A 96,665-nucleotide genomic window follows, 5' to 3' on the forward strand; every position below is an offset into this window, starting at 1 on the left:
TGACCATCACCAACTTCGTGGTGAGCAGCTTCAACTTCGAAACCAATTTCTTCCAAAGTTTCAACGATTTCACGACGGCAACGTGCACCTTCGTCATCTGAAGTCATGTCAAAGTATGATGCGTGGTCTGGAACTTCAGTAGTCCAGTTGCCATTTTCATCTAACTTGAAGAGGTGGAATTCCATTTCAAAGCCGATATCAAAGGTATCGAAACCAGCTTCTTTCATTTCACCAAGAACACGCTTCAAGTTGTTTCTCGGATCACCTGCAAATGGCTTACCATCAGTCATGTGAACTGAACAAATCAAACGACCAATCTTGCCACCGTGTTCGTCACCCCATGGCAATACTGACCAAGTTGAGAAGTCAGGGTATAAAACCATGTCACTTTCTTCAAGACGAACAAAGCCGTCAATTGAAGAACCGTCAAAACGAATATCATTAGTCAACACTTTATCCAATTGACTAGTTGGTACTTCAACAGCCTTTTCAGTACCGTTAATATCAGTGAAGCATAAACGTAAAAATCTTACGTCTTTGTCTGCTACTTCTTTTCTAATTTCTTCTGTAGTATATTGTTTACTCATAGCTTTTCCACCTATTAAAAACAAAAAAACATTAAATTGGTATGGTCCTATGATTTGATTTTTATCTCCTAGAACTGTTTAACACAATAGCAGATCAATTTAAAAAAGTCAAATTGGTCTAATAACATTTTTTAACTTTTACTATTTGTTAAAAAATGTATCGCGAACCGCATTAATGATTGCGACCTTGTCATGAGCATAAGTCAAACCGCCTTGCATATATACTGCGTAAGGTGGTCTAATCGGACCATCTGCTGAGAATTCAATTGTTGAACCTGAAACGAAGTTACCAGCAGCCATAATAATCTTGTCTTCGTAGCCTTCCATGTGGACAGCTTCTGGAGTTACGAAGGAGTCGATTGGTGAGTTCTTTTGTACTTCTTGAACGAACTTCACCATCTTGTCTGGGTCATTGAAGATGATTGTTTCGATAATGTCACTCCGCTTTTCATCCCAGGCAGGCGTTACATTCATGCCCATCTTATCAAACAATGCAGCCGCAAAAATCATACCCTTTTCGGCCATGCCAGTTACGTTAGGTGACAAGAAGAAGCCTTCATAGAAGTCATGCAAGTTGCCAATAGTAGCTCCTTCATCGGTACAGCCAGGTGCAGTCAAAGCGTATTTAGCATTTTCTACTAGGTCCTTTTTACCCACGATGTAGCCACCGGTCTTGGCTAGACCACCGCCAGCATTCTTGATTAAGGAACCAGCCATTAAGTCGGCACCGTATTCAGTTGCTTCGTGCTTTTCAGAAAATTCACCGTAACAATTATCAATAAAGACAATACTCTTAGGACTTACCTTCTTAACAAAGGCAATCATTTCTTTAATTTGATCGATGGTGAAAGTCTTTCTAGTTGAATAGCCACGTGAACGTTGAATAGCGACGATCTTTGGTTGATCACGCTTCAAAATCTTTTCTGCTTGATCATAGTCAACAGTATTTTCATCATTTAGTGGCACGTATGAAAACTTCACGCCCTTTTCAGCCAAAGTACCACGCTTATCAACGGTTAAGCCGATTACTTTTTGCAAAGTATCATAAGGTTGACCAGTTAAATAAGTTAAAGTATCGCCTGACTTCAAATTACCGTTTAAAGCAACAAATAAAGTATGCGTACCTGAAACGAATTGTGGACGTACTAAAGCATCTTCAGTATCAAAAACTTGGGCATAAATCCGATCAAGCTTGTCACGGCCCATATCGTCATCACCATAGCCCGTAGAACCGCTTAAATCAGCTTCTGCGACGGCATTATCTTGGAAGGCTTTAAGTACCTTAGCTTGGTTAAAAACGATCTGATCTTCAATTTCTGCCAATTTAGGAGCGATTTGTTGATCAACTTCTTTGACAATCTTTTGTAGTTTTTCTGGTAAATTATTCATTTTTCCATTCCTCGACTTTTGCAATAATCTTTTGTTTACAATCAGGATCATTCAGCGGATCAAACCAAACGACGGGTAGTTGATTTCTAAAATAAGTTAATTGTCGTTTAGCATACCGCCTCGAAGCAGTTTTTAACTGCGTAATACAGCTGTCTAAATCTTCCTTGCCTTCGAAGTAAGGAAAGAATTCCTTGTAAGCAATCGCCTGCAAAATTTGATGCTCTTTAGCACGATTCTCATAAATGAATTTAGCTTCAGCCAGCATCCCTTTTTGCATCATCTTGTCGACGCGCAAATTAATTCTGCGATAGATTTCCTGTCTATCAGAATTAAGGCCGATAATCAAATAATCATAGCGGGGGGCAATCTTCTTTTGTTGTTCCGAAAATTTCTTACCAGTACGATCAATTACGGTCAGTGCCCGCATCGTTCTACGTGAATTAGGCACCGGAATTTTCTTAGCTGCGGCCGGATCCTTTTCATTTAATACCTGCCACAGTTTTTCTGGGCCGTAGCGAGCGAGATAATCTTCCCATTTTTGCGACGTACCGCGATTTTCTTCTTGCTTTTCACCCAGCTGCATTTGGTTAAGCAAGGCATTGACATAAAAACCGGTACCTCCAGCTAAAATTGGCAATTTACCTTTAGCACTAATTTCTTTAATAGCTTTTTGGGCTTCGTCAACGAAATCTTTGACTGAAAATTCATCAAACACAGAGCGCGTATCTACTAGGTAATGTTTAACCTTGCTCTGTTCCTCTTTGGTTGCTTTGGCGGTACCAACTTCGACTTCTTGGTAAACTTGCATAGAGTCACCTGAGACGATCTCACCATTTAATTTCTGGGCTAAGGCAATAGCCAGATCGGTCTTGCCAATCGCGGTTGGGCCAACAACGGCTAATACTTTTTGCATATCATCACTTTCACAATCCATTTTTAAACGAAAAAAGCACATTTGAGCAGATTCTCCTCCCAAATGTGTTTTTCAAATTAATATTTGGACTTTTTAGTTCTGCCGTCCCAGGTCTCAAAACCACCCTTAAGCCAGTGGACTGAAACAAAGCCCTTCTTCTTCAAGAAACGGGCAGCTCTCAATGTGATTGTGTTTGAGTCTGAGTAAAGGTAAACCGGCAAATCACTTCTAAGTTCATTATATTGATACTTAAGCATCGTATATGGCAAGCTTCGCGCACCATCAATATGCTTGCGTTTAAAAGGCTCTTTTTCTCGCAGATCAATAATTTGTGCCTTACGCATGCCTTCTTTAAATTCTTCATTAGTCAATTCACCGCCGAGGGATTTGGCTTGAATCTTATTCCAGGCCCAAACACCACCGAAGACTAAAAGAATAACTAATAAAACAGTATCTAAGACAATTAAAAAACTCGACATAAAATCTAATCTGCCCTTTCATAAAAGTTTACAAATATAATGATACCGCTAAACTAATTTACTTGCTATTGTTTTTCTTATCTTTCTTTTTTTCATTGAGTTCTTCAATGCGATATTCTCTACGTAAAATAAGTTTAGCCATCATATAATCATGTTGATCGATCAAACCAGCCTTATTAATATTGTCGAGTTCTAAGGCCATTAGTTCAATGTCCCAGATTCTTTTACCAATATGAACCAAAATGCCATATTTCTCTAAAAGCTGCTGTACATCATATAAAGTCTTCATTGCTTTTCCTTAGAAGTTAATAATCATACCTGTTCTAACTGTCCAAACTATATAAAAAATTAGTACGGCACCAGCCAAAACACGCCACTTAGGATTGTAAGTCTTCATTACACGATCGCCTAAAATAACCGCTAATAAGAAACCGACAATCAAACCACCGAGGTGACCCCAAATATCGATGCCAGGGGCAAAAATATCAATCCCCAGGTTAATTAAGGCTAAAACGAAGGCCTGTCTACCTAAGAAACTGATCATTGGGTTATGAATATTGCGAAGTCCAATTGCAGTCATCGCACCAAAAAGACCAAACAAAGCAGTGGAAGCACCAGCGCTCAAACCGCGGTCGGAACTAAAGGCTAAACTCATTAGATTACCGCCAATACCGGCTAAAAGATAAGTCACTAAAAATCTAGCGTGACCCATAATCGGTTCAATATATTGCCCCATGTAGTAAATAATTACGGCGTTAGAAACCAAGTGCATTACACCAATATGCAAAAATTGGGCAGTAAATAAACGCCACCATTGGTTGCCAACCACTACGGCGTAGTTGCTCATGGCACCCATTTTCATCAATACGTTGGTATTTTCTGAACCGCCAAGGAATACTTCAACCAAAAAGACGATCAATAATACTACTAAAATACCCATTGTCACAAATGCTTGCGACAGGTTGATTCTTCGATTCATTTAAAAATCCCCTTAAAATTCGTTATTTGGATATATTTTAATAGATTTTGTTAGTCGTCACAATCGTTTGAATTGGAATATCCGTTTTTTCTACTGGCCATTCTGAACTGGCAAACTGCATTGGCGAACTTACTAGTGAGACAGTCTTAGGATTATATTTAGCCAAAAAACGGTCATAATAACCGCCGCCAAAACCTAAACGAACATGTGAGTCTAACGCAAAAGCTAAACCAGGCACAATCACCAGATCAAGCTCGTTATTAACTTCGGCATCCCCATCAGCAATTTCTTCAACGCCAAATTTTGATTTAACCAGCTTGCTCATATAAGTGTAACGAAGAAAGTCCAATGTATGATCTTGGTCTGCTCTAGCCTTAGCTAAATAAACCTTTTTACCAGCTTCCCACAATCTGGCGATTAATTCTGACGTATCGACTTCAAAAGGCAGAGAAGCGGTCACGCCAATTGTTTGGCTATTTTTAATCAAGTCGGTCTCCATTAGCTTTTCTAACAGGATGCTATCTTCAGTCTCTTTTTCTTTTGTATTTGCGAATTCTTTTAATTTGTTGATTTGTTCTTTTCTTAATTCTGCTTTTTTCATTTTCTCGTCCAAAAATAAAAAAATAGCAGGCACTGAACCTGCTATTTTGGTTTATTACTTAGTTTCACGGTGAAGTGTTACTCGTCTTTCAACTGGGCAATACTTCTTCAAAGATAAACGTTCCGGATGCTTACGCTTGTTCTTCTTAGATAAGTAACTTCTATCGCCACATTCGGTGCATTCTAAAATGATGTTATCTGCCATTTCTTTCACCACCTACACTTTTATTCTGACTGTACTAGAATAGCATTTTTCAAGCAATTTGACCAGTCTTAATCATTATTTTGTTGAATGAAGTTTGAAATAATCCTGAATCATTGCCTTAGCTACCTGTAAAGTATATGTACCCTCACCATCTGGATCAAGTCCTGGGAAGACAACTGCAACCGCAAGTTTTGGATTCTTAGATGGAGCATAACCAATAAAGGTAGCGTTGATTAATTCGATATTGTGTTTTCTGTTAGGGTGTTCTGCATCGTAGTAGAAGGTTTGGGCAGTACCAGTCTTACCTGAGATTGAAGGCTTAACGTTCTTCAATGGGTGAGCAGTACCCCAGCCGTTAGTACCGTGAACTACACGCCAGAAACCTTGTCTTACAACATTCAATTCATCTGGTGTCCAAGGAATTGCTTGTTGGACATTAGGCTTCTTGTTGTAATTGATGTAAATCTTCTTACCGTCCCTGCTGGTCTTACCAACAGATTGAACGATGTAAGGCTGCATTCTGTAGCCGCCGTTAGCAATAGTTGAAACATATTGTACCAATTGAATTGGCGTATATGCATCGTAGTTACCGTAGGCCAAGTCAAGTACTGAACCTGACAAAATGTTGCCTTTGGAGTTGAATGACTTACCTTCAATACCTGAAACTTCACCTGGAAGGTCAACACCAGTCTTTTGACCTAAACCAAACATAGCGAAGTTTCTACGCAAGATATCAAATGAATCGTTAGGCATATGAATGTATTGCTTAGGCACGTACTTTGCACCTACCCACTTCATAGCAAGGTGCATCATGTAGATGTTACTTGAAACTTCTAGAGCTGTTTCGGCATCAAGAGAACTGAATGTACCGATTGGGTAAACAGACTTCTTAACTGGAGAACCTGGCAAGTAAATTGGCGTATCAGGCAAGGTGTTGTTAATTGGCGTAATAATATGATTAATCAAACCGCCAGAAACAGTAGCACCCTTAACTACAGAACCCATAACGAATGATTGGTTGATTACACCTAATGCGTTATCTGTAGTCTTACCAGTATTAGTATTTCTGTTAATACCAGCTACGGCTAAAAGCGCACCAGTCTGAGGATTCATAGCAACGGCGTAGGCACCGTTAGAGTAGCGTGCAGCACCGGCTGATTCGGCTGAGCTGTATACACGCTTTAATGCAGCTTGAACTTGCTTTTGATACTTGGCATCAATTGTCAGCATCAAACTTGCACCAGCTTGACCATTGTAAACAGTTTTGGTTTGTTGAATATTACCGTTAGACTTAGTAGTTACTCGACTGGTTGACTTTGTCCCCTTCAAAAGTGGTTCATATTCTTTTTCAAGATATGAAGTACCAACACGGTCGTTTCTTGAGTAGCCATTTCTTAAGTAATATTGTAAGTTGTCGCTAGGCAAACCTGACTTTTCAGTTGAAACAGAACCAATGATACTCTGGATTGATGAACCATTTGGATATGATCTTTGCCACTCGGTACCAATACCAACACCAGGAAGTTCTGACAAGTGTTCACCAACTTGAGCAATTTCCTTATCAGTCAAACCTTTATTCTTAATGTAAATAGTTGATAAAGTATAAGCTCCGGAAATCTTGTTGAAAATCAAAGCAGCAGTCTTTTGCTTTTCATTCAACTTCAGATTCATCTTTTCAACATAATTAAGTTCAGCCTTGTAAATTTCTGAGTTAGTCTTCTTATTACCATCTGCATCAACCTTATCTGACTTAGGCAATTGTGCTGAAATCTTCGTATTATTATTCTCATCAGCTAAATAATAATCGGCTACCATTTGCTTTGTTGGCTTTTCATCGGTAATCTTAATGTAATTACTCAACGCATTTGAGATTTGATAAATCTGCGTCGTGGTAGTCGAAGCACTCTTAGTATAGGTAATGGCATTAGTTGCCTTATTCCCTACTAGGACGCGCCCTTTAGCATCATACATTACCCCACGGGGTACTTGGTTAGATATAACTGTTGAATCAGACTGTTGCACCTCTGCCTTAAAGCGAGAACCGTAGACCAATTGCAGATATGCCAATTGTCCTATCAGCATCGCAAAAAGCACGAGAATAACACCCAGAATGATTCGCATTCTTATTGGAGTTGAGGACTGTTTATTTGAACCAGTCCCACTGTTTTTTCTAAAATAATCCACGTAAATCGTCCCTTACTAAAACTGTATGTATTTTAACAAAAACTGAACGTTAATTCTACGATTGAGAACGGAGCTTAGATAAATTTTAATATGACAAAATATTTTCAAACGCTTAAGTTAAATTTCAATAAAGAAAAAGTGCTATATTTGATCAGTTTTGTTTTGCCCGGCCTCATTTTCTTAAGTTATTTCTTCTATACCAAAAATGGAGTTTTAACTGTTGATCTGGGCCAGCAATATGTCGATTTCTTAGCCTTTTTCAAAAGCAACTTGTTTACTCACCCGCTTAGACTCATTTATTCATTTTCAAGCGGCTTAGGGGGCTCAATGCTGGCAACGGATGCCTACTATCTGTTTAGTCCCTTTAACCTGCTTTTGTTTTTAGCGCCGCAGAAATTTCTGTCGCAGATGGTGCTCGTCATTATTGCTGCTAAAATTGCGACAGTGGGTCTAACCAGCTACTATTATTGGAAACAAAAAATCGATAATGAGTTTTACGCTTTAGCAGCCAGTGCCGCTTATGCTTTATCAGGTTACACCATCGCTAACCATTTTAACCTAATGTGGCTAGATTCGGTATTGCTTTTGCCATTATTGATTGATGCAATCAACCGCGTGTTAGAGCAAAAGAAGAATCATTTGATTTTGATCACCTTTTTATTGTGGTTCACCAATTTTTACACGGCTTATATGGCCCTTGCCTTTGGCCTCTTTTATCTTTTAAGCAAACTATTTTTCTTCAATAAAAAAGAGCGCTGGCCACTTTTCTGGGAATATTTGAAGAAAAGCATGTGGGGTTCATTTTTAGACGCATCCATGCTTTTGCCCGTCGCAGTTGAAATGTTACAGGGAAAGGCTGCTTCAAGTGCCACTTGGTCCTTGGGCTTTCAATTTGCTCCGTATAACGAATTAGCCAAACTAGCAGATGGCGCATACGACTTTCATGAAATGCAGGAAGGAATGCCTAATATCTATATTGCCCTGCCTTTCGTTTTGCTAGCAATCTTTTATTTCTTAAGTAAAAAAATCAACTGGCGGCACAAACTAGCTAATGGCATTTTATTGATCTTTTTAGTTGCTTCTTTATTCTGGACACCGCTAGTCTTAATTTGGCACCTAGGTCAATTCCCTGTCTGGTATCCAGGTCGTTTCTCTTTTGTGTTGATCTTTTTTGCATTAGATTTAGCAATCATCGCGCTGAAGCAGCGTGAAAAAATCAGTTTCTGGCAAATAGGCGTTTTAATCTTACTAGCGATCGGACTAATCGTTTTCATTACCGTAGACTCTAAGTCATTTGCCTTTTTGAATCAAAATGCTCAGACTGCCTCTGCCGCCTTTTTAGCACTTGGTATCCTTTTCATCGGTTTCATCCACAACAGAAGCAACTTTGCAGCTCCGTTCTTCTGTTTAATTATTGAGCTAGAATTGATCGTTAATCTGGTTCTATCATTAAACAATTTGGCCTACCAAAACAACGCTGATTACCAAAATTTCGTTCAAAATACTAAACAAGTTACACAATATGCTAAAGATCATGACGACAGATTATATCGGATGGAAAAAACGTTCTATCGCTCCGACGATGATCCATTCAGTGCAAATTACTACGGCCTCAGCACTTTTAATTCTATCTCTAACCAACGCGTTTTAAATCTTTTAAGCAACTTGGGCTTCGTCAACAACAGCAATTCCTACACCAATTATGGCAGCACACCAATTACCGACGATTTATTTGGCGTTAAATACTACATTTTACCTAATGACGATATCACTCCGCTTAAGGCAAATGAGCAGATGAAATATAGCAATTCCAGCAATCGAATCGATACCAGCGACTACGATATTGTGAAAAGATTTGAGCAACTAGTTTTGATGAAAAATGACGATGCTTTACCATTTTTATTCTTAACGCCTAAATCTACTACTAAAGTTAAATTTGATTCAACCGATATTACTGGCAATCAAAATAAATTCTTTGAAGCAGCTACGGGAAAACAAACACAACTATTCTCTAGCGTAACCTGGCCTGATCCAAAACTAATTAATATTTCGGGCTGGGACGGCGGCTGGATGCAATACACCAAGAAAGATAAGGCTAAAGAAGGACGCGTAATCTTTAACTTTAAACCACAAACTGACAACTCATACTATCTTGAGCTCCCTGGTGATATTGATAATGACTCAATCAGCTTAACCGTTAATGGCAACAGCATTAATACCGACGTACGTGATCAGAATTCTCGCTTAATCAATCTAGGTAGTCGTCAGCGTGGCCAAACTATTCATGTAGTTTTCACGCTTAAAAATAATCAATTAAATCTAAATGCGGCTAACCTCTGGTGTTTGAACACTAAACAGCTTGAGCAAATAATGGACAAATTTAAGCAAAAGCAGCCACAGTTCAAACAAACCTCCGCTTTAACAATTCACTCCAATTCATTTAGCACTAAAAAGACGGAAACAATGAATTCAACTATTCCTAACAGTTTTAATTGGCTCATTTTGGATAATGGTCATATAATTCACAAAAATAAAATACTATTTATGAATACTTTTTTGAATTTTAAATTAAATAAAGGTACACACAAGATTACTCTAATTTACGTTCCTTGGGTATTCTTGATTGGCATAGCTATTAGTTTGCTTACATTATTTCTTTATTTAAGCATTAGAAAATAATGAGTGTTAGCGCTAACAATAAAATTAATACTAGACCTGTCATATGAAAATGTAATAAAATGTATACGTTATCATACGGATAAATTAATATAGAAGGAAGATTGAAAATATGGCTCTTAAATACCAAATTGGTGTTGACGCAGGTGGTACTCACTCAACTGCAATCGCATATGACGAAAATGGCAAAGAACTTGGTCGTGCCGAAGGCGGTCCAGGTCAAATTAATGCTGACTACGAAGGCGGAATTAAAAATATTTCCGACACTATCAACGAATTATTAAACAAGATTGATGGCGACTGCATGCGTGTATTAGTTGGTATCGCTGGTCTTTCTGTTGTTGGTAATGCTCCAGAAGTTGCTGCAACTATTTCATCAAGAATCAACAACTTGCCAACTCGTGCTATTACTGACTCACTTTTAGCTCTTTACGCAGGCCTTGAAGGTGATGACGGTGCTTTAGTTATCGCTGGTACTGGTTCTGTTTACAACGGCTTACAAGATGGTCATTTGATCGCTGTAGGTGGTTACGGCAACATCTTAGGTGACGAAGGTTCAGGTTACGCTATTGCTCGTTCAGCTATGCAATCAGCTCTTCTTAGCTGGGACAAACGTGAACACAACTCACTTATCGACATGTTCACTAAGTTGTTCAACGTTGAACACATGGATGAATGTAACGCTAAGTTCTACAAGATGTCTAACCCAGAAGTAGCTGGTATGGCAGTTCACGTTGCTAAGCTTGCTGACAAGGGCGACGAAGATGCAACCAAGATCATTAAGGAACAAGCTCACTTGTTAGCTCGTGACATTATCATCGGTTTGGACCGTTACGAAGATCCAAAGCCAATGAAGATTGCTTTAACTGGTTCAGTTTTAGCTAACAACGACATGCTTAGAGGTCTTTTAGAAGATGAAGTTAAGAGCAAGTACCCTGACGTTATCTTCTCAATTTCAAACGGTGAAAACGCTCGTGCCGTATTGTTTGACAAGAGTAAGGACTACCGTTACTTCACTAACCACGAAGATCGTTAATTTAAATTCTGATAGTTACACAAAAAAGAGATTCGAAAATTTCGAATCTCTTTTTTTCTACAATTTTTCATACAAAGGAGTTAATTCATTAATTCCACTTAAAATAAACTCCTCCATGTCATCTACTCTATCTTGCTTACAAAAGGCAAATTTTCCAAGTAGAAAACTCGTCTTCTTTGCCTCATCATTAAACTGCTTTTGAGCAGACGAATCACTCAAGTATTTTTCTAGACTAAGATGATCGACAAACTCCATCTCGACTTTCACTTTTATAAGGTGAGTTTTATCGCTTTGGAATTTAAATAAAGCGTTGCAACTGTAGTCATTAGAATCGCTACAACTAATGCAATATGACTATACATCAAGACAAAGCCTTTGCTTACCTGATGATGATTGATGATTTTCTCAGAAAAATTCACATAGCTGCAAACATCGAGCAAAGCGAAACAAACAATAAAACTGCATAAGTAATCGGTGTCTCACTATTAAAGTAACTAGCCAAATTGACGATTGCTTCGCCAAAAGCAATGATCACGATTAAACTTACTCGTTCAACTAAATGCGGAAAGTTAACTTGTCCAGCTTGAAACTTATCATACATCAATAATGGCAATAAAAAGCCACAAATATAACCGACGATTACGATATAGATGCCAATTTGATAGCCAACAAGCAAACCAACTATAGCCAGCAACAATTCAATCGCCAATATCAAGATAAATGGCTTTTTATCGCTTTCTTCATCCTTCGGCGTCCCTATCCAATATTGCATGATCAAATCGACCAGCATCGCTACCATGGCTAAGTTAAAGTGTTGGAATGTAATCCGCCATTCGGTATTGATATTGTTTACCAAATAAACCATGACAAACATGTTGAACAAAAGTCCGGTTATATCAAAATAACGATTTTAACTATACCTGTTAAAATACAGCGCCTGAAAAAGCCATATTTGTAAGACTACAATTACTACGAAAAGGAACTGCAATAAAGTAACTAACGGAATACCGCCATTTACTGGATGGTGAACCATTGCCGTGATCTTGGAAATTGCATAAACAAAAACTAAATCGTAAAAAAGTTCAAACATCCCTACCGATTTAGCAATTATCTTTTTCATATCTATCACCTTAAAAAATATTTATCGCTTTATTTTACCAATATTTCTTTAAAGGTGCTTCATCACGGCCATTTCTAGTTTGGGATAAATGTTCCTTCACGATTTCGGTTAAAACCTCAGCCAACTTATCGATTTGTTCAACCGTCGCATATTCATAGCGACCATGATAGTTGCCACCGCCATTGAACAAGTTAGGTGTAGGGATGCCCTTTTGGGTAATAAAGTTACCGTCGGTACCGCCTCTAAAAGTTTGAATATTTGGCTTAATACCAAGCTTTTTGTATGCATCAAGGGCTAGATTAACCACATATGGTTGATCCTTAATTACATTGTAGATATTTTCATATTGACGGCGCATTTTCAATGAGAAACGGTCACCGTATTTTTGATTAAGTTCGGCCACGATATCCTTGATTAATTGCTCTTTCGCAGTAAATTTATCCCAATCAAAATCTCTAATGATCAAACTAATATCAGCATGATCAACTGAACCTTCCGCATTTAATACCAAGATAAAACCATCGTGTCCCTTAGACTTTTCTGGCACTTCATCTTTAGGCAAACGATCCAAAAAGTCATTCATCAAACTTGTAGCATTCACCATTAAGCCATAGGCCTCGCCTGGGTGAACCACAGTACCGCGAATATGAATCTGTGCTTCAGTAGCATTAAAGGTTTCATATTCAAAATCCCCTGGTCGACCATTTTCCAAAGTATAAGCGAGCTCTACTCCTGGGAAATCTTTAGCATCAAAGCGACGGCCACCATAACCGATTTCTTCATCTGGGCCAAAGCCGATATAAATATCACCGTGTTCAATGTCAGGATGTTCAGTCAAATACTTAAGCATGCTCAAGATTCCGACAATCCCCGCTTTATCATCTGTCCCAAGTAGAGTATGTCCATCTGAAGTAATCAAAGTTTCGCCCTTGCAGCTGGCTAATGCCGGAAAATCTTTCGGATCAAGATAAATACCTTCTTTTTCATCCAGCACCACTCTCTTACCATCATAATTGCGGTGAACCTGTGGCCTAATATTTTCCGCATTAAAATCAGCCGTATCAATATGAGAAAAGAAGCCGATTGGTGTCACATCATCGGTTACATTTTTCTTCAAATGACCAATTGCAAAGCCAGTTTTTTCATTGTAATAGGCATCCAAACCAATCTCTTGAAGCTGCTTAGTCAACTCCTTGCCCATCTTAACTTGACCGATCGAAGTTGGTACTTGATCATGCTTTTCTTCATAAGATCTAGTATTTTCTTTAGCGTAATGAATAAATGTTTTTTCAATAAAGTCTAAATCGTAAAAGGACATCAAATTCCTCCTGTCTAAAAATTAATCTTTATTTAATTTTACACTAATTTTTAAACAAAAAAAGAACGAAATCTCTTTTCAGAAATTTTGTTCTTGGATTTTATTGTCTTTTACTTGTTCTTCAATTGATCAAGGTGTTCCTTAATCTTGTCAGCTGCGGCTTGAAGCTTTTCACGTTCACTTGAAGTAAGCTTCAATTCAACGACTTGTTCAATCCCATCACGGCCAATAATAGCTGGGTAGCCGATGTAAGTCTTGTATTCTGGGTTATAAACAGATACAGGAGCAAACAAACGCGCATCAGAAAAGACAGCTTGAATCAAACGTGTTGCACAAGTAGCAATTGCATAGCTAGTGTAACCCTTACCGTTAGCAACAACAAATGAGTTCTTGTTAGGTTGCTTGCTCAATTTCTTTTGTTCATTTTCACTAAACAATTGAATAGCAATCTTGTTGTTTACACGCACAGTTGACCAAGCGATAAATTGTGATGAACCGTGTTCGCCTAATACCCAGCCTTCAACGTTTCTTGGGTCTTGACCAAGCTTTTCGCCAACAATTCTTTGCATTCTAGCAGTATCAAGGAAAGTACCAGTACCAAATACTTGGTTCTTAGATAAGCCAGTAGTTTCTTGCAAAATTTGTGCAACTGCATCACATGGGTTAGAAATGTTAATCAATACGCCTTTGAAGCCAGAATTCTTGATCTTTTCTCCAACTTCTTTAGCATTCTTAGCGTTAAGTTCGAATTCGCCAAAACGATCGCCGGTCTTAACACTAGCAGCGATATCACCAAAAGCAGTTACAACTACATCAGCATCTTTTAATTCATGCCAATCTTGCATAGTTACACGAACGTAGTAATTGTTTCTTGCTAATGTATCGTGTAAGTCATTGTATTCAGCTGCTACTTTGTCTTCATTTTTATCAAGTAAAACTAATTCATCAGCGATACCGTGAGTAAACAAAGTATACGCAACAGTTGCACCAACGTGGCCTAAACCGATAATACCTACTTTTCTCATAAGGAATCCTTTCTTCTATAAAGAGCAAAAAGAGAGGTAGTTACCTACCCCTCTTTGATTATTAAGCTTCAACCTTGTTAATTACAACGTCAAATTGGCCACCAGGAGTGGTAATTGATACGGTTTCACCCTTCTTCTTGCCAAGCAAAGCTTGTGCGATTGGTGAATCGTTTGAAATCTTGCCGTTTAATGGGTCAGATTCGTCACTACCTACGATAGTGTAGGTTTCTGGATCATCTGTACCAACTTCAGTATAGGTAACAGTCTTACCAACTGAAACTTCGTTAGGATCAACACTGTCAGCATCTACAACTTGAGCATACTTAAGCATGTCTTCAACTTGTGCGATTCTGTCTTCTACGTGACTTTGTTCGTCCTTAGCTGCATCGTATTCAGAGTTTTCTGACAAGTCACCGAATGAACGAGCAACCTTAATACGTTGAATTACTTCTGGACGTTTAACTAACTTTAAATTCTTTAATTCTGCTTGAAGTTTTTCTTTACCTTCAGCAGTCATTGGATAAGATTTTTCAGGCATATTTTTTAACTCCTCAGAAATTAAATTTTCTTTGCATTGATCAATGATATTGGTTTACACCAGTAAAGTCAACCTTAAACTAACGTACTTTAATGTCAAGATCGTTTTCCAAACCGGCAATAATCTTGTCCATTGCGTTATTAACAACTTCATCAGTTAAGGTATCCTTTCTGTTCAAGAAGGTCAAGTTGTAAGCAAAACTCTTCTTGCCTGCAGCAAGGTGGCTACCTTCGTAAACATCGATTACCTTGAGGTCAACCAAGTATTTACCAGCGTTTGACTTAATTACGTTTTCAACTTCTTGGTTTGTTACTTCCTTATCAACCAAAAGTGAAAGGTCACGTTCAATTGCTGGGAACTTAGGTGCTGGAACAGCAGTCATGCCCTTAGTAAGCATTGGAATGATTACATCTAGGTTGATTTCGTAACCATAAAGTTCTGCGTTGCGAAGTGCCTTGTCTGACAAGGTTACTGCGTGAGCAATCATACCGATCATACCTACGTATTGCTTATCGATGTAGATACCAGCAGTTCTAGTTGGGTGCATCCCTTCAATACTTTCGGCACGGTAAACTACCTTTTCAGGATCAATGCCAACTGCATCAAATAAGTTAGTCAATTGACCTTTAACGAAGTAGAAATCAACTTTTTGGGTCAAGTGTTGCCAGTTTTCTGCAAAAGTATTGCCTGAGTACAAAGCAGCAAGGTGTTCATGTTCGTTATAAATGCCACCATCGTGATCGTAAACACGACCTTGTTCAAACAATGCCAATTGAGTTTGCTTTCTAGCAAAGTTGTAGCTAGCTGCATCAACCAAACCGGCCATCAAGTTTTGACGCATTACTGAACGACTTGAGTTCAATGGCATTTGAACCTTAACAATGTCCTTTGGATCTTTAGTGTAGCGAGTAGCCTTTTCAGGTGAAGTCAATGAGTAAGAAATTGCTTCCATCAAGCCTTGTCCTTCAACAATAGCCTTCATGCGACGCATCATTTCTTCTTTTTCTGAGTAGCCACCGTGAGTTTCAGCCAAAAGTGGTTGAGTAGACTTCAAGTTGTCGTAACCGTAGATACGACCAACTTCTTCAACTAAGTCTGCAGGAATTGAAATGTCCCATCTTCTGTTAGGAACATGAACAGTAATATCGTCACCATCACGATCAACTGGGAAGCCTAAACGATCAAAGATCTTAAGCATGTCTTCAGGACTAATTTCTGAACCTAAAACCTTGTTAATGTGAGAAATGGTAGTCTTAACTGCAACTGGTTCACGCTTAGTGTCGGCAGCCTTGATAATACCTTCATCAACAGTGGCACTAGCATCATTTCTAAGCAGAAGTGCAGCCATGTTGATTGCCTTTTCAGTGGCATCCCAGTTAGTACCTTTTTCGTAACGACTTGAAGCTTCAGTACGGTTAGCGTGACGAAGAGCAGCTTTTCTAACCAAAGTTGGATCAAAGATTGCGGATTCAAGAATTACGTCAGTAGTTTCAGAGGTAATTTCTGAGTTCAAACCACCCATTACGCCAGCCATCATCACTGGCTTTTCACCATCTGTAATGACGATATCCTTTGGATCAAGTTCAACTTCTTTTTCGTTAAGCAAAGTAAGCTTTTCGCCCTTGTTAGCCAATCTAACTTCTAACTTACCGTTTTCGAAAGCCTTGGCATCGTAAGCGTGCATTGGTTGACCAGTCAAAAGCATGACATAGTTAGTTACGTCAACGACGTTGTTAATTGGACGAATACCTGCATTCCACAAGCGTCTTTGCATCCAAAGTGGTGAGTCTTGAATCTTAACACCAGTCAATTTACGTAAGTAGAACTTAGAAGCAAGCTTTTCGTCTACCTTAACGTCAAGTGAATCAGTCCAGTCTGGACCATCTTCTTTTAAGACAACGTCTTCGACCTTAGGCTTTTGATCAACGATAGCACCAACTTCGTAAGCTGCGCCTTCCATGCTCAAAGTATCAGCACGGTTTGGCGTAATATCGAAGTCTAAAATGTAGTCGTCCATGCCTAAAGCTTCGTAGACATCTTGACCTGGCTTTACGTCAGCATCTTCAGGGAAGACATAAATACCATCAGCGAATTCTTCTGGTACTACAGAATCGTTAAAACCAATTTCTTGCAAACCACAGATCATACCGTAACTTTCCATGCCACGGATCTTGCCCTTCTTGATCTTTTCGTTGCCAGCAATTCTAGCACCGTGAAGAGCAACAATTACTAATTCGCCTGCATCAACGTTAGGAGCACCACAAACGATTTGAAGTGGTTTATCTTCGCCAACATCAACGTGAGTCAAGTGAAGGTGGGTACCTTCAACGCCCTTACAATCAAGGACCTTACCTACGACAAGCTTCTTAAGTCCCTCTTCTGGATGCTTAACGTCAGCAATTTCAACACCAGTACGAGTGATCTTTTCAGCTAAAGCATGAGGTTCTTGATCTAAATTAAGAAAATCTTGTAACCAATTATATGAAACTAACATCTATTATTTTTCCTCCTTGCGGAATTGCTCTAAGAAACGAACATCGTTAGTGTAGAAGTCACGGATGTCGTCAATGCCGTATTTCAAAATTGCAAAACGATCAAGTCCTACACCGAAGGCGAAACCACCGTAAACATTTGAGTCAACGCCAGCATTTTCCAAAACATTAGGGTGAACCATACCGGCACCTAATACTTCGATCCAGCCAGTGTATTTACAAATAGGACAACCCTTGCCGTTACAGTTGAAACAAGATACGTCCATTTCAACTGATGGTTCCGTGAATGGGAAGTAACTTGGACGAAGACGAGTTGCTCTATCTTGACCGAAGACGTGCTTAGCGATCATTTCAAGAGTACCCTTCAAATCACTCATGGTTACGTTCTTATCGACAACCAAGCCTTCCATTTGCATGAATTGGTGTGAGTGAGTTGCATCGTCATCATCACGACGGTAAACCTTACCAGGACCAACCATCTTAAGTGGGCCCTTTGAGAAGTCATGCTTTTCAAGGACACGAGCTTGGTCACCTGAAGTTTGACTTCTAAGCAAGTCTTCATCGTCAATGTAGAAAGTAGCTTGCATATCACGAGCTGGGTGATCCTTAGGCAAGTTCATCATTTCGAAACAATAGTGGTCTGTTTCAATTTCTGGACCTTGGACAACCTTGTAGCCCATACCAATGAAGTAGCTTTCAAGGTCATCTAAAATAATATTGATTGGGTGCTTGGAACCTAAATGACCTTGACGACCTGGCAAAGTAACGTCAATCTTTTCTTCTTCAAGTCGCTTAGCCAAAACCGCCTTAACAATTTCATCTTTTGCGGCATCTAATTGAGTGTTGAACAAGTCACGCAATTCATTAACTTTTTGCCCAACTTCACGTCTGTTCTCTGGTGCAACATCACGCATTGAGTGCAAAATCTTGGTTAATTCACCTTTACGACCAACCAATTCAACTCTAACTTTATTTAACGTTTGCTCATCAGTTGCTTTGTTGATTTGCTTAAGCCCTTCTTCATGGAGCTCTTTCAACTTATCAAATAAGTCCATTAATTCTTTCCTTTCAAAAACAAAAAAGCTCCGTCCCAGTAGGGACGAAGCTTCGCGGTACCACCCTAGTTTGGACATAGTATGTCCACACTTAAGCTTTCGTTAACGGTGAAATACCGGAATGGGTTAGATTCTACTCCCAAGATGAAATTCACAACTGCTTGTCTATCTTCTCTTTCAGCTTGTTAAAGAAGACTCTCTGTCTAGATAGCAACATTGTTACTAGTCTTGATCTTAGTAATTAACTAATATAATATTTCTTTTTTGGAATTCTTGCAAGCTCCTAGGCCCACTTATCTGCCCAATCATGAACTTGATCAAAGACTGGCTTAAGGTCAGCCCCCTTTTCGGTCAAGCTATAGGAAATAATACCTGTGTCTTTGTTAACAGTGCGCTTTACAATACCGTCTTGCTCAAGTTCTTTAAGACGCTCAACCAAAACACGGTCAGAGCAAGCTTCAATGCAGCGAGCTAGATCCTTAAAACGCATATCCTCTGTGTCGCATAATGAGCTAATGATTAAGCCGTTCCACTTCTTGCCGATTATTCTAAAGGCATTGATAAAGTGACTACACAATTCATAATCTTCCGGTTTACAAGGAGTTGTCTCCTTTTTTTCTTTAACTTCTTGCATAAGTAACTCTCCTATTCATTGGTATAATTCCAGTAAAAATATTATTATATTTTCTTATCTATTATAGAAAAACTACTTACTAATTACAAGTGCTAAACAAAATGGTAAATCATAATGCCGGCAGCTACTGCCGCATTCAAAGATTCAGCCTTGCCCTTAATTGGAATATACAACTTTTCATCGCTTAAACTAGCAATAGTTTCGCTTACGCCATGTGCTTCGTTACCGATAATTAAAGCAAGTTGAGGCACCTTCTCAAAGTCTTGCAATTGCTTAGCTGATTTATCAAGCATGCTGGCATAAACAGGAATCGCAGAATCTTGGAAATCAGTGATGACGTCTGCTAAGTCGCGCTTAATCAAATCAATGTGGAATTGACTTCCTTGCATAGCGCGTTGCGTCTTAGGATTGTATAAGTCAGCACTTTCTGGTGACAAAACCACGCCATCAAAACCAGCGGCATCGGCAGTTCTAATGATCGTACCAACATTGCCTGGATCAGCTAAATTATCAAGCAAGACCCATTTACCATAATTAAATGGAAATTCCTTAGGTTGATCGATCTTAAGTACCATGAAGATTTCTTGTGAATTCTTAGTGCTGCTCAAATGACGGGCAATTGCTTTATTGATTAAAATGACGTTTTTGCCATCTAAATCAATATCGTAGTCTTCGTTTACTTGATCAAGAGCTTCTTCTGTTCCTAAGACATATTGATATTTCTTGCCTGCTTTAACAGCTTCTTCAAACAAGTGAAACCCTTCAATTAAGTAGCGGTTTTCTTCATCACGATATTTCTTTTGCTTTAATTTAGCTAATTTTTTAATTGTTGCATTATTAACTGAACTAATTTGTTGCATAATTCTCTCCTTTTTGCTTCTGTCCCCATTATAATGGATAATTGTATATAGAAAAAAGATAAATTAATTGAAAACGAGGCATTTACTATGGAAACTAGAAAATTAGTTGTTTCGGGTTTAGTTCAAGGCGTAGGTTTTCGCTGGAGCACACAAATGCTGGCCAATAAAATGGGCATCCCCGGCACAGTAAGAAATAATTCAGACGGCACCGTAACTATTTACATCCAAGGCGAACCTAGCGAGCTTGATCACTTTATAGAGAAATTGCCATCTGCATCAGGTTTTGCTCATATTGAAAACATTGACCAAGAATTAGCCTCAAATGTGGAAAAAATGCATAGCTTTAATGTATTATATTAGAGATACATTTTTTAATAGAAACTAAGTGGTGATTATTTTAATGAAAAAAATTAAGAGATATACAGGAGTATTGGCACTCTTAGTAGTCGCTGCTCTTGTATTGAGTGCATGTGGCGCTACCAATAACCCTAATGTGACTCCTCACAGCGGAATCTACGGTTGGGTTTACCAATGGTTAGGTCGTCCCTTGCAAAACATTATGATCCAAACTGCCCACATGATCGGCGGCGAAAATGGCGCTGGTTGGGGTATCGTGATCATTACCTTTGTCGTTCGTCTTATTTTGATGCCTCTTATGCTTGTGCAACAAAATAAGAGCGTACGCCAACAAGAAAAAATGGCTCGTCTGCAGCCACAAATGAAGCTCATTCAAACTGCAATGAAGCATAAGGGAATTACCCCTGACCAACAAATGACCTTGTCAGGTTGGCAAAGAGAGCTATATTCAAAGAACCAAGTTTCTTTGACTGGCGGTATGGGATGCTTGCCTTTGATTATTCAGTTGCCTATTATGTGGGGAATTTACCAAGCGGTATTTTACTCACCACAATTAGCGCACTCAACATTCTTTGGCATCTCCCTTAGTCAAAAATCAGTAGTTTTGGCGATCGTTGCGACTGTCTTCACAGTTATTCAAGGTTACATCTCACTGATCGGCATCCCTGAAGAACAAAAGAAGACAATGCAATCGATGATGATCGTTAACCCAATTATGACTTTATTCTTCAGTTTGTCATTCTCAGGTGCGTTAGCTTTATACTGGGCCGCAGGTAACTTGGTAATGATTATCCAACAATTAATCGTCACCTTCGTCCTCACCCCTAAGGTTAAGCAACACGTGGCTGAAGAATTAAAGGAAAAGCCAGTTGAAGTAGTTGTTACCAAAGAAAAGGTTGATGCTTTATTCAATCCTAGCGGCGAAAGCAATACTGCTAATACCGAAGCTAAGAAAGAATTGCACCAAGATTTACGTAACCGCAACAAGGGTAAGCAACAAAGAAGAAAATAATTAAGATACAAAAAAGGATCTGGAAAATTCCAGGTCCTATTTTTTTACTTCAAAATGCCATCTGGCACATCATTTTTATGTTTTTCTGCTTCAATCTTTCGTAATTCAGCGGCACGCTTTTTAGAAAGAACTGGGAAGACCATCTTAAATTGACTGCCTTGCCCTTCTACAGATTCAACACTGATTTCGCCCCTATAACTATCAACTAATTTTTGAGCGATTGATAAACCTAAACCATTACCGCCTTTTTCACGGGTTCTGGCCTTGTCCACTCTATAGAAGCGATTAAAGATCTTCTTTTGATCTTCTGGTGAAATACCTTCACCGAAGTCTTGCACCATGATGCTGACTTCTTTTTTGGTTACACCGGCAGAAACATTGATCTGCTTACGATCCGTTGAGTATTTAATACCATTATCGATCAAAATGACCAATAGTTGTTCAAGGTGACCGTGATACATTTGAATCTCAGTATCATCAGGCAAGTCATCCTCATCAAGCTGAATCTTAAAGTCAGGGTGAACCATTGCCAAATCAGAAACAACTCTCCGTACTACTTCATTGACGTTAGTTATTTCATATGGATATTGCACATCAATTTGTTCAGCTCTAGTCAAATCAAGCATTTCTTGGATCAGGTGCTTCATTCGATCAGCTTCTTGCAATGAGGCCTTGATTGATTCATCCAAAATTTGCGGATCATCCTTGCCCCAACGCTCCAGCATGTTTAAGTGTCCTTCAATTACGGCAACAGGGGTCCGCAATTCGTGAGAAACATCCCCAACAAACTGCTTTTGCTGTTCAATATAACTCTGCATCCGATCCAGCATCTGGTTGATAGAACTGGCCAGCTCTGCTAATTCATCGTCACGATTAAGCGGCTTAATTCTGGCCTCACTATTTGGATCAGCATTAACTTCCTTAGCCACTTTAGACATCGTCTTAATCGGTCTAACAACATTGACTACCAAGACATATGAAATAGCCACAAAGAAGATAATTGCAATCAGCGAAATAATCAGCATCCAGTGCAGCAAGTTGCTCATCAAATGGTTGTAATACGTCATTTTATTTGAGACAACCACATACCCAGTCAATTTATTATTAACGGACGAGTACACCTTTTGGTAGGTGACTAAAGTCGTTTTATTATTTCGTTTAACCTGTACTACCCTGCGATTACCCTTAAAAGGACTAAACTTTGGCGTCGTATCACCATTGGCAAAGACAACCTCGTTATGCCGATTGTAGACAGCTACGTTAATATCAGGATTGGATATTAAAGAAATCAGGTTGTCGCTAAAGGCATTGTTCCGCGTATCTTTGCTGCTAATGGCAGGACCGCCGTTCAAGATTCGCCTTGTAGATGGCGATAGCGACGGAATGACATTCGAAATCTCCAACTCATCTGGAATCGAACTTAACGTCCGCTCAAGCGTAACCACTACATTGTCGGAAGTTTCTTCCTGCTGGTCCATCGATTGCTTACTTACAATTTGATAAACCACAACTGAAAATAAGACAAAAGAGACCGTAATCGTCAACGCAACGATACTTACCCATCGCACAATTAACGATGAATGTTTGGTCTCTTTAGCTCTATCTCTTTTATTCTTGATCATCATCTTCATCTCTTACCATGTATCCAGTACCACGTACTGTCTTGATGTAAGATGGTTGACCTGGTACATCGATCTTGTTACGCAAGTAACGAACGTAAACTTCGACCACGTTAGTTTCGATGTTTGATTCAGGTCCCCAAATCTTGTTCAACAATTGATCACGACTAACAACGTTGTTCTTATTTTCAATCAACGTCATGAGTAAGTTGTATTCACGTTTAGTTAAATCAATTGCCTTACCGTCACCGCGGTGAACAATTCTATTAGCAGTTTCAATAGTCAAGTCCTTGAACTTAACAATCTTTTGCTTAGCAACAGTTACCTTAGAAGCATCCTTTTCAATCTTTACACGACGCAAAACGGCACGTAAACGTGCAAGAAGTTCTTCAATTGCAAATGGTTTAACGATATAGTCATCAGCACCGTGATCTAGGCCTGATACACGGTCAATAACAGAGTCACGTGCAGTCATCATAATGATAGGAGTAGTCTTAACTTGACGTACACGACGAGCAATTTCCAAACCGTTTAAATCTGGAAGCATTAAGTCAAGTAAAATTGCATCAAAATCTTGGGAAAGGGCATCGTCCAAACCCTTACGGCCGTTGTTTTCTACTACGGTTTCATAATTTTCGTGTTGTAATTCGAGCTCTACAAAGCGAGCCAAGTTTTTTTCATCTTCAATAATCAGAATTTTTGCCATCTTATCTCAGTTCCTCATAGATCAATTTATTCTTTTAATACTAATAAATTAATTAAAAAATGTTTTTATAATTAAAGGATACTTTAAAAACCGCTCTAAAACAAGATTAAAAAACAATCAAAGTTAAAATTCTTTGATTGTTTCGATAATTTTGTTACTATTTTTTATCGTTTTTGTCATCTTGATTATCAAGCAAGACTTTCAGCTTAGCAAAAGCTGGGTTAACTTGATTCTTCTTACCTTCATCAAAGGCAGATTCAGAGATAACTTCCCAGCCATTACCTTCTGGGAAAATATTCTTTTCCTTTTCTTCCGGTGTCAAAATAGTAGTTGGAATATTCAGCAACATATTATCTTCAACAGCAGTTTGTAGATCAATAACATCATTATCTACTTGTACGATTGTGTCATTATCCTCTAATTCTTCCTTTGTAGGCTTGCGATCAATGTAGTTTTCTACAAAAGTGAAGTCTTCTTGATAATCAACCGGTTTTAAGCTTCTACTAGATGGAACTGTTAAGTCAGCTGTGATATGAAAATTGCCGGTTACAAATGGTTCTTGATAGAACAAGTCTCCTGATAGATGCACATTCTTGGCATCAATCAAAAGTTCCTTACTTCGCTTGAAAAATTCTGGGCGCATCTCTACATCACGTTCGATATGAGTAAGTGGCTCAGAAGCATTTTCTATTTTAGAAAAACTAATTTCTAACATATTACACCTCGATTGGACGTCGGCCAAAGTTTTGGTCAACTCCCATTATTTGTTCAAATAAACGATCTGTCCTAACTTGAAGTGCAAGAGAACCATCTTTTGCGCTTCTCTTATCAACCTTAGAAATAATTTCCGTTTGGAAATTTTTACGATTATCTTTTAAAAAATTACGTCCAATTTTACTAAAGCCCAAAAGCATTAGTGATTCATGATTAAAGCTAGCAATCATGTCATCTTGCGTCACGTTTAACAGAGTGTATAAACTCAGACGGCGCAAACGAGAATAAGTATACCGCTTAGACTTGATTCTGCGCAAGAATTCAGTGAAATCACGCGACAAGTGAATTTCTTGCTTCATCTTGTATTCGAGTCCTTCACTCATTTGATAGATTTGACGTAAATCTTCCACTGAAGAAGATTCAATGCGGTATTTCAAAAATGGATACAATAAGTTCCAGTTAGGGTATACTTTTTGCTTGCTTAAAACTGCGGCTTCGGCTTTAGGCATCCAATACTTCAAGTTGCTGGTATCTTCTCCGTGTAAAAGCAAGTTACGAATTGCGCTGGCACTTTGCACAACGCCACTGCGTTGCAATAAATCATCGTGGCCTGCACCGATTCGATTGATGGGATGCAACTTTAAAGGTGAGCCCAGATTATAGTTAGCCACGGAATAAGCTAAACCCAAAATGGCATTAGGTTGATTAATTTCATGGCCTACTTCTCGAGCTACCATTTGATTATATTGAGTTGAATAGGTCTGACTATAATCCTTAAAGTCCATATGATTTTGGGGAATTTCCGCAATCTTGCCACCAAGATAGGCAAAATTCAAGTTAGCATCTTCAACCCCAAATACTAAATCTGTGACGCCTAATTTAGATAATTGCTCGATATTACCTAATGAAAATAGGTCAGCTGGTTCAACCGCCGTAGAAAAAGGCATTTCAAATACTAAATCGGCACCAGATTGCAAAGCGGCTTTGGCGCGCTCCCACTTGCTCATAATGGCCATTTCGCCACGCTGAACGTAGTTGCCTGACATAATAATGACGATAGGATCATTTTGGGCAATTAAGCGTGCCTGATTTAATAAAAATTCGTGACCACTATGGAAAGGATTAAATTCTGAAATAATCCCCACAACGCTCATTTTTATTAGTCTTCCTTTAATTCAACTTGCTTACCATTAGCCCAAAGTTTTTCAAGGTTGTAAAACTCACGTGCTTCCTTGGTAAAGATGTTAACTACAACGTCGCCTAAGTCTACTAAAAGCCAGTTAGAGTCTCTAGTACCTTCGATGCGGTAATCAGTGTAGTTGTTTTGGTGAGCTTCATCAACAATTGAGTTAACAATAGCGTGAAGTTGACGGTTTGAACCTGCACTAGTAATTACGTAGTAATCCGCTAAAATACTGATTCCGCGCATATCATAAGCTTCGGTATCTTCACCGTGACGATCGCTAATAGCTTTAGTAGTAAAATCTAAAATTTCTTGACTAGTCAAATTTTTTCTCCTTTATTTTTATTATTTAGTACTCCAAACATTATATGCTGCTATAGTGCGTGGATAAATTCTTTTTCTCTTTTCAACTAAAAACTCTAAGGTGTGTGCTAATTGATAGCCGACACCTTCATCAATATTGGCATAAGTGATTTTGCGTGCTTCATCTACGCCAGGGAAATCACGTCCTGGTTCAATAAAGTCGGCCATAAAGACGATTTTGTCCAGCATGGTCATCTCAGTATCACCTGTGGTGTGACGACGCACTGCGGTCAAAATTTCAGGATCTCTGACTTTTAAATCGTGTTCAATGAAATATGTGCCAACAATACCGTGCCAAATTGCGCGGTTCCAGTTAAGTAAATCCTTGTCAAAATCTTGTTCCTTGATTACCTTGCGGTATTCTTCAACGGGAACTTGTTTGGCATAATCATGTACAAATCCAGCAAGTGCTGCCTTATCTTCATCATAGTGATTCAACTTTGCTAATTTACGGGCAGTTTCACTAACGCGAACGCAGTGCTTAAATCTCTTTTTGTCCATATTAGCTTTTTCTTTAGCAATAATTTCATCACTAGATAATGGTGAATAAGTCTTTTTAAATGTTAGTTTCGTCAAGGTAAAGCCCCTTTTCTTCAATATACTTTCTAACTGGTTCTGGTACCAAATATCTAATTGAAGTACCAGTAGCCACGGAGCGACGAATTGCAGTAGAACTCAAACGAATATCTGGCGCATCTACCCAAATCATTGGATATTGCGGATCTTGTGGATAGCCAGGGCGACGAATTCCGACCAGCGTAACCATTTTAGCCAAAGTAGGTGCTTCTTTCCAGGTATGGAAACTGTTAACTTGATCGCTTCCCATGATTAAATAGTAATTATTCTGTGGTGCTTTTTCCTTTAAGTAGCGCATTGTATCTACAGTATAAGAAACGCCGCCACGGAACAATTCAAGCAATTTAACCCTAAACTTAGGATTATCACGAGTTGCCAAATCTAACATCGTCGCTCTATCTTTAGCTGATGTTAATGGTGCATTCTTGTGAGGTGGAATATTATCTGGCATAAACCAAACCTCATCCAAACGCAACTTAGTCATTGCTTGTTCGGCCGCAACCAAGTGAGCAATATGGACAGGATTAAAAGTACCGCCCATAATGCCGATTTGACGGCCTTTACCATCTTCACGTTCTAATTGAGCCTTAACTTCAGTAGCAGGTGCTTTTTCAATACATTTTGGATTTACCATACGAAAACCTCTAAATCAATGCACGACGAATTCCTAAACCAATACCATCTGGCGTGTAAGTCTTAACAACGCATCCCTCTGGAACGGTCACAAAACCGATCCCACCAAATAACAGATCGCTCTTATATTCAGTTCGATATTCTTGTCCCTTAAGTGCTGGCAACTTATCATCTTTAGCAGGTGGAGCAAGCAATTCACCAACATGCTTTTCATAAAAAGCATCAGCGTTGGCCGTCTTAGTGCGGTGAACGTACATATCGCGCGCTACATAAACAGTAAAACTAGTTGACTCGCCTTTTAAATAATCGATTCGACCAAGTCCGGCTAAGAATAAGGTATTGCCAGGCATCAGCTGATAAGTAGCTGGCTTGAGCGGTTTCTTTGGTGAAATCAATTCCAAATCTTTAGCATTCAAGTGAGTAGCCAATTGATTATCGGTCATGATCCCTGGGGTGTCGATCAAAAAGTGACCATTTTCAAGTGGAATTTCGATTCGATCCAAAGTTGTACCAGGAAAACGTGACGTGGTAATCAAGTTTTGGATATCACCCATCATGTCGATAATTGCGTTGATCAAAGTAGACTTACCAACGTTGGTTGTACCTACAAAATAAACGTCTTTATCTTGTGATTGTTTATTAATATAAGCAATCAAGCTTTCCAGATTGACCTTCCTCTTAGCAGAAACCAAGAAGATTTCTTTAGGATAAAGGCCCATGCGGTTAGCTTCTTGTCTCATCCAGTCCTTAATCTTGCTTTGTCTAGAATTCTTAGGGAACAGATCGAACTTATTTCCGACTAAGATAAAATCATTGCCACCGACAAAACGCTTCAATGAAGACAAAAGCGAATTTGAGAAGTCAAACAAGTCGACCACGTTAACTACTAATGCCTTCTTTTCGGAAAGTGAATTAAGCAACGCCAAGAAGTCGTCGTTGTTTAAATCAACTGGCATGATTTCGTTATAGTGGCGCAATCTGAAGCAACGTTGGCAGTACACTTCTGCGTTTTCTTCATTTCTTGCTTTGTCTAATGCGCTCTTAGGCAAGTAGCCTGCTTTTTTAGGATCATCGGATTGGAGCACTGCCCCACAACCAATACAAATAATCTCCTCATCCATTTTGCAAAGTCTCCTTAAATGTTACTCGATGTGATAAACCAAGAAAGAAAAAGATGATCTTTTCAAAGAATCGATTAATTCTGGTATTCCACTTATCTGTTTCAACCAGTGGCTTAACCAATACCGTCTCAACTCCAGCCAAATTTCCAGCCTGCATATCGGTAATCAGCTGATCGCCTACCATCATTACTTGATCCTTTTGCAAATGCATTTCTTCGCGTTTACGTGTTATTGCAAACGGTAATGGCTTGCGTGCCTCAGAAACAAAGTCAATGTGGTAAGGGGTAAGCACCTTTCCTACACGTTGAGCATTATTATTCGAAATTACGACCAGCTTAATGTTTGCCTTGGCTAATCGCCTGTTTAATTTGTTCATCTCTTTAGCAGTTTCAAACTTATTCCAAGCAAGAAGCGTATTGTCTAGGTCTGAAAAAACTGCTTTTATTCCCATCTCATTCAATTTCTGGGGGTCCAGATTATAAATAGTATTTATTGTGTATTTTGGTCTAAATAACATATAAATTCTCCATTTTTTATCACTCTCTATAATATCAAAAATGCGTTTGTATTAGAAACTTTTGTTTCATTCTTAGCAAAAAGTGATACAATACTAAACAATTTAACCTATTTCATCAAAAATTTAGAAAGGGAGAAAAATGAGAAAGTTTATTGATTTACACCTTCACCTAGATGGTTCAGTCCCCGTTGCTACAGTTAAGAAGTTAATGAAAGAACACAATATGCCTGCTCTTTCAGATGAAGAACTGCGCCAAGAGTTGTCTGTTGATTCTAGCTGTAAAAGTTTAGATCAATTTTTAGAAAAATTCGCTTTGCCTAACAAATTGATGCAGACAAGACATGATCTTGAAACGATTGTTTATGATTTGCTTGTCGAATTAAAACAGCAAGGTCTGGTTTATGCAGAAATCCGTTTTGCACCGCAGCTACACACGAAAAAAGGTCTAACTCAAGAAGATGCGATTGAGGCAGTGATTAGTGGATTCAATAAGTTTTTAGCTGATCAAAAGAAACAAAAAACTTTACCTGAACTACATGCTGGTTTAATCCTTTGTTTGATGCGCTTTGCCGATAATCAAAAACAGAACATGGAAACTGTGAAGCTGGCTAAAAAGTTTTTGGGCAAAGGTGTAGTCGGCCTTGACTTAGCCGGTGCCGAAGGCCCGATTCCTAACATCAAATATAAGTCCTTCTTTGATCAAGCAAAAAAGCTTGGCGTTCCCTATACAATCCATGCTGGTGAAGCAGACGGTCCCGATTCTATTCGCCAAGCCCTGGCCATGGGTGCCAAAAGAATTGGTCACGGCATTCGTTGCACTGAGGACCCAGAGTTAACGCAGGAATTAATTAAAAAGCAAATCGTGCTGGAATGCTGCGCAACTTCCAACATGAACACCAAAGCATTCGATCAGATTGATTCTTATCCGATTAAAAAATTGCTACATAAAGGGATGAAAGTTACCCTGAATTCTGACGATATGACGGTTTCAAATACTAATTTACCGCATGAATATAAGTTACTCGAGCAACAAACCAATTTAACGCCAGCAGAAGAAACGACGCTTTACCTAAATGCAGTTGATGCGGCATTTACGACACCAGATGAAAAAATCAGGTTAAGAGCTTTAATTCAAAAATAGTAAAAAAATAGAGGTCAGGAATAATTTCCCTGGCCTCTATTTTTGAACTAATTAGTTCAATGCCTTCTTAGCAGTTTCTGCTAATTGTGCAAAAGTCTTTGAATCGTTGTAAGCAATATCAGCTAACATCTTACGGTTCATGTCAACACCAGCTAACTTCAAGCCGTGCATTAACTTAGAATATGAGATGTCGTTTTGTCTTGCAGCTGCGTTGATACGAGCAATCCATAACTTTCTGAATTCACTCTTACGTCTTCTACGGTCGCGGAATGCGTACTTGTATGAAACGAATAATTGAGTGCTTGCAGCCTTAAATTGCATGTGCTTTGCGCCACGGTAACCCTTGGCAAGCTTCATGACCTTCTTACGACGTTTACGTGTTACAATTCCACCTTTAACTCTTGGCATTTAAATTTCCTCCTACTATAGTCTTTTCAAGAACAAATAACTAGTGCATTTGAGCAACCATTTGCTTGATACGCTTCATATCACTGCTTGAAACCATAGCAGCTTTTCTCAAGTGGCGACGTTGCTTCTTAGTCTTACCGTGGAAACGGTGGCCAGTAAATGCGTGGTGACGCTTTAAACCACCATTTGCAGTTCTCTTAAAACGCTTAGCAGAAGCGCGGTGTGTTTTCATCTTTGGCATATTTCTATTTCCTCCAATTAACTACTTTTTATTTTTTGTCCTTTTCACTCTTAGGTGCGAGCATTAAGAACATTGAACGACCTTCCATCTTAGGCTTGCTAATTACATTAGCAATATCGGAAGTTGATTCAGCCATCTTCTCAAGTACTTGTTGACCTAATTCCTTATGAGTGATGGCACGACCTCTAAAGCGGATTGATACACGAACCTTAGCTCCTTCTTTAGAAACAAACTTACGAACGTGCTTCAACTTCGTTTCGAAGTCGTTGCCTTCAATTGTTGGACTCAAACGAATTTCTTTGACACTAACTGTCTTGGACTTCTTACGGGATTCCTTAAGCTTCTTTTGTTGTTCGAAGCGGTACTTACCGTAGTCCATGATACGTGCTACAGGTGGCTTGGCATTTGGTGAAATCAAAACAAGGTCAAGACCAGCATCGCTTGCGCGACGTAAGGCTTCCATCTTGTTCATGACGCCAACTTGCTTACCATCTTCATCAATTAAACGGACTTCGCGTGCGCGAATTCTATCGTTTAAGATTAAACTTCTTGGTATAACTGTTCACCTCCGTGTTAATTTCGAGGACAAGAAAAAGGCGGGATAAGTATCACCCGCCTTTAATCAACAGAAAATATCGATCAGCCCAGAGGTTAATTTAACTTAGGCGAGAAGCGGGAGCTTCTTCTTGTTCTCAACTAGGTGTATTATACGCGTTTAAACCGGCTGCGTCAATACATGATGTGCAATTATTTAGTTGCATCAAAAACATAATTATCAGGATAAAATTGCATCCGATATGCACGATATACATATGTCATATCTTTAGGACTATTAGTAATAGTCAAATTAAAGACTTGATTTCCATAGGCATCAACTTCAATTATATTGCTTTCTTTACCCGTATTTTTAAAACCAAAATTAATCAAAGTATTACCATTATTCAAGCGTTGTGCATAACCAATAACTTCGGTAAAGTTTTGTTTACCTAAATTCTTGCCATAACTCCAAACTTGTTTAATGGTCTTTTTCTTAGTATCAATTTGATATTCCGTAGCAGCAGAAAACTTGCCACTTTGCTTCTTATCACCGTTAGTAACAGCAATATTATTATCATAAAGCAAAATATCTAATTTACTTCCTGTTTCTTTTAACAAGTAAATTCCGTGTTGACCACCTGGATATTTTGTCCCCTTGCTTGGCTTCAACAGATATTTATGGAATGAACTAGGCCACTCCTTAGCCGGCTTACTAGTAAAAATCCAGTTAATCTTTTTAGTTTGATAATTCATTGACCAAATAATATCTTGGTTACGCGCAGACAATAAAATATTGCCAGTTTTGGCATCATAATCAATGGTGTTAATATGCAGCCAATCCATTAGTCCTAATCCGCTACTAGTATTGTCATTGGCTTTGATTTTGCTCTTTTTGTACATTGATTCTGGAAAAATCTTCTTAAAATCAATTACTTTAACAATTTTACCAGTATTAGGATTAAGTTCAGCAATCGTATCTTCTACATACTTGCTGCCATCATCAACAGTTAAGAGCCAATTGCCGTTGGGCATTTCTGCCACATCATGGTGAACCAATGATAAGCCAGCGGTTCCAGCATAACTGCCACCCAAGGTTTTATCAAAACTGAATTGACGATATACACGACCTAAATAGTCAGTTTCAACCAACATATTATACTTTTCATCACCGGATTTAATCTTATTGAACAAGAGAATATGACCATTATTCAATTGTTCAAAAATATGCTCATTCCAGCGTAAATAGTACCAGCGTACTTCTCCATCACCGTCTACAGCAAAGGTTTGCTTAGTGGTCCTGTTTAAAACAGTCAATTCATTTGAGCCTAAGCTCATCTTAGTCTTGTCTTTAACAGTGACATTAATTGGAAAACTTTTAATCCATTTAGGTAAATTAGCTGTTTTAATCTTAACTGTCTTGGTCTGTTTATTGTCAAATTGATCAGTCATTGTTACTTCAACAGAATTATCATACCCAGCATATAGACCTACGATAGGTACTTGATGATTCGTTTGATAACCTTTAACTTCATTTTTAATAGTAGTATTGGCTGTTTTTCCAATTACTCTATAACTAATTTTGGTAGGTTGATCAGTATGAAAAATCATTAACGCTGTCAGCGGCGAATTTTCATAAGGATTGACCTTAATATAAGGATTTTCCCAAGTATACTGTTGGCCTTTTACAATATTTGCATATTTGGTAGTCAGAGCATCATTACTTGGATTTGCTACTTTTTTGACACCTAAATTTTTAATGATTTGACTGTCACTTAACTTAGTTTTCTTAGCATTTCCATTTTTCTTTTGTGCTAAAACTGTTTTCGATTGTTCATGCAACATCACAACAGGTGTCGTCAGCATGAACGAACTCATTGCCAGTGCGAGTAAAATTCCATTACTTTTCATCAAAATTTCTCCTTTAAAATAAACCTATCAAGTTCATTCTAATATTCGTATATTACAAAATATTAACAGAGAAACGACTTAAGAAATAATTTAACGCTTATTCTTTCTCGCTTTCTTGCACAAACTCTACTAAGTTAATATTTGGATATTTTTTCTTGATTTGTTTTACTAAGGCCTTCTTCTTTTTGGCAGAAATATCTTTCTTTAACTCCACCAAAGTAATTTGCTTATTTTTATTATCACTTACCGTAGTAACAGAAGAAATTGCAGGAGACAATTTTTGAATTTCTTGATTATGCTTTTCCTGTTCTTGCTGTCTCTTCTCATTTGCTTGTTCTTGTTCGCGTTGACGTTGATTGATAATATTATTTACTTGTCTATCTAATTGATTCTCCGCGTTAGGATTTACTTGTGCCACTTGCACAATATTCAAGGAATAACCTTTTAAGTTATATTCGTCCAAGTTAGCTTTGGCCGCTTGAATTTTCTTAGCACTAATCTTATTACCCGACACAGTAAGATTAATAGTCTTTTCTTGCGAATCAACATTTTCCTTGATTAAATTAACATCGCCCAATTCATTGGCAACCAAATTTTGCACATTTTGATCAACCAAAGTCTTATTTACCATATGACCGGCTGAAAGGATACTTGGAATAATCAAAATAATTACTACCATGACTATTCCTACTTCTTTTAAAGTTGGCTTGCGAAAGAAACTAAGTCCAGGTTGACCTGCTGAATGACTTAGCCACTTCATGATTTTTACACCTAAAAATGCTGTAAGGGTAATGAAAACGCAGTTAATCAAAAATAGATAACTTGAACCTAAGAAATACTTAAGATTTCCGGCTGCAATTGAATAACCAACGGTACAAAGCGGCGGCATCAATGCCGTTGCTATCGCTACACCAGGAACAATATTATTTGCACCTTTTTTCCGTGCTCCAATAATACCTGCACTACCACCAAAAAAGGCAATCATTACATCCCAAATAGTAGGTGATGTTCGAGCAATAATTTCCTGACTAGCATAAGTCAACGGAGAAAAATGAAAATAAATGGTTGAAGCAATTAAGCTAATAATAATTTCGGCTAATAAAGAAATGGCACCTTTTCGTAAAATATTGGTGTTATACAGCGCCAATCCTGTACCGATGGCTAAAAGGGGACCCATTAAAGGTGAAATAAGCATCGCACCAATAATTATAGCTGTTGAATTCACATTTAACCCGATACTTGCAATAAAGATCGCACAAGTTAAAATAATTAAGCTTTCTATATTTAAGGTGCCATCATCACTTATTTTGGTAAGAAATTGTGGGCTTAAATAGTTTCTTCTACTCATTTTTTCTTATTTAATCTCATAATTATTTTTTGACAAAATTTTTATAGCTGAATCAAAATTATTATCTTTAACTAAAACATAATCAGTATTAAAAGTTGGCACAGCAAAAATAGAAATACCATTATTTGCTAATAATTGCGCAATTTTAGCTAAAATTCCAATTAATGAAAAATCTAATTGTCCTTCTATTTTGAATGCACGCCAACCATCTTCCCGATTAATCGTTTTGCTTGGAGCATTTTTAGTTTCGCAGACTAAAGATAATTCTTCATCAGTCTTGGCAAAAAAATAAAAATCATTTTTAAAATTTAAATCTTTAATATCACTCAATTGACAAACTGTTAATTGATATGGCAACTTCTTAATAGTTAATTTCATATATACTCTCCTTTATCATTTTTCCTATTAAAACACAAAAAGGAACGAAATGGATACACTTCGTTCCTTTTCATTAAACTTTATTTAACTAATTTTCTACTCTTGTAAGCATAGTATGAAAGATAATTTCCAGCACCTTCACCTACACGCAAAGCATTGACTTTCTTTCCTTTAACATTCTTTTTAACGGGAACATAGTAAAACCCATCTCCGCTACCTGCAAGCCAGCCGTCAGCATTAAATCCAGTAATCTTATGGTACTTAATTGTATGGCAAGCCCATGCTGATTCACCAACTTTATCAGCTAATTTATAATTTGCTTTTTTATCAGCCTTAATCAGCTTATTGACCCATTTATCTGAAGTCTTTCCGTTTAAGTCCTTATATAATTTAACTCCATCAATAGTGTACGCTGTAATCTTGAATTTCTTTACCTTTTTGTCTTCCCTGTAGTACCAAGTACCACGAGTTTTCTTAGGTGTAGTAAATGCTTTCTTTGCACCCCAATCGGTTGCTTTAATTGTTGCAGCATCAGTCTTTGATGATACACTTGCCAAACCAAGAACTAATAAAAATGCACTAAGTAATAATAAAAATTTCTTTTTCATCTTAAATCCTCCACAGAAATCTTTACAGATATTATGCCACAAAAATGCTTGATGAAGCATTGAATTTTACATTTATTTTACAAATGTTACAAAATTATGACGTAAAAAAGGCACTCCATGAATATTCATGAAGTGCCTTAATTAACTATTTATTTAATTAGTTTTCACGTGAGTATGACTTAACATCAGCATCAATTTCGTTAATGAAGTCGTCAAGACTCTTAGAAATTTCTTCGTCAGTACCGTAACGACGTACGTTTACGCTACCGTTCTTCATTTCTTCGTCACCTAATACCAAAGTGTAAGGTACCTTTTGGGTTTGTGATTCACGAATCTTGTAACCCATCTTTTCGTTTCTGTTGTCAACTTCTGCTCTGAAGCCGCGCTTAGCAAGTTCTTGACGAACCTTTTCGGCGTATTCGCCGTGAGCGTCGTTGTTAACTGGGATGATTTCAGCTTGGATTGGAGCAAGCCAAGTTGGGAAGGCACCCTTGTAAATTTCAGTTAAGTAAGCAATGAATCTTTCCATAGTACCAACAATACCACGGTGGATCATAACTGGACGGTGTTCTTCACCATCTTGACCAACGTAAGTTAAGCCAAATCTTTCTGGAAGCATGAAGTCAAGTTGAATAGTTGACATAGTTTCGTCGTTACCCAAAGCAGTCTTAGTTTGGATATCAAGCTTAGGACCGTAGAATGCTGCTTCACCTTCAGCTTCAACGTAGTCAAGGCCAAGGTCATCCATAGCACCCTTAAGCATCTTTTGACTTCTTTCCCACATTTCATCGTTTGCAAAGTACTTTTCAGTGTTCTTTGGATCACGGTATGAAAGTCTGAAGTAGTAATCAGTAATGTCGAAGTCCTTGTATACGTCCATGATCAACTTCAAGATCTTAGCAAATTCGTCTTGAACTTGATCAAGAGCTACAAAGGTATGACCATCGTTCAAAGTCATTTCACGTACACGTTGAAGACCTGACAAAGCACCTGATTTTTCGTATCTGTGCATCATACCAAGTTCAGCAACACGAAGTGGCAAGTCACGATATGAACGAATGTGGTGCTTGTAAATTTGGATGTGTGATGGGCAGTTCATTGGACGAAGTTCAAGCATTTCGCCATCACCCATGTCCATTGGTGGGAACATGTCATCACGGTAGTGTGCCCAGTGACCTGAAGTCTTGTAAGCGTCAAGGTTCATAAGTACTGGAGTGTAAACGTGTTGGTAACCATCAGCTACTTCACGGTCGATGATGTAACGTTCAACAACACGACGAATAGTAGCACCCTTTGGCATCCAGTAAGGAAGACCTGCACCAACCTTAGGATCTACGAAGAAGAGGTCAAGGTCACGACCGATAGTACGGTGGTCGCGTTCCTTAATTTCTGCACGACGCTTTAAGTCATCCTTCAATGCTGCTTCCTTGAAGAATGCAGTACCGAAGATTCTTTGAAGCATTGGGTTTGATGACTTACCTAACCAGTAAGCACCAGCTACTGACAAAAGCTTGAAGTGCTTGATCTTACCAGTGTTTGGAAGTAATGCGTCAAAACCAAAGTCTACGAAGTCGCCTAACTTGTAAGCGTCAACCTTGTCGCCTTCAACCTTCTTCAAAAGTTCACTCTTGTATGGGTCGTCCTTGTAGATATCTTCAAGTTCTGACTTGTCCATTTCAACGTGTTCAATTGCTTGACCACTCTTAACAAGCTTTTCCATAGCCTTTTCAAGTTCTGGCAATTCAGTAACCTTGATTTGGTCCTTCTTGTCAGTGTCAACGTAGAAGCCACCTTCGTCAGCTACGTGTTCACCTAAACGAAGTTCTGGGTACTTCTTCTTAGCAACAGCTTCAAGTGCAAATGCTGCAGTTGCTCTTAAGATATCCAAACCTTCTTCGTCTTTATCAGTAAGGATAGCAATTTCAACGTCGCTATCGATTTCGTAATCAAGTGGCTTAACTTGGCCATTTACCTTAGCACCAACAGCAGCTTTTCCAAGTGAAGTTGCGATTGATGAAGCTACATCTTTAACTGAAACGGCTTTGTCAAATTCTTTCTTTGAGCCGTCTGGTAAAGTAACTGAAAAACTCATAAAATTACCTCCAAAAAAAAATCCCAGTGCTCAATCGCACTGGGACGTTAATTGCGTGGTTCCACCCAAAATTCAGGTTAGCGTGTGTCTAACCTCTTATATTCGGATTGATAAAGGTATCCAACCTAAAATTTTAACTTTGGGAATAAACGATTGGGGTGAGCCTCTAATGAAGGACTTCCAGAACTAGGTCCCTCTCTCTGAAGCGAAGTTCATCATGTCTCGTTTAGTTAGTTTCAATTATACGCATTCGAGCTGGGGATGCAAGACCTTTTTAAAAATTAATGCAAAGAATTTCTGCGGTCAGGTCCTGGCACCACAATTTCTTTAGCCAAAAAGCGGACACGCTGCATCAGTCTTCTCGCCTTAACTGGGTCGGTCGCATTACGCGTTTCTTCAAAGTGTGACTGCAATGCTTCCATGTCTAAATTGGATGAGAAGAAGGTTGGCAAAACATTATCCATTCTTGCCTGCAAAATTACGCCTAAGACGTCATCACGTGACCATTGGCTGAGACTTTCGGCCCCAATATCATCCAGAATAAGCAAATCGCATTCGGATAATCTACGGATTTCTTCTTGCAAGCTAATTCGGCTATTATCGTCAAAGTGACTAGCAAGGCCGGCAATAAATGTTGGCACGTGCAAGAAAATGACGTTTTTATTCATGTTGGTAACGACATAATTAGCAAGTCCTGCCAAAATATAGGTCTTACCAACGCCGAAATCACCTGAAAGATATAGTCCCTTTTGGTGCGGGTCTTTTTTATACTTCTTCAAGAAATCATAAATTAAAGCAAGAACATTGTTCCGATCGTCTGTAACGTCAATTTCACTTAAACTAACGTCATGCAAACGAGCAGGCAAATCAATGAGCTGCAGCCGTCTTTGCGCTGCCTTTTTACGGTCTTGTGCGATCTTAGCTCTTGTCGGTGCATAGCGAATGTCGATTACCTTGCCGTTTAAAAATAGCTGCGGTGCATAACCGGCCATCACCTTGTTGGGATGCGTTTTTTGTGAATAAAATTCGTACAGATTCGACATGCTATTGCGAATCATCTTTTGATCGATTTTATCCGCATTTTGCTTAAGAAAAGCTTGCACATCAGGATCATGCAAGGCTTGATTCTCCAAAGTCTTTTCATCGCCTAAATTGCGCTGTTTAACAATTTGCTTGATCACATTGCCTATCGGTTCCATTTATTCACCTGCTTTCTTATTTATTGTTCAAATCTTTAAACAAATTCTTCAATTGCGCAGTAGAAATACCGGAATTGGTATCAACCTTCTTCTTGCTCCAATCGGTGCCTTTTTCTACGCGCTTATTTTGATAGTTATAGTTTCTTCTAGATCTTCTATTATTGCCATTGCCAAAACTATCGCGACGTTTCTTCACGTACTGCAAAGCCTGAACCGCGGTTGCAACGCCATGTTGGAGCCAGTCGTTAGCGATCTTGTAGGCCAAGTTTGAGTTCACTACAGTATCGTAAGTCAAACAAGTATAGGTCAGAATATTGATCAAATCTTCTGGCAAACCATACTGGGTGTGCAAATTATTGATAATCTGCCGCTCGCCTGCACTGGCAATACCGCCCTTTTCTGTTTTTATCTTATACAAAAACTCAGCGGGTGAGCTTTCATTGGCTTCCTTGAGCAACTTCTTATCGTTGTCGTCCAAGCCCTTAATCGCAGCCAAAGCCTTTTTACGGCCTTCATTTACCTGCTTTTGCACGTGTTCTCTAGTGTTAATCCGTTTGTAGTTCTCAGCTAAAGTATTGCTAATGTCGCGCATGTTCAATTCATACGAACCATGAAGGCATGGCAAACTCTCATCCACGAATTCTTTTTCGGACAAGCCATACGTCTGCATCAAAGAGCGAATTTGATTCTTCTTATTATCAACTTCACTAGCTGGAATTTGATAAACCTCATATTGCTCTTTGATAAAGTCCCAATCGATTGCATCCCTGTCGTTAACTTGGGCCACCTCTTCTTCATGAACTTTGTTTTCTTTGGCGGCCTCAATTACATCGCTGGATGGAGTGATTGCTTCATCCCCCGGCAAACGGAACATATCAAAGAAATTAGCCGAAACATCGCGCGCATTCTTAATAGGCTTTTCCCGCAACTTAGCTTCTTTAGCGAACTTGTGGCTTAATTCATGAAAGGTTTCTTCGCCAACTTTTTCCTTAAGCAAACTCGCTAGTAGCGGCGTAGCGAAAAACTTATCAGCACTAGGCACTTTAAGCAATTTAAACACGATGACGTTATTAAAAACATTATCGGACAAAAATGTTTGAACTAACCCCACGGCCTCTAATTTATGAAGCGAGGTAAACATCGTCTTTAAGCTACAATCCAGTTGTTCTTGCAGCGAATAAATACCCTTAGAATCAGAAATAATGCCGTATGGATCATAATCACTGATTAAAGTCTGATATAAAGCCACCGCAACAGCACCAACTAATGGCTGATACAATTTGATCAATATTTGCTCGTCTTCAGGAAAAAGCGTAACTCGATTGGCTACATAATATAGATGCTTGGGATCAGATGTCTCAAACATTTCTAATTACCCTTTCCCTTTTTGGCCATCATGTCTTCCATCGTCTTCATGAAGCTAGACATATCTTTAAATTCACGATAAATGGAAGCAAATCTAATGTAAGCTACATCGTCCAAGTCGGCTAATTCATCCATGACGTATTGACCGATCTTCTTAGATGAAATTTCGCTTACGCCTTGTTTTCTAACTTTATTTTCGACATGGTCAACTAATTGTTCGAATTGTTCGCTACTAATCGGACGCTTTTGCCCTGCGGCCATTACACCATGCAAAATCTTCTTACGGCTGAACGGTTCACGCGTTCCATCGTTTTTAATTACTAATAAAGGCGCCGTTTCAATACGCTCAAAGGTCGTAAAACGGAAACCACAGTTTTCACATTCTCGACGTCTTCTAATTGCCCGGTTTTCATCACTAGGACGTGAATCAATAACGCGGGAGGCATTTTGATGACAATTTGGACATTCCATAGCTATCCCTCTTTTTTGATTTTATTTAATAATTGTTCTAGTTTACTTTCTAGTTCTTTTATTGTACCAGTATTTTCAATTACAAAATCAGCCAATTGTGTTTTTTTAGACAACGGCATTTGGCTATTAATCCGCATTCTGGCTTCTTTATCAGTTAAATTATTTCTTTGTTTTAATCGCTCTATTTGAATAGATTCTGGCAAAGTAATTACCAACACACTATTGGCAATATGCTTCTTATCTAAGCCAGATTCAAAATAAACTGGTGCATCAAGGATAACCATATCTTCATTTTGATATGATGTTATCTTTTGTATTGTTTTATCGAAAATTAGAGGATGAGTCAACTGATTTAGTCTATTTAGCGCACTTTTATTACTAAAAACTAATTGACCGAGCTTTTTACGGTTAATCGTTTGGTCATCATTCAAATATTCTTCGCCAAAATTATCCTTAATTGCTTGCCAAGAAGCATTTTTTGGCTTCATTAAATCATGCGCTATTTCGTCACAGTCGACAATAGGAATATTTTGCTTTTTAAAAAATTGATCCGCGGTGCTTTTGCCTGTCGCAATCCCGCCAGTTAAAGCTAAAACGTATGTCATTTGTATATCACCTGACAATGTGGGCAAAAAGTAGTGCCTCTGCCTGAAACTTTAATTTTCTCAAAAGTCGTGCCACATCTAGGGCAGGCTTCACCAGCGTGACCGTAAACTTGTAGCATTTCTTGGTAACCACCAACTTCGCCGTTTGCATCCAAATAGCTATGAACAGTTGTACCGCGCTTTTCTATGGCAATTTTGATGGTTTCATTAATATTTTTACGCAGATCTTCTACTTTATCGGCAGGAATTTTGTTAGCCAAACTCAAGGGATGGATCTTGCTTTGCCACAAGGTTTCATCGACATAGATATTGCCCAGACCTGCCACAACAGTTTGATCGAGTAAGACATTTTTGATGTTCTTCTTTTTTCTCTTCAAACTACCCAAAAAATACTGCTCATTAAATTCCGGCGTATTGGGTTCAACGCCCAGTTTACCGATGCCAGTTGTTTGTCGCTCGGTTCCGGTCAAAACTAGCTGCATACGGCCAAATTTGCGCACATCGTTATAACGCAAGGCAGTGCCGTCGGTAAAAATAAATTCCACATGATCATGCTTATCTTTTGGCGCTTCCGGCGTAGTTAAGTGATACTTTCCTTCCATGCGCAGGTGAGAAACAATCGTCAAATTGTCGCTCAAGCGAATAAGCAAATACTTGGCATAGCGATCAATGCGAATAATCTTTTTGCCTGGCAGTTCATTGATAAACTTGTCATGATCGGTCGCAACGATTTTGGGATACCACAAAATTACTTTTTCAATTGTCTTTCCTTTAATTAAAGGAGTTAAAGTTCTTCGTACAGTTTCAACTTCGGGCATTTCAGGCATCTAATCACCTACTTTGCATCGTACCAATTGTGGCCCCAACCAGAATCAGCGATTAATGGCACATCAAGCTTAACTGCTGATTGCATTACTTCGGGCACGATCTTCTTGATTGTTTCCAGTTCGTCTTTTGGCACATCAAAAATCAATTCGTCGTGCACCTGAACAACCATCTTGGTCTTAAGGTGCAATTCATCAAGCTTCTTTTGCATGTTGATCATAGCAATCTTGATGATATCGGCAGCTGAGCCTTGGATTGGTGAGTTGATTGCGGTTCTTTCAGCGAAGGCACGCACAGTGTACTTCTTAGCGTGAATATCTGGCAAGTATCTGCGACGGTGCATAATTGTTTCGGCATAGCCTTTGTCACGCGCTTCTTGCACAGCCTTATCCATGTAATCCTTGATTTGAGGATATTGTTCGAAGTAGTTGTCGATAAATTCTTGAGCACGTTTTCTAGAAATGCCTAAGTTCTTGGATAAACCGTAATCGGAAATACCATAAACGATACCGAAGTTAACAGCCTTAGCGTGACGACGCATCAGTGGCGTTACTTGATCAGGTGAATCCAAGTGGAAAATCTTCATCGCGGTATGTGAGTGAATATCATAACCGGTCTTGAAGGCTTCTTGCATGTTTTGATCACCAGAAACATGAGCTAAAACACGAAGTTCAACTTGTGAGTAGTCGCAAGAGAAAATGTAGCCGTCTGGTTCACTTGGCACGAAAGCTTTTCTGATTTGCTTTCCTTCTTCGGTACGGGTAGGGATATTTTGCAAGTTAGGATCCACACTGGAAAGACGACCAGTGGCAGTCAAAGTCTGCAAGTAACGTGTGTGCACGCGGCCATCTGGTTGAATGACGTCAAGCAGACCCTTTACATAGGTAGATTGAATCTTGGCAATTTGACGATAGTCCAAAATTTCGCTAACGATTGGGCTTTGCGTCTTCAATTGATCAAGTACTTCAACTGAAGTTGAATAACCAGTCTTGGTCTTCTTGATGACTGGCAAACCAAGCTTTTCAAACAAAATGTGACCTAATTGCTTTGGTGAGTTCAAGTTGAACTTTTCACCGGCTTGGCCATAAATCTTGTCTTCGAGTTCCTTCAATTTAACGGCAAATTCATTTTGCAGTTGAATTAAAGTACTTGCTTCGACCTTCATCCCATTCATTTCCATTCTGGCTAAAACGCGCGCGGTTGGGATTTCGATCGTATCAAACAAGGCATCTTGTTCGTGGTCTTTGAGCTTTTCAAGCAGAGTCTTCTTGAGTGATTCAATGGCGTTGACCTTGGAAGCTAAGTGGTTGAATAATTCATCATCGTCATCAGGGATGTGTTCACTCTTACCTTTGCCATAAACTTCGAGGTCAGTCTTAACGGAGTAATCACCATAAAGGTGAGCAATTTCACCAAGGTCGTTAGAGTTATTTTCATTATTGATCAAATAGGATGCCAAAAGCATGTCGTAATCAAGGCCGTGAGTGTGAATGCCTAAACGATGGGCCCCAACCATGGTCCGCTTTAAGTCAAAGACGTTCTTCTTGATCTTTTCGTCTTCTAAGAGGTGCTTGAGGTTATCTTCTTCAAGCAATTCAACGTCTCTTGAAACGTAGATCTTGTCGTTAATCTTCAAGCTGAAGCCAACAAAAGGAGCTAGGTGATAGTTGGCACCAAGCATTTCCAAGTAAAATTCAATGGTATCATCTTCAGTAGCATTAACATCCTTAACGTTGTCGTCGTTTAAAACGATGTATTCTACTTTTTCAACTTCAGTACTATCTTGACCAGCACCTGAAGCATTTAGGTCAGCTAAGAACTTGCGGAAGTTCATCTTTTCATAGAATTGACGCAGCTTTTCATAATCAACTGGCTGACGTTTTATATCATCAATATCCAGAGTTATCGGTGAATCACGGTCAATAGTTGCTAACTTTTTAGCTAAAAATGCTTTGTCCTTATCGTTGATCAAGTTTTCTTTCAGCTTGGACTTCTTCATTTCGTCGATATGATCGTAAATCCCTTCAACGGAACCGTATTTTTGAATCAAACGTGATGCAGTCTTAGGACCAACTTTAGTTACACCAGGGTAATTATCGGAATTATCCCCCATCAAAGCCTTCATATCAATGAATTCAGTTGGAGTGACGCCGTTAATTTCCTTCATATGTTCAGGTGTGTAGGCTTCAAGTTGAGAAACTCCTGATTTGGTTACTTCAACAGTAGTGCTTGGAGAAGCTAGTTGAGTCAAGTCACGGTCACCAGTCACGACAGTAGTAGTAAAGCCGTTCTTCTCACCTTTATCGACAAAAGTACCAATAATGTCATCTGCTTCGTAATTCTTCAATTCATAAGTTTTAATACCCAAGTCATGAAGCATTTCTTGAATATAAGGCATTTGCTCGAGAAGCTCTTCTGGAGTTTTCATACGTCCGCCTTTATATTCTCCATACATGTTTGTTCTAAAAGTGACTTTTCCTGCATCAAAAGCTACCAAAATATGGGTTGGCTCAACGTCCTTCAAAAGGACATCAAGCATATTCTTAAAAGCATAAATGGCATTAGTGTGCAGGCCCTCTGGACTCTTGAAAGATTCTAGTTGACGATAAAGAGCGTAAAAGGCTCTGAAAGCTACAGAGTTACCATCGATTAGAAGTAATTTTTTATCTGCCATTTTATTCCCCCTTTATAAAAATTGTTCTCTATACTTACTTATCTATTTTACCAGTTTCAAGGGTAATCTTTTAATAGGAAGTTTAATCGAAAAGAAAAAAGCTCCACTTTTATGGAGCCTTTAAATATTAACCTTTCTGATTAGCCTACAATTAGCTTTAAAAGGAATAACAGAAAGCATATATTGATTTCAATCCACGCACTCATATAAATGCGACCATAATTTTAAAAATTGTTTTAACAACAATCTTAAAATTAGGTTCTTAATTATTATATCAGATCAAATATAAACTTTTAGCTTAAAATTTAGTTGACGTTATAGTTCTATCAGAAATTTTACTAAAGTCTTTTTTTATTTCTAGCATTAAGTCTTTTCTTTTTTGAGAATTCTCAGTGGCAAAACCCAATGTAGATCTTTTCATAATATCACGTAATAAACTTTTCACCTCAACTGAAAGCATAGTTTTATTTTCAATTAAGTATTTATACATATTTACTATATCGGATAATGCTTGATCACTTATTTCACTATTCTTCAACTCTCCCAGAATTATATCTAACTTAGATAATTCATCATACAAAAAAGCATCTTCTAGTTTTTCACTATTTAAAATCTCACTTATAGTAATGAAAATTTTTATTTCGTTATTATATCCTTTCTTAAAACGTGAATCCTGTAGTAAATTCTTAACATTATAAGTCACATAATAAGATTGTTTATCTGTATTTCTAAATAATGTTCTTTTAATAGCCTTAAATCCGACCGTTAAGGTATCTATATTTTTTATTTCATCGGGATCAGTAACGATAATTGGTAAATTAAACTTAGTATATGAATTAGCTTTAAATACTCCATATTGTTCTGTATACGCAAAAAAGGACGATTTCCACTAAGGAATCGCCTTTTTTATTGTAAATATATTTATTTGTAATTCTCTTGAGTTAGATAAAAAATTGACGTCGTGAAGACTTTAAGCCATTGTTTGCTATATTTACATTCCTCTTAGATTAGATAAAAAAGCAGCTTTTGCAAACGGCCTGTTTTTATCAGGATTTATTTACATTTTTCACGAGTTAAATGAAGATTTTAAACAAAACATTTGTTTTCTACTCATAAAATTATATCAAAAGATATCAACTAAGAATAGTAGTTACAAGTAGAAATTTATCAATCTTATTTTTGATGTTTTTTATTAAAGTCTCTAATAAATTGTTTCAACTCATCATCAGGTTTAAACTCACAACGCTTTATCTCACTACTAAACAAAAATTCATTAAATGGTGGAAGGCCCCAACGTGGATTACTGTATAAGATTGCTTCAATCTTAGCAACAATGCCTATCGGTATAAATATGGTAACCATATTACTGCTTCTTAGATGTCCTGTTTTATAATCCGTGTCATACCACATTAAAGTTAGGCTGTTTCCTTCTCCAGTATGATAAGGCTCATCTGCAAAGCCTTCGTAGACTTTACCATCATTCGTAGTAATTCTAGCTTTTTGACCTAGAATACTATATTTGTGTTGTGTAATTTCATCTGAATCTATAAATCGAGATTCGACTACTTTGCCACTTAATCTATATCTAGTGAATATCGGCATGGTACTATTTCTCTATTGCTAAAGGAGGCAACTGATTAATTAAATCAACTGTCTGAACAGATACATTAATAATTCGCAATAATAAATTAAAAATATATTTAGGATCATCACTATACTCATTAGGATCATCCACAATACCCGATTTTTTATCCGCTTTTATTCTATATTGATCAATAATCCATCCAATTGCTGATTTGCCATTTACTATGTATTGATATGCTTTCTTAGGGATATCAGATATAGTAATATCATTATTAAAAATAATAACTGATCTATCTTTGAATTTCTTATCAATTCTCATCTTAGTTACTTTATAATCATTGCCTGTTTTAGCGATTGTCACTTTATCATAAACAGGAACTTTTTCATAATTTAGATGAAGATTGATTAACTTTTTTCCAATTTTTATATATTCTTCTTTGGGTATTACATTAGGAATTCTTGCTAAATCCTTCTTTAAATCATTAGCATAGTACTTTTGATAATCAGGCGAATTCAATAATGCATAGATAAAAGGAAAAATATCTTCTTTTTTGATTTTATATTTCTGAGCAAACAATTCATTTACATTATCTTTATTCGGAATTAATTCGGTGGAAACTTGATTATTATACCTAATAAAGCCTTGTCCATTCATCTCTAGTTGGATATCAGGATATATATTTGTTATAAAGGCTGAAAAAGGTCGGTTTATACTTCTACCTGTAGTATAAATTGCACAATTACTATTTCCCCATTTTTCATAATACTGACCAGGCATTTCAACAACAGCTTTATCATACATGAGCCATTTTTTAACAAATGGTCTATACATTTCAAGCCTTATGTTCTGAGAATTAAAGCTTAATTTTTCTCCTTTTTTAAATTTATTGTCTAGCCCTCTTGTCCACTTTATTTTAGATGGATCTCGCATATCAGACTTTTTCCCTTTACCACCATTTTTCTTTAGTTCCACATTATAGTTATTAATTAATTTCTGAGTATTAGCTAAAACAGCTTTTTTTGAAAAACCTGATACCCAAATATCTCTGTTAGTACTTATACCAACTGCATTAGATAAAAATGGGGAATCTTTTTCTCCAGCAATACATGGATAGTTTTGATAATTAGGATCCCTTAAATTAATCCAATCGTTATATTGATCAGGCTTTAAAACCCCCCAGTCCATCTTACCTATGGAACCGTTCTTTTTAATAATACTTAATTTTTCTTTTCTAGATAAATAATCTCCGATATCCCAGTACAAAAGTTCATGCTTATTAGAATTGTCCTTAATAAGAATACTTATTGCTATAGGTGCTCTACTACCGGAACCAAATATTTTTCCGCCTTCTTTACGTGATTCCTCCCCTTGAGTACGTTGATTACCACGTAAATTATAAATATATAGATGATTGAACTCTTTATATAATGATGCTCTTAATCCATCAGTACTATTACTGTCTAAATAGCTTCCATTAGTAACAAAGCCAATTACACCTTGTTTTCCGATTCTATCACTTGCCCATCTAAAAGCTTTAATATAGCTATCATATGAACTTTTACTTAAATTAGATGTACTTTCCGCCACATATGTCTTTTCAATTTGCTCTTCTAATTTAGGATAATGAATATTCTGATTATTATCATTAGCATTCTTTTGTCCAACTGAATAAGGTGGATTAGAAATAATAGCAGTAATAGGAACTTCTTGTTGCTTCTTTAATCTTTCATTATTTGTTCCAAACATATCATCATCAAGAGTATCCTGACGTTCTGTACTTTCAAAAGTATCAGTTAGAACGATTCCTTCAAATGGTTTATATCCACGATCAGGTCCATTAACTTCATCAAACACTGCTTCGATATTAATAGCAGCAATATAGTAACTTAAAAGTACAATCTCATTTGCATGTAATTCATGCATGTACTTACTTAAAATATCATCATAAGTAATTTTACCTTCATCCATTTGCTGCTTTAAATAATATAGAGTCCGAGTAATAAATGTACCTGTACCAGTAAATGGATCAAGAATATGCACATTCTTACTTGCTAATGACTTATCAAAATATTTATTTAAAGCCCAATCAACAGAATGGATAATAAAATCTACTACTTCAACTGGAGTAAACACAATCCCCATTGATTCAGTTACTCGTGGAAATGCCGTCTTAAAGAAATTATTGTACAACTGGATAATAAATGTCTGTTTACCTTGAATATTATCGATACCAGAAGCACGTAATTTAACGGAATCATAGAATGGTTTTAGTTGTTTCTGTTCCTTTGCAAAGCCAAAGACTTTAAAAGCAGAAATAATATCATTCATAGACTTAGAAACAGCATTATTTCTTACAAAGTCATAATCACTAAATAGAGCATTAAATACAGGCTCTGTAATTAAGTGTTGAGCAAGCATTTCTACTGCTTGTTCTTGATAAATTGAGTCATTAATGTTGTAACGCAATGATTTAAGGAATTTATCAAATGCTAACTTTGCACCTTGATTACTATCAATCAAATCATTAATTCTACGGACGTACATTTTAGCAATGTCAGCTACATCTTTGGACCAGTCTTCAAGATATCTTCTATCACCAACGTGTTGTACTACTTTGCCATAAAATGCATTACGCATTTCTTTCCAATGCAATGGAAGTTCTAGCTGTTCTGCTCCATGTTCTTCTTTTTTATAAGCATCTTCTGGAACAGGCTCTTTTGGACTACCATCTACACCAATAATGTCAACTCGATCTGATTTCTTTTTATTTAAATCAAGTGTATTAACCTCTGCGTCAAAACGTTCATCAGTTGAACGTAAAGCATTAAGTACCTGCCATACTTGTTTATATTTTTTATCATTGTCTAAAGCAACATTAGGATCTACACCATCAGCTACTACAATTGGCAGAATAATATAGCCGTATTCCTTATTTTCTGCTCTACGCATGATACGACCAACGGCTTGAACAATATCAACTTGTGATTTTTTAGGACTGAAGAAAATAATTGCATCCAAATTTGGCACATCAATACCTTCAGTTAAGAAACGTACATTTGACAAAATACGAGCATGATTGTCTTCAATATCATCGTTCCCTAACCAATCAATTTCATTTTCCTTCTCCAGTGCATTAAGACCACCATCAACGTGATGCACATCAACATGATAACTGTTCTCAGATATACTATTATCATCTGTATCTGAGTCTAGATAGTCATTAACTACTTGATTAAATTCATTAGAAATTATTTTTGAATGCTTAATAGTATCAGTAAATGCAATGGCACGTTTCATTGGTGCACCATCAATTTCCCCAGTAATACCATCGCGCTTAACCATGGCATTCCAAACACCAATGATTTTACCAATATCATCCACTTTTAACTGATTATCAGCTGACATGATTTTTTGCATGTCTTTGTTAATGTAAGATTCACTAACAGCTAAAACAGAAACTTTATAGTCGGTCAAATAGCCTTGAGCTACTGCATCCCCAAAGCCTAATCTAAAAATTTCATCCCCATAAATAGATTTATCATCCATTGAAGAAACAACGATACTGTTTTCTTTTGCCTTTTTCTTAGCATTTTGATCATAAATCTTAGGAGTAGCTGTTTGATATAATCTCAACTTACCTTTTACATTAGTATTTGAGTGAACTTCAGTAAAAGTAGTGTCTCCTTCTTTTTCAGCGATCGCACCAGTAGTTCTATGAGCTTCATCCGCAATAATTAAGTCAAATTCAGGATAACCATCTTTTTGAGCTTGCTTAATTACATCAATAGATTGGTAAGTAGAAAATACTACTCGCATATCATTAGGTAAATTATGTTCTTCAATTAACTTGTAGTGATCTACTAAATCTTGAACATTAGTAGTAGGTTCGAACCCTATCTCTCTTGCACCTAAATCATCATCATTCTTATCTTTTTGTTTATTAGCCTTAGTATCTGAAACAACAGAAAGCGAAGTCATGTGAATATCATCAGAAATATCCGAGTTCCAACTAAATAGAGTCTGTGATAATAATTGAATACTTGGAACAAGATATAATACATTAAATTGCTTCTTCTTTTGATCGCGCATTAAAGCTTCAGCAATCTTCAAACTAGTAAAGGTTTTACCTGTTCCGGGTGCCATGATTAACTTTCCACGATCATATTCTTTAAAGTACTTCAAAGAATTATTAATTGCTGTTTCTTGATATGGTCTTAATTTCTTAGGTTTCTTTTTAGAAAGATTAGTATTTTCCTTAGCAAACGAAAACTTTTGCCAATCAAAATCAGCATGACGTAGTTGGCTTAAACCAATAACAGTAAATGGTTTAGTTGTATCATCTAAAGTTTTTCTAGCATTTCTATTCCAGTCATCAGTTGATGAGACTAGCATACCAGCAGAGTAAACTTTCTTACCAGTTTCCGCAACGAAAGAATCAATACCAGCTTTACTTACTTTTCCTTTATAGAATTTAGCTTGAACTGCAGTAAGATTACCATCATAATCTTTAGCTACAATATCAACACCTGTATCTTTTTTAGAAATGTGATACTCAGCTGGAACTTCATTAAGCATCCAAACATCTTGGAATTTTTGCTTATAAGCTGGTTCATTCTTAAGATAAGCTACTACCATCTTTTCAAAGGCAGTACCTCGATCACGTTCTTTTGTCAGATTATCATTTACCTGTTTAACTAGTTCATCAAATGTTGCCATAATTTAAGTCTCCATATCCAAATATAAGTTAATTATACATTATGAATATTACGAATCTATGGATATCGTTTACACGAGAATCAAAATTCATATTAAAAAAGACACTTATCAAGTGTCTTTTGATTAATAACCCTAATTTATACGAAAGAACAATATCATTAGCCTAATTTGCTATTACTTTTAAGATGTTGGCTTACTACCATGGCATTATGTTTTTCTATCAAAAATTGTTCCGCTATAATTTTTGAATCGTTCCACAACTTATCATCACTTTCTCGATTATTATTAATCTTTCGAGATAATTTTGTTATGTCACCATCACTAGGAGTATATTTTTGATTTAATTCATTTTGTAAATTTTTATTTTTCTTCAGGATACTCAACTCAGTACTATTTTCAAATACAACTAGATTCTTTTTAATTTGATCATAGCCTTCCCAATTATGAGTTGCTTTATTTGGAAAACTAATACATTTGATCATCTCATTAACCAAATAGCGTAAGGAATCTTTGACATAGTAATAAAAGAAATTATCATTGCCTATATTACCGGTTTTAGGATCACAGGCAATAAACCTTCCACCATCCATCACAGTTGCTACATACTCCTTAATAACTATCCCTCTATACTTTAGCTGAATGCACCTATAATCTACTTGAACATTCATTAATGTTTGAGTCCAAGAAACGAAATGGGCTCTATACTCTTCCCGCTTATCTTTTGCTTCCTCTACCACAAAATCTGGATTCATTTGATAAATATATTTGGGTCTGTCCTCCGTTTCCGTATAAAACCAATTATTAGTTTCTTTTAGGCAATGCTTAAAACGATCAAAGATATTAAGATCCAATCCTAATCGTTTCTTCCACAACAATTCCATTTGTGCATCATTTGTTGAACTATCAATAGGTGTATTAGAATCGTTAATTCTAGAATAAATTAGTCCCTGCTTAATTTTTTGCTTTCTCTTCTTTGTACCATCTTCATTTCTAACAAATTTTCCATTCTTATCTAAGATGGGTTCACCTTCGAGGTCTTCATTCAAATATATTGGTACATTATTTTCATTAAAAATAATAATGACATCGATTTTCACATTTTTCCCTTCAGTAGGACTATACACTGTGTATCTTTTTACATCAGTCAATGGATAAAAATTCTGTGCAAAGGGTTTATTTCTTAAAAAATCCTGCAAATTTTGTCTATTCATTCGTCCTGTATTACTTTTTACGCCAACAATATCTCCGGTATCATCATCAACTCCAATAATAATATAGCAATCATCATGATGTGGCGTATTCACCATATTTATAATGTCTAAAAGTAAATTATTACGATCATTCTTCTTATACCATTGGAGTTTAAAATCCCAATGATCATTTTCTTCAGGTGCCATACTAATAATTTTTTCTAATGCTTCTTGACTTAATACCAACGTGATTCCTCCTAACTAAATAGATTACAAAAAAGACGGCTACACAGCCGTCTTTCTATTCTTTATTAAAACAACCTCCACTTACGTGGAGAAAATCTATCATCGATCCTATCGCTATGACCAAGTGTTCGTATTAATTATACCAATTTAAGCCAAAACAAAAAAGCCCTAACTGGGACTTTCTTTAAACATCTAATCTCTCAAAGCACGATTGCCAATATCATGGCGGTAGAAGCAATCTGGCAGATCAAGCTTACTCAAATAAGAATACACATTATCCTGCGCCTGGACTAGATTGTCGGCTTCCGAAATCACCATGAACAGGCGGCCGCCATCACCTATCAGATTATCCAAATTACCTTTCACGTTGGCATAATCGATATAAGTATTAGTGCCGTGAGGCAACTTGCCGATCTTCACATTAGGTGCCGGATGCGTTGGATAGCCTTTGCTGCAAACAACCACGCCTAAGATAGAGCTATCGTTTTCTTCAATTTCAGGCAGCTTTTCATGATTTACCGCTGCATCGATCACTTCTGCAAAATCATTTTTAATTCGAGGTAAGACAACTTGAGTTTCAGGGTCACCCAAGCGAACGTTATATTCAATGACCTTTGGACCATTCTCCGTCATCATTAAACCGATGTACAAAATACCGCAATAATGATAGTTTCCTTGAACCAATCCATTCATAGTTGGCTTCACGATCTCGTCGATCATTCTTTGACGATCTTCTTTTTTCAGTTGTGGCAAAGGAGAATATGATCCCATACCGCCGGTATTTGGACCCTTGTCGCCATCGCCAACTCGCTTATGGTCTTGCGCCATTGGCAAAATGGTGAACTGATCTTCAGAAACAACCACAAACATTGAATATTCCGGACCAACTAGACATTCTTCAAGGACCACAGCAGTTTGGCCACCAGCAAACATTTCTCTGATCGTTTCTTCAGCGACGTCTTGGTTCTGAGCAATGGTTACACCTTTACCACCAGCTAAACCATCTTCTTTGATCACCACTGGATAATCGAAGTTCTTCAAACCTGCAATACAAGTTTCAGCACTGGCATAAGTTTCATAGCGAGCCGTTGGAATATTGTATTTGCTCATGAAGCGCAATGCATAATCTTTTGAACCTTCTAGTTGTGCTGCTCTTTGGTTAGGACCAAAAATCTTTTGCCCAGCTTCATTAAACTTGTCAGTAATGCCAGCACAAAGGACATTTTCTGGACCAACAAATGTCCAATCGACCTTTTTATTTTTAGCGAATTCCAACAAGCCATCAAGATCAGTTTCTTCAATTGGCACGGTCTCGACACCGATCGTCTGCATCCCCACATTGCCCGGCGCACAATACACAGTCTTCACATGTGGGCTCTCCTTCAGCTTTTTCGCCACGGCAAACTCGCGTCCACCCGAACCAACAACCAATAAAACTAAATCATCTTTCATCGTTTTCACCAATTAGTGTCTAAAGTGACGGTAACCTGTAAATACCATTGCAACGCCGTACTTGTCTGCCATCTCGATTGAGTCTTTGTCGCGAATGGAGCCACCAGGTTGAACGATCGCCTTAATGCCATGCTTTGCCGCATATTCCACACAATCATTGAATGGGAAGAAGGCATCTGATGCAAGGACTGCGCGGTCATCAATGGCATCCCCAGCATGTTTAATCGCAATTTTAGCGGAATCAATTCTGTTAGGTTGACCTGCGCCTACGCCAAGAGTTCTTTCATCGTTTGCAACCACAATCGCATTAGACTTGGTATGTTTTACTGCCTTTAAGGCAAACATCATGGTCTTGAGTTGGGCTGCAGTAGGCTCAGCCTTAGTTACAACCTTCCAGTCATCGGTGTTTTCAATCAAAGTATCTTGTTCTTGTTGCAAAATACCGCCCATAACTGAAACGACTTCTGGACGAGTCTTCTCATTTTCCTTACTAAAGTCTAATTCAAGCAATCTGACATTCTTTTTCTTTTCCAAAACTGCAAGTGCATCGTCGTCAAAGCCCGGTGCAATGATGATTTCCAAGAAAATCTTGTGCATCTTTTCAGCAGTAGCTAAATCGACTTTTCTGTTTAAAGCGATTACCCCACCAAAAATTGAAACTGAGTCAGCTTCATATGCTCTGTCCCAAGCTTCTTCAAGACTGTCACCGCGGCCGATGCCACATGGGTTCATGTGCTTCATTGCAACAACAGTTGGTTCATCTTGGAATTCACGAATGCAGCGGAGTGCTTCATCAGCATCCTTGATGTTGTTGTAAGAAAGCTTCTTGCCATGCAATTGATGTGCTTGCAAAATCGAGAAACTCTTTGGAATCGCATCTTCGTAAAGCCACGCCTTTTGGTGTGAATTTTCACCATAGCGCATCTTTTCCTTCAGATCATAAGTCAAAGTCAGTTTTTCGGGATCTTCAAGACCAACTTGCTTAGTTAAGTAATTGGCAATAATTGCATCATAAGCGGCAGTTGCTCTAAACACCTTAGCTGCTAATTTTGCTCTCGTTTCAAGCGTGGTGTTGCCCTTTTCTTCGATTTCCTTCAACACTAAATCGTAGTCAGCTTTATCGGTTACAACAGTAACATCTTGATAGTTCTTTGAAGCGGCACGTAAAAGGCTTGGTCCACCGATATCAATATTTTCGATTGCTTCTTCTCTAGTAACATCTGCCTTTTCGATCGTTTGTTTAAATGGATAAAGGTTGACGCAAACTAGATCAATTGGCTGAATGTTTAATTTTTTCAAAGTTGCCATGTGTTCAGGATCGTCTCTTTTAGCAAGAAGTCCGCCGTGAATATATGGGTTCAAAGTCTTTACCCGACCGTCCAAAATCTCAGGGAAATTAGTAACTTCTTCAACGCTGATTGTCTTGATACCAGCTTCATCTAAAGTCTTCTTGGTACCACCGGTAGAAACAATTTCATAGCCATTTTCGGTTAAGCCTTTGGCAAAATCTACCAAGTTGGTCTTATCACTAACGCTGATTAATGCACGTTTCATTTTTAGTTTTCTTCCTTTTCCATTCTTTGACTTAATACTTTTCTTAACGTAGCTGGGAATAATTTGTGTTCTGTCTCATGGACCCTTGCTTCGAGCGTATCAACCGTATCATCTGGATAAATTGGTACTGCCTGTTGAGCAATGATTGGTCCGTGATCTAAATGGGCATCAATAAAGTGGACTGTGACGCCAGTTTCTTTTATCTTGCCTTTTTTATAATCATCAAAAGCTCTTTCGATTGAATTAAGGCCCGGATATTTAGGCAATAGTGCCGGATGCAAGTTGATGATTGAATTTGGATATTCGTTTAAAATCGTGGGACCAACCACTCTGAGATACCCTGACAAAACAATGAAATCAATTTGATAATCTTGCAAAACTTTTAGCAGACGCTTTTCATAGGCATCTTTGCCACCGCATTCTTTAACGGAAAAAGTTTCGTATGGCACGCCTAATCTTTCAGCTCTCTTAATTACCGGAGCATTCGGATGATTGCAAAACATTAAAGCTTCAATTCCAGGAATCTCGCCAGCTTGAAACTGTTTAGTTAAAGCTTCAAAGTTGGTTCCATTCCCAGAAGCTAAAATAGCAACTCTCATTTTTCTCCTCTATTTGATTACGATCTTTTCTTCCCCTTCGGGGCGTGCAACTAATTGACCAATTTCGTAGAATTTTTCATTCTCGCGATTTAGTTGTTCTTTGACTGCAGCAATGTTTTCTACTGGAACGGCTAAAACTAAACCAACGCCCATATTGAAAGTGTTGTAGCAATCTCGTTCATCTAAATCGCCTAGTTTTTTCAGATAATCAAAAATTGGTAAAACAGGCCACGAACCTTTATTAACCACTGCTTGCAAGTCATTGCCATAAATTCGAGGCAGGTTTTCGATAAAGCCGCCACCAGTAATATGGGCAATGCCGTGAACTAAATGCTTTTTTACTAGTGGCAAAACTGCTTTGACATAGATTCTGGTTGGCGTAAGGAGTGTTTCGCCTACGGTTTTGCCCGCTAATTCTGCTGGTTTGTCGCTTAATGAAACGTCGTGATCTTTGAACAAAATTTTTCTAATTAAACTGAAGCCGTTTGAATGAACGCCACTTGATGGCAAGGCAATTAAATGATCGCCTGCTTTGGCTAAAGAACTTGATAATATGTCCTCTTTTTCAGCGATCCCTGTTGAAAAACCGGCTAAATCGTATTCATGCGGTTCATACATGTCAGGCATTTCGGCAGTTTCACCACCAATTAAGGCAGATTCACTTTGCTTGCATCCCTCAGCCACGCCTTTAACCACATCAGCTAGTTTTTCAGGATCGTTATGTCCGCATGCAATGTAATCTAAGAAAAATAAAGGTTCAGCGCCTTGGGCTAAGACATCGTTAACACACATAGCCACGCAGTCGATACCGACTGTGTCGTTTTTATGCATCTTTTGCGCAATCATCAACTTAGTACCAACGCCATCGGTGCCTGAAACGAGGACTGGATGCTTATAATCTAATTCTTCTAAGTCGAACATCCCGCCAAAACTGCCGATGCCGCCCATCACGCCTTTACGCTTGGTTGCAGCTACCATCGGCTTAATTCGATTGACTAAATCGTAACCAGCAGTGACGTCAACACCTGCTTCTTTATAACGATTCATTTTATAAATCCTTTCTTTGTCGCCGTTCTTGAGCATTGAGAGAAGCTAAATAGCCAGCTTCGTAGTCATCCAATTTTGTTGGATATTTGCCATTAAAGTAAGCAACTGTCAGACCCGATGAGTCTCCTCGATCAGGCACATCGATTGCTTTGATCAGGCTATCAACGCTTAAAAAGCCAAGGCTATCAGCACCGATAATTTTCCGCATCTCTTCTACTGAATAATGAGCTGCCATTAATTCGGCTCTAGTTGAAATATCAATGCCGTAAAAACATGGAAATCTAAATGGAGGACTAGCGATTCTAAGGTGTACTTCTTTAGCACCAGCTTCTTTTAACATTTTGACAATTTGCTTAGAGGTGGTGCCTCTTACGATCGAATCATCAATAACAGCGATCTTTTTACCGGCAACGACACCACGAACAGCTGACAGTTTTAACTTAACACTCTTTTCACGCAAGGCTTGAGTTGGCTGAATGAAGGTTCTGGCAACGTATTGGTTTTTAACCAGACCCATTTCATAAGGCAACCCCAATTCTTCGGCGTAACCAGAGGCAGCTGACAAAGATGAGTTTGGTACGCCAATTACCATGTCGACATCGGCTGGAGCCTCACGAGCTAGCAGCCGCCCCATTCTTTTTCTAGCATTATGAACAGTCACACCATGTATGATTGAATCAGGACGAGCAAAATAGATGTATTCCATTGAGCAGATTGCTAAATGCGTATTTTTAGTAAAATGATCAATTTTCATCCCATCTCGATCAATGATGATTAATTCACCAGGCTGCACATCACGAACGAACTTGGCACCGATGATGTCAAGTGAACAAGTTTCGCTAGAAACAACGTAGGCGCCATTGTCCAATTTACCAATACATAAGGGACGAATCCCATTAGGATCAAGTGCCGCAATCATGCGATCTTTTTGCAAAAGCAGGAAGGCAAAACCACCGTGAACTTCATTCAGGCTTTGCTTTAAAGCTGAAATAAAGCCATCTTTGATATGATTACGAATCAAGTGAATCAAGATTTCGGTATCAGATGAGGATTGAAAAATCGCACCTTGTTTTTCGAGCTTGTTTCGTAAAGACACGGCATTAACTAAATTGCCATTGTGGGCTAAAGCAACATCACCGTCTAGAAAATGAAAGAGAAATGGTTGTACGTTTTGAATCGAATTACGACCCGTTGTACTGTAGCGAACGTGACCAATGGCACTGTCGCCGACCAATTTTTTTAAATCATTCGGATCAGCAAAAGCATCGGATAAAAGGCCACGATCGCGGTGTTGATACAAATGCTCACCATCGCTTGAGACGATGCCGGCCCCTTCTTGTCCGCGGTGTTGCAGGTTATGCAAACCCAGATATGTTAATTGACTAGCATCAGGAGCGCCGAAAACACCGAAGACGCCACATTCCTCATTTAGGCTTTTGATTTCATTAAACAAGGGATGCACTCCTTCCAAATCTTTTGCAATTCAGCTACATCTTCATTTACTTGATCGTTGGCCAGCGAAATGTTCAATTGCTGATCAGCAGTAACTTGACCAATTTCACTAACGGAATCGCCCATTTCTTGTTCAAATTTTGCCGCATTTGCAGGATCAACTGAAACGATCAAGCGACCTGGAGTCTCACTGAAAAGCAGATTTTTATCAAAATCAAGCTTTACCTTTGCACCAAAGTCTGTATCAAAAAGTGTTTCAGCTAAGGAAACGCCTAAGCCACCTTCGCTTAGATCGTGGGCACTTTTGACTAAGCCGTTAGCCATTAATGCTTGCAATTTGTAAAGATATTGCTTTATCTCTGGCAAGTTTGGCGCATGTGGCAATCCGCTAATTTCACCAGTGATCATCTTTTGCAATTCTGAGCCGGCAAAATCATCGTCTGTTTTACCAACGAGATAAATCTTGTCGCCTGCTTTTTGCATGTGCATTGGAATGACGTGATCATAATCCTTGATTAAACCAACCATTCCAATCATTGGTGATGGATAAATTGCCTTGCCATTATTTTCGTTATAAAGAGAGACATTTCCTGAAACAACCGGTGTTTCTAAGATTTCACATGCATCGGCAATCCCTTGACAAGATTGATGCAATTCCCAGAAAATTTCTGGATCATTAGGGTCACCATAGTTAAGACAGTCAGTAATTGCTAAAGGTTGGGCACCACTAGCCACGATATTTGTTGCACTTTCAAGGACAGTTCTTTGACCACCAACTTTTGGATCAAGATAGACAAAGCGTCCATTAGTATCAGTAGTCATCGCAATTGCCTTCTTAGTATGGCGCACTCGCAAGACGCCGCTATCTGAACCAGGGCCTACAATCGTATCCGTTCGAACCTGTGAATCATATTGTTGCGTTACAAATTGATCGTTAGCAATGGTTGGCTGGTTCAAAAGATCTTTTAAAGTTTGACCGGCACTTTCAATATTTGGTTGCCAATTTTCACTTTGCTCAGCATCAATGATTCTTTGTGGTTTCTTTTCTGCGCTTTTTTCTTCAAGGACTTTTTCAGTTAAAGTTACCACTGGAATATCACATACCACTTGATCATCGTGATGAAGCACGTATCTACCATCATCAGTAATGCGACCAATAGTTACAGCGTCAAGATTAAATTCATCGAAGATCTTTTTAACGTCCTCTTCATGGCCCTTCTTTACACAAAGGAGCATTCTTTCTTGCGATTCACTAAGCATAATCTCGTAAGCAGACATGTTAGGTTCACGTTGAGGTACCAAGTTAAGGTTAAGATCCATCCCGGATTTGCCTTCAGTAGCCATTTCAGCACTTGAAGAAACAATTCCGGCTGCACCCATGTCTTGGATACCAACAAGCCATTCACGGTGATGCAAAATCAATTCCAAGCAAGCTTCCATCAAAAGCTTTTCCATAAATGGATCACCGACTTGAACGGCTGAACGTTGGGTCGCATGTTCTTCAGAGAAGTCAGCTGAAGCAAAAGTAGCACCGTGGATACCGTCACGACCGGTTTTAGCACCAACGTACATTACGGCATTGCCAACACCGGTGGCATCCCCGTGTTCCATATCCTTGATATCCATAATGCCGACATTCATCGCATTTAATAAAATGTTGCCGTTGTAACAAGGATCAAATGTAGTTTCGCCACCTAAGTTAGGAATTCCCATGCAATTGCCGTAGTCGCCGACGCCTTTGATGGTTTCTTCCATCTTGTAGCGCATTGTTGGATTATCTTTTAATTCACCAAAGTGCAAAGAATCAAGGATTGCAACGGGGCGAGCGCCCATACTGAAAACATCTCTTAAAATACCGCCAACACCAGTGGCTGCCCCTTGGTAAGGTTCAACTGTAGTTGGGTGGTTGTGACTTTCAGCCTTAAATACAACTGCTTGACCATCATCAATATCAACTACACCAGCACCTTCACCTGGACCTTGAACAACGCGCTTGCCCTTGGTTGGGAAAAGCTTCAAAACTGGCTTAGATTTTTTGTAAGAACAGTGTTCACTCCACATTGCGGAGAACAAGCCGATTTCTGTGTAGTTGGGCAAGCGATGAAGCAAATGATCGCAAATATAGTCATATTCACGTTCTGATAAACTCCAATCAAGGTAAGGTTTCTTTTCTTTGATTTCTTCTGGTGTCATCGCTTGTTTCATGCTTGAACTCCTGCTTTCAAAAGTGACTTAAATAAAGGCAATCCATCTGTTCCGCCGAGAATTTCTTCAACGGCTCTTTCAGGGTGAGGCATCATGCCCAAGACATTGCCTTCTTTGTTACAGATACCAGCAATATCATGAAGACTACCGTTAGGATTTTCACCATGATATCTAAAGACAACTTGATGATTATTTTCTAATTCTTCAAGCACATCTTCGTCTGCGTAATAGCTGCCTTCACCGTGAGCAATTGGAATACGGATAAGTTCCTTGTCTTTATATTCGGTGGTAAATGGCGTATGTGTATTTTCAACTTCTAGCGTTACGGTTTTGCACACGAATTGAAGACTATCGTTTTTCTTAAGTGCTCCAGGTAGAAGTCCCATTTCTGTTAAAATTTGGAAACCATTGCAGACACCTAATACTAACTTTCCTTCATCTGCCATCTTTTTAACTGCTGGGATGATATTTGAAAAACGAGCGATTGCACCAGTTCTTAAGTAGTCGCCGTAAGAAAAGCCACCTGGTAAAACAACTGCGTCAAAGCCATCTAGGCTTTTTTCTTTGTAAGAAACGTATTCGACATCTGCTTTGCAAACAGTGCGAAAAGCTTCGTACATGTCGATATCGCAGTTAGAACCTGGAAAAACGATTACTGCAATTTTCATGCGTTTTCCTCCAAAACTTTGATCTTGTAAGTTTCCATGTTGAAGTTAACCAATAACGCTTCAGCGATATCCTTCACATCAGCCTTAACTTTATCTAAGTCATCTTCATCAACAGTTACATCGAAGAACTTACCAACAACGATTTTTTTGACTTCGTCATGACCAAGGGAATTAACTGAATCGGTGATTGCAGCTCCTTGTGGATCAAAAACTGAAGGTTTGTAGGTTACGTAAATACGGACAGTAGTCATTTAGATCTCCTTAAGTGCTTCTTGAATGCGGGCTAAGTCTTGTTCATAAACAGTGGTTAAATCGCCGATGTCTCTACGGTAGACATCTTTATCCATATGCTTCTTGGTCTTTTTATCCCAAAGACGGCAGTTATCTGGTGAAAATTCATCTGCAAGGATGATATTTCCATCTGCATCTTTACCAAATTCAAGTTTGAAATCGACTAATTCCATTCCAGCCTTATCAAAAAGCGGAATCAAAAGCTTGTTAACTTGACGAGACAATTCCCAGATCTTCTTTTGCTCTTCAGCGGTCGCAATATGTAATGCAATCGCATCAGATTCGTTCATGATTGGGTCGTCGAGTTCATCACTCTTATAAAAAAGTTCTTCGACTGGCGTATCGAATTTTTCACCTTCGCCCAAGCCATAACGACTTGAGAAATGGCCAGCTGCAATATTTCTAGTAACAACTTCAAGTGGGAACATGTCGCACTTTTTAACTAATTCTTCAGTGTCTGAGATTTTCTTGATGAAATGAGTTGGAACTCCGTTTTTGGACAAGTATTCAAAAATCAAAGTTGAAATTTCGTTGTTTAAATAGGCTTTGTTCTTAAAGTCATCCTTCTTTTCGCCGTTACCGGCAGTTGCCTGGTCTGTATAAACCACACGTAAAACTTCTGGGTCATCTGTAGACCACATTTCCTTAACTTTACCGGTATACAACAACTTTGCCATTTTATTTTTCTCCTTGGTAAAAACACGAATATTATTGAAGAGTGAATACTGATTTGTTCACTTTTATGTTAACAATATTATCAACTATCGCTTATAATGTCAATATATTATAAAGCACTAAAAATACTATCATGAAGTATTGTTCGTGTTTTAGTGAAAATGATAAATAAAAAGCAGAGCTTTAATAGCTCTGCTTAAACAAGATTAATTTACTTTTGTTTTCCAAATATGGGTGTCATTAATTTCTTGCAACGTTTTTTCAATATCGTCAGTAAGAATTGTAACGTGACCCATTTTACGATTATGACGGATTTCGGCCTTGCCATAGTAGTGAAAATGCCAGTTGCTCTTTTCAGGAATGACTTTTCTTACGCCGGCTACATGTTGACCCAAAACATTCACCATTACCACTTTGGACAACAGCTTAATCTTAGGCAACGGCCAATTGCAAATAGCACGATCATGGATATCAAACTGGTCAAAATTGCAGGCTTCAATCGAATAGTGACCTGAATTATGCGGACGTGGTGCTAGTTCATTGACATAAATATCACCGTTATCCAGAATAAATAGCTCCACACCCAAAATACCGCGCAAATGAATTGCTTCTGCAATTTGCTTAGCAATAGCCTGTGCTTTAGCATAAATTTCTTTTGAAACACGTGCTGGCACAATACTAATATGCAAAATTTCATCGGCATTGTAGTTTTCACTAACTGGGAAAACTGTCACTTCGCCTTTTGCATTTCTTGCGACCATGACAGAAGCTTCAACTTTGAATGGCACCCAGCCTTCAAGAATGCAGTCTCCCGTAGCTAAAATTTCTTTGATATGCGCATTATTTTTCAGATCGGCATCGCTCTTTAAAACTTCTTGGCCGTGGCCATCGTAGCCACCTTCACAGGTTTTAAGGACACAGTTATAGCCGATCTTTTTAATTGCCTCTTTTAGATCCGCCATATTTTTAACGGGCAAATATGGCGCAGTCATACAACTGGCACTACGCAGGAAGTTCTTTTCACGCAGTCGGTGTTTAGTGATATAAAGCAGATTAGTCCCCTGAGGAATTTTCACTTTATCAGCAACATCCTTTAAAGCTTGAAGGTCGACATTTTCAAATTCATACGTTAATACGTCGCTCTCTTTAGCCAGCTCTTCAATTGCCTTAACGTCTGAATATTCAGCCACAATCTGCTTGTCAGCCACCTGACCACAAGGACAGTCTGGCGTTGGATCCAAGGTGATGACTTTCATTCCACCATACTTGGCTGACAAAGCCATCATTTGACCTAGTTGTCCGCCTCCAATGATGCCAATAGTCTTTCCTTGTTCAATAAAATCTGGATCAATCAAGTTCCGCACTGCTTTCTTTTGCTTCATCATGCATCTTTTGGCGATAGTCTTTCAATTGCTGTCTTATTTTTTCGTCACTAATTCCCAAAATTTCTAGTGCAAGAAGTGCCGCGTTGCTTGCACCAGCATTACCAATGGCAGTGGTAGCTACAGGGATACCGGTTGGCATTTGAACAATCGATAAAAGAGAATCCATGCCACCTAATGCCTTAGTTTGACCGGGAACACCAATCACTGGAATCACGGTATTTGCGGCAGTCATGCCAGGCAAATGAGCTGCCATACCGGCACCCGCAATAATTACTTTAGTGCCATTTTTCTCAGCATTTTGGGCAAAATCATACATTTCTTTTGGCATTCTGTGTGCAGAAATAACGTGCTTATCATAACTAACACCAAATTGATCTAAGATTTCGCAAGCATGCTTCATCGTTGACCAATCTGACTTACTACCCATAATTACGCTTACTTCAGCCATTTTTTCTCCTTTAGAATAGTCCTGTAATTTGACCATTATCATCAATATCCATGTTTTCTGCAGCTGGGTGCTTAGCCAAACCTGGCATGGTCATCATGGTACCTGACAAAGCAACGATGAATCCTGCACCAAGCTTAGGAACAAGATCACGAATATGGAAGTCAAAATCGGTTGGGGCACCTAACTTGGTTTGATCATCAGTAAATGAATATTGTGTTTTAGCAATACATACAGGCAAAGTGTTCCAGCCTTGTTTATCAAAAGTTTTAATTTGCTTTTTGGCCTTGTTAGATAAAACTACACGCTTAGCACCATAAATCTTGGTAGCAACTGCAGTTAATTTATCTTCAATCGAGTCAGTACTCTTATACAATTCATGGAAGTCAGCAGGTTGATCTGCAAGTTCGACAACTTCTTTGGCTAAATCTTGCGTACCTTCTCCACCTTTGGCCCAAGCGTCAACTTCAATAGCTTTTACGCCCATTTCGGCAACGGCATCTTGAATAGTCTTGATTTCGGCTTCAGTGTCGCTAGTGAAATGGTTAATCGCAACAACGATTGGCAAACCATAATTTTGCATGTTTTTAACGTGTCTGCGTAAGTTAGCCATTCCCTTTTCCAAGGCAGGAATATTTTCTTCGGTTAAATCGTTCTTGTCTACTCCGCCATTAAGCTTAAGCGCACGAGCTGTAGCAACAATCACGACAGCATCCGGTGTTTTGCCTAAGACTGGTCGCTTGATATCCAAGAATTTTTCGGCACCAAGATCTGCACCGAAGCCACATTCAGTAACGGTATAATCAGAAGTCTTTAGCGCAATTTGAGTAGCTAAAACTGAGTTACAGCCATGAGCAATGTTGGCAAATGGTCCGCCGTGAACAATAGCAGGAGTGTGATCCAAAGTTTGAACTAAGTTAGGCTTAATAGCATCTTTCAATAAAAGTGTAATTGCACCAGTGAAGCCCAATTGATCAACGGTAACAGGCTTCTTGTCATAGGTATAACCAACAACGATGCGACCAATTCTCTTCTTTAAATCGTGCAAGCTCTCAGATAAGCAAAGAATGGCCATCATTTCTGAAGCAGCGGTAATATCAAAGCCGGTTTCTCGAGGAACACCTTGCATGATGCCACCGAGTCCAGTAACCACGTTTCTTAAAGCACGATCGTTAACGTCTTCGACTCTCTTCCAAATGATTCTGCGTGGATCAAGTCCTAAAGCATTGTCGCGCATAATGTAGTTATCGATTAGAGCCGCCAAGGTGTTGTTAGCAGAAGTTAAGGCATGCATGTCACCAGTGAAGTGTAAATTAATGTCTTCCATTGGGACAACTTGGCTATAGCCACCACCTGTTGCACCGCCTTTGATCCCAAAGACTGGTCCCATTGATGGTTCACGCATGGCAATGGTAGTTTGATGGCCTAATTGGTTAAGTGCATCCCCCAAGCCAACTAAAACAGTGGATTTTCCTTCACCAGCAGAAGTTGGGTTAATACCTGTCACCAAAATCAATTTGTGTTTCTTGCCTTCAATTTCCTTAACAGGCAAGTTGATCTTAGCTTTATAGTGACCATATTGTTCAATATCATCACTAGACAAGCCTAACTTTTGGGCAATTTCAGTGATCGGTTGCATTTTGGCTGCATCAGCAATTTCAATGTCAGTTGGCATGATTGTTCCTTTCATATACCGTACAATATTACTTAATACTTATAATATCGTTCTTATTTATTTTTATATTAATACAATACATCACTATATAAGGATTTGCAAAGCTATATTTTACGAACTATATTTTATTTATTCAAAAATAAAAGTCAAATACCTTATGGTACTTGACTTTACTTAGAAAAAAGCTCAATCCTCATTTGAGAATTGAGCTAATTTTTATTTATTCATCTTTCTTATCGTCGCTGGCATCCCACACCTTTTTCAAAGCAGGAACCTTACCCAAGTCGGTCATTTCATCCTTGCCAACCACGATCAAGTTGTTAGGGCCTTGAGCCAATTGGTTAAAGCTGTCCAAACTTTGGTTTCTGAAATAACCTTCGCCAGCCTTTGACAAGGCTTCTTGCATCTTTTGTACACGGTAAGCGTCGGCATCAGCTTGCGTCTTAACTGCCTCAGCTTTGGCCTTAGCAGTAGCAACCAAAGCATCGTTCTTAGCCTTAGTGGTCATTTCAATGGTGCGAGCTTCACCTTCGGCCTTAGCAATTGCGGCAGTCTTTTCACGATCGGCAGTAAGTTGTTTGTCCATGGCACGTTGAATTTCAGCACTTGGTAAAAGTTCATCAACGTTGACACGAACGACCTTGATACCGTAGATATCAGTCAGGTCACCAGTTGCAGTGAAAAGTTGATCGTTAATTTCCTTAGTTGAGCCAAGGGCTGCGTTCAAATCCATACGACCAATAATGTCACGCAAGTGACCACGGATTAATTGCACCATTGATTCAACTGAGTCGGTGTTGTTGTAGAAGTAACGGTATGAATCAGTGACCAAGTAGTTCAAAGTTAAACTAGTAGAAATTTCAGCGTTATCTTTGGTAATAATTGAGTACTTAGAAATTTCAAGTGGTTGAAGTGCTAATGGAACTTTGCGAATTCTTTGGAAAAGTGGCCAGACAAAGATAAATCCAGCTTTTACTGTCTTAGAATATTTACCCAAGGTTTCAACCAAACCTTCATTATTTTGTGGAACGATTCTAAAACCACAACAAACATACACAATAACTAAAACAACAATAATGCCAATAATAATTCTTGCTATCATAATTTTTACCTCAAAACTTAGTTGTCTTTCTTTTCATTCTTTTCCGCATCAAGCCTCTTGGCGATATCTCCAAGTAAATCTTCCCTTCCGGTCAATGTGTTCAGGCGCTCGTCAAGCAGTTTGGCGTATTCATATTTATTCATTTGATCCAAATTATCCCATGCATTTGGAATCTCTACTCTGAAAGGAATACCATTATGAAGAATAATCTGATCATAGAACATGTTAATTGCCGTAGCTGAATTTAACCCCAGCTTTTTCAGAATAGCTTCTGCCTTTTCCTTCTTTTCTGGATTCATTCTGACATAAAGTCCTGTTGTTTTTTCTGCCATAATTTTTACTCCTTTCTAAATTTGATACTATTATATATCGTTTGCATATAAATTGCATATATTTTTGCTATTTTGAATTAATCGATCTTAATAGCTAAAAATAGGTTTGGTTTTCAGAGTATACTTATATTTATAGAAAGTGAAAATGAAGGAAACAACAATGAAAACTAACAGAAATTCAAAGATTAAGAAAAACAAGTCTAACTTTTGGGATACTCTTCCTCAAATCAATAACAAAGAAAAAAGACAAGAAATTGAAGAGTTAGGTTATAATCCTTCCGAACAACGTGCTGTTGGTAAAGAAAGAATTACTGATTAATATGAAATAAAAAGTGCTGATAGTCTTCATAAGCAAAGACACATCAGCACTTTTTTACTTGGTTAAATTTTTATTATTCTACAAATCAGTAATATGGAAAATTTGGTTTTCCAAAGTTCTTAACTTATATTCTCCACCCTTAATGTACTTTTGGTGGTAAGCCACAGTTAAGTAAATATCATTTGCGGCATTAACATGGATACTTTCCATTTCACTGTAACGATCTGGTAAATCAATACCATCAACCATAGCTACTTGCCAGTTATCACTGTTTGTTTCACCCCATGGGAACTTGACAATCTTACGTGACCAAGTAGTTACTTCACCAGTTTCATGGTTAATCTTTGGTGACAATTGGTTAGAAATATAGATATTCTTGTCATCATCAATAGCATAGCCTTGAACTGAATCAATCATTTGTGGCATTTCTTCATCTGGAGCAACACTTGGATTATCGAAGTTGTCGATGTGGAAAGCACTCAAGCAATGTAAATCAGTGATTGGCGTGTTCTTAGTGCCATTTTCATTCAACTTTTGGTTTACTTCATTTAAGTCAAACAAACCAAAGTGACCTGAACCATCATCCCAAATTGAAGCAATCATGAAGTACTTGCCATTTGGTGAAACTGAAGCTTCTACTCTGTGCAAGTGATTATGACCATCATAAGGAACGTCGGTTACGTGATTCAAGTGTGACAAACGTGGAAGTTGTGTATTTGAAGTATATCTTTCTGGTAAAAGTCTTGGGTACTTTACTCGTGCAATTTGAGTAGTCCAGTTGCCTGAATTTGGTTTAGCACCTACGAAATATTCATCCTTGTCATTAGCTGGTACCCAGGTTTGCGTGTGGCCAAAGCCCATCATTACTAAGTGTGGATCAGTATAATCGATGTTCTTGGTTAAACCTTCATGTTTTCTATAAACCAACACATCATGTGCACTGTGAAGAAGTTGCAAGGCAAAAACATGATCACCATTTACTACACCAACTTGCGCTACAACATGGTGCATCCCATTCAAGCGATAAACCAAATGAGGTGTAATACTTCTAACCATTTTCTTTATCTTCTTTCTTTATATCTATTCATTTTCACTTATACATAAATTATATCCTATCATCAAAAAATAGATTGACTTTATGCCGATAATTTCCAAATAATTAGAGTAAATTTTTCTTGGAGGGAAAATTATGAAAAGAAGAACAACACTTTTATTGTCGAGTGCAGTAACCATTGCGGCATTATTTAACTTCAACTCAAAAGTTCAAGCTGCGGCTGATCCTACGATCAAGGCAACAAATTACAACATGACCGTGAAGTTGAACACTCGCAAGAATCAATTAACAGAAAAAGTTACCATGCACGTTGTTAATAACGGCAATGAACCTGTTAAAAATTTATTGGTTAGAAATATTGCTAGCGACGTGTTGAAATACGACCACAAGCATTTTAAGGCTACAAGAAATGCGACAACTTCAGTTAAAAGCGTTTCATCAGATGGTCAAAAGCTTTCTTACACTACCGGTAAAGACAAGAGCAATTTATTTGTTAACAAAAGTCTAAATACAGGTGAATCTACTGATTTAACTGTTAACGTAGTTACCGGCGTGCCTAAGAGACAAGATCGTTTTGGCTACCAAAATATCAACGGCGGTAAAGTTTATAACCTGTCATTCTGTTTCCCATACTTAAGCGATTATCGCAACGGTAAGTGGAATTATCACCCATACTACGATGCTGGTGAAAACCGCAACAGTGCTGTAAGCAATTTCCACGTTAGCTTTTTCGCACCAAAGAGCTACAAAGTTGCCGCTTCTGGTCAAAGCACAACCAAGAATGGCAAAACTACAATTACCGCCAACAACATGCGTGAGGTCGCAATCGCTGCTTCCAACAAGTTCAAGGTTGACCACGCTTATGCAAACGGCGTAAGAATCAACGACTACTACCTTGCAAGCAAAAACAGCAAGCAATACAACAAGCTTGCTTTGATGACTGCCCAAGACAGTTTCCACGTTTTTACCAAAAAGATCGGCAAATATCCTTACAAAGAAATCGATATTACTGAAGGCTTGCTTGGCAAAGATACCGGTGGGATGGAATATCCTGGCTTGATCATGATCGATGCCAGCGGCTTTTTACAAAAGAAGCACCCACTTGATAGATATAATGAATTAACTGAAGATGTTTCTCACGAAGTTGGTCACCAATGGTTCTACGGCACTGTCGGTAGCGACGAATACATGGAACCTTGGCTTGACGAAGGTCTTACCAACCTCCTTGAAAATGGCGTTTACGATTTGACCTACACTAAGAGTAAGGCCTACTGTGCTAAACTGATGCACAGCAAGTTCTATACTCGTAAGAACGTCAAGCGTGCTAACAAGATCTTAAAAGAAAATGCTAACCAATTCATTAATAAGAATAAAAAGGCCAACTACATCAACTACCCTGTTAATAATCCACCAAAGGGCGTTGACACTGAAGACATGGCTTACGAACTTGGGATGGACTTTCCTGCTGTTTTAAAGGTTGCCATGGGCGAAACCAAGTTCTTCGATGCTTTACACGATTACTATCAAACTTACTACTTGAAGCAAGCAACTACACAAGACTTCTTGAACATTATCCGCAAGTACGATAATTCAAAGAAGGTTAACAACGTGATCAATAAATTTATTGATCCTAAGTACTTAAGTGAATAAAATCAAATAACCCCGAAAACGTTTGAGTTTCGAGGTTATTTTTATAGTCTCATAAGTGCTAAAATCAACTTAAGGGATTATTACAAAGGAGACAAAATATGACTACTAAAAAATTAGCAACTATCGCAGCAGCTTTATTAATCAGTGTTGCACCAGCAGCTGCTATTATCAATCAACCTGTTCACACAGTTCAAGCAGCTACGCAATTACAAAAAGGTAAAGTTACTCTCAAGAAATCCTTTAACGGCACAGTTCAAGTCTTCAACAGCAAAGGCAATGCCACTACCACTACCCAAAAAGTCAATGGCAAGAAGATGACTGTTGCTTCAACGATTAAATCAGGCTCAAGTTTTAAATATTATGGCAAGCCTATCCTGATCCAAGGTAAAAAAGTAGATGCAAAAACTTCTAAGAATTACCACTACACTACCGCTTCTTACGTTAACATCGGTAAAAAACGCTACATCAAATCTTTGAATGTTAGCTCAATGGATGGACAAAATGTTTTAATCTTGAGTTCCAACTCTCGCATTTATGATAAAAACGGTCACCGCACTACTTTCAATGGTTTGTCACTCATCCCTAAATATATGTTAGTTAAAACACCAGCTAAAACCCACGCCACAACTAAGAATGACGTATTTTACTACTTCTCAAATCTTAGCGGATCTAAAAAGAGAAGTTTGAACACAACCACTATCAAGGGCAAGCCATTCTACGCCTTAGGTAATGGCGCTTATATCTATGCTTCAAATGTTGGCTTTGTCAACGGCAACACCCTTTACCAAGCTTCTGGTACTACTACCGCCACTATTTTAAACAAAATCCATGTTTTGAATAATAAGCTTAAGTCAACCAGCAAGTTGCTCAAGATTGGTCAAAAAGTTAAGGTAGATGCCACCAAGACCACTGGTGAAGGTGATGAAGCTGGCCTTTACTTCAGAATTGCTGGCACCAAAGGTAAAAACGCACAATACATTTACTGGGGCGACGATGCCGAATATGGTATGGATCAAGAAAGCACTACTGATGAATTTCAAGGTAACTTTAATTTAGATAATCACCTCGCAAATTAAGACTAAACAAAAATCGTACCGTCAAACAGCAGTCAATGCGGCTTGGCGGAATCGTCGGAGGGGGCACTTCCGTGATAAATAGACTGACCTCTGTTTTTGCACTGCTGTTCAGCTTGCTGGATAGGACCAGTAAAAAAGAAGGCTTGACTTCGGCCAATCCTGCTTGCAAGAATAAGTTGGTTGTTCTCAGAAGCTGTAGGCTGTGCGTGAGCACTAGCCTATAAAGAATCCCCCGACCTTGGTCGGGGGAGCATGTCATTCAACTGATTTAAGCCAAATCGTACCATCTTGTGACTGGTATGAGCCATCATCTGGCATCCCTCACCTGCTGCTATCCTACTTCGTTTCCGGCCAAATAAAAGCTTTTTTTAAGTCGTTGTAAAATATTCAGTAAATAATGGAGGGAGAAAAATGAAAACAATCAAGCAGCTCTATCATGAGCACAAGATCATCACGCTGATTCTGACCTCGCCAGTGTGGCTCTTTGTCCTTTTTTCCATATTGTTTACGGTAAACGAGATCTACAAGTCGACCCAAGAAGGCGTGGTAACGGAAGTTCTGAATAAGACCCTGCCTAAGCACGGCTACAGCGACCTGTACTACCTCAACCAGGTCAAGGCCGACAGCCATTTCGGCATGGGGACGACCTATGTCAGCAGCTTCTCAACCAAGCGGACAGTCAAAAAGAACCAGGCTCTCTTCGCCAAATCTGGCAAGAAGGTGGACAAAGGCGATGCTAACCTGCCTTATTACAAAGAAGTCACGGTCCGCCGGAATGGCATGGGCTGGAAAGTTACCGTCTCTGACTCAATCGTCCAAGAAGAAAGCAGCTATAGCGTGAAATAAGCTCCAATGTCATCATTGAATTTGGGCGCTCATCTAATTTAGATGAGCGTTTTTTTGTTTTGGGCAATCGAATGTAGGAAAATTTCGGCAGTTGGGCACTTTTCGGGAATCGAGCTGCGCAAGCAAACGCGGCAAGGCAATCCCTTAACTTAATGGCCTTGAATAAGCACAAAAAAAGCACGTGAACAACTCACGTGCTTAAGTAAATTATTCGTTCGATCCTTCCAGTGGCCCTTCTTGGGCAATCGCGTCTTCCTTGGTCGACTCAGTTGTGCCGTGTGCGTGCTTTACTGGCGCGTAAAGGCTGAAGCACTTCATCGGCTCGTCGCCAGCGTTGGTCACATTGTGCCAAGTGTTGCCCGGGATAAAGACAGCTTCCCCAGCGTGAACTATCTTGTCCACGGTCAGCTTGTCCTTCTCCTTGCCCAGCTGCACGCGGCCTGTCCCGCTCACCAGGTAGATGAACTGGTCATTGTCGTGGTGAATCTCCAAGCCAATGTCGCCGCCGCCAGCCGGGATGCACATCAGGGTTACCTGGAAGTGGTCCCCGGTCCACAAAGTTTCACGATACTTTTCATTTTCTAAGGCAGCCTGCCGTAAATCCAAAGCACATGGAGCAGGTCCATAGTCCTTCAATTCTAACATGACAAAACACCTCTTTGCAAAAAATGTAAGCGTTTCATTTGTTGACACTCTGAGTTTAACACTTTTTTTGCCAGCATACAAGCCTGAATGCTTGCGGACCTATTCTTTCTTTTCCCGGACATGAATCCGCCGCAAGTGCTTGACCATCGCTTCCTGGAACATGGTCGACAGCAAGACCCCTAAGGCAATGGAGGCTGTCACGATCGCCACCCGCTGAACTTCCTGCTGGGCTTGCGGCAGATTGCCGTCCAGCAGGCTCCTGACCGCCATATAGGCCGGCGCCCCCTGGCACCAAGGGAACCAAGCCCGGGTACCGGCCTTATTTTTTCTAATATAGGCTTCAGTCTTGGCAATCTGCCGCTGCTGGTTGGCATAGGCCTTCATGTAAGTCTGCCGGTTGGCTTCCTTTTGCCGCATGGCCTGCTTCAAGGTCCCAGTGTAGCGGGTGATGGTCCCGAAGTCGATATCGATGATGCAGTTGGTGATCCGGCCTAAAAAGTCATAGTCGTGGCTGACGACGATAAAGGCTCCCGGGAAGTCGTTCAGATAGTTGGTCGGTTCATCCAAGACCAGGACCTGGGGCTTCTCCAGGAGCCATTTCCCGATTAGGCCCTTATTTCAAAATAAAATTGCCTAAAATCGTTGATAACACTTTACTTAGAGTAGAAAAAATGCTCTCTTTTGAGAGCATTTTTTGTGCCTATTTTTTAATTAAAGCAACTTTTCAAAAGCATCTTCGTACTTAGGAATATCGCCGGCACCCATAAATACGATGACAGAATTCTTATTCTTAGTTAAGTCAGCAATATTGTTTAAGTCGATAACTTCTGAACCTGGGATATTCTTAACCAAGTCTTCACTTGAAATATCACCATTAGCTTCACGAGCTGAAGCATAAATTGGAGTTACGTAAGCCTTATCTACACCACGTAAAATTTCTTCGAAGTCCTTTTGGTACTTCTTAGTTCTTGAGAAAGTGTGTGGCTGGAAGACAACAACTAACTTCTTGTCTGGGAACTTTTGACGAGCAGCTTGGATAGTTGCACGCATTTCAGTTGGGTGGTGAGCATAGTCATCAATAACTGCAATGTCGCCAAAGTCTTTTTCACTAAATCTACGCTTAGCACCCTTAAAGGTAAGAAGACCATCACGAATGTCATCCATTGGTACCTTTTCAGTGTAGGCAACCGCAATAACAGCAGTTGAGTTCAAAATGCTGTGGTCACCAAACAAGTGAATTTCAAATTCGCCAAGATCTTTGCCATGTGCTAAAACATGGAACTTAGAACCAGTAGTTGACTTCTTAATGTCAGTAGCTTGGAAGTCATCAGTGTCGTTAAAGCCGTAAGTGTACTTAGGAATATCAGTCTTAAGGCTTTGAAGACGCTTGTCATCGCCCCATACGAACAATGCCTTCTTAGTTTGATCAGCTGCTGATTGGAATGCGCTGGTGTAATCGTCTTGATCCTTGAAGTAGTCTGGGTGGTCAAAGTCGATGTTAGTCATAATTTGGTAATCTGGGTGATATGCCAAGAAGTGACGACGGTATTCATCAGCTTCGTAAACGAAGAAGCGTGAGTCTGGAACACCCTTACCACGACCGTCACCAATTAAGTAAGTAGTTGGTGCAACTTCACCTAAAACGTGTGACAAAAGACTAGTGGTTGAAGTCTTGCCGTGAGTACCTGAAATACCGATTGAAGTGTGCATTTGCACGATTTCTTCAACAGTATCTGGGTAGCTTTGCCACTTAACGCCCTTATCAAGACATGCCTTAACTTCTGGGTTATCTTCCTTGAAGGCGTTACCCTTAACGATTACTTGTTCATCGTTACTCTTGATGTTGCTTGGGTCAAAATCCTTAACTTCAATACCAGCTTTTTCAAGTGGAACTTGAGTGAAGGTGTACTTTTCAATATCACTACCGGCAACGTTGTAGCCTAAGTCGTGAAGAAGTAGTGCTAAGGAAGCCATACCGGTTCCTTTAATACCAATAAACCAAATTTGTTTGTTTTTATCTAACATATTTAACTCTCCATAATGTTAAAAATACTCGTCTTTTATTCTAACATTATTTCATTTTTCCGTAGCAAAATCAGAGAACTTTAGAAGTACTTTTTTAGCCCCGCTGCTTGGGATTAAGTAATATCTTGTCTTTTGGTTACCTTTCCAACCTTCTGCTGGATAATAGCCTGGCTTGTGTGCCCACTTTTGATATACCTCGACCATTGGATAATTTTTGTCACTATTGTAGGCTTGACGCATTAAATTCAAGACTTGTTGTGCTTCTAGAGGCGTTAAGTTGTTGATGTCTTTTACTTTGACTTTTGCACCCTTCAAATTTTTCTTAGCAAAATTAACTTGCCATAAAGCTTCGTTAACTGCAGCCTTAGTTGCATCTTTATCCGCTGCAACAGTCTTCGCATTTTCTATGGCTTGGTCGTACAAGCTACGATTTACCCAGTTGTCTAAACGATACTTATCGGATGCCTTAACAGTACTTTCATCAGAAATTGCATTGGTAAGTGAAGTCTTTTCACTAGCAGTTGCTAATGCACTATTTGCTTTGGCTTCAGCTTCTGTGTTGCTGGTCTTAAGTTTTCTACCACTGCGTGCTACATCACTAGCTTTTACATAGAGATTGCTGTAGGCAGTATTTTGACGATCGTCTTCTGCACCTGATTTGTAAACCAATGAGTTTTGAACATGGTAGTACAATTCAGCTTTGTTTTCCTTGGCATCCCACAAATAAAGTTTTTGGTTAACTGCCATTTCATCACCGTCAAATTTAGTATCAACCTTTTCACCGTTGACATTGTAGAAAGCAGTTTGACCCATCTTGAAGTCAGCTACGCTATAGCGCATGTTGTACACATCTTCGCCGCTAGGATATTGTTTAGCTAACGTTGGACCATTATCACCACTCCAAACATAAGGATCGTCTGGACTGCTTTCTTCATATAAGCCAGTATCAATATAAACTGGATTCTTACCGCCTTTTACACGATAGTAAGAAGCAGTATAGTCTCCCATACCGGTTTGAACCACCATATCGGCTGTTACAGTTTGTCCTTTCTTGTACAGCTTATTGATTTGTTGGAAGTCTTGATTGTAAGCAAGTGTATCGGCAACAATCTTAACCTTGATAGGTCCTTTGGTGTAAAGTGCATTACCATTAATTGCATTTACATTGTTAGCCTTGATGTACTGATTTTTACCAATTCTGAAGTAATAGTTGCCCTTAATCTTGTAGCTCTTAAGTGAACGAACATTATGTTTCTTGGTGTTAGGTATATAGAAGTATTGGCCATCTTTATTTAGAGCTTTACCAGCATATGGTACTAATCGACCAGCTTTAATTACGCTTGCCGCGGTAGGTCTTTAATCTCTTACCATTCTTATCGTAAACATATGAATTGCTGGTAAGTACATATGTACCACCCTTCATTACATACACATTATTTTGTTTAATATATCCACCATTGCCGATGTAGTAATAAGATTCTTAGTTAATCAGACTAGGTGTTGTAGCACTAGCATAGACCACTTTATCACCTTTAGTTAAAGTAGGTTGACCATAGAATTTATAATTCTTAATCTTGATACTCTTATTTGCATGGATAAATTCGCCCTTTTGTCTAATATAAGGCGTTGCAGTTTTATCGTAGCCTTTATGTAAAGTAATGCTTTGTGCATTAACTGTTTGAGAAGTTATTAAACCTAAAGAAACTGCTGCTAAAACAGCCGCTGCACTAGATAAAATTTTATTATTGAGTTTCATTTTCTCCACTCCCTTGTGGCTTTGTTTCAATAACTTTTACAGTTTCATTATACCTTGATTAGTTATTTCAAGATGGAATTTGATTTACGGCAAAAAAAAGCGTTGAGATTTTTTCTCAACGCTTCTTTTATCTATATTGACCTATTACAATATCTTCTATTTAACTTTATTTAGCTACAGCAACTGCTGCTTCTTCCTTAGCTTCCTTGGACAATCCAGCAAGGTTGCCTAATAAAGTAAAATCAATTTGAGTTGCTAAATCTGGCTCTTTACGCAAGAAATCAATCTCAGATGGTTTAACATTTTCAGTTGGATGGTCTTTGTCAATTAACTCTTGTGAGATTTCACTATCAGTTAACTTCTTATCCTCCAATACGCTTTCTGCTTCTTTGACTTCTTTTTCATATTTCTTTGTCATGAACTACACTAGCACTAAAGTACCAGGTTTCTGGGAACACTGAGTAGTGTTTAGGATATTACAGACATTAATGTCATACCTAACTCACGGAACTCAGCTGTTTACCATGGCGCGGTTCCCGACCATTTAGCTTTGCTTTATTTAGGATATTAATTGCCGCATTAATATCTCTATCGTGATGGGTTTGACACTTAGGACAAGTCCACTCACGAATATTTAGTGGCTTTTCTCCACTGTTATAGCTGCACTTAGAACAAATTCTGGAAGTGTTCTTAGGGTCGACAGCTATCAGCTTTTTGCCATACCAATCACACTTATACTCTAACATTTGTCTAAACATGCTCCAGGAAGCATTAGCGACCGACTGGGCCAAATAGTAATTCTTTTGAAGATTCTTGACTTTCAAATCCTCAATTACAATCACATCATATTGTTTGACCAAATGAGTCGTTAACTTATGGAGATAGTCCTTGCGTTGTGCAGCTACTTTGGCCTGATAGACCGCTTTAATCTTTTGAGCTTTTTTCCAGTTGGAAAAGCTGTCTAGGCTTCTAGGGGAGAGTACCTTGCGCTGTTTATCTTGCAGGCAAAGCATTTGAGCTAAATGCCTTCTGCGTGAATACTTCTTTTGCCAGTTTCTGGCTATCTTTTCATAATATGAACTATCAAAAGAAGGACACTTAAAACCATTGGACAAAATGACCAAATCAGCTACGCCAACATCAATACCGACTTTTTTGCCAGTGGGTTTAAAAGCTTCAACCAGTTCAGTTTCCACTTGTAAGCTTAAGTAATATTTACCAGTTGGCTCAAGCGTAACGGTGTAGCGCTTGATTTTAGTATCTTTCAAAATATCCGTTTTACTGGTTTTAATATATCCTAATTTAGGCATCTTCAAGTACCTTTTACCAGCAACTTGAACAATTGATTTACCAGTATAAGAGAGCCTTAAAAACTTGCGTGAATGGAAACGCGGCTTGCCTAATTTACCTGTCTTATCATCAAAAAAGTTCTTCCAAGCTTGATTTAGAAATTCGTTAACTACTTGCAAGCTGGAAGAATCGCTATTTCTTAAAAAAGGATATTCCTTCTTTAACGGCTTAAGCAGATAATTTAGCTTAAATTTAGACAAAAAAGGTAAATCTTTGTTATTTTTGTAGCGCTCATTCATCATGGCCAGCATTTGATTCCAGATAAAACGATCATTGCCAAACATTTGCCAGAGTTGGTCTTTTTGAGTTTTATTAGGATATAAGCGTAGTTTGATTCCTTTTAGCACATTTGTTCCCCCCTTCCTTTACTAAAAATTATATCAGAAGGAGAACTAGAACACTAGTTTTTTTAAAAAAAGACATGGCTTTTAAACCATGTCATCAAATTATCTTCTGTTTAGCATTATTTAGCTGCAGTAACTACTGCTTCTTCCTTAGCTTCCTTGGATAATCCAGCAAGGTCACCATCAATTTGAGTTGCTAGATCTGGCTTTTTACGTAAGAAATCAATTTCAGATGGTTTAACATTTTCGATCGGATTATCTTTATCAATTAACTCTTGTGAGATTTCACTGTCAGTTAAATTCTTATCTTCTAATACGCTTTCTGCTTCTTTGTCATAAAAAACGCCTTCTTCAACTCTTATTGTAGTTGCTTTTACAAAAAGGTTTAGCAAAACGTACTTTTTTAAAAACGTATCAAAAAAAGCATCAGACTACTATTTAGCAGCCTAATGCCTTTTCAAATTATAAAGTGATTTCACCACTAGCGATCAATTCGTCACACTTAGTTGGTTCAAATTCTGCACCAACTTCAAAGTTGTCAGGAACAACCATGATACCACGCTTTTGAGGTGCGTGTGGCAAACCAAGTTCTCTAGCTGAACAAATCATGCCGTATGAATCAACGCCACGTAATTCACCTGGCCAAATTTGTTGACCATTCGGCATCAAAGTACCTGGAAGTGCAACAACAACCTTTTGACCTTGAGCAATGTTAGGAGCACCACAAACGATTTGGTGTTCTTCACCGTTACCAACTTCAACAGTAGTTACGTGAAGGTGGTCTGAGTCAGGGTGCTTTTCACAAGTCTTAACATAGCCGTAAACAAGAGTTGGCTTGCCGTATGCTAACTTGTCGTCAAAGCCTGCTTCAGCAAGCTTCTTGTTAAGAGCTTCAAGTTCATCATCTGAAAGCTTAACTGGACCATTTGGCAATTTGTCAAAGTCAATCAACTTATCAACGTTGAAGAAGTTATAACCAATAGTCTTACCTTCATCGTTGGTTACGCGAGTAACGTCTTCTTTTTCTTCAAATGAGCTGCGTCCTTCATCATGACCCAAGATAACGATCAAAGTGTTAGGATAAGCTTCTTTATTAGTACTAGTAATCATGCTTTTTTAAATCTCCTCTTTTAGTCAAGTGATCGCAAAAATTTTTCTACTTCATCTTTAGTTTTACGGTCCTTATTTACTAGTCTACCAATTTCTTTGCCATCTTGGTAGACAACAAATGAAGGAATTCCCATAATCATTAATTTTTTTGCGACGTCAATTGAGTCGTCGCGGTCAATTTTGTAAAATTTAGCTTCTGAAAAATCCTTTTCAATTTCTGGCAAAAATGGATCAAGGAAGCGGCAGTCTGGGCACCACGCTGCTGAAAATTCCAAAACAACGCGACCAGATTTAGTAATTTCTTGTAACTTGTCTTCAGTTAATGCTTTAATTTCTTCCATTTTTTATGCCTCTATTCTTTCTTACTTTTTACAAGTATTATACAAAAATGCTGGCTTTTTGCAAACTACTTGGTTTCAAAATGAGCATGCAATGCATAAATCGGATTGCCCTTTGCCGCAAATTTATGCTCATATTCAGTTTCAATGTTCTTTTCAACGATTTCTGGCTTTTCATGGTGTAAATCAACACTCACAAAATCGAAGAACATTCCGTAATTATTCATACTTTGCACAGAATAAGCGAACAAGCCTGAATTATCAGTTTTAAATTCGATATGACCTTCTGGCTTCAACACTTCTTCATACTTACTTAAAAAGCTCTTATAAGTTAAACGACGCTTTTCATGACGAGCCTTTGGCCATGGATCACTAAAGTTCAAGTAGATTACGTCAGTGGTATTCTTGCCAAAAAAGCTGTTAATATCGGCCGCATCCCCACGCAAAATTTGTAAGTTATCCAAGCCCTTTTCAAGCTTAGTTCGCAAGATAATACCAGCTGCAGTAGTTTGCAATTCTAAAGCAACGTAGTTTTTGTCGGGATGCATTTCAGCCAAGGTAGTAATAAAGTGACCCTTACCTGATCCTACTTCAATTTCAATTGGATGATCATTGCCAAAACGTTCAGCCCAATCAATCTTCTTATCAGGATCTGGGTTTTGCAACACACTTTCAGGATGATCATTAACAAGCTTTACAGCCCAAGGTTTATTTCTTAATCTCATTTCTCTATTCCCTATCTAATTCCAAAGTTCTTTTGATTCATTTTTCTAACGCGATTTGGCAAGTAAGTGGCAACTACCAATGCGGTAAACACGAGTAAAATACCAATTGCTTCAAATAAGTTTACATTAATTGGCAATAACAATAACCAGAAAATACTGATTAATACCCATTGAATCAGCAAGCCTAAAGTTAATACTTTGACCAAGTCCTTGCCACGATCTTGACGTTCAATTGGGTAAACACGATACATAAAGTTACGGTCGAATTCGGTTGCCATTGGCAATAATTGGTAAACAGTCAAGAAGATCACCAAGCATGATAAGCCAAGCGCCCAGCGCCAATCTTGCACTAACCATGAAATCAAAATTGCGAAGACGGTCATTCTAACCAGCAAGTTCAAATACTCTGGATTTCTAAGTAGTGATCTTCTGTATAAGAACAAGTTAGGATTTTCTTTAGCAATTGACTTAGGCAAAAGGAAGTCCAAGTACTTTCTTCGCTTGATGCTTACTTGCTTTTCTTCGACATCGGTAAACATGCTGAAGACTGAATAAACACGGTCTTTTCTAGCCTTTTCGCTTTCTACAGCATAGCGCCAGTCAAAGAGCAACTTTTTATTCATCTTATCGCCAAACGATGGCTTAAAGTTAGGCGCAAATAAGATAGTTCCAACTACACCTAAAGCCAAACCTACCATTGGATAATAAGCGGAAAGAATTGCAATAAGCAAGGCAACTAAACTAACTAGTCCAAAACTTAGCTTTTTGCCAAAATATAGATTGCTTTTTTCAATCTCTAGTTCCGTATCTTTGATAAAGAGCATGGCAAGCACCAACAAGATATAGTTCCAAACACTAATGCCTGCTTTAACTGTAGCGAATGGGAAGACAATACCTGCAAGCAAGATTTCTAAAATGAATGGTAAAACCAAGCTATATCTGTGCATAGGCTTCAAATATTCATCCATCTGCTCATCTTGTGTAAACAGGAACTGCATATCTGCTTCTTTAATCAAAGTAACGAATCGTCCCGTTAAAAGAGGCAGCCATAAAATGAATCCTGTCAGTGGCTTATAAAACCACAAATTAGTTGGCATAGTTTTCATTGCTTCGGCATACCAGAACATCAATGCACCAACTAAAAAGATCAAAGCCAAAATAAAGAAGTCATTGAAAACAAGCGTTAAATACTTAACCGATTGCTTGAGATTTTCATTCAATCTCTTTTTAGCTAACTCACGCATTGCCATGATCCTCTCTATTCAAAGCCAAGTACAACTTGTCAAATGGATCATCAGGCTTTAAGCCGTAGTGTTCACGAATGTCTTGTAAACTACCGATAATTTCAATCGTACCGTTGTTTAAAACAGCATAATTTGAAATGGCTTGTTGTGCATCGGCTAAAACGTGAGTAGTCATGAGCACCATTTTGCCGTTAGCAATTGCCTTTTTAATTAGATCAATTAAGTTAGCAACGGCTAAAGGATCAAGTCCTGTAAATGGCTCATCGATCACGAGCAAACTTGTATCTGCTAAAAAAGCAGAAACGATCATTACCTTTTGGCGCATCCCTTTTGAAAAGTGGATTGGCAACCATTCCAGCTTGTCATCAAGTCTAAACATCTTAAGCAGTTCATGTGCTCTTTCCCAAGCCTTCTTTTCATCCAATTTGTAGCTAAGCATGGTCAATTCCAAATGCTCTTTTAATGTCAATTCTGGATACAAAATTGGTGTTTCAGGAATATAAGCCACTTCACGCTTAAACTTCGTTGGTTGTTGCGTCAAAACTACGTCGTTTAAAGTGATCTTACCTTTTTGCGGTCTAAGCAAACCTAAAATATGCTTAATTGTGGTTGATTTACCGGCCCCATTTAAACCAATTAAGCCCAGAGCTTCACCTGGTTTAATTTCTAAATTTATATCTTTAATAACCGGGACACCTGTGTAGCCTCCAGTTAAATGTTCAATTTTTAATGTCATTTTTCCTATCTTTCTTTACTGAATTTCTACATATAGTATGATAGCATGAACTTAATAAGAAACTAAAGTTCAAACACAAGAGGTATATATTATGGAAAAATTAGTAGATGATTGTTTATTCTGTAAAATTATTCGCGGTGAGATTCCTAGTTACACCGTTTTTGAAAACGACGACGTTAAGGCTTTCTTGGATATCTCACAAGTAAACCCAGGTCATACTTTAATGGTGCCAAAGAAGCATATCGTTAACTTGTTTGACTACACCAAAGAAGATGCACAACAATACTTGCAATACATTCCTGAAATTGCCAATGCAATCAAGAAGGCCTTCCCTAACGTTACAGGTATGAACATCACCACTAACAACGGTAAGTCTGCTAACCAAGTAGTTATGCATTCACACATTCACTTTATCCCTCGTTTTGAAGGCGATGGTTTGAAGCTCATGACTCGCAACAACGCTGACAAATACGACGAAGCAAAATACAACGAAGTTGCTGATAAGATTAAAGCCCAATTTTAAGGAGTAAACAAATGAAACACTTTTTATTAGGAACAGTTTTTGGCGCTGCTTTTGGCTTTGTTTTTTCATGCATGAAGGACAACGATGGCAATCGTCCTGGCAAACCATTGAAAGTTGAATTCGACGCCTTAAAACACGAAAGCAATCGTTTTGCTACTGCATTGCAAAATGCCAAGCAAGCTAGTCGTGAATTAAGCGAACAATTGCCTGCAGCACAACGCACTATTAGCGATATTAGTGATGATGTTGAAAAATATTCTAGACATATTCAACCTACAGTTGATCGCATGAAGCAAAAAGGCGAAGAGGTTAACCAAGATTTGAACTCATTTACTGGTTCAGACACTCAAGATGACGAAAAGGACTAAGAAAAATCAAAGAAAATTTGATTTTTCTGTGAATATTCGCTATTTAAAAACGATTTAGTCATTTTTATGGTATATTAGTTGACAGTTACTTATTTAAGGATGTGGAGATTTAATTATATGAAGAGTTATATGAAAAAAATTGCTGCAGTCGTAGCTGTAGCTGGTGTTGCATTATCAACTGCTGCTTGTTCTAACGGTGGTAGTAATTCTACTGTTGCTTCCTACAAGGGTGGTAAGATTACTCAACAACAATATTACGATGAAATGAAGAAGTCACAAGCTGGTAAATCAACTTTGGCTAACATGATTATCAACCGTGCTTTGGAACAACAATACGGCAAGTACGTTTCATCAAAGAAAGTTGACAAGCAATACAACAACTACAAGAAGCAATATGGCTCACAATTTAGTGCTGTTTTACAACAAAACGGTATGACTGCTTCAAGCTTCAAGGAAAACTTAAAGACTAACCTTCTTTCTGAACAAGCATTAAAGCACATTAAGAAGATTTCAAAGAAGCAAGAACAACAAGCTTGGAAGAGCTACCAACCTAAGGTAACTGTACAACACATTTTGGTTGCTAAGAAGTCAACTGCTCAAAGCATCATCAAACAATTGAAAGATGGCAAGAGCTTCAAGAGCTTAGCTAAGAAGTACTCACTTGATACTGCTACTAAGAACAAGGCTGGTAAGCTTCCTGCATTTGACTCAACTGACAATACTCTTGACTCATCATTCAAGACAGCTGCATTTAAGCTTAAGACTGGTGAAGTAACTTCAACTCCAGTTAAGTCACAATCTGGTTACCACGTAATTAAGATGATCAGCCACCCAGCTAAGGGTAAGTTTGCTGATCACAAGAAGGCTATCGATGACGAAATTTACGCATCAATGGCTCAAGACCAAGCAACTATGAAGGACGTTATCTCAACTGTTTTGAAGCGTGCTGATGTTTCAATCAAGGATAGCGACTTGAAGGACGTATTAGCATCATACGTTTCAACTACTAGTGCTACTAAGTAATAAAAATATTTAGTTAGTAAATATTAGCAAAAAAACAAGAGGTTAGCTTTTTGAAGTTAACCTCTTATTTTTGTCTATTCTTATTCCAAATGCTTGGCATGATCTAAAGCTGGATCATATTTTGGACGATAATATCTTCTGCCATCTTGACTAAGCAGTGGCTCAGTAAACGTTCCTTTACCAGTATGCTGCAAAGCATTCGTGACTGCATAAACCATGGCATCCATATCATCGATGCGGTGCAAAATTTCTGCTTCCAGAAGAGCTGGCAACTTAGGTGAACCATATTCCAAGCGGCCATGGTGGGACAAAACCATATGTCTAAGTAAAAGCAAGTCCTCTGATTCAAGGTCAATCTTAAGGTCTTGGGCAGCTAGCATAATTTGTTCATCGATAAGTACCAAGTGACCAACTAAATTGCCTTCGGTAGTGTATTGCGTTGCAGCTGGGCCTGTTAGTTCAAGCACTTTGCCCATATCGTGCAAGATGCATCCAGCATAAAGCAGTGAACGGTTGATCTGTTCATAATTATCAGCTAAACCCTTCGCATCCTTAAGCATCGACAAAGTATGAAAAGCAAGTCCACCACGCACTGCATGGTGGTTACTCTTTCCTGCGGGATAATCAAAGAAGCGTCTACCCCACTTTTTTAACAAATATTGGACAATCGTCTTCCAAGTTTTATTTTGAATCTGATCAACAAATTGATTAATTTCGGCATGCATATCATTAATCGGTTCTGGAGCTGACTTAACGAATTGATCTAACTCATAGCCTTCTCGTGGTCCAACCACCCTTAAACTATAAATGCGAATTTGAGGACGGCCTTGGTATTCTTCTCTTTTACCGTTCAATTCTACAATCGTACCTGTACTAAAGGTAGCCGCATCTTGATTGGTTGCATCCCAAAAGTTGCCCCGAATCTCGCCTGATCCATCGCCAAATTGCATTGCTAAAAAGAGCTTATTTTTCTTATTCCGTCGCAATTGCGAATTCTTAATCAAAACGACGATATCCATTTCTTCGCCGTCATTATAATCTAAGAGTCGTTTAAGCATTTTGATTTCCTTTCGTAAAAGTTAAAGGCTGGATCCTTAATTTTTCAACTAGGTTTTCTTGCGCTGTAAAAATCAGCACTTGATTATTTTCACTAATCTTCTTCAATAATTGTTCAATATATTTGATGCGGTGATCATCAAAGTTAGCAAATGAATCATCGATTAAGATTGGCAAGTTGATTTCATCTTTAATTTGTTCGACAAAGGCTAACTTTAAAGCAAAGTAGAGTTGTTCAGCCGTACCGCGAGACAAGTACTTAACATCACGCTTTTTACCATCTTTTCTGATGACCGTTAATTTCTTGCCAAGTTCAAGATCAACGTAACGTCCACCTGTAAGCAAAGCCAAATATTCTTTAGCTGCTTTGAGCATCTTTGGAAAACGTTCATTTGAAGCTAAATCAAGTGAGCGACCAATCCATTTAGCTGCAAGCAAGTTAGCCAAATATTCCTTACTACTGCTTTCAAAATTAGTTTCGGTATTGGCCAAATCCTGTCTCGCTTCAAATACTGCAGTTGAATCAGCCAAATTGTTCAACTTAACCTGTACTTGTGCGTTTTGTTGTTGTAAATCGCTGACTTCATTATTGGCTGCAGCTATTTGATCATTCAATTCATGCAATTGCTGCTCTAATTCAGCTGGATTAGTCTTTGTCAATTGAGTTAAATCATCGTTTAAGCTCTTCTTAAGTGCTTCAACCTGCGTCCTAATTTTGGCTTGCTCTAATGAATCTTTGTACACAACATCATAATCGGCCATATTTTTGACATTAGCTTGAGCAAACAAAGTTTGAAGTTGCAAACCCAATTCTTTCAAATCTTGCTGGTCTTGCTTTAAAGCAGACGAAATCGTCATTCTTCGTTGACCAATTTCTTGACTGTGGTCAATCTTTTCTTCCAGTTCATCAATTCCACTTAAAACGGAGCTAAAATCATCCTCAATTGGCTTTTTCAGCGTATTTTGCACATTTGCGGCTAATTGGGCGACTTCTTGATTAATCTGGCTCAGTTGTTCATTATTTGCCTTCTCAGCGTTTTCTTTTAAGTGATACTGGTTGGCATTAGCCACCAGATTATTAATATCCAAATTATCAGGATTCAAGCCATATTGTTGCCCAAATCCCTGGCGCTTTTGTGCGACCAGTTTTTGCTTTTCCAAAATAGCGGCATTTTGTTTATTGGCGTTATTGCCTTTAACGTAGCCTGCACCAAGAAAGATTAGGCCGGTAATTAAGGCGATCACGCCAACTGTCCCCATCATAACCAGTAAGATCAAACCAAGGACTGCTAGGACAGCACCAATCACATACCAGAGTTTATCATTGGAATTAGGAGCAGCTTCAACTCGATTTTCTTGTTTAGGCAAAGCTAAATAATCTGCTTGCAGCTGTTTGATTTGCTCTGGCGTCAAGTCTAGTACTTGCTTGGTATCAGGAGATAAAGCAAGAATTTGTTCTTTTTCTTGTTTGAGTTCATCAGCTTTTTGCAAACATGATTTGTATTCTGCTTGCCATTGAAGTAGTTGCGGCTTTTGTTGGACAAGCTTTTTGCTAGCTGACAAATCAGCCTGATTATTATCATCCAGATCAGCTAATTGCTCTTTCAAAGACTTAATCGTCTTTTGCAAATTGCAACCTTGCGCCATGATCTCTTGCGCTTTTTGATAATTTTCACTATCAAACTGCATATCCTTAACTTGCTTTTGCAAATCTAGCAAAGTTTGGTAATTGCCTAATTCTTTTTGCAGGTCACGCAACTCTTGCGCCCTTTTTTGCAGCTTTTCTAAAGCTTGTTGCTTACTATTTAACTCGTCACTTTTAGCAGTTAAATCACGATCAAGTTCTTCATAATCACCAAACTCTGCTTGCGTTTGAGCCAGATTGTCACGATCGTCTTCCATTTGCTTAAGCAGACGATTTACTTCTGGCTTTTTACCCGTCTTCTTAAACAACTTGCCAGCTTCTTTTTCAAAGCCATCACGCATTTCAAGCAATTTACCACTATTGGCTGCACCCAAGTAATAAATACGTTCAAGCAAGTCTTCTTGACTCAAGCTGCTTACCTGACCCAGCATTTCTTGATTAAAGATAAAGCTGTCGGCATAAAACGAACCATCGATTTTTTGAATTTGATCGAAAAAGAGACTCTCGGGCACTACTTGCCCATCTTTTTTAACGGTTAAAATACCACGCTTAGTCTTATCGCCTTTGGCATACAAGCGCTCTAATTCATATTCGCCATCGTCCGCTTCAAAGACAAGACTGCCACCCATCGGACTCACATGAGCTAACGGCGTATAATCTTCAAAAAACGGAGACGAATTACTGCGCAAATGAAAGCCAAACATGATCTGCTTAATAAAAGCTACCGTCGTACTCTTTCCCGCCTCATTAGCACCAAAGAAGACGTTTATTTCTTTGCTAGGTAAATCAAAAGACTTGTCAGAAAACTGGCCAAAATTGATCATTTTAATTTGTTTCAGTCTCATCTTTAATTCCTTTCAATTTACTCATTAGCTTTACTTCGGTTAATTGCTTAACAGCCTCAATAAATTTAGGATCTTCTGCTAGTGCAGCTGCTTCTGGATCTTTTTTCTTCCAGTCATTTACGATTTGATTGAACTCATCTACATCAAAAATTTCCGCCTTGGCTTTTTCAAAGGCCTTTTGATCATTCTCATTTAATTCCAAACTGGTATTGGTTTCATAACGAACGTCAACTAGCTGAGAAGCAAATGGCAAATTTTGCGAGATTGTCTGCCAAAAATCAGTATCTGCAGTCAGTTCTCGCTCTTCTTCAGTCAAATATTGTGCACCCTTGATGGTTAAACTAAAGTAAGTCTTTTGCTTAATTTGATTAAGGACTTCAATGATTTTTGTCTGCAAACCAGCTTTATCGATTTCACCTTCCAAATTGATTTCGACAGCTTGCCAAATAATTGGACTAGTTTGTTTAAACTCAATGCTTGTCTTCTTAGTTTGTTCATCGATCTCGCCAAGATAGCAACCTTTAGTGCCCATTTCGTTGATGTGACGCCCCTGAATGTTACCTGGATAAACAATCCATGGATTTTCTGACAAGTTATTGCGTGCGTGAATATGGCCTAAGGCAAAATAATCGTAATTAAGGTTCTGCACTTCACTAGTAGTAAATGGTGCATAAACATTATTAGTTTGTGTTTTTTCTTGTGCGTGCATTAAACCAAAAGTATAATTTTGTCCCTTTGCAGGAAAATCAGGTATCATGTCACGCGTAATATGGTTATTCAAATATGAAAAGCCGATTACATCGTAAGTAAAATCAGCTTTTGTCGCAAAAGTGGCTTTCTCCACTTTTTCACCATTACCCAATAATTTGAAATAAGGTGTTTCAGTAACTAGTAGATCTTCTTTTTTCATGTGGTCGTGGTTACCGAAAATCATCACCACTTGAATTTTTTGGTCAGTCAGCCTTTTTATCTGTTCGGCAAAAAATAGCTGCGCTCTTGGAGATGGCGTGTTGCTATCAAAAGTATCTCCAGCGATTAAGACTAAATCAACATTTTGTTTTAAAGCCAAATCAACAATTCTCGTTAATGATTGATCGGCCGCTTGATATATTTGGTTAAATTCCTTAGATGGCAAAAAAGATAGCCCACGAAATGGACTATCTAAATGCGCATCCGCAAAGTGAATAAATTTCATCGCAAATTCTAGTTTCTAAGGTCTTCATAAAGATCATTAATTGGCTTTGAGTAAGTCTTTTGGATGTCGTTAAGCAAGTCGTATAAAGCTTGTTCTGACTTAAGCATGTTAACGATCAAATCGTTCTTTTGTACTTGGTCGTTCAAGTCCTTGTAAGCTTGTTGATCTTCAGCAGCAAGAGGTTGACCAGCTTGTTGAGCACGCAAAATCTTAGCTTGAAGTTCATCCATCTTCTTGAACATAGCTGAGCTTTCGTCGTTTTCTTCTACATCCTTAATAGCCTTTTGTAAAGCCTTGTATTGATCAGTTTGTGTTAAATCTTCTGCTAATTTGTTAGCTGAATCGTAAACGTTAACCATCATGGTCCTCCTAAATTTTATTGGCCAAATAAGCCTTTCACACTATTATACCATTCATTAATCTTCTGTCCTGCAGAACCTATACCATCTTGAATTTTTTGCCCTAATCCGCCGGTCCAATCAAAGTTTGAACCATTATCTTTCACAATCTGGTTAGGTGCTTTTTCGGTAAATTGAGTCTGAGCGGTATACGGCAGAATGCCTTCCATTTCGGCTTTATATAGTCTAGTAATTCCTGTTTCGGAAATTCCTTGCATATAATGCTGCCTACTGGTTCGGTCAAAACCAACCCAAGTTGCGACAACGATGTCAGGAGTATAACCAACAATCCACTGGTCCTTAGTACCAAAACCATATGAGTTAGGCACTTCAGTTGAACCAGTTTTACCAGCAACACGGTAGCCACTTGGTTGAGCAGATTGACCTGTACCGTTAGTAAATACGCCCAGCATCATCGTAGTCATTTCTTTTGCCGTATTTTCAGAAATAATACGGTGTGTACCCGGATTGCCATTTTCTGCTAAAACATTACCACTGGCATCTGTAATTCTAGTAATAAAGTAAGAATTGTTAGGCAAATTACCCTTATTGGCAAAGGCAGAATATGCGTGGGCCATTTGTAATGGTGATACACCAGATGAAAGACCACCAAGGGCTAAAGCAAGATTGCGATCGCTCTTTGGCACCTTAATACCAAAGTTTTCAACAGATTGAACACCCTTGTTAACCCCAATCTTATCAAGCAGCCATACAGCAGGAACATTCTTACTTTGAGCTAAGGCTTGGTACATTGGAATCTTATCAGAGTAGCCATTATCAACGTTGTGTGGCTCATAACCGTTCTTACCAAATTTCTGCAGTTTGTTGGAAAGCTCTGAATCATAATGATAACCATTTTGAAGAGCTGGTGCGTAAACAGCAAGCGGCTTGATCGATGAACCAGGCTGACGCTTCATTTGCGTTGCACGGTTGTAGCCACGGAAGACGTGTTGTCCACGTCCCCCAACAACTGCACGTACGGCACCAGTATTAGGATCCATTGCCACACTGGCACCTTGGGCTTCGGTACCATCTGAACCATTTTGTGGGAAAAGCCAGCTTTGTTCAAAGGTATCTTGCATCTTGCTTTGGTAATTTTGGTTAAGGGTAGTGTAAATCTTGAGGCCCTTATTCATTACCTGCTCTTCTGTTAAGCCGTACTTACTAATTGCTTCATCTACAACAGCATCAAAGAAGTATGGGTAACGGTAGCCATCCTTATTCTTAAAGGTATTCTTTAAAGTTAAGCCTTCTTTTGAATAAGCTTTGGCTTGAGCTGAAGTAATTTTGCCATTATCAGCCATTAAGCTCAAAACCAAATTACGACGTGACAGTGCATTAGCCATATGGTCTACAGGGTTGTAGAAACTAGGATTCCGCAGCATCCCTGCCAAAGTGGCAGCTTCACTGACAGTTACATCACTAGCATTTTTACCAAAATATCTACGACTAGCATCTTGCACGCCCCAGACACCGTTACCAAAATAGGCGTTATTCAAGTACATCGTCAAAATGTCTTTTTTGGAATAAACATGGTTGATCTCAATTGCAAAGAACAATTCTTCCAATTTTCGTGAAAAGGTCTGCTGCTGAGTAAGTAGTGAGTTCTTAGCCAGCTGCTGCGTTAATGTGGAACCACCACCGGTAACTTGACCATGGTGAATAACCAAACTAATGGCGGCACGAACCATACCTTTAACACTAAAACCAGGGTTCGTCCAAAAAGTACGGTCTTCTGTTGAAATGACCGCATTTTGAATATTTGGCGAAATTTTATCATATTCTACAAACGAACCCTTTTGCGAATATAAGGAACCTGCTTTTTTGCCCTTATAATCGTAAATAGTTGTTGTAGTTGAAAGTGACGCCTTCAAATTCGAGATATTCGAAGTTTTAACTTTAATTGTATAATATGTACAAGTCAAAAGCATTAAAGTGAGTAGGATTAAAATAATCCAGCGTCCGATAAAGAAGCGACTATCAAATTGATGCCATGCATCCTTAAAGCCACTTCTTTTTGGTTGGTCATTATTCATTAAATACATTGCTCCTTTTTAGAAACAAGAAAATTGTATCATAATTACTAAAACACATGTTTAGAATTGAAGCAGACTTAGGAAATATTTATGGTTTATAATTTTACACTTTTTTATCCAAAAAATCTTGATCCGTTACCAGTTAACGAGGTCCTGCGTAAATTACTTATCCCTAGAAAATGGCGCCATTATTTAAGAATCGAGCAAAATGTAACCATTAATGGTAAATACCGCTACTTCAATGAATTGGTTAAGCCAGGTGACAAAATTGATATCGTGCTTGATCAAATTGATTCAATGCAGCAAACTTACCCTGCAAGTAGACGAATGCCTGACGTTATCTACGAAGACGATAATTTATTGATCATTAATAAAAAGAAGGGGCAGAAAACTCACCCTAACTTAAATGAAACTGATACAGCATTGAATGATTGTGCTACTTATTTAGGTAGCAGTCCGTACATCGTACATCGACTCGATATGCTTACAGGCGGTCTGCTTTTGGTGGCTAAAAATCCGGCAGTTGTTCCTATTTTGAATCGAGAACTCACTACTAAAACTTTTCATCGTGAATATTTGGCTAAAGTTATTCATGCGGATAAATTAAAGAAAAACGGTACTATTGATCTTCCTATTGGTCAGGATCCTGATGATCAAAGAAAAAGAATGGTAAATAAAACTGGTTTGCATGCAGTTACTCATTATGAACTACTGAAAAAATATTCTGATAATACAGCTTTAGTTAAATTAACGCTAGAAACAGGTCGCACCCATCAAATTCGTGTTCATTTAGCCGCAATCGGCTGTCCGATTGTCGGTGATCCATTGTACAATCCAGATTTTGCTGGTGAAAATCTAGCTCTAGATGCCTATGAAATTTCTCTAATTAAGCCTTTTTCTTTTGAAAAATTGCACGTTAAACTACCTGATGAAAAAATTGAGTTATAAAAAAGAGATTGCAGTTGCAATCTCTTTTTATTGTTTTTATCTTGTTCTATTTATTTTTAATAATGCAAAACACTAGGATCAAACGATTTTGTATCCTTAACACCGGTATACATCATCATCTCTGCTAGTTGTTCATTCATTTGCTTAAGCTTATCTTCAACCGCTTTAGTACCGCTTTGAAGCAGCTCTGACAAGATTCCGCGGCCAATTAAGACAGCATCAGCACCCATAGCCAATGCTTTGTATGCATCATAACCAGTCATCAAAGAACCATCGGCATAAATTTCCATGCCACTACCAGCAAGTGCCTTTTTAATATCAGGCAAAACAGCTAGAGGTGGAACACCGAAAGGTACACGACCATGGTGATGAGAAACTACGATTGCCTTGCATCCCGCTTGGTGCGCCTTCAAGGCATCAGATACAGATAAAACGCCTTTAGCAATAAATGGCAACTTAGTGCTTTCCGCATAATGCTTCAAGTCATCCATTGTAATCGAACCTAGAGGAATCCCATCAACTACATCGTATTTACCGTTTTTGCCAGCAATATGATCGATATCGATTCCAACGGCTACAGCTCCATGATCTTCCGCAAACTTGATTTCATCTAAAATCTTGTGATGATCTGCAAAAGGTTTAATAATTCGAATAGTGTCTCCGCCTTGGCTGACGATTTCACCATACTCTTCGTTGGTTTCCATGCCGATCCAGTTAAGTAAATCCATGTTGCGAGCGGCCATTGCTTTTTCTTGCATTGGCTTTCTCGTTTTATCACTTAACACTTTATTCAAGTGCGAAACTGCAGCCGGCATTAATGGGGATGCATATTTTCTACCCAAAATTGTTGTAGTCAAATCCGATTCAACAGAATCGATTACACGCATTTCCACCAAGATATTGTCTAAGAAGACACGGTTATGGACATTAGCATCGTCGGCTTTACCACTGGTTACTGGGATCATACCCTTTGGACCAGGCCATGGACTAGTGGCTTCTTCTTTTTTAGGTTCTTCATGTTCTAACATCGAAGAACCCGAACTAGCATCAATAGTTTCGGAAGCGCCAGTTACTACATCATTTTTATTTTCTTCGCCCATTCTTTACGCCCTTTCTAAAAAATTCCTTACTAATTATTCTACTAGAAAAAACAAAAAAGTAAGAAAGATCTGTTTTTGAGCAAAATATTTGCAATTTTTAAAATAATCATATCTATTTTCTCAATATAGTGTATAATTCAATCTTGTGTGTATTTTTCACTTATTTTTTTTAGAGGAGTAAAAAGTATCTATTATGGAACATACTTGGATGATAAAGTATTTGGCCGAATTTTTCGGTACGATTATTTTAGTAGTTTTAGGTAACGGTTCAGTTGCCAACTCAGTATTGCGTGATACTGGAGGTAATAGCCGCGATGGACAAGCCAATGGTGGGTGGCTTTTAATCGCATTTGGCTTTGGTTTTGGTGTCATGCTTCCTGCGATGTTATTCGGTTCAATTTCAGGTAACCACTTGAATCCGGCCGTAACCCTTGCACAAGCATGTGCAGGTGCATTCCCTTGGGATCAAGTTCTACCATATATCTTGGTTCAAATGCTTGGTGCAATCGTAGGTCAACTTATATTAGTGGCTGTTTACTGGCCATACATTAAGAGAACTGCTAGTGATGACGCTGTTTTTGCCAGCTTTGCGACTGGTGATACTGCCAACAGTAAGTTAAACGGTTTTATCACTGAATTTGTTGGTACAGCAATTCTTTTGTTTGTAGCCGTTGGTTTATACCGTGGCATGTTCTTCAAGCAATCAGAAGATATTGCCAACCTCGGTGTTGGTTTCTTAATCACCGCATTGGTTATGGCTGTTGGTGGTCCTACCGGTCCTGCATTAAACCCTGCAAGAGACTTAGGTCCACGTATCGTTTATGCACTTTGCCCATTACCTCATAAGGGTTCTGCTCACTGGGACTACGGTTGGGTACCAGTAGTTGCTCCAATTGCTGGTGGTATCTGCGGTGCATTGTTATACAAGATTGCATTTGGATTATAGAAAAACAAAAGATCGATGATCTTCGTTAAAAAACGGTGATCATCGATCTTTTTATTTAGCTTCTTTAGTCGCTTTAGCCTGTTCTTGTTGATACAACATATTGTCATATCTCTTAATATTAACAACAGCTCTTATATCAGCATCTTCGGGATTATAAATTAAGCGAGAAACACGTGCAGGCTCTTTTACCCAGTAAAAGTGGTACTTTTCAATTGTATGATTAGGACCATATTGTTTTTTAATCGCAGATTTCTAAAGAATGGGCTTAAATCAACTAACGCAGGCTTAAGAACACGATTATACAGCTTGCCATTTTCGTATTTCTTTGCTTTTTTACCTTTACTTCAACGTCTAGAGAGTCGGTATATATATTTGTGTAATCGAAAATCGGTTTTAATTGAAGATATTCACGATTTTCCTCATCGGTTTTTAAAAACCCAGTTTTGATATTTTCTAAGTGATCAAAGGTTTGAATTACTATTTTTTGAAAAGTTCGATAAGACATTGTCGTAGGCATATGAAGATATCGTTTTAGATCTTTTATCTTTATATCTACAACTGCTCCATCTTGACCTTGGAGTTGCGCAATTAGAAAGAAAAAGATATCCATCTCATACTTAGATAGGCTACTAACGCCATAATATTGCTTATTATCGTTTAGATCATTGTTATATTTGACTAAATTTTTCTTTCTGTCAGGAAAATTAAGTAATTCCCTTATTTTTTCTTTTCGTCCATTTTAACCTACCCATTTTTTATACTTTTGTCATTCATGATACACCATTTTTATTATCTGTGTAGTTTGAACAAAAAATATTTAATTGCTTATAATTTTAAGCGCTCTCACTTTTTAATAACTATGTTAAACTACACAATTTTTATAAAAAGAAAAGTAAAGAAGCTTAAACTACACAGAAATTAGGGCATTTTCGTAATTCGTTCTCTAACAAAAGGGATTTTAGGTAAGAAATTATAAATTCTGTGTAGTTTGACTTTTTTGCATCATCATTTTTATAAAAAATGTGTAGTTTGGCTTTAAATACAAAAAAATATAATAAATGACCTGTGGATAACTCTAATATAAACACTTTATTTTGCTCGTTAAAACCCTAAATTTTGTGTAGAATGACTTTTTTGAGCCTTACTCTACCAAAGGATCACGCTTCCCTAAAGGAGAAAGGAAAAAGGTATTAAAGGATATATAAAGGATTAACCAATTCCTTAACAGGAATCTAAACAAGGAAATACTCTAAAAATAAAGTACACAATTTTTTATTTCTAATTCGGTAATTACATCATTTCTTTCCGGCACATATTTTATTTGCAAATAAATCAGATACACAATTATTAGCTCTTACAGATACCCCCATATTTATGTTCTAAGAGCGCAAATTAAATACTAGTATAAACGCTAAAAAATGCTTGTAAGGCAAAGAAAAGCCTGTGTAACTATAAAAAACGTTAATTACTCTAATCTTAATTGATTAACTGTATTAAAAGCTATTGTTTAAAAAATCTACTATATTCAATCCAATATACAAATATCAACAAAAACGTATTAAATTCTTACGCCACTCACCGATGATAAAAAAGGCAGAAATGTTTAATTTCTGACCTTCCAGCTAATTCAATTTTTTCTAGACCTGCATAAAAATCATTAACGTACGGACTAGTCTTAACCATATTCCTTGATAAATATGATGACAGGTACATAGAGTCAACCTTTCTACACCTAGAAAACATTCTAAGCTTAATAGTGAATTGACTATCCGACGGGATAGCTGATTCACTATTTTGGTTCTAGTCGTAGAATTTAAAATAGTAGTAAAACCATATGTCACGGTGCTTTTAGATGCTTGACGTCGTACACAAAACTGGCAGTTTTACTGAGAAATTATGTAATCTCTTCGAAGAATGTGGACATTTAATGTCGAGTTTAGAAACATACTAACCTAAGTATTGGGTTGAAGTTCGACGGAACTTTAATCAAATACTTTATTTTTATCTAAAATAAAGGTGAAGATAAAGCATAAAGTCATATCTAATTTAAGGCA

At 38.2% G+C, this 96,665-nt stretch carries 92 protein-coding genes, 3 pseudogenes and 2 other annotated features (1 of these 97 only partly in view); of the genes and pseudogenes, 14 read left to right on the plus strand and 81 right to left on the minus strand.

What is annotated here, in order from left to right; genetic code table 11:
- The 9 genes from glnA to BN1206_RS06945 form a co-directional block, all read right to left on the minus strand.
- Positions 1-587, minus strand: partial view of a type I glutamate--ammonia ligase gene (glnA, locus tag BN1206_RS06905; protein WP_052543121.1) — the 5' portion only. It extends 751 nt beyond the left edge of the window; 587 of the gene's 1,338 nt are visible here — the first part of the coding sequence; it begins with the start codon at positions 585-587; its stop codon lies off the left edge, out of view.
- A gap of 141 nt (positions 588-728) precedes the next feature.
- Positions 729-1,976: a methionine gamma-lyase family protein gene (locus BN1206_RS06910; RefSeq protein ID WP_013438373.1), complete on the minus strand. Its 1,248-nt coding sequence runs from the start codon at positions 1,974-1,976 to the stop codon at positions 729-731.
- Positions 1,969-2,889: a tRNA (adenosine(37)-N6)-dimethylallyltransferase MiaA gene (gene miaA, locus BN1206_RS06915; protein ID WP_052543151.1), complete on the minus strand. Its 921-nt coding sequence runs from the start codon at positions 2,887-2,889 to the stop codon at positions 1,969-1,971. Before miaA ends, BN1206_RS06910 begins: the two co-directional genes overlap by 8 nt.
- Positions 2,890-2,966: 77 nt before the next feature.
- Positions 2,967-3,368, minus strand: a complete 402-nt coding sequence (locus BN1206_RS06920) for a rhodanese-like domain-containing protein (protein ID WP_013438375.1) — start codon at positions 3,366-3,368, stop codon at positions 2,967-2,969.
- A 58-nt stretch (positions 3,369-3,426) separates the two neighbouring features.
- On the minus strand, positions 3,427-3,657 hold the full coding sequence (locus BN1206_RS06925) for a YqgQ family protein (protein WP_013438376.1): 231 nt from the start codon (positions 3,655-3,657) through the stop codon (positions 3,427-3,429).
- A gap of 9 nt (positions 3,658-3,666) precedes the next feature.
- On the minus strand, positions 3,667-4,347 hold the full coding sequence (locus BN1206_RS06930; protein WP_013438377.1) for a rhomboid family intramembrane serine protease: 681 nt from the start codon (positions 4,345-4,347) through the stop codon (positions 3,667-3,669).
- A 37-nt stretch (positions 4,348-4,384) separates the two neighbouring features.
- Positions 4,385-4,948, minus strand: coding sequence for a 5-formyltetrahydrofolate cyclo-ligase (locus BN1206_RS06935; protein ID WP_014566060.1), 564 nt, complete (start codon positions 4,946-4,948; stop codon positions 4,385-4,387).
- Positions 4,949-5,002: 54 nt separating this feature from the next.
- A complete protein-coding gene (rpmG, locus tag BN1206_RS06940) occupies positions 5,003-5,152 on the minus strand; it encodes a 50S ribosomal protein L33 (RefSeq protein WP_006351577.1) in 150 nt (49 codons plus the stop codon).
- A 75-nt stretch (positions 5,153-5,227) separates the two neighbouring features.
- Positions 5,228-7,336 carry a peptidoglycan D,D-transpeptidase FtsI family protein gene (locus BN1206_RS06945; RefSeq protein WP_052543122.1) on the minus strand — a complete coding sequence of 703 codons (2,109 nt, stop codon included), beginning with the start codon at positions 7,334-7,336 and terminating at the stop codon, positions 5,228-5,230.
- Positions 7,337-7,426: 90 nt separating this feature from the next.
- Here BN1206_RS06945 and BN1206_RS06950 point away from each other — a divergent pair, with 90 nt between their 5' ends.
- Both BN1206_RS06950 and BN1206_RS06955 read left to right on the plus strand, forming a co-directional pair.
- Positions 7,427-10,015: a YfhO family protein gene (locus BN1206_RS06950; RefSeq protein WP_052543123.1), complete on the plus strand. Its 2,589-nt coding sequence runs from the start codon at positions 7,427-7,429 to the stop codon at positions 10,013-10,015.
- 109 nt (positions 10,016-10,124) lie between these two features.
- Positions 10,125-11,048 (plus strand): N-acetylglucosamine kinase, encoded by a 924-nt coding sequence (locus BN1206_RS06955; protein WP_013438381.1) that lies wholly within the window; start codon positions 10,125-10,127, stop codon positions 11,046-11,048.
- Positions 11,049-11,105: 57 nt separating this feature from the next.
- On the opposite strand, the pseudogene BN1206_RS06960 reads toward BN1206_RS06955, so the two are convergent.
- The 9 genes and pseudogenes from BN1206_RS06960 to BN1206_RS07005 all read right to left on the minus strand — a co-directional run.
- A pseudogene (locus BN1206_RS06960) lies at positions 11,106-11,312 on the minus strand (HI_0552 family protein); the annotation flags it as partial.
- Between the two features lie 151 nt (positions 11,313-11,463).
- Positions 11,464-12,168 (minus strand): annotated as a pseudogene (locus BN1206_RS06965) (low temperature requirement protein A).
- Between the two features lie 34 nt (positions 12,169-12,202).
- The gene (pepT, locus tag BN1206_RS06975; protein ID WP_022087788.1) at positions 12,203-13,486 is read right to left on the minus strand and encodes a peptidase T; all 1,284 of its coding nucleotides are present in this window, start codon (positions 13,484-13,486) and stop codon (positions 12,203-12,205) included.
- A gap of 110 nt (positions 13,487-13,596) precedes the next feature.
- Complete coding sequence (locus tag BN1206_RS06980; protein WP_013438386.1) at positions 13,597-14,511, minus strand: L-lactate dehydrogenase; 915 nt, start codon at positions 14,509-14,511, stop codon at positions 13,597-13,599.
- A 61-nt stretch (positions 14,512-14,572) separates the two neighbouring features.
- Positions 14,573-15,049, minus strand: a complete 477-nt coding sequence (gene greA, locus BN1206_RS06985) for a transcription elongation factor GreA (protein WP_013438387.1) — start codon at positions 15,047-15,049, stop codon at positions 14,573-14,575.
- A gap of 79 nt (positions 15,050-15,128) precedes the next feature.
- Positions 15,129-17,543 (minus strand): phenylalanine--tRNA ligase subunit beta, encoded by a 2,415-nt coding sequence (pheT, locus tag BN1206_RS06990; protein ID WP_052543124.1) that lies wholly within the window; start codon positions 17,541-17,543, stop codon positions 15,129-15,131.
- A gap of 3 nt (positions 17,544-17,546) precedes the next feature.
- The gene (pheS, locus tag BN1206_RS06995) at positions 17,547-18,596 is read right to left on the minus strand and encodes a phenylalanine--tRNA ligase subunit alpha (RefSeq protein ID WP_013438389.1); all 1,050 of its coding nucleotides are present in this window, start codon (positions 18,594-18,596) and stop codon (positions 17,547-17,549) included.
- 37 nt (positions 18,597-18,633) lie between these two features.
- Positions 18,634-18,841, minus strand: a binding site (T-box leader).
- A 38-nt stretch (positions 18,842-18,879) separates the two neighbouring features.
- The gene (locus BN1206_RS07000; protein ID WP_013642286.1) at positions 18,880-19,230 is read right to left on the minus strand and encodes a winged helix-turn-helix transcriptional regulator; all 351 of its coding nucleotides are present in this window, start codon (positions 19,228-19,230) and stop codon (positions 18,880-18,882) included.
- A gap of 92 nt (positions 19,231-19,322) precedes the next feature.
- A complete protein-coding gene (locus tag BN1206_RS07005; RefSeq protein WP_013438391.1) occupies positions 19,323-20,090 on the minus strand; it encodes a TrmH family RNA methyltransferase in 768 nt (255 codons plus the stop codon).
- A gap of 87 nt (positions 20,091-20,177) precedes the next feature.
- Here BN1206_RS07005 and BN1206_RS07010 point away from each other — a divergent pair, with 87 nt between their 5' ends.
- Together BN1206_RS07010 and yidC are read left to right on the plus strand one after the other, a co-directional pair.
- The gene (locus BN1206_RS07010) at positions 20,178-20,450 is read left to right on the plus strand and encodes an acylphosphatase (RefSeq protein ID WP_013438392.1); all 273 of its coding nucleotides are present in this window, start codon (positions 20,178-20,180) and stop codon (positions 20,448-20,450) included.
- Positions 20,451-20,490: 40 nt separating this feature from the next.
- Entirely contained in the window at positions 20,491-21,459 is a 969-nt protein-coding gene (gene yidC / locus BN1206_RS07015; protein WP_014566067.1) for a membrane protein insertase YidC, read from the plus strand.
- A 44-nt stretch (positions 21,460-21,503) separates the two neighbouring features.
- Here yidC and BN1206_RS07020 read toward each other — a convergent pair whose 3' ends face one another.
- The 9 genes from BN1206_RS07020 to BN1206_RS07060 form a co-directional block, all read right to left on the minus strand.
- Entirely contained in the window at positions 21,504-23,090 is a 1,587-nt protein-coding gene (locus BN1206_RS07020; protein ID WP_130898813.1) for a HAMP domain-containing sensor histidine kinase, read from the minus strand.
- Positions 23,068-23,784, minus strand: a complete 717-nt coding sequence (locus BN1206_RS07025; RefSeq protein ID WP_013438395.1) for a response regulator transcription factor — start codon at positions 23,782-23,784, stop codon at positions 23,068-23,070. Before BN1206_RS07025 ends, BN1206_RS07020 begins: the two co-directional genes overlap by 23 nt.
- Before the next feature lie 157 nt (positions 23,785-23,941).
- Positions 23,942-24,499, minus strand: coding sequence for a DUF177 domain-containing protein (locus BN1206_RS07030; protein ID WP_013438396.1), 558 nt, complete (start codon positions 24,497-24,499; stop codon positions 23,942-23,944).
- 1 nt (position 24,500) lies between these two features.
- Entirely contained in the window at positions 24,501-25,652 is a 1,152-nt protein-coding gene (locus BN1206_RS07035) for a nucleotidyltransferase (RefSeq protein WP_014566069.1), read from the minus strand.
- 5 nt (positions 25,653-25,657) lie between these two features.
- Positions 25,658-26,005 (minus strand): ribosome silencing factor, encoded by a 348-nt coding sequence (rsfS, locus tag BN1206_RS07040; protein WP_013438398.1) that lies wholly within the window; start codon positions 26,003-26,005, stop codon positions 25,658-25,660.
- A gap of 21 nt (positions 26,006-26,026) precedes the next feature.
- Positions 26,027-26,620 (minus strand): bis(5'-nucleosyl)-tetraphosphatase (symmetrical) YqeK, encoded by a 594-nt coding sequence (gene yqeK / locus BN1206_RS07045; protein ID WP_022087793.1) that lies wholly within the window; start codon positions 26,618-26,620, stop codon positions 26,027-26,029.
- Entirely contained in the window at positions 26,601-27,254 is a 654-nt protein-coding gene (locus BN1206_RS07050) for a nicotinate-nucleotide adenylyltransferase (protein ID WP_013438400.1), read from the minus strand. The genes yqeK and BN1206_RS07050 overlap by 20 nt, the downstream gene beginning before the upstream one ends.
- Before the next feature lie 10 nt (positions 27,255-27,264).
- On the minus strand, positions 27,265-28,374 hold the full coding sequence (gene yqeH, locus BN1206_RS07055; protein ID WP_013438401.1) for a ribosome biogenesis GTPase YqeH: 1,110 nt from the start codon (positions 28,372-28,374) through the stop codon (positions 27,265-27,267).
- Entirely contained in the window at positions 28,367-28,891 is a 525-nt protein-coding gene (locus tag BN1206_RS07060; protein WP_013438402.1) for a YqeG family HAD IIIA-type phosphatase, read from the minus strand. Before BN1206_RS07060 ends, yqeH begins: the two co-directional genes overlap by 8 nt.
- 139 nt (positions 28,892-29,030) lie before the next feature.
- On the opposite strand from BN1206_RS07060, the gene add reads away from it, so the two are divergent.
- Positions 29,031-30,032 (plus strand): adenosine deaminase, encoded by a 1,002-nt coding sequence (add, locus tag BN1206_RS07065; protein ID WP_052543126.1) that lies wholly within the window; start codon positions 29,031-29,033, stop codon positions 30,030-30,032.
- A gap of 51 nt (positions 30,033-30,083) precedes the next feature.
- Here add and rplT read toward each other — a convergent pair whose 3' ends face one another.
- From rplT to BN1206_RS07225, 32 genes are all read right to left on the minus strand, one after another.
- The gene (gene rplT / locus BN1206_RS07070) at positions 30,084-30,440 is read right to left on the minus strand and encodes a 50S ribosomal protein L20 (RefSeq protein ID WP_003627118.1); all 357 of its coding nucleotides are present in this window, start codon (positions 30,438-30,440) and stop codon (positions 30,084-30,086) included.
- A gap of 40 nt (positions 30,441-30,480) precedes the next feature.
- Positions 30,481-30,681, minus strand: a complete 201-nt coding sequence (rpmI, locus tag BN1206_RS07075) for a 50S ribosomal protein L35 (protein ID WP_013642294.1) — start codon at positions 30,679-30,681, stop codon at positions 30,481-30,483.
- 28 nt (positions 30,682-30,709) lie between these two features.
- Positions 30,710-31,237, minus strand: coding sequence for a translation initiation factor IF-3 (gene infC / locus BN1206_RS07080; RefSeq protein ID WP_082104766.1), 528 nt, complete (start codon positions 31,235-31,237; stop codon positions 30,710-30,712).
- Between the two features lie 26 nt (positions 31,238-31,263).
- Positions 31,264-31,375, minus strand: a sequence feature (ribosomal protein L20 leader region).
- Between the two features lie 53 nt (positions 31,376-31,428).
- The gene (locus BN1206_RS07085; protein WP_013642296.1) at positions 31,429-33,126 is read right to left on the minus strand and encodes an aryl-sulfate sulfotransferase; all 1,698 of its coding nucleotides are present in this window, start codon (positions 33,124-33,126) and stop codon (positions 31,429-31,431) included.
- 97 nt (positions 33,127-33,223) lie between these two features.
- Positions 33,224-34,474, minus strand: a complete 1,251-nt coding sequence (locus tag BN1206_RS07090; protein WP_013642297.1) for a DUF389 domain-containing protein — start codon at positions 34,472-34,474, stop codon at positions 33,224-33,226.
- Between the two features lie 6 nt (positions 34,475-34,480).
- The gene (locus tag BN1206_RS07095) at positions 34,481-34,852 is read right to left on the minus strand and encodes an ACT domain-containing protein (protein ID WP_052543127.1); all 372 of its coding nucleotides are present in this window, start codon (positions 34,850-34,852) and stop codon (positions 34,481-34,483) included.
- A gap of 80 nt (positions 34,853-34,932) precedes the next feature.
- Positions 34,933-35,460 (minus strand): hypothetical protein, encoded by a 528-nt coding sequence (locus BN1206_RS07100; RefSeq protein ID WP_052543128.1) that lies wholly within the window; start codon positions 35,458-35,460, stop codon positions 34,933-34,935.
- A 157-nt stretch (positions 35,461-35,617) separates the two neighbouring features.
- Complete coding sequence (gene thrS / locus BN1206_RS07105; protein WP_052543129.1) at positions 35,618-37,552, minus strand: threonine--tRNA ligase; 1,935 nt, start codon at positions 37,550-37,552, stop codon at positions 35,618-35,620.
- A gap of 281 nt (positions 37,553-37,833) precedes the next feature.
- The gene (gene dnaI, locus BN1206_RS07110; protein ID WP_013438408.1) at positions 37,834-38,751 is read right to left on the minus strand and encodes a primosomal protein DnaI; all 918 of its coding nucleotides are present in this window, start codon (positions 38,749-38,751) and stop codon (positions 37,834-37,836) included.
- A gap of 16 nt (positions 38,752-38,767) precedes the next feature.
- Positions 38,768-40,117 carry a replication initiation and membrane attachment family protein gene (locus BN1206_RS07115; protein ID WP_052543130.1) on the minus strand — a complete coding sequence of 450 codons (1,350 nt, stop codon included), beginning with the start codon at positions 40,115-40,117 and terminating at the stop codon, positions 38,768-38,770.
- 2 nt (positions 40,118-40,119) lie between these two features.
- Entirely contained in the window at positions 40,120-40,587 is a 468-nt protein-coding gene (gene nrdR / locus BN1206_RS07120; protein ID WP_007126545.1) for a transcriptional regulator NrdR, read from the minus strand.
- Between the two features lie 2 nt (positions 40,588-40,589).
- Complete coding sequence (gene coaE, locus BN1206_RS07125) at positions 40,590-41,192, minus strand: dephospho-CoA kinase (protein ID WP_013438411.1); 603 nt, start codon at positions 41,190-41,192, stop codon at positions 40,590-40,592.
- Positions 41,189-42,019: a bifunctional DNA-formamidopyrimidine glycosylase/DNA-(apurinic or apyrimidinic site) lyase gene (gene mutM / locus BN1206_RS07130; RefSeq protein WP_052543131.1), complete on the minus strand. Its 831-nt coding sequence runs from the start codon at positions 42,017-42,019 to the stop codon at positions 41,189-41,191. The genes coaE and mutM overlap by 4 nt, the downstream gene beginning before the upstream one ends.
- A gap of 8 nt (positions 42,020-42,027) precedes the next feature.
- Positions 42,028-44,691, minus strand: a complete 2,664-nt coding sequence (polA, locus tag BN1206_RS07135; RefSeq protein ID WP_052543132.1) for a DNA polymerase I — start codon at positions 44,689-44,691, stop codon at positions 42,028-42,030.
- Between the two features lie 298 nt (positions 44,692-44,989).
- Positions 44,990-45,394 (minus strand): hypothetical protein, encoded by a 405-nt coding sequence (locus tag BN1206_RS07140; protein WP_052543133.1) that lies wholly within the window; start codon positions 45,392-45,394, stop codon positions 44,990-44,992.
- 470 nt (positions 45,395-45,864) lie between these two features.
- Positions 45,865-46,293 carry a hypothetical protein gene (locus tag BN1206_RS10145; protein ID WP_229265619.1) on the minus strand — a complete coding sequence of 143 codons (429 nt, stop codon included), beginning with the start codon at positions 46,291-46,293 and terminating at the stop codon, positions 45,865-45,867.
- Positions 46,294-46,297: 4 nt separating this feature from the next.
- Positions 46,298-50,992 (minus strand): type ISP restriction/modification enzyme, encoded by a 4,695-nt coding sequence (locus BN1206_RS07150; RefSeq protein ID WP_052543134.1) that lies wholly within the window; start codon positions 50,990-50,992, stop codon positions 46,298-46,300.
- A gap of 158 nt (positions 50,993-51,150) precedes the next feature.
- Positions 51,151-52,428: an AlbA family DNA-binding domain-containing protein gene (locus tag BN1206_RS07155; RefSeq protein WP_052543135.1), complete on the minus strand. Its 1,278-nt coding sequence runs from the start codon at positions 52,426-52,428 to the stop codon at positions 51,151-51,153.
- 192 nt (positions 52,429-52,620) lie between these two features.
- Complete coding sequence (purD, locus tag BN1206_RS07160) at positions 52,621-53,880, minus strand: phosphoribosylamine--glycine ligase (RefSeq protein ID WP_022087247.1); 1,260 nt, start codon at positions 53,878-53,880, stop codon at positions 52,621-52,623.
- Positions 53,881-53,892: 12 nt separating this feature from the next.
- Positions 53,893-55,434 (minus strand): bifunctional phosphoribosylaminoimidazolecarboxamide formyltransferase/IMP cyclohydrolase, encoded by a 1,542-nt coding sequence (purH, locus tag BN1206_RS07165; RefSeq protein WP_052543136.1) that lies wholly within the window; start codon positions 55,432-55,434, stop codon positions 53,893-53,895.
- A 2-nt stretch (positions 55,435-55,436) separates the two neighbouring features.
- Positions 55,437-56,033 carry a phosphoribosylglycinamide formyltransferase gene (gene purN / locus BN1206_RS07170; RefSeq protein ID WP_013438441.1) on the minus strand — a complete coding sequence of 199 codons (597 nt, stop codon included), beginning with the start codon at positions 56,031-56,033 and terminating at the stop codon, positions 55,437-55,439.
- Positions 56,034-56,042: 9 nt separating this feature from the next.
- Complete coding sequence (gene purM / locus BN1206_RS07175) at positions 56,043-57,080, minus strand: phosphoribosylformylglycinamidine cyclo-ligase (protein WP_052543137.1); 1,038 nt, start codon at positions 57,078-57,080, stop codon at positions 56,043-56,045.
- A gap of 1 nt (position 57,081) precedes the next feature.
- Entirely contained in the window at positions 57,082-58,533 is a 1,452-nt protein-coding gene (purF, locus tag BN1206_RS07180) for an amidophosphoribosyltransferase (protein WP_013438443.1), read from the minus strand.
- Positions 58,509-60,737, minus strand: a complete 2,229-nt coding sequence (gene purL, locus BN1206_RS07185) for a phosphoribosylformylglycinamidine synthase subunit PurL (protein WP_013438444.1) — start codon at positions 60,735-60,737, stop codon at positions 58,509-58,511. Before purL ends, purF begins: the two co-directional genes overlap by 25 nt.
- Positions 60,734-61,405: a phosphoribosylformylglycinamidine synthase subunit PurQ gene (gene purQ, locus BN1206_RS07190; RefSeq protein WP_014566081.1), complete on the minus strand. Its 672-nt coding sequence runs from the start codon at positions 61,403-61,405 to the stop codon at positions 60,734-60,736. Before purQ ends, purL begins: the two co-directional genes overlap by 4 nt.
- Positions 61,402-61,656 carry a phosphoribosylformylglycinamidine synthase subunit PurS gene (gene purS / locus BN1206_RS07195; RefSeq protein WP_013438446.1) on the minus strand — a complete coding sequence of 85 codons (255 nt, stop codon included), beginning with the start codon at positions 61,654-61,656 and terminating at the stop codon, positions 61,402-61,404. Before purS ends, purQ begins: the two co-directional genes overlap by 4 nt.
- The gene (purC, locus tag BN1206_RS07200) at positions 61,657-62,373 is read right to left on the minus strand and encodes a phosphoribosylaminoimidazolesuccinocarboxamide synthase (RefSeq protein WP_013642318.1); all 717 of its coding nucleotides are present in this window, start codon (positions 62,371-62,373) and stop codon (positions 61,657-61,659) included.
- A 204-nt stretch (positions 62,374-62,577) separates the two neighbouring features.
- The gene (purK, locus tag BN1206_RS07205; RefSeq protein ID WP_014566082.1) at positions 62,578-63,753 is read right to left on the minus strand and encodes a 5-(carboxyamino)imidazole ribonucleotide synthase; all 1,176 of its coding nucleotides are present in this window, start codon (positions 63,751-63,753) and stop codon (positions 62,578-62,580) included.
- Positions 63,719-64,204, minus strand: coding sequence for a 5-(carboxyamino)imidazole ribonucleotide mutase (gene purE / locus BN1206_RS07210; RefSeq protein ID WP_022087251.1), 486 nt, complete (start codon positions 64,202-64,204; stop codon positions 63,719-63,721). Before purE ends, purK begins: the two co-directional genes overlap by 35 nt.
- Before the next feature lie 10 nt (positions 64,205-64,214).
- Positions 64,215-65,876, minus strand: a complete 1,662-nt coding sequence (locus BN1206_RS07215; RefSeq protein WP_014566084.1) for a formate--tetrahydrofolate ligase — start codon at positions 65,874-65,876, stop codon at positions 64,215-64,217.
- A 220-nt stretch (positions 65,877-66,096) separates the two neighbouring features.
- Positions 66,097-66,978, minus strand: a complete 882-nt coding sequence (locus BN1206_RS07220) for an SPFH domain-containing protein (protein ID WP_052543138.1) — start codon at positions 66,976-66,978, stop codon at positions 66,097-66,099.
- Between the two features lie 17 nt (positions 66,979-66,995).
- On the minus strand, positions 66,996-67,310 hold the full coding sequence (locus BN1206_RS07225) for a type II toxin-antitoxin system RelB/DinJ family antitoxin (protein WP_013642322.1): 315 nt from the start codon (positions 67,308-67,310) through the stop codon (positions 66,996-66,998).
- A gap of 160 nt (positions 67,311-67,470) precedes the next feature.
- On the opposite strand from BN1206_RS07225, the gene BN1206_RS09915 reads away from it, so the two are divergent.
- The gene (locus BN1206_RS09915; RefSeq protein ID WP_014566086.1) at positions 67,471-67,629 is read left to right on the plus strand and encodes a hypothetical protein; all 159 of its coding nucleotides are present in this window, start codon (positions 67,471-67,473) and stop codon (positions 67,627-67,629) included.
- A gap of 78 nt (positions 67,630-67,707) precedes the next feature.
- Here the strand turns inward: BN1206_RS09915 and BN1206_RS07230 are convergent, their stop codons facing one another.
- Complete coding sequence (locus tag BN1206_RS07230) at positions 67,708-68,685, minus strand: class III bacteriocin (protein ID WP_052543139.1); 978 nt, start codon at positions 68,683-68,685, stop codon at positions 67,708-67,710.
- 133 nt (positions 68,686-68,818) lie between these two features.
- Here BN1206_RS07230 and BN1206_RS07235 point away from each other — a divergent pair, with 133 nt between their 5' ends.
- From BN1206_RS07235 to BN1206_RS07245, 3 genes are all read left to right on the plus strand, one after another.
- Positions 68,819-70,333: a M1 family metallopeptidase gene (locus tag BN1206_RS07235; RefSeq protein WP_052543140.1), complete on the plus strand. Its 1,515-nt coding sequence runs from the start codon at positions 68,819-68,821 to the stop codon at positions 70,331-70,333.
- Positions 70,334-70,431: 98 nt separating this feature from the next.
- Positions 70,432-71,409 (plus strand): SLAP domain-containing protein, encoded by a 978-nt coding sequence (locus BN1206_RS07240; protein WP_014566089.1) that lies wholly within the window; start codon positions 70,432-70,434, stop codon positions 71,407-71,409.
- Positions 71,410-71,820: 411 nt separating this feature from the next.
- On the plus strand, positions 71,821-72,255 hold the full coding sequence (locus BN1206_RS07245; RefSeq protein ID WP_052543141.1) for a hypothetical protein: 435 nt from the start codon (positions 71,821-71,823) through the stop codon (positions 72,253-72,255).
- Positions 72,256-72,462: 207 nt separating this feature from the next.
- Here the strand turns inward: BN1206_RS07245 and BN1206_RS07250 are convergent, their stop codons facing one another.
- The 14 genes and pseudogenes from BN1206_RS07250 to BN1206_RS07305 form a co-directional block, all read right to left on the minus strand.
- The gene (locus BN1206_RS07250; protein ID WP_052543142.1) at positions 72,463-72,900 is read right to left on the minus strand and encodes a cupin domain-containing protein; all 438 of its coding nucleotides are present in this window, start codon (positions 72,898-72,900) and stop codon (positions 72,463-72,465) included.
- A gap of 303 nt (positions 72,901-73,203) precedes the next feature.
- Positions 73,204-73,500, minus strand: a pseudogene (locus BN1206_RS09585) (ABC transporter ATP-binding protein); the annotation flags it as partial.
- Positions 73,501-73,611: 111 nt separating this feature from the next.
- Entirely contained in the window at positions 73,612-74,925 is a 1,314-nt protein-coding gene (murC, locus tag BN1206_RS07260; protein WP_013438458.1) for a UDP-N-acetylmuramate--L-alanine ligase, read from the minus strand.
- A gap of 51 nt (positions 74,926-74,976) precedes the next feature.
- Positions 74,977-75,933: a hypothetical protein gene (locus tag BN1206_RS10150; protein WP_231575991.1), complete on the minus strand. Its 957-nt coding sequence runs from the start codon at positions 75,931-75,933 to the stop codon at positions 74,977-74,979.
- A gap of 322 nt (positions 75,934-76,255) precedes the next feature.
- On the minus strand, positions 76,256-76,348 hold the full coding sequence (locus BN1206_RS10155) for an SLAP domain-containing protein (RefSeq protein WP_231575992.1): 93 nt from the start codon (positions 76,346-76,348) through the stop codon (positions 76,256-76,258).
- A 57-nt stretch (positions 76,349-76,405) separates the two neighbouring features.
- A complete protein-coding gene (locus tag BN1206_RS10160) occupies positions 76,406-76,681 on the minus strand; it encodes a hypothetical protein (RefSeq protein WP_231575993.1) in 276 nt (91 codons plus the stop codon).
- A gap of 166 nt (positions 76,682-76,847) precedes the next feature.
- On the minus strand, positions 76,848-77,099 hold the full coding sequence (locus BN1206_RS07270; RefSeq protein WP_052543144.1) for a hypothetical protein: 252 nt from the start codon (positions 77,097-77,099) through the stop codon (positions 76,848-76,850).
- Positions 77,100-77,178: 79 nt separating this feature from the next.
- Positions 77,179-78,378: an RNA-guided endonuclease InsQ/TnpB family protein gene (locus tag BN1206_RS07275; protein ID WP_052543145.1), complete on the minus strand. Its 1,200-nt coding sequence runs from the start codon at positions 78,376-78,378 to the stop codon at positions 77,179-77,181.
- 116 nt (positions 78,379-78,494) lie between these two features.
- A complete protein-coding gene (locus BN1206_RS07280) occupies positions 78,495-78,767 on the minus strand; it encodes a hypothetical protein (RefSeq protein WP_052543146.1) in 273 nt (90 codons plus the stop codon).
- A 70-nt stretch (positions 78,768-78,837) separates the two neighbouring features.
- Positions 78,838-79,485, minus strand: a complete 648-nt coding sequence (gene ytpR / locus BN1206_RS07285) for a YtpR family tRNA-binding protein (RefSeq protein WP_013438461.1) — start codon at positions 79,483-79,485, stop codon at positions 78,838-78,840.
- 20 nt (positions 79,486-79,505) lie between these two features.
- A complete protein-coding gene (locus BN1206_RS07290) occupies positions 79,506-79,826 on the minus strand; it encodes a thioredoxin family protein (RefSeq protein WP_013438462.1) in 321 nt (106 codons plus the stop codon).
- Positions 79,827-79,891: 65 nt separating this feature from the next.
- The gene (gene trmB / locus BN1206_RS07295; RefSeq protein WP_013438463.1) at positions 79,892-80,548 is read right to left on the minus strand and encodes a tRNA (guanosine(46)-N7)-methyltransferase TrmB; all 657 of its coding nucleotides are present in this window, start codon (positions 80,546-80,548) and stop codon (positions 79,892-79,894) included.
- A gap of 11 nt (positions 80,549-80,559) precedes the next feature.
- Complete coding sequence (locus BN1206_RS07300) at positions 80,560-81,792, minus strand: ABC transporter permease (protein ID WP_013438464.1); 1,233 nt, start codon at positions 81,790-81,792, stop codon at positions 80,560-80,562.
- Positions 81,785-82,528: an ABC transporter ATP-binding protein gene (locus tag BN1206_RS07305; protein WP_013438465.1), complete on the minus strand. Its 744-nt coding sequence runs from the start codon at positions 82,526-82,528 to the stop codon at positions 81,785-81,787. Before BN1206_RS07305 ends, BN1206_RS07300 begins: the two co-directional genes overlap by 8 nt.
- A gap of 91 nt (positions 82,529-82,619) precedes the next feature.
- Here BN1206_RS07305 and BN1206_RS07310 point away from each other — a divergent pair, with 91 nt between their 5' ends.
- The 3 genes from BN1206_RS07310 (at position 82,620) to BN1206_RS07320 (ending at position 84,442) form a co-directional block, all read left to right on the plus strand.
- Positions 82,620-83,051, plus strand: a complete 432-nt coding sequence (locus tag BN1206_RS07310; RefSeq protein WP_013438466.1) for an HIT family protein — start codon at positions 82,620-82,622, stop codon at positions 83,049-83,051.
- Between the two features lie 11 nt (positions 83,052-83,062).
- On the plus strand, positions 83,063-83,419 hold the full coding sequence (locus BN1206_RS07315; RefSeq protein ID WP_013642330.1) for a hypothetical protein: 357 nt from the start codon (positions 83,063-83,065) through the stop codon (positions 83,417-83,419).
- A gap of 117 nt (positions 83,420-83,536) precedes the next feature.
- Entirely contained in the window at positions 83,537-84,442 is a 906-nt protein-coding gene (locus tag BN1206_RS07320; protein ID WP_013438468.1) for a peptidylprolyl isomerase PrsA, read from the plus strand.
- Positions 84,443-84,522: 80 nt separating this feature from the next.
- On the opposite strand, the gene BN1206_RS07325 is transcribed toward BN1206_RS07320, so the two are convergent.
- Genes BN1206_RS07325 through BN1206_RS07345 form a run of 5 tightly spaced genes read right to left on the minus strand, consistent with a single transcriptional unit; the run spans position 84,523 to position 91,617 of the window.
- Positions 84,523-85,500, minus strand: a complete 978-nt coding sequence (locus tag BN1206_RS07325) for a 3'-5' exoribonuclease YhaM family protein (RefSeq protein WP_013642331.1) — start codon at positions 85,498-85,500, stop codon at positions 84,523-84,525.
- Positions 85,493-87,988, minus strand: a complete 2,496-nt coding sequence (locus tag BN1206_RS07330; protein WP_052543147.1) for an ATP-binding protein — start codon at positions 87,986-87,988, stop codon at positions 85,493-85,495. Before BN1206_RS07330 ends, BN1206_RS07325 begins: the two co-directional genes overlap by 8 nt.
- Positions 87,969-89,183 (minus strand): metallophosphoesterase family protein, encoded by a 1,215-nt coding sequence (locus tag BN1206_RS07335; protein ID WP_013642333.1) that lies wholly within the window; start codon positions 89,181-89,183, stop codon positions 87,969-87,971. The genes BN1206_RS07330 and BN1206_RS07335 overlap by 20 nt, the downstream gene beginning before the upstream one ends.
- Positions 89,184-89,191: 8 nt before the next feature.
- Positions 89,192-89,542 (minus strand): YlbF/YmcA family competence regulator, encoded by a 351-nt coding sequence (locus BN1206_RS07340; protein WP_013438472.1) that lies wholly within the window; start codon positions 89,540-89,542, stop codon positions 89,192-89,194.
- A gap of 17 nt (positions 89,543-89,559) precedes the next feature.
- On the minus strand, positions 89,560-91,617 hold the full coding sequence (locus tag BN1206_RS07345) for a PBP1A family penicillin-binding protein (protein WP_013642334.1): 2,058 nt from the start codon (positions 91,615-91,617) through the stop codon (positions 89,560-89,562).
- Between the two features lie 90 nt (positions 91,618-91,707).
- Here BN1206_RS07345 and BN1206_RS07350 point away from each other — a divergent pair, with 90 nt between their 5' ends.
- A complete protein-coding gene (locus tag BN1206_RS07350; protein WP_013438474.1) occupies positions 91,708-92,565 on the plus strand; it encodes an RluA family pseudouridine synthase in 858 nt (285 codons plus the stop codon).
- Positions 92,566-92,621: 56 nt separating this feature from the next.
- Here the strand turns inward: BN1206_RS07350 and BN1206_RS07355 are convergent, their stop codons facing one another.
- Positions 92,622-93,665, minus strand: coding sequence for an FMN-dependent dehydrogenase (locus BN1206_RS07355; RefSeq protein WP_013642336.1), 1,044 nt, complete (start codon positions 93,663-93,665; stop codon positions 92,622-92,624).
- A 193-nt stretch (positions 93,666-93,858) separates the two neighbouring features.
- Between BN1206_RS07355 and BN1206_RS07360 the strand changes: the two genes are divergently transcribed.
- Positions 93,859-94,611: an MIP/aquaporin family protein gene (locus tag BN1206_RS07360; RefSeq protein WP_013438476.1), complete on the plus strand. Its 753-nt coding sequence runs from the start codon at positions 93,859-93,861 to the stop codon at positions 94,609-94,611.
- A gap of 274 nt (positions 94,612-94,885) precedes the next feature.
- Here BN1206_RS07360 and BN1206_RS09590 read toward each other — a convergent pair whose 3' ends face one another.
- Complete coding sequence (locus BN1206_RS09590) at positions 94,886-95,332, minus strand: RepB family plasmid replication initiator protein (protein WP_231575995.1); 447 nt, start codon at positions 95,330-95,332, stop codon at positions 94,886-94,888.
- Positions 95,333-96,665 lie beyond the last annotated feature (1,333 nt).

The organism is Lactobacillus sp. OTU4228, from assembly GCF_001006945.1.
Lineage (GTDB): Bacteria > Bacillota > Bacilli > Lactobacillales > Lactobacillaceae > Lactobacillus > Lactobacillus amylovorus.

Excerpts from the sequence above, each read along its gene's own strand:
- BN1206_RS07100 (WP_052543128.1), bottom strand. The coding sequence starts at position 35,460 with ATGAAAAAGAAATTTTTATTATTACTTAGTGCATTTTTATTAGTTCTT.
- BN1206_RS07300 (WP_013438464.1), bottom strand. The coding sequence starts at position 81,792 with ATGCGTGAGTTAGCTAAAAAGAGATTGAATGAAAATCTCAAGCAATCG.
- thrS (WP_052543129.1), bottom strand. The coding sequence starts at position 37,552 with ATGAGTTTTTCAGTTACTTTACCAGACGGCTCAAAGAAAGAATTTGAC.
- BN1206_RS10145 (WP_229265619.1), bottom strand. The coding sequence starts at position 46,293 with ATGCCGATATTCACTAGATATAGATTAAGTGGCAAAGTAGTCGAATCT.
- BN1206_RS07030 (WP_013438396.1), bottom strand. The coding sequence starts at position 24,499 with ATGTTAGAAATTAGTTTTTCTAAAATAGAAAATGCTTCTGAGCCACTT.
- purN (WP_013438441.1), bottom strand. The coding sequence starts at position 56,033 with ATGAGAGTTGCTATTTTAGCTTCTGGGAATGGAACCAACTTTGAAGCT.
- dnaI (WP_013438408.1), bottom strand. The coding sequence starts at position 38,751 with ATGGAACCGATAGGCAATGTGATCAAGCAAATTGTTAAACAGCGCAAT.
- yidC (WP_014566067.1), top strand. The coding sequence starts at position 20,491 with ATGAAAAAAATTAAGAGATATACAGGAGTATTGGCACTCTTAGTAGTC.
- purM (WP_052543137.1), bottom strand. The coding sequence starts at position 57,080 with ATGAATCGTTATAAAGAAGCAGGTGTTGACGTCACTGCTGGTTACGAT.
- purH (WP_052543136.1), bottom strand. The coding sequence starts at position 55,434 with ATGAAACGTGCATTAATCAGCGTTAGTGATAAGACCAACTTGGTAGAT.
- BN1206_RS07005 (WP_013438391.1), bottom strand. The coding sequence starts at position 20,090 with ATGCAACAAATTAGTTCAGTTAATAATGCAACAATTAAAAAATTAGCT.
- polA (WP_052543132.1), bottom strand. The coding sequence starts at position 44,691 with ATGGCAGATAAAAAATTACTTCTAATCGATGGTAACTCTGTAGCTTTC.
- BN1206_RS06910 (WP_013438373.1), bottom strand. The coding sequence starts at position 1,976 with ATGAATAATTTACCAGAAAAACTACAAAAGATTGTCAAAGAAGTTGAT.
- BN1206_RS07220 (WP_052543138.1), bottom strand. The coding sequence starts at position 66,978 with ATGATAGCAAGAATTATTATTGGCATTATTGTTGTTTTAGTTATTGTG.
- BN1206_RS06935 (WP_014566060.1), bottom strand. The coding sequence starts at position 4,948 with ATGAAAAAAGCAGAATTAAGAAAAGAACAAATCAACAAATTAAAAGAA.
- BN1206_RS07050 (WP_013438400.1), bottom strand. The coding sequence starts at position 27,254 with ATGGTAAATCCAAAATGTATTGAAAAAGCACCTGCTACTGAAGTTAAG.
- BN1206_RS07245 (WP_052543141.1), top strand. The coding sequence starts at position 71,821 with ATGAAAACAATCAAGCAGCTCTATCATGAGCACAAGATCATCACGCTG.
- BN1206_RS07010 (WP_013438392.1), top strand. The coding sequence starts at position 20,178 with ATGGAAACTAGAAAATTAGTTGTTTCGGGTTTAGTTCAAGGCGTAGGT.
- BN1206_RS07090 (WP_013642297.1), bottom strand. The coding sequence starts at position 34,474 with ATGAGTAGAAGAAACTATTTAAGCCCACAATTTCTTACCAAAATAAGT.
- nrdR (WP_007126545.1), bottom strand. The coding sequence starts at position 40,587 with ATGGAATGTCCAAATTGTCATCAAAATGCCTCCCGCGTTATTGATTCA.
- purE (WP_022087251.1), bottom strand. The coding sequence starts at position 64,204 with ATGGCTGAAGTAAGCGTAATTATGGGTAGTAAGTCAGATTGGTCAACG.
- BN1206_RS07085 (WP_013642296.1), bottom strand. The coding sequence starts at position 33,126 with ATGAAAAGTAATGGAATTTTACTCGCACTGGCAATGAGTTCGTTCATG.
- BN1206_RS07340 (WP_013438472.1), bottom strand. The coding sequence starts at position 89,542 with ATGGTTAACGTTTACGATTCAGCTAACAAATTAGCAGAAGATTTAACA.
- BN1206_RS07310 (WP_013438466.1), top strand. The coding sequence starts at position 82,620 with ATGGAAAAATTAGTAGATGATTGTTTATTCTGTAAAATTATTCGCGGT.
- purQ (WP_014566081.1), bottom strand. The coding sequence starts at position 61,405 with ATGAAAATTGCAGTAATCGTTTTTCCAGGTTCTAACTGCGATATCGAC.
- ytpR (WP_013438461.1), bottom strand. The coding sequence starts at position 79,485 with ATGATTACTAGTACTAATAAAGAAGCTTATCCTAACACTTTGATCGTT.
- BN1206_RS07000 (WP_013642286.1), bottom strand. The coding sequence starts at position 19,230 with ATGCAAGAAGTTAAAGAAAAAAAGGAGACAACTCCTTGTAAACCGGAA.
- BN1206_RS07360 (WP_013438476.1), top strand. The coding sequence starts at position 93,859 with ATGGAACATACTTGGATGATAAAGTATTTGGCCGAATTTTTCGGTACG.
- add (WP_052543126.1), top strand. The coding sequence starts at position 29,031 with ATGAGAAAGTTTATTGATTTACACCTTCACCTAGATGGTTCAGTCCCC.
- BN1206_RS07035 (WP_014566069.1), bottom strand. The coding sequence starts at position 25,652 with ATGAGCGTTGTGGGGATTATTTCAGAATTTAATCCTTTCCATAGTGGT.
- rpmI (WP_013642294.1), bottom strand. The coding sequence starts at position 30,681 with ATGCCAAAGATGAAAACACACCGCGCTTCTGCTAAGCGTTTTAAGAGA.
- BN1206_RS07335 (WP_013642333.1), bottom strand. The coding sequence starts at position 89,183 with ATGAAATTTATTCACTTTGCGGATGCGCATTTAGATAGTCCATTTCGT.
- rpmG (WP_006351577.1), bottom strand. The coding sequence starts at position 5,152 with ATGGCAGATAACATCATTTTAGAATGCACCGAATGTGGCGATAGAAGT.
- purS (WP_013438446.1), bottom strand. The coding sequence starts at position 61,656 with ATGACTACTGTCCGTATTTACGTAACCTACAAACCTTCAGTTTTTGAT.
- BN1206_RS06950 (WP_052543123.1), top strand. The coding sequence starts at position 7,427 with ATGACAAAATATTTTCAAACGCTTAAGTTAAATTTCAATAAAGAAAAA.
- rplT (WP_003627118.1), bottom strand. The coding sequence starts at position 30,440 with ATGCCAAGAGTTAAAGGTGGAATTGTAACACGTAAACGTCGTAAGAAG.
- BN1206_RS07270 (WP_052543144.1), bottom strand. The coding sequence starts at position 77,099 with ATGACAAAGAAATATGAAAAAGAAGTCAAAGAAGCAGAAAGCGTATTG.
- BN1206_RS07320 (WP_013438468.1), top strand. The coding sequence starts at position 83,537 with ATGAAGAGTTATATGAAAAAAATTGCTGCAGTCGTAGCTGTAGCTGGT.
- pepT (WP_022087788.1), bottom strand. The coding sequence starts at position 13,486 with ATGTCCTTTTACGATTTAGACTTTATTGAAAAAACATTTATTCATTAC.
- murC (WP_013438458.1), bottom strand. The coding sequence starts at position 74,925 with ATGTTAGATAAAAACAAACAAATTTGGTTTATTGGTATTAAAGGAACC.
- BN1206_RS06955 (WP_013438381.1), top strand. The coding sequence starts at position 10,125 with ATGGCTCTTAAATACCAAATTGGTGTTGACGCAGGTGGTACTCACTCA.
- BN1206_RS06930 (WP_013438377.1), bottom strand. The coding sequence starts at position 4,347 with ATGAATCGAAGAATCAACCTGTCGCAAGCATTTGTGACAATGGGTATT.
- BN1206_RS07250 (WP_052543142.1), bottom strand. The coding sequence starts at position 72,900 with ATGTTAGAATTGAAGGACTATGGACCTGCTCCATGTGCTTTGGATTTA.
- purL (WP_013438444.1), bottom strand. The coding sequence starts at position 60,737 with ATGAAACAAGCGATGACACCAGAAGAAATCAAAGAAAAGAAACCTTAC.
- yqeH (WP_013438401.1), bottom strand. The coding sequence starts at position 28,374 with ATGGATGAGGAGATTATTTGTATTGGTTGTGGGGCAGTGCTCCAATCC.
- BN1206_RS06925 (WP_013438376.1), bottom strand. The coding sequence starts at position 3,657 with ATGAAGACTTTATATGATGTACAGCAGCTTTTAGAGAAATATGGCATT.
- BN1206_RS07230 (WP_052543139.1), bottom strand. The coding sequence starts at position 68,685 with ATGGTTAGAAGTATTACACCTCATTTGGTTTATCGCTTGAATGGGATG.
- BN1206_RS07060 (WP_013438402.1), bottom strand. The coding sequence starts at position 28,891 with ATGTTATTTAGACCAAAATACACAATAAATACTATTTATAATCTGGAC.
- coaE (WP_013438411.1), bottom strand. The coding sequence starts at position 41,192 with ATGACATACGTTTTAGCTTTAACTGGCGGGATTGCGACAGGCAAAAGC.
- BN1206_RS07215 (WP_014566084.1), bottom strand. The coding sequence starts at position 65,876 with ATGCCAACTGACATTGAAATTGCTGATGCAGCCAAAATGCAACCGATC.
- BN1206_RS07235 (WP_052543140.1), top strand. The coding sequence starts at position 68,819 with ATGAAAAGAAGAACAACACTTTTATTGTCGAGTGCAGTAACCATTGCG.
- BN1206_RS07225 (WP_013642322.1), bottom strand. The coding sequence starts at position 67,310 with ATGGCAGAAAAAACAACAGGACTTTATGTCAGAATGAATCCAGAAAAG.
- BN1206_RS07315 (WP_013642330.1), top strand. The coding sequence starts at position 83,063 with ATGAAACACTTTTTATTAGGAACAGTTTTTGGCGCTGCTTTTGGCTTT.
- BN1206_RS10160 (WP_231575993.1), bottom strand. The coding sequence starts at position 76,681 with ATGAAACTCAATAATAAAATTTTATCTAGTGCAGCGGCTGTTTTAGCA.
- BN1206_RS07290 (WP_013438462.1), bottom strand. The coding sequence starts at position 79,826 with ATGGAAGAAATTAAAGCATTAACTGAAGACAAGTTACAAGAAATTACT.
- purC (WP_013642318.1), bottom strand. The coding sequence starts at position 62,373 with ATGGCAAAGTTGTTGTATACCGGTAAAGTTAAGGAAATGTGGTCTACA.
- miaA (WP_052543151.1), bottom strand. The coding sequence starts at position 2,889 with ATGCAAAAAGTATTAGCCGTTGTTGGCCCAACCGCGATTGGCAAGACC.
- BN1206_RS07355 (WP_013642336.1), bottom strand. The coding sequence starts at position 93,665 with ATGGGCGAAGAAAATAAAAATGATGTAGTAACTGGCGCTTCCGAAACT.
- pheT (WP_052543124.1), bottom strand. The coding sequence starts at position 17,543 with ATGTTAGTTTCATATAATTGGTTACAAGATTTTCTTAATTTAGATCAA.
- BN1206_RS07115 (WP_052543130.1), bottom strand. The coding sequence starts at position 40,117 with ATGTTTGAGACATCTGATCCCAAGCATCTATATTATGTAGCCAATCGA.
- purK (WP_014566082.1), bottom strand. The coding sequence starts at position 63,753 with ATGAAGCAAAAGAAAGCAGTGCGGAACTTGATTGATCCAGATTTTATT.
- BN1206_RS06920 (WP_013438375.1), bottom strand. The coding sequence starts at position 3,368 with ATGTCGAGTTTTTTAATTGTCTTAGATACTGTTTTATTAGTTATTCTT.
- trmB (WP_013438463.1), bottom strand. The coding sequence starts at position 80,548 with ATGAGATTAAGAAATAAACCTTGGGCTGTAAAGCTTGTTAATGATCAT.
- mutM (WP_052543131.1), bottom strand. The coding sequence starts at position 42,019 with ATGCCTGAAATGCCCGAAGTTGAAACTGTACGAAGAACTTTAACTCCT.
- BN1206_RS07325 (WP_013642331.1), bottom strand. The coding sequence starts at position 85,500 with ATGCTTAAACGACTCTTAGATTATAATGACGGCGAAGAAATGGATATC.
- BN1206_RS10155 (WP_231575992.1), bottom strand. The coding sequence starts at position 76,348 with ATGAAGGGTGGTACATATGTACTTACCAGCAATTCATATGTTTACGAT.
- BN1206_RS07330 (WP_052543147.1), bottom strand. The coding sequence starts at position 87,988 with ATGAGACTGAAACAAATTAAAATGATCAATTTTGGCCAGTTTTCTGAC.
- BN1206_RS07095 (WP_052543127.1), bottom strand. The coding sequence starts at position 34,852 with ATGAAATTAACTATTAAGAAGTTGCCATATCAATTAACAGTTTGTCAA.
- greA (WP_013438387.1), bottom strand. The coding sequence starts at position 15,049 with ATGCCTGAAAAATCTTATCCAATGACTGCTGAAGGTAAAGAAAAACTT.
- BN1206_RS07350 (WP_013438474.1), top strand. The coding sequence starts at position 91,708 with ATGGTTTATAATTTTACACTTTTTTATCCAAAAAATCTTGATCCGTTA.
- BN1206_RS10150 (WP_231575991.1), bottom strand. The coding sequence starts at position 75,933 with ATGGGAGACTATACTGCTTCTTACTATCGTGTAAAAGGCGGTAAGAAT.
- BN1206_RS07025 (WP_013438395.1), bottom strand. The coding sequence starts at position 23,784 with ATGGCAAAAATTCTGATTATTGAAGATGAAAAAAACTTGGCTCGCTTT.
- BN1206_RS07305 (WP_013438465.1), bottom strand. The coding sequence starts at position 82,528 with ATGACATTAAAAATTGAACATTTAACTGGAGGCTACACAGGTGTCCCG.
- BN1206_RS07150 (WP_052543134.1), bottom strand. The coding sequence starts at position 50,992 with ATGGCAACATTTGATGAACTAGTTAAACAGGTAAATGATAATCTGACA.
- BN1206_RS07240 (WP_014566089.1), top strand. The coding sequence starts at position 70,432 with ATGACTACTAAAAAATTAGCAACTATCGCAGCAGCTTTATTAATCAGT.
- BN1206_RS06980 (WP_013438386.1), bottom strand. The coding sequence starts at position 14,511 with ATGAGAAAAGTAGGTATTATCGGTTTAGGCCACGTTGGTGCAACTGTT.
- BN1206_RS09915 (WP_014566086.1), top strand. The coding sequence starts at position 67,471 with ATGAAAACTAACAGAAATTCAAAGATTAAGAAAAACAAGTCTAACTTT.
- BN1206_RS07020 (WP_130898813.1), bottom strand. The coding sequence starts at position 23,090 with ATGAAGATGATGATCAAGAATAAAAGAGATAGAGCTAAAGAGACCAAA.
- pheS (WP_013438389.1), bottom strand. The coding sequence starts at position 18,596 with ATGGACTTATTTGATAAGTTGAAAGAGCTCCATGAAGAAGGGCTTAAG.
- purD (WP_022087247.1), bottom strand. The coding sequence starts at position 53,880 with ATGAAAGATGATTTAGTTTTATTGGTTGTTGGTTCGGGTGGACGCGAG.
- BN1206_RS07345 (WP_013642334.1), bottom strand. The coding sequence starts at position 91,617 with ATGAATAATGACCAACCAAAAAGAAGTGGCTTTAAGGATGCATGGCAT.